The sequence below is a fragment of the Salinimicrobium soli genome, assembly GCF_048323655.1.
In the GTDB taxonomy this organism is placed as follows: Bacteria; Bacteroidota; Bacteroidia; order Flavobacteriales; family Flavobacteriaceae; genus Salinimicrobium; species Salinimicrobium soli.
Genome location: NZ_JBLUWW010000001.1, coordinates 689092 through 804434, shown reverse-complemented (window position 1 = coordinate 804434; position 115343 = coordinate 689092). Strand labels below are relative to the sequence as shown.

The following is a 115343-nucleotide window of genomic DNA, read 5'->3' as shown; positions in this document are numbered from 1 at the left end:
TGAAGATGAGACCGACGGTGGAGAGGACCTTCGAATGAAATACCGTTACCTGGACATCAGGAGAAATCCGGTAAAGAACAAACTAATCTTCCGCAGCCAGGTAGCTATGGAGGTGAGAAATTTTCTATCCAAAAAAGGCTTTATTGAAGTAGAAACACCAGTACTAATTAAATCGACTCCCGAAGGAGCCCGTGATTTTGTGGTACCAAGCCGAATGAATGAAGGACAGTTCTACGCTCTTCCGCAGTCACCACAAACTTTCAAGCAGTTGCTAATGGTTGGTGGCCTTGATAAATATTTCCAGATCGTAAAATGCTTCAGGGATGAAGATCTTCGTGCCGACAGGCAACCGGAATTCACCCAGATAGACTGTGAAATGGCCTTTGTAGAGCAGGAAGATATCCTCAACACCTTTGAAGATTTCACCAGACACCTTATTAAAGCTGTAAAAGGTGTGGATGTGACCGAATTCCCGAGAATGACCTATGCAGAAGCCATGAAGAAGTACGGGAATGACAAGCCGGACATTCGCTTCGGAATGGAATTCGGAGAACTGAATGAAGTGGCCAAAAATAAAGGTTTCAATGTCTTTGATCAACAGGAATTGATCGTTGGGATCGCCGTTCCGGGTGCTGCCAACTTTACCCGAAAAGAGATCGATAAGCTGATAGAATGGGTGAAGAGACCGCAGATTGGAGCCAACGGAATGGTTTGGGCAAAATACAATGAAGATGGTAGCATGAAATCTTCTGTAGATAAGTTCTACTCTGAAGAAGATCTTAAGATCTGGGCTGGGGAGACCGGAGCCAAACCTGGAGACCTTATCCTGGTCATGGCTGGAGACGAGCATAAAACAAGAACTCAATTGAGTGCTTTAAGGATGCATCTGGCCAACGAACTTGGTCTTAGAAAAGCTGATGAATTTGCTCCGCTTTGGGTGGTTGATTTCCCGCTCCTGGAATGGGATGAGGAAACCGGAAGGTACCACGCCATGCACCATCCATTTACTTCTCCAAAACCTGAAGACATTAAATTACTGGACACAGAACCGGGAAAAGTAAGAGCAAACGCTTACGACCTTGTACTTAATGGTAACGAGATTGGAGGAGGTTCTATCAGGATACACGATAAAGCCACCCAGGCCATGATGTTCAATCACCTTGGATTTACTCCGGAAGAGGCGAAAGCCCAGTTCGGATTCCTGATGGATGCTTTTCAATATGGAGCTCCCCCACACGGTGGGATCGCTTTTGGTTTTGACCGACTTGTCGCAATACTTGGCGGACAGGAAACCATTAGGGATTATATAGCATTCCCAAAGAACAATGCCGGCCGGGACGTTATGATAGATGCGCCTGCCAGAATTGATGAAGATCAATTAAAAGAGCTAAATTTAACCATAACGACAAAATAAAATTAAAATCCTGCTGAGGCAGGATTTTTTTATCCTTAGGATATATTGTAATGCCGGTTAAAAAAAGAAATCCGTTACTCTTAAGATTCCTCATCTGGAGAACCAAGAATATGTCTCAGCGGCAATTTGTGATGCTGTTGAGTGCACTTATTGGTTTTACTGCCGGGTTGGGAGCTGTGGTAATTAAGAACGCAACCCATTTCATTCAGCATTTGCTGGAAGGAAAATTCATTGCCAACTATCACCATGCCTTCTACTTTGCCTTTCCTATAGTGGGACTGACCTTAACGTTGCTCATTATTCGCTATGTTCTTAAGAGGCCGGTAGGTCATGGAATACCTTCCACCTTATACGCCATTTCCAAGAAAAAAGGAATTATGCGCTCCATGCAGATGTATGGATCTATCCTTACCGCCCCTATTACCGTTGGTTTTGGTGGATCTGTAGGATTGGAAGGTCCTACGGTGGCAACAGGTGCCTCTTTAGGTTCCAACATTTCCAGGTTATTCAATATGAATCAGGCAACAAGGACCTTATTAATAGGTTGTGCTGCTGCCGGTGCCATGTCCTCCATTTTCAAAGCTCCCATTGCAGCCATTGTATTTGCAATTGAGGTATTCAGTCTGGACCTAACCCTTTCATCTCTGCTGCCACTGCTGCTGGCATCGGTTTCAGCGATACTTACCTCCTACTTCTTTTTTGGATCAGATATTATTCTGCCGTTTGACCTGAAAGACAATTTTGTCATGGCCGATGTGCCTTTTTATGTGCTGCTGGGAATTATTGCCTCCCTGTGCTCCATTTATTTCACCCGCGCCTATTTCAAAATAAACGATCTCTTCAAGAAAATCGATGGGCCCTTCAAAAAACTTATCATTGGAGGAACCGCCCTTGGTCTATTGGTCTACTTTATTCCGCCACTTTACGGGGAAGGATATGATGTGATCAACAACCTGTTGCATGAAGATTATGTGCATGCCATGGGCAACACTGCTCTAAAACAATATTTTGACAACTTTTGGGTGGTTATTGCCCTGCTTGGAGGGCTTGTGGTCTTCAAGATCATTGCCACTTCCCTGACCTTTAATGCCGGCGGGGTAGGCGGAATTTTTGCTCCAGTACTTTTTATGGGCAGCACCATGGGACATACCTTTGCCCTTATCCTGAACCATCTGAATATTCTTAAAAACCCGCTCTCGGTAAGTAATTTTACCCTTGTAGGAATGGCCGGATTAATGGCGGGAGTGCTGCAGGCGCCGCTTACCGCGATCTTCCTCATCGCCGAACTCACTCACGGATACGAACTTTTTGTGCCATTGATGATCACCTCCTCCATTTCATTTATGATCACCACCCGCTTCCTGTCACATTCTGTGTACACTATGGAACTGGCGGTGCGCGGGGAACTGATAACCCATAATAAAGACCACGCAGTACTCACTTTAATGGATATCAACCAGGTGATAGAAAAAAATTTCATTCCTTTAAAAGTTGGAATGACTTTGGGAGAAATAGTTCATAAGGGGGTGGTAAAATCCTCCCGTAACATTTTTCCGGTAGTAGATGATGATAATAACTTTATGGGAATCCTTTTACTGGACGATATCCGCCCTATCATGTTCGATAAGAATATGTATGACAAGGTAAAGATCAATGAACTGATGCAGAGTGCGCCAGAGATCATTGATCGCGATAAGGATGGGGTGCGCAACATAATGAAAAAATTCCAGGACAGTGATGCCTGGAACCTGCCGGTGGTAAGCGGAAATAAATATATAGGCTTTGTTTCCAAGTCAAAGTTACTCACTGCCTATCGAAAAAAGTTAATAGAAGTAACAGTATAGATATGAACACTTTATTAAAAATTTTAGGAATTCTGATCCTTCTGGCAGTTGCTGCCGGGTTTTATTTCCGGGAGCAGAACGAGGTTATTTTAGGTGACCGAATCATTGGACTGGCCGTGCTGGCTACCTCTTTTATTCTACTTCCGCTATTCCTTTACCACCGATGGAAAGGAAAGAAATTAGAAGATTATACTCTTTCAGATAAAAACCTTAAAAAAATGAAAGACAGTCAAAAGGACTGATTTGTTGAAAAAAAATTTTTAGAAATAAATAACACTTTCATTAACAACTGTTTCAATTAATAGAGTATGTTTGTACTTTATTAATTATTATTTTTTTTACAATGGAAGGTACAGTTAAATTTTTCAATGAGTCTAAAGGTTACGGATTCATCACCAACGACGACACAGGAAGAGACATCTTCGTTCACGTTACCGGTCTTAATGGTGAAACCCTTAATGAAGGTGACAAAGTCGAATACGTTGAAGAAGAAGGAAGAAAAGGCTTAACCGCAACTCAAGTGCGTGTTATAGGATAATATAAAGTTCTTATTCGAAATTAAAAAGTCCTGCATGGTGTGCAGGACTTTTTTTATGGCCTGTTTTAAACCTGGTGTACCTCTCTGATCCCGTCAAGCATACGGGTAGTCATTTTTTGAAGATCAAATTCATGTTTCCAGCCCCAGTCTTCACGGGCGCGGGAATCATCAATACTTGACGGCCACGAATCTGCGATTGCCTGTCTGAAATCAGGGTTATAACTGATCTCAAATTCCGGAATTTCTTTTTTAATAGCTTCTGCCAGGGTATCGGGTGTAAAGTTCAGGGCAGAAAGGTTATAAGAAGAACGCACCTTTACATTTTCTGCAGGGGCTTCCATCAGGGAGATCGTTGCCCTTATCGCATCATCCATGAACATCATGGGCAGTTCGGTTTCTTTACTTAAAAAGGATGTGTATTTGCCATTTTTGAGTGCCTCGTGGTAGATCTCCACCGCGTAATCTGTAGTTCCTCCGCCCGGTAAGGTCTTATAACTGATGAGCCCCGGATAACGAATACTGCGCACATCTACTCCGAATTTTCGGTGATAATATTCACACCAGCGTTCTCCGGCCTGTTTACTGATTCCGTAGACGGTAGTCGGTTCCATGATCGTTGTTTGCGGTGTATCGTGTTTTGGTGTGGTAGGTCCAAAAACTGCGATGCTTGACGGCCAGAAGACCTTCGATATCTTTTTATCCTTTGCAAGATTCAGCACATGAAATAGGGAATTCATGTTAAGGGCCCAGCCTTTCATGGGAAATTTTTCTGCAGTAGCACTCAGCATGGCTGCCATAAGATATACCTCATCGATCTCATGGTGCATAACCAGGTCCTGGATCTGTTCAAAATTCGTAGCATCGGCGATCTCGAAGGGTCCTGAAGCCATTAATTCTTCATTCCCTTCCCTTATATCACTGGCAATAACATTGTTATTGCCCACTTTTTGCCTCAATGCCAGCGTCAGTTCTGTACCTATTTGTCCGCAAGCACCAATAATCAATATCTTTGGAGTCATGTTGGTTCTGTTTTTTGATTAAAGCAAAGATATCATATTCAGAAAAGATGGAAAATTTAAACAGGTGGCAGTTTTACTAAAATTCCTTCGGAAAAAATCCGGAAGAAAGCCCAAAAACATATCTTTGAAAAATGAAAAAAATCCTGCTTTTACTTAGTGTCCTTTTGCTGATAGGCTGTAAAAAAGAAAATGCCGATGCCGAAACTGCAGCCGAGCCGCAAGGAAACTTTTCAGATCAATTGCAGGTCACTACAAACCGCACCGTAACTCTTCTTCCCGAAGCCAAAACGGAGGTAAGCCAATGGCTGGCATACGCCACTGCCCAGGACGAGATAGGTTCTTTGCGGCAAAAAACAGGATCGGAGATCGTAGGTACTTCCAACAGCCTTATGCAGATCATGGAAAATCTAAGAACTACATTGCCCGATACTTTACAGACCCCTGCAGTCATTGCACGGGCAAACGTATTGCTCACAAAGGCCAAGGTGCTGCACCAGCTTTCAGCGAAGAAACGAAAGAACGCACAGGAGATCTTTGAAGTTGCCAATGATCTCATCGTGGAATTCGACAACTTCAAACTTCAATTGAATGAACTTTTTCTGAAAAGTCCGGGCGATTTTGAACTGGAACTGGACCAGGAGTTTGAGGAAGCCAAAGAGCAGCAAAGAAGAACAAGGGATTCCATAGCCCGGGATACCCTAAGGCAAAGGCCGTTATTTAAAAAGTCGGTTGTCCAGTAAAAATTGTTCAGTTCCCAGAATTCTAATTTTAGAAAAATCCTGATGCCGCGGATTGATGAGATAATTAAAGTCTCCGGGAACTACTGCCGAAGGCACCCTCAAAATGGCCTTTTTTGAAGTACTGGAAAAATCATCACCAAAATGCTGGGTCTGCAAGTTATAAGGAAAAGCATTCCACCGCGCCGGAAAGTCTTCTGCAGCAATCTTTTCGATCTCCAGTTCATCCGGAATTTCGATCTCCACCATCACAAAATCGGTAGGCAATGTTGCAAGACTCAGGTGCACTGCCACTTCAGCCAAAGCCAGGGCGCGGCTTTGAGCCGTATAAATGATCTCTGTTCCTTTGGAATTCCAGCGCCCGCCAACTATGGCAGCACCTTTTCCGGAGAGTGTTTCAGCGTGTTTTCTTCTGGAGAGCCGGTATACCTTCATTAAGCAAAGATTCCCTGGTCAATATGATGTAACTCCTCTACCACCAGCTCCTTGCCGTAGGAATCTTTCAGCAACTCTTTGGGTTTCAAATTTCCAAGACTAAAATTTGGGGTTTGTAACCACAAATAGAATTTTTCAGGACCAAATACAGTGTTTCCCAATGAAGTTACCTCTGCCAATTCCAATATTTTTTCAGAATGTGCGGGTTTAAAAATGTGTTCTTTGGATGCTTTGTAACGCTGCAGGGTCTTAGTGGAAATACTCAAAAATTCTGCCCACTCCTCTTCTTTAAAAGGGGTCTTTTCCTGAATAAGCCGGAAGAGCCGGTAAGGAATCCCTTTTCGAATGGAATGTACAATGAGCATGCGGTTGGACAAAAATTCACGATACGTGATCTCCCGCTCATCCAAATGCAGATTTTGATCCTGTTCCACTTTTTTGAGATAAGTGCGAACTGCTTTATCTATTTTGAGATTGGCATCCATAGCTAGACGTTTGTCTATAAATATACGACAAATGTCCAAAACCCAAAGAGCTTTTTTTCAGGAAGTAAAATCTTTTTGTTCCAGAGGCTTCAGGGCCGGACCTTCTATGACTTCCCCATTGATCTTAAACCTGCTTCCATGACAGGGACAATCCCAGGTTTTTTCGGCATTATTCCAATCTACCACACAGTACATATGAGAACAAAAGGCCGAGAGGCAGTGCACCTCCCCTTCCTCATCCCGGTAAACAGCCAATTTTTGGCCGTCATGGTCCACGACTTTTCCTTCTCCCGCGTCCACTTCTGAAAAATCATCGGCATCTGAAGTTCCAGGCAGAACTTTCAGATATTCTTTCATCACCTGAATATTCTCCTTCAGATATTCTTTGGCTGATTTAACAGGAGTAAATCTTCCGGAGTCATACGTAGAGACCCACTCGTTCTCCCTTCCATTGAGAAGGTCAGCAAAGATCATTGCAGAAAGTACTCCGTAGATCAACCCGTCAGTTGAAAAACCGGTGGCAAGATAGATCCGTTCATCCGGACTTTCGCCAATGAACGGCAAGCCGTCTGCGGGTTTGTAATGTTGGGCAGACCATTTGAAATCGACCGGACCAAGGTCAAAATATTTACGGGCACTCTGTTCGAGGTTGTCAAAAAAATGCTGATTGTCCTCTGCTTTCCCAACTTTATGATGGCCACCAACTACCACCAGGTATTGTTCTGCATCTTTGGAAAAACTGCGAAGGGAATGGTGGAATTCAGCCTCCGTATCCCAAAAGATACCTTCAGGAAACTCTCCCGATTTTAATCGCGCGGCAATCGCATATTCCCGGTAGGGGTAAATTGCCGTTTGCAGCGCGTAAATACCCTTGGGAGTATGGGTGGCTAAAATGACATTTTTGGCCCTCACCTTTCCATGCGGTGTGGAAAGAACGTGAATTTCCCCTTTTTCGATCTCGTGCACCGGGCTGTTCTCAAAAATGCGACAGTTCCTGGGGTCACAATTTGCAGCAAGTCCTTTGACAAAAGCAGCTGGATCGAACTGTGCCTGATTTTCCACTTTTAAAGCCTGGCTCACCTTAATGGGTATAGGCAGCTCATAAAGCATTTTTGCTTCGAGCCCATAATCGGCAGCGGCCCGCATTTCCTTTTCAATGGTCAGATCTTTTTCGTTCGTTTCACTAAAAAGGTACCAGGGAACTCTTTTAAATTGACAATCTATTTCATGTTTCTGCACCAGCTTTTCAACAAGATCAACAGCTGCAGTACGGGAACGGGTAACTTTCCCTGCTGTTTCCTTATCCCATTTTGACTGAATATGGTGAAGCCGCTTGTCAATCATGCTATAGAGGTTCCCGGTAGAGCCACCGGTAGTACCTCCTGCCACTTCCCCACTTTCAAGAACAGCGACCTTCTTCCCGGATCTGGATAAGAGATACGCACTGGTGATTCCGGTAATGCCGGCTCCAACAATAGCCACATCAACCTCAATTTCTTCTGTGAGATAAGGATAACCGGTTTGCGGAGAGATAGATTTCCAAAGAGAAGTAGTCATAGCTGGTAAATTTCCTTTGAAAATAAATAAAGATATTGGGACGCCTGAATACCAGATAGTTAGATTTTTGTTAATACAGTAAATACATTCTCTGGGTGTAACAAATTTGTTGTTGCTGCGTCTTAGGGTAAACGCCAATCTTATGAGATCTCCTGTTCTTGTTCTAATGTTAGTGGTTTGCTGGTTATTCTCATTTTCTGCGGAAGCACAGGAAATTAAAGCACGCGTGCTGGATGCCCAGAATAAAAAACCCATCCAGTATGCCAACGTGATCTTTGCCGAACATCGTGGGGTGGTGACCAATGAAGAAGGATTCTTCAGTTTCAATACTTCGGAAACTCCTGAAGTCATCAAGATCTCCTCTTTAGGTTACGAGGTGCTTGAGATCGACCCAAAGAGCATTACAAACGAAGTTGTCTTCCTGGTTCCTGCCAGCATTGAGCTTAAGGAAGTATTTCTTTCAGACAAAAGCCTTAGCCCGAAAGAGATCATGAAAAAAGTAAGGGAAGGGATCACCACTAATTACGATTTCAACCTCAGCAAGAAACGTATTTTCTTCCGGCAATCCGATTTCAATTACGTGCGGAAATTTGGGCTACACGTGGATGAGAGTACCATAGAAGGAATCGACCAAAACCTGATGGACCGCATTTCTTCCGAAGTGCCAAAAGTTTCCGACTCCTACAAAGAAGTGCTGGCCGACCTTTACGGCAACTACGACAGCCAGAAATTAAGGATCATTAAGGCTGCCAATCTTCATAATCCGCAAAGCACTCAAACCCTGACCGATCTTACCGACAGGTTGGAAACACTTTTTAAACAAAACCTGAAGAAGAATTCATATTTGAAGATACGTTCAGGAATTGTTGGTGTAAAAGTAGATGCGAAAGAGCTGCAGGAAGAGCTCGAAGAAAGCCGGGAAGAAAATCAGAAGAAGGAAAAGACTGCCGAAGAGATCGCAAAGGAACAAATCGAATCCCAAAAAAACCTGCAAAAACGAACCGCTCAAAAACTCAATTCTGTACTCGGTGATATGTTCTGGAAAGAGGACAATACTTTTGACCTTTTTGACAAGCTGAACCGCTACAAATACACGATGGACGGCTATGCATATATTGACAATGCCACTGTGTATGTCATAAATTTTGAACCACGCTGGCGCGGGGATTTTAAGGGAAAAGTCTATGTTAATACAGCCGACTACGGAGTGCACCGCCTGGAATTCGAGAATGTAAAACCTCTGAAGAAATTCCGTCTTTTCGGCATTAGTGCCCTGGACGACGTATATCGCGGCAGAATGATCTTTGTAAAGGACGAAAATGGAAAATACCAATTGAGTTACCTGGAGCGTGAAAAAGGGGAAAGTGTGGGTATAGACCGGCCGTTGACCATTATAGAAAAGAACAAGTATGTTCCCGGCAGAAGAAAACAGAATGAGCTGGACCTGGACATCGACCTGCGAATAAGCCAGGTGCAAAGACTACAGCTGGTGGTGTACGACAAGGAAGATCTGGAACCGGCTCAATATGAGAACCTGCAGTCTCCCGGCGATTTTATCTATGAAAAATTCAAGGTCTACAATCCTGAATTCTGGAAAGGCAACAATATAATAGAGCCGAATGCTGCCATCAAGCAGTTTACGGCGTTAGGAGCGGAATAAGATCTAAGACCTGATCATTTTTCTTTTCCGGCGTTTAAGAAGAGAAAAGAACATTGCAACCATACTTGCGGTTACAGTGTAGATCATCAGGTGGTCATCGGGCGCATCAAAGAGGAGGTAATTGCAGTAATGACCAATAAGCTCTAATTTGAACAGGGCGTGCAACAAAATTCCGCTTATGCTGAAGAAAAACAGAAGGAATGCGATGATTTTCAGAATATTCGATTTCATGACGAATAAATATATTGCAAATAATGATTGCTGCACATAAATCCGGGTGTACTTTTTTCGTTCTTTTGCTTTGGGTGAATTTCGTATCTTGGACCAAACATTCTTACCTATGAAAAACCTTCTTTTGATCTGTCTTTTAGTGGCAGGATCAATCTCTCTGGCCAATGCCCAAACTTCAGAAAAAGAAAATATCAATACCCTGCTAAACCAATGGCACAAAGCGGCAGCAGAAGCCAATTTTGATGCTTACTTCTCAAAAATGGCAGATGAGTCCATCTTTATTGGTACAGATCCTACTGAGAACTGGGATAAACAGAGCTTCATGAACTTTTCTAAACCCTATTTCGACAAAGGGAAAGCCTGGAGTTTCTCCACTCTTGAAAGGAATATCTATACGACTCCGGATTGCGATCTTGCCTGGTTCGATGAACTTCTGGACACCCAGATGGGTATCTGCCGCGGTTCGGGGGTGGTGAGCAAGGAGAATGGAAGCTGGAAAGTTAAACATTATGTGCTGTCCATTGAGATACCCAATGAAAATGTGGACGAGGTAACCCTTCTGAAAAAAGACTTTGACACAGCCCTGATCAAAAAACTGAAGTAAAACTTCATTTTTGGGACAAAATTTGTGGCAACAGTCGCGAACACAATAAAATTTCACGAATAACTTTAATCACTAATAATTTAAATTTCAAATGAAGAGAATAACCAAAGCCCTCCTTTTCTCAATGGTTGCCACTGCAATGGTAACTAGTTGTAATGACGAAAAAGAGGTAAAAGTTGAAGAAAGCAGGGGAATAAACCTTGCCAATATGGACACCACGGTCACTCCGCAGCAGGATTTCTTCCGCTACGTGAACGGTCGCTGGCTGGACACCAATGAAATTCCTGCCGACAAGACCGTGTGGGGAAGTTTCAACGAACTACGTGAAAAAACCGATGCCGATGCCCTTGCCCTTTTAGAGAAAGCGGCTACCAATGAAAAAATGGACGCCGGCAGCGACCAGGCTAAAGCCGTTTACCTGTACGAGACCATCATGGACACTGTGACAAGGAACGAACAGGGAATTGAGCCGATCAAGCCATACCTGGCCAAGATCGACGCCATTAAGAACAAGGAAGACCTTCAGAACTACCTGGAGGAAATGCAGATGTACGGCGGTGGCGGATTCTTCAGATTCGGAGTAGGTGCTGATGCTAAAAATTCAAATATGAACGCGGCTTATCTCGCACCGGGAGGATTAGGTCTTCCTGACAGAGATTACTACGTGGCCGATGACGCCGACTCTAAAGAGAAGCGTGAGAAGTACGTGGCACATATCACCAGAATGCTTCAGTACCTTGGAAATTCCGAAGAAGAAGCAGCCAGTACTGCTAAAAAGATCCTGGCCTTTGAAACAAAGATGGCACAGCCAAGACTGGATAAAGTAGAGCGCAGAGATGCCCGTAAGACCTACAATCCTATGACCGTTGCCGAACTTCAGAAGAAAGTTCCGGCTGTTAAATGGAACGAATTCTTCAGTGAGATTGGAGCCGGTAAACCAGATACTATTATTGTGAGCCAGCCAAAATATATGGAAGCCCTTCAAGGAATCCTGGCTAACCAGAACGTAGAGGACTGGAAGGCTTACTTGCGCTGGAACCTGTTCAATGACGCTGCCGGTATGCTTACTACAGATATTGAACGTGCAAACTGGGAGTTCTATGAGCAAACCCTTCGTGGGGCCAAAGAACAACTACCTCGCAACGAACGCGCGTTGGCCACTATCAATTATGCCGTTGGTGAGGCTTTAGGAAAGCTTTATGTAGAGGAGCATTTCCCTGCGGAAGCTAAACAAAAGGCTGAAGAGATGATCCAGAATGTGATCAAAGCCTACGAGAACAGAATTGACAACCTTACCTGGATGAGCGACAGCACTAAGGTGAAGGCGAAGCACAAATTGAGCACTACCGTGATCAAAGTAGGTTATCCTGATGAGTGGAAAGACTATAGCAGCCTGGAAATGAAAAAACCTGAAGATGGGGGATCTTACTTCCAGAACATGCTGAACGCGGCTAAATGGAATACAAAGGAGGATATAGCCAAACTAGGCAAGCCAGTAGATAAGAGTGAATGGTTCATGGCGCCACAGATCGTGAACGCATATTATAACCCAAGTTACAACGAGATCGTATTCCCAGCTGCCATCCTGCAGCCGCCATTTTACGATTACAAAGCCGATGCTGCTGTGAACTATGGCGGAATTGGAGCTGTGATAGGCCACGAGATCTCTCACGGATTTGATGACAGCGGTGCCCGTTTTGACGCCGATGGAAACCTGAACAACTGGTGGACCGATAAAGACCTTGAGCAGTTCGAGAACCTTGGAGGTGCTTTAGCTGATCAATACAGTGCTATTGAAGTACTTGACTCTGTTTATATCAACGGAAAATTCACTCTTGGTGAGAACATTGGTGACCTTGGTGGAGTAAATGCAGCCTACGACGGATTGCAGATCCACCTGAAAGAACATGGAAATCCTGGTGAAATAGATGGCTTTACGCCAGAACAGCGTTTCTTCCTTTCCTGGGCAACCGTTTGGAGAACCAAAATGAGAGAAGAAGCTCTTAAGAACAGGATCAAAACAGATCCGCATTCTCCCGGAATGTACCGTGCCTACGTACCACTTCAGAATATCGATGCTTTCTACGAAGCTTTCAATATTCAGCCTGGAGATCCAATGTACGTGAAACCGGAGAACCGCGTGAAGATCTGGTAAGACCTCTCAAAAATGACATTTTTAAAGCCTCTTCTTCGGAAGGGGCTTTTTTGTTTCCTGTCAATCCAAGCTATTTGTCATTCCGACGAAGGAGGAATCTCTGGTTTAAATGATTCCGGATTTAAAATTTAAAATTCTAGAGGTTTCGAAAATGTCTTTTTCAGACCTCTTTATTCTCTATTCTTTATTCTTTGCTCTCCTTTCTGAATTGTCTGTCATTCCGACGAAGGAGGAATCTCATTTACAACAATTAATCCTTGTTCAGTTTCTCCAATATTCACTAAATTAGATAAAAGCTTCTGTTTGCAGAATCTTTGATCAAACCCCATTGACCCTGATCATCTTCAGAAGAAACTTTTTGAAGATGAGAATTTTTAAATCCTACCAATAAGATTAACTGACTCTCCCCCAGGTCATTTTTTAAACAATACTTCAGTCAGCGGTCATTTTCCGAATAAGAATGATAGCCCTGCCTGAATCTGTTATTTTACCAATTGAAGTAAAAAATACATGAAGATCACTGACCAAATGAAAACTGAACTTTCCGAATGGCTGGATACCTTTTGGAAGGCTTACATGAAAGGTGATCTTGACCTTTGGTCAACTTTCATAAAAGAAGATTACTACAATATTGGGAGCACTAAAGAAGAGATCTGCCATAGCAAACATGAAATTCTGGAGTACACGCACACCATTCTTGAACAAATGTTGGGCAACACCGAATTGCGGAATCGGGAAATAGAAGTACTTCCCTATGGAGACTATGTTATGGTCAATGAATTTACAGACCTATATGTAAAAGTAGATGGAGAATGGTCGTTCTACGGACCTTTCAGAATGTCGTCTCTCCTGGAAAAAACCTCTACCGGATGGATCGCCCTGCATCAGCATGGATCCTATCCCGATATGAAAGCAGTTCAAGGCGAGGCCTTTGCTCAGGATACATTAAAAGCTGAAAATCTAAAGCTGCAACATGCAGTAGAAGAACGAACAAAGGAGCTGATCTCTAAAAATCGTGAACTGGAAATAGAAGCGGCATTGGAAAGAGTGCGGTCGCAAAGTATGGCCATGCGCCATACATCCGATCTTCAGGAGGTTGTGAATACACTTGCGCACCAGTTACTACGGATCAATATCGATATTAACGGAGGTATCTTCATTGTTGTCAATGAAAAAGTCGGCAGAGATATAGAGATCTGGGGTTGTGGTGGAGCAGCTAATTATGTGGAAAAAGCAGTTATCCCTTATCTGGACAAACCTATTTACTATCACTCGGTTAATTCCATTAAAAAAAAGGTAGATTTTCTGGTAGAGGTATATACAAGAGAGGAAAAGATCGAATTTTTCGAACATTTATTTAAGTATCCACCCTGGAAGTTCACTCCTGAAGAAAAAAAGAAACAATTGCTATCCCTTGAGGGCGGCTATACTAGATCCTGGTGTTTTTCCCCCAATACAAGCATTTTCATGATCAACAATACGGGGAGGGTCTTTTCTGAAGTAGACAATGAACTTTTAAAACGCTTCGGAAAGGTTTTCGAGCAAACCTATACCCGTTTTCTCGACCTGCAAAAAGCCGAAGAACTGGCCAGGGAGGCGATCCATCAGGCCGCACTGGATCGTGTACGTGGCGAAATTGCTTCCATGCGCAACCCCGATGATCTCAAACACATCTCACAAATCGTTTTTAGTGAACTTACCACTCTTGGGGTCCCCTTCATCCGCTGCGGAGTGTTTATTATTGATGAACCAAAAAGTAAAGCACGTCTTTATTTATCTACCCCAAATGGACAACCTTTAGGAGTTTTAAAATTGCACTATCCCTCCATAGAATTTGTTAACGAAGTGGTTACCGCGTGGAAAAAAGAAGAGTTCTACATGAAACATTGGGACCGGGATGATTTTGTGGGTTGGACAAAATTAATGATGGAAATGGGGCAAATAAGCGATGAAAAAATATACCAGGGAAATGACGAACCGCCCTCCTCCCTCGATCTCCATTTTGTTCCGTTTGAGCAGGGAATGCTGTATGTTGGGTGCCGTCAACCTTTGAACGGGCAACAGCTTGAATTGGTCCAAAATCTTGCAGATACCTTTGCCATGGCCTACGCCCGTTATGAGGATTTCAACCAGCTGGGGATAGCAAAAGAAAAACTGGAAATAGCCCTCGCCGATATCAAGGCAACACAGGAGCAAATGGTACAACAGGAAAAGCTGGCGTCTCTTGGTCAGCTTACTGCCGGCATTGCCCACGAAATTAAAAATCCGTTGAACTTTATGAATAATTTCTCCGAGATAAGTATGGAGTTGATCGCAGAAGTTAGGGAAGAACTAAAGCTGCATGCGGCACAATTAAATCCGGAGAATTCAGTTTTCGCGAACAACCAGGTCTTTAAAAATGAGGAGGAAAAGGTTTTGCAGGCGGGCAGGGCAAATGGAATTTCAAAAGTACCCGATCTGGATTATACGGTCTCAATCCTGAACGATATAGAAACCTACCTTGAAAAAATTAAGGAGCATGGGCACCGGGCCGACCGTATAGTAACGTCTATGTTACAACACTCCCGCAGTGGTAGCGGGGTACTTGAACCTACCAATCTGAATTCATTGATAAAAGAGTTTGTAAATCTGGCCTTTTTGGGAATGCAGGCCGGGAAAAATCCAATTGACTTGGATATAAACTTCCAGTTAGATGAGAACATAGGTCAGGTACCACTCATTGCCCAGGATTTTAGCCGGGTGATCCTGAATATGTGTACGAATGCCTTTGATGCAATGAGAGAAAAGGTATTGACCAGAGAAAATGAGTCGACCGCTTACAGGCCACAATTGACCATTCAAACCAATCGCCATGACGGAGAGGTAATGGTGGAATTCAAAGACAATGGCCCTGGAATTAGAGAAGCAATCAAAGAAAAGATCATGCAACCGTTCTTTACCACCAAAAAAGGCAAAGAGGGTACCGGACTTGGGTTGTACATCACCAGCGACATAATTAAAGCACATGGTGGTAAACTAAAGATAAAATCCAAAGAAGGAGTGGGAACGGCTTTTATAATTAACATTCCGGTGGGGAATTAACCGGGAAAGTACCCAAAAATCTTTTTGCACTTTTTCAGTTTCCGTGTAGGAAATTTCCACTAAATTTACAGTATCTGCATTTTTCCCTACAGCTGCAGCCATTTAATTACTGAATTATCCTGTTTTCTTTGATTCTTCTAGAAATTACTAATGATCGAAAACTACCGGCCGGATTAAAAAGTCAAAATAATCCGGATAGCAGCTTAACAGGGAACCTTCTTATTAATAGCTAATGCATACTTTCCAAGCCCCCTCGCCCTTTCAGCCAGCCGAAAATAAAAATCTCCTCCTACAAGTGAAGAAATTACTGCTCTTTCTGGGAGTAATTCTGATCTTTAGTTGCAGTAAGGATGACCCCCCGGCTGAACCTTCCGTAGAGACAATAGACGCCATTCTTTTAGAAGATGGCGGTGTACGTCTCGTGGGTAAAATAAGTAATCTCAGGGTCAATGTTAAATACGGTTTTCTCCTGTCTTACTATAGAGGCGGAATCATAAATATGGATACCGGAATTGTAAAGAAAGATGTTGGGAAAGTGGATGGTGAATATTCTTTTGAAATTAGAAATGATCTATTAGAAGGGAAAACCTATTTCTTCAGCGCGTTCTTTGAGTATGATGGAAAGATTATCATGGGTGAAGAAATGTCTTTCGTATCCAATGGCAGTGCTCCTCCTGTCATAAAGGAGATTACCCCTTCAATAGCACATGTGGGGGACACAATTACCGTAGAAGGCGAAAATTTCTCAAATGAACTTATTGTCTATTTCAATGACAGGAAAGCTAAAGTGTTGCCCGAATCAGAGAACTTATTTAAAACTATTGTTCCGTTCGATAGTTCAAGAGACGAACCATACTCTAACCTGAGCATTCACAACCCAACCGGGGAAACAACTGTTTTTGAAGGTTTTTCCATGTACACTCCGGTGATCAATTCGGTGGCGCCCTACGCTGCTCATGAAAAAGATACCATTACGATCATTGGTGATCATTTCAATTTAATAAATGAACAAAATAGATTGACCATGGAGGTCTTCGGGAATTATTACAATCTGGAAATTGTAAAAAGCTCCCGAACCGAAATCAAATTTGTGAACAATGGCTGGTTCTATGACCTGTACCCTAAAATGAAATTAAAAAGCCAGTTTCAAACCCTTGATTTTGATGATAAGTTTCAGGCCAAACTTCCAACAATTACCGATACTCCAGACTGCATATCTTATGGGAAGACTGCCACTATTTACGGTAAGGATTTCCCCAGGGTAGGAAATAATTTCAGCCAACAGTTCGAACTCAAAATTGGAGGTGTTTCTTTTTCGGCGGCCAGTATTTCCCGGGATAGTATCGTATTAAATATTCATGATGAGTTTTATCCCGATTTCACCTTAAAAGATGTGGTCATTCAGTACCTGGGAGAGACGATCACTTATGAAACGGAAATCTGCATCAATGAACCATGGTTGAAAGTAGGCTTTGACAATCCTCTGCATCCCCTTCATAAGTATCAGGATGAAACCTATGGTTTGATTTCTGATCATAATGGTTCCCTTACCGTGGGGAAATTTAATAGTGGAACTAACAAATTTGAGAGCGTGCTGAACCAGGCTTTACCACAAGCTGTTCGATACGGATTAAGGGCCTGGGATAAGGATAAAATGTACAGTTACGACATCTCTCCAAATGTCAATAAATTTTCCAGCTATAATTTTTTGAATGGGAATCTTGAGGAATTGACACCATTCCCCGGAGCCCAGCGTATAAATGGTATAATGACCCGTGTTGGAGATTATATTTACCTGGGATTGGGAAGAAATAAGGATTATGATCCATTTGATGATCTATGGAGGTACTCCATCCCTGATGACAGCTGGGAAATGATACTTACTTATCCCGGAATAAAAACCTATGAAGATGCCATAAACGACCCGCTTATTTTTGCGTTTGAGGACCGCTTGTTCTTTGAAGGAAGAAGTACGAATGAGCAATCCGGTCTTTTCTGGGAAATTGATCTAACAAGCTTTGCTTTAATACCAAGGTCCAATATACCTTATACCAATTCTAAATCCTTAAAAGGAGCAACAATGGGCTCTAAAGGATATTTCGAAAGTGGTTACCTGTTTGAGTACGACCTCAACAGTGATCAGTGGATAACACATGAGGAAATTGAAGGTACAGGTTATGTGTATGATTCCGGCGGAAGTCTGTTTACCCACAACGGAACTATTTACCGCTCTGTTAGCACAACAACACCTTACTACAATTTATTGTTTAAAATGAACATGAGCTTTTTAGATTAAGTAAAAGGCGTACTGCGGAAGAAGTAATTCTTCCCGGACAACACGGTGAACTTTGCGAAACGTTTTTTCGTCAAAAAAGAAAAGGGCAGGAAATACTCCCGCCCTTTTTTTTTACTAATCTATCAGGATGCAGATAAGCCTCAAATCATTTCCACATTTACCGTAACCGGATTGCGCAATACGTCAAGCACAGGAGAGGTCTTCTGTACATAATCACACAATTCTTTCAGCTCTTCTTTAGGAGCATCTGCCTTCACCTTATAATTGACCTGTATCCTTTGATAACCGGGCCGGGTCTTGTCAGAAATCCCTAAAAAAGCATGAAGGTCCAGGTGCCCCTCAATGTCAAAAGTGAGAGATTCCACATTGATATCCCTTGCTGCCGCATTGTAGATGAACCCTACACTTAAACAGCTGCCAAGCGCGTGAAGAAGAGCTTCCACCGCATTAGCGCCCTGATTTTCTCCTAAAAGCACAGGAGGCTCATCCCCTTCAACAACAATGGGAACATTACGGGAAGTATCTTCCTGTTTTGCCCCGTAGAAGTTCTGGAAAGTGGTGCGGCAATGTCCACCGCCTAACCACTCTGTTCTGGCTCTAAACCTGAAATCAGCCACTTCAGGATCTTTCTTAACCGCGTCTATGGTGCCAACCAGCTGGTCTACATTTACACCATTCTTTTTATGAGCTACATTTTCCATTTTGTTCAGCTTTAAATTAACTCCTTCTAAACCTCTACATCCTAAAACTGATCAGCCTTATAAAGTTAAGGCTAAATTCGTTGATTATCAGGTAGTTCTGTTTATTTTTAGGTGTGAATATTCCTTCGTTCCCGCTTCTTGGCAACCCGGATTTGACATCTCTTCACAATAATTGTAGGAATTTTCTGTTATTTCATAAGTCTGCTTCATGCGCAGGCACCCAACTAAAAACCAGATAAACATGAAACTACTCAGCAAGATCACCGTACTTTTATTGATCTCGTTAAGCCTTTCCTTTACAAATACCGATAAGAGAACAGTCATCATAGACGTGGGTCACGGCGGAAAGGATCCCGGCAATATTAGTAATGGTATTTCTGAAAAAACTGTGGTGCTGAACATTGCGCGGAAGATCAAAGCCATGAATGAAAATGAAGACCTGGAGATCATTCTCACACGGGATTCTGATGTTGGCATGACCCTCAAGGACCGAACCGACTTCATCAATAAAACCGGCGCCGACCTGATGATCTCCCTGCACCTCAACGCTCATAGCCGGGACAGCAAAAAAGGGATCGAACTCTTTACCGGCAGAAGCAGTAATATGCCTTCACAACTCGCTGCACACCTGGCGATAAAAATGAAGGAAGCCCTGGCTGCCGACTTTGAAGTTTCTGAAGTGAAGCAGGCCAATTTCAGGGTGCTTAAAGAAACCCACTGCCCTGCTATCCTTATAGAAATGGGATTTTTGAGCAATCCCGAAGACAGGGAATTTCTCACCTCAGAAGAAGGACAGGAGCAGATGGCCCGCAGCATTTATGAGCTAATACAATAGATTCCAAATTCAGAATTCAAGGGGTCTCAAAAATGCCCTTTTTGGGACCTCTTTTTATCCTCTGTCCTCTGTCCACTCAGCCTGTCATTCCGACGAAGGAGGAATCTCCAGCTTCGCAAATTCCAAATAGGAAATCAAAGTCTCCTTTCTCTGCTCTCTTTTCTTTCTTCTTTCTTTCAAAGCCACGAATGCACAAATGTCTCTTAAAAGAATAAAGAAATATTTAAGCTCCCGGCAGAAGAGCATTCAAAAATGCCCTTTTTGGAACCTCTTTTCTTGTCCACTGTCCACTGACCTCTGACCTCTGACCACTGAAACTGTCATTCCGATCCCGAGGAATCGGGAGAGGAATCTCTGCGGCAGCAAATTCCAAATCCCAAATCCCAAATTCCAAAGTCTCTTTTCTCTGCTCTCTTTTCTTTCTTCTTTCTTTCAAAGCCACAAATGCACGAATATCTCTTTAAAGGATTAAGAAATATTAAAGCTTCCAGCCAGAAGAGTATTCAAAAATGTCATTTTTGGGACCTCTTTTCTTTCCTCTGTCCACTCAGCCTGTCATTCCGACGAAGGAGGAATCTCTGCGGCAGCAAATTCCAAATTCCAAAATCCAAAGGGCCTTTTTTTTCATCTCTCTTTTAAAAAAGCCACGAATGCACGAATGTCTCTTAAAAGGATAAAGAAATATTAAAGCTTCCAGCCAGTAGAGTATTCAAAAATGCCATTTTTGGGACCTCTATTCTTATCCTCTGCCCACTGCCCACTGTCCTCGGACCACTGAACTCTCAAAAATGCCTTTTTTCGGGCTGCATGTAGGAATTTTCTTTAACTTTACTGTCCTGCCATTTCTTCCCTACACCGGCAGTTGTTTATTAGCAGGACTTTATCCTAAGTAATACAAGGTTATCTTGTTATAAAACGAGTTACCTGTCATTTTAAATAGAAATTTATGAAACCAACAAGAGTCCTAATTATTTTTATTGCAAGTGTAATTATTGGGTGTAATAATAAAGAAAAGGAGAAAGTAAAAGATTATGAGTTAATTGATGAGGATGGGATTGGTGTAGAGAAATTTGATTCAACAAATACTGACCAAAACAGATTCACTGAAAACAATTCCACTTTCAGGGAGGGAAGTATTTTCACTTATGAATTTGAGCATATTACTACAAAAAATGAAAAAATGTTTTTCGCCTGGGATGAAAGTAGCGACGACTTTAGAAAAAAATGGAAGTTTGTACCTGCAGATTCAATTGATGAAAACACCATTCTAAGGGTTGCTATATCTGTACAACAAGGTCTTGAGCCAATGATATTCAGTAATCCTGATTACAACCAAACAGTTATAAAATATCAATATGAATTAAAAGAAGGTAATGCAAGGTTCTCTTCATCTTCTGGAGTTATAGAGAATGAAAATAACATATGGATGCACCCTCCAAGAGATCAATATTTTAGAATATTAGAACTCAATCCATTTCCTTTTATTAAAGCACCATACGAAATAGGAAATGAATGGAGTTGGCAATTAAGAATTGGAGATGGATGGAGTGACAAACGATGGAAACATTGGGAAGGAAGCATAGAAAATGAGTACACTTATAAAATTACTGACAGAAAAACCCTAAAAACAAGTTTAGGAGAAATTAGTTGCTGGGTAATTGAAGGAACTGCTGTTAGCAGAATAGGAGAAACTAAATTAAAAGCGTTTTTTAATTCTAAATATGGATTTGTGCAATTAAATTATACCAATATCGATGGCAGCTCCACTAATCTGGTATTAAGTGATTATAGCGAAGTATAGAACGCCAGGTAACAACGGTTCATCGCACAATAACCGTAACCGTACTCTCTAACCAAAAATAACAACATGAAAACATTTTACTTAAAGACCGATAAATTCTGGATCTTTTCACGCCTCATTTTTACCCTCTTATTAATTATCGCCGTAATAAAGGTTTTGAATGATTCCGGTTTTGAGTCCGGAAGGATACTTGGCTTTTCAACGCTGGGGATATATATCGGTTTAATGATCTTCATCCTTATAAGGAGATTTCTTAGGAAACCGGTTCCTTCCGCAGTGAAAATTTGTACCGGTATCATAACTGTACTTATGGGATTCTTAATGAGTTATACGATTCTTATAAATACCAACATTGACTGGCTTCTAAAAACCGGATTTCACTTTGTTCCTGTTTGGGCCATTTTATTGGGTTTAAGGGATATCGTATTGTATCGAACTGATTACCATCTGCCCCGCACACAACCAATGAAATCCGAATAATATCGGGATCAAAAAATGCCTTTTTTGAAGCTTCTTGTAGGATTTTTCTTCTATATTAGGCCCCCTGTCTGCTTTCCCTACCGCAAGACTATTTTTTTTTACCAACAACAGCCCTCTTAGAGGCTCAGAAATTCTCTTTTTACCCCCCATGAATAAGCAACTGCTCTTTTTATTAATAGCAATTCTTAGCTATAATTGCTATTCCCAAATCAGCTTTGAAAAAGGCTATTTTATTGATAACGAAGGAAACAGGCACGAGGTGTTGATCAAAAATGAAGACTGGAGAAAAAATCCGGAACATTTTGATTACAAGACTTCCGAAGCAGCACCGGTACAGACAGCCGGCATAGAATCAATTGAAGAATTTGGAGTGGATAACTTCTCCAAATTCTACCGCGCGAAAGTGGAGATTGACCGTTCTTTAGACAGAATGAATAAACTCAGCACTCAAAGGCAACCTGATTTTAAGGAAGAGGTGCTTTTATTAAAGGTGCTTTTGGAAGGCAGGGCCAGCCTGTACAAGTATGAAGGAGATGGTGTTACCCGCTATTTCTACAGTAATGACAACTCTCCCATAGAGCAATTGGTCTATAAGAAATACTCGACCCCCAATATGCAGGTAGGCACCAACAACAGTTTTCGTCAACAGTTATGGAACGATCTTACCTGTCCCGAAATAACTCTCGACCGAATCGAAAAGGTGGATTATAAGGAGGGTGAGCTTGTGAAATTTTTCCGGGAATATAATGAATGCCAGGGAAGTACTATTGTTTATGAACAGGCACAAAAGAAGTTTTTATTCAACCTCAACCTGCGGCCGCGCATTAACAGCAGCTCGCTGAAGATTGAAAACTCCGCCTCCTCCAGGACCAATACCGATTTTGGGCAGGAGATCACCTTCGGTTTTGGGATCGAAGCCGAAGCCATCCTTCCGTTCCACAAGAATAAATGGAGTGTTTTTACCGAACCCACCTATCAATCATTTAACAAAACAGTAGAAAGTGAAAGAGGAAGTGTTTACGGCGGAATACTCATTTCCAAAAGCAATTACAGTTCCCTTGAGATCCCGATAGGGGTGAGACACTATTTTTTCCTGAACAAAAATTCCAAGATCTTTCTAAATGCCGCTTACATTACAGATTTCACTTTTGGTTCGACCATTGAATTTGAACGGGAAGATGGCACCGGCTTGGGAACCCTGGAGCTATCCAGCCTGAACAATTTTGCCATAGGACTGGGACATAAGTTCAAAGATAAATACAGCATGGAGCTAAGGGTTTTTACAGACCGGGATGTATTTATGAACTTCCTTACCTGGTATTCAGACTATAAATCGGTCTCTTTCATTTTGGGTTATACCCTCTTTTAACTTACTTAATTGAGATGCCTTCGGGCGCCAATGAGTCCGCCGAAACTCAGCATAGTTTTCTTAAAAATGACATTTTTGAGTATCTTGATCTCCCAACCTTAAATAACCTCTGACCTGAAAAAGATCTGCACCTGTGTAATAATTCTACTTCTTCTCACCTCCTGCGGGGAAAAGCCGGTTACACAGGAGCCTGATTACAGCAAGGTGCTGGATTCTATCCTGACCAATTACCACCGCAACCTGGACACCGGGAGAAATATGCTGGGCTCTGCCCGAAATTTCCAGTTAACCACGGACAGTCTTGTTGAAGTTATCTTCCAGGCTAATATGGAGCTGGAAAATATCAATAAAGATTCTTTAATGCTCAGTCAGGATGATTTTCTACACCAAAGATTGCACCTGCAAAGGGACCTTTGGAAGGAGATAGATGAGTCTGGCGATAACCTCTCCCGGGACTCTCAAATGTTCGCTTATGATGAACTGGGCCAGGTGAACTTTGAGAGAGCAAAAGAACTAAACGGGCTGTTACAAAGTGAACAGGTGAAAAAATAACCGAAACAGCCTGTTCGCTTAGTCATACTAAGTATGGAGTTTCAGGTTATTATTGCGAAGACATGCTAGTTCGCAACCGGGATTTGCAAAAGCTTATCGAAACCGAATTGACAAAAGGCCACTGATGTTTTAGGTAGAAACCGACTTGTGTTTTGCTTTCCAAAAATGCCTTTTTCAGCAACTAATTAATCCGAAGTCCTTCCGAAGCTGTAATTAATTAAATATCATATATTTAAAAGATCAACCAATTTTCCATGATCCCATTCTTCAGAAGGATAAGACAGGGTTTGCTGAGCAGAAATAAGTTCAGCAAATATCTTCTTTATGCTGTTGGCGAAATTATTCTTGTTGTTATAGGGATTTTGATCGCATTGCAGATCAATAACTGGAACGAAGATCGCAAGCAAGAGGAGAGATTTCGGAATGTTTTAGAACAAATTTACAATGTGGTTCATACCGATATTGCAACAATTGAAAATCAGATCCAGGGTAATCTATATCACATAGAAGTTCTTGACCTGGTGCTAAATCAACTGGATTCCATACCCGACAACGAACTACAAAATATAATAACCAGTATGGAGTTTGCGGGTGTAACTTCAACCAGGGAATCAGAGTTCTTCATTTCTCAACTTCCAATCAATTTAAAAGACCAAAGACAATTACGAATCCTGAAGCAGATAACCAATTTTTACATTGGGAATGTTTTTCGTGATCAGAACATTATGGTGAAAAGCACAAATCTAAATTCCCTATTCGACCGAAACGATTTACCAAGACCTTATCAATTTCCGGGATTCCGAGATCTCGAAGAAAGGTATTCCCAAAAAGAATTAAGTCAAATAAGAAAACTATTTAAAAGCCCTGAAGGAAAAAGTGTACTTAGAAATATCAGGAATGAGAAGAGGCGGTTTAATGTTCTGGTTCAAACATATCTGGACGACGGTAAATCAATTTTAAAAATGATCAAAAACTACATGCCCGAGGTTAGAATGTTATATGAGGATATTGGAATCTTAGGAACTGCAACTATCGCAAACTGGAATTATTCCATACCCATGACAAAAACGGGTGAGAATGACGAAATCTGGGAAATAGAATTAGAACTAACAGAAGGGGCGGTAAAATTCAGATCCAGAAATAGCTGGACTCAGAATTGGGGAGGACAAAGTTTTCCGGAAGGAAAGGCTGAATATTTCGGACCTGATATAAACGTAGAACCCGGTAACTATAAGGTGAGACTCGACCTTAATAAAGAGACCTACCAGTTTATCGAACTTGATAAATAAATTAAAATATCAGTGATAAAATTCTTTAGAAATATCCGCCGACGCCTGCTTTGGGAAGACCGGTTCATGAGATTGATTCTATTTCTTGCATTTTACAGGAAGTTTATTTTGAAAAAAAAGCCTTCAACATGAGTTGAAGGCCTGCATTGCTAAAGCTATTCCAGGTCTTAACTGGTTTTGTTCTTACCTACTTTTTGATCAACTTCAGCCCGGATCAAAGCAAATTCAATGGAATTAAATCTCTCCTCTGCAATTTCCTGATATAAGGCCATTGCCTCCTCGGTATTACCGGCCCTCTCATAAATTTTGGCTTTCCAGTATTTATCGTGAATATAATCTTCATCGGTCTGGTCAATGTGTTCCACGGCCTTTTCAATATCTCCCTTCTTATAATGAATTACGGCCAGGGCACGGTGATAAGGCTCTAACTTATCGGGGCTGTTTAAGGAGTCCACGGCTGTCTTGATGGATTCCGCTTTTTCCAGGGCGGCATCATAATCTTTTTTGGTTACCAGCACCATAGTATCCCAGTAATTCATCAGGGCATTTTGATTTGCCGTTACAGTTGGACTGTTGGCTTCACTGGCCAATTGTTTTGATATTGGTCTCAAATCATTTACGATTTTCTCCATGCGTTTAGCGTCTCCATCATGCATGGCAATATGGGCAGCCGTAAGAGAAGCCTGGAATTTGCCTATGGTCTTATTGCCTTGAGGTACATTTAAGCTATCAAGAGATCTGGTTCCCTCGTCGAGAAATGCCAGTGCTTCTTTTGATTTACCTTCGTAGACATAAGTATTAGCTTCAGCCGAAAAATTTGTCCCGAATTCACTTACTTCCCGGGCGTCCTTAAAATTTTGACGGGCTTCCTCGTAATTACCCAGAATTGAATTGGCATGTCCGGATTTTGCCAAAGCCACTTCGTCTTCAGGGTCCAGTGAGGCTGCTTTTTCATAGCTTGACAGCGCCTGGTCCAGTTGGTCCTGATCGCGGTAATAATCACCCATCAAGATATGAGAGCGCGGACTGTTAGGAGCAGTTTTCACGAGCATGTCGAAATATTTTTTGGCCTGATCCTTATCCTTTGGGGAATCAAATAAATAGGAAGCTCCCAAACTAGCCATGGCAGGAACGTATTCTGAGTTCAATTCCAAAGCCTTTTTCCAGTGTTCTCTTGCCTTTTCCTCCTGGTCATTTCCATTGTAATAAATGGCAAGATTATCCTGGGCCCGTGCAGATTTCGGATATTTCTCCACCATCTTTTTGCTGATCTGCAATTCTCTGTCGGTGTCACTTTTTAATCCGGCTTCGGTCGCATCCATCATCATGACCTCGGCATCATTGGCCTTTTCACGCATGGCCATGAACTTTTCGCGGTTTGTTGCCCAGTCTTTGGCAGAATTGGCCGCGTAAGTTCTATACATTTGAGCCGATACGAAATCGGGGTCATATTGCAATGCCTCTTCAAACTTGGCCCGAGCTTTCCTGTCACTTCCATTGTCGAAGTATTCCAGGCCTTCCTGAAAGGCTTCCAAGGCCTCTTCGGAATCAGTGTTAACGGGTAATTCATTTCCCGCATAATCTGTTTCAACTTCTGTTTCTACTTCCTTTTCAGAATCTTTACAGGCAGCAACAAAAAGCATTGCTACCATAGAAATGTAAATAGGCAATTTTTTGATATAAAACATAGTCCTAAATATTTAGTTAATACAACAGCTAAACTATCTAAGTTAATGAATTTCAGGTAATAACATATGTTTTATCGTGGTGACAGCGTAAATAAACCGCTACTTTCTGTAAGGTTTATCTTCATATTTATAAAGAAAATCCTGGACATGCCAGCTTCATCGATTTTTTCATCCGCACTTTTTGGTTATTGGTCTTAAATTTCAGCTTAGCAGAATAAAATTGATAAAATTTTTCAGGGTGGAATCTATTTTTCCTGTAGCTGAAAAAATTCTGAAACCTTAAAATAAGAGTCTCCAAATAATTAATTATCATATATTTAAAGGAATCAACCAATTTTAAATGATCCCATTCTTCAGAAGGATAAGGCAAGAATTGCTGGCGAGTAACAAGTTCAGCAAATACATTCTTTATGCTATAGGTGAGATCATCCTTGTGGTTATTGGGATCTTAATTGCTGTAAAAATTAACAATTACTATAAAAAGCAAGAAACCAATCACTATGAGCGCGAAGTGGTAACGCTGCTTTTAGAAGATTTAGCTATCGACCATTCAACCAATGTCAGTAGGGAAAAAGCCTTGACTGATGGCTTAAAAAAGGTAACCTGGATCCTTGAGTATTGTGGTGACCGGTCTGCCGATACGTTAAGAAACATCTCCAGAGATACTTTATTGGCAAACTTTTTTGGCGGATTTTCAGGGCATTCCCAATTCTTGCTAAGCCAGCAATTGCATGCTTTTAATCCCAAATCAAATGAGGTCAATCGTTCTATCACTTCATACAACATGAAGCATAAAGAGATTTTGGTAGATATTGAACAACATAACACCTATAGTCTTGGAGAATTTGCTGCCAAAACGATGCTTGATCTGAGTGAACAGGATTCTATATCTGAGGATTTTCTCCTTAAAACCTGTAGCGAGGATAATATGGTAAAATACTATTCTTTGGCAGCCTGGAAACACGCAACATTAAGAGATGTACAGGATCTATTAGTAATACAGGATACCCTGAAGGAGCAGTTAAGGGAATATCTTAAAAACCTGGAATGATCAAAATCTTTAGAAATATCCGCCGGAGCCTGCTTCGTGAAAACCGATTCACGAGATATTTAATGTACGCCACTGGCGAAATCATCCTGGTGGTGATAGGCATTCTCATTGCGCTGCAGATCAACAACTGGAATGAATTCAGGAAAGAGAGAAAAAAAGAGAAAATGTACCTCAATTCACTGAAGAGTGACCTCCGAGAATCACAGGATGAATTGAAAAGAGTAGCGGAAAAGACAGATCGCGTAATTTCTGCAAGTCTTCAGCTCCTGTCCTTTTCAACAGATACAGTTCCCATGCCGGCGCCTGCTGTATTCGATAGTCTGATAGCGACAACCTTTAGCTACACTATTGCTATGACGAATGAAGGTACGATCAATGACATTAGAGGCTCCGGGGATTTAAAAGTCATCCGTAACGATAGTCTGCGCAGAATGATCGCCTCCTGGGACGCAGGATTTAAAATGATAAGGGAAAGGGAAAATTTGCTGAAAGAAGCATTTCAAAAAAACAAAGCCAAAATGGAAGAAGAAATAGATATTGAAAAACTTTTGTCTGGTAAAACAAACGCCATTCCTGATGACCCGAAGAGGAGATTTTTTGTCACAGATGTTTCACATCGCAACCGTATTATGAACCTCATTGTTAGCTCTGATCCATTGAATGATCTTTACAGGGCAAAAATAAAAAGCCTGGATACAATGATCGCCATTACTGAAAAGGAGATGAAAGAACTTGAATGAGAAAATTTCAAAAGAGGCCAATCTTTTTAGATCTTTTCCACGAAGTCATAATTCAAATCGCGCATGAGCTTTGACGATGCGATCACTTTTCCCTTGGAAGCTTCGGAATGATCAAACTCTGGAACAGAATTTAATTCCGGAAAAACAAAACAGCCTTTTTCCTGAAAGATTCTCTACTTTTGCCTTAAGGTGGCCCTTAAATCGTAAAAAATCCATGAAAAGATCCCTTTTTTTTGTTTTTCTTTTATTTCCTCTGTTCGGAAATTCCCAATCGGGCTTCGATTCCCTAATTGAAACAAAATTCAATAATGGTCCGGCTGTAAGCGTCCTGGTCTCTAAAGATTTTAAACCTACCTACAGCATAACAAAGGGCATGGCCAACCTGGAAAATAATGTTCCGGCTCATGCGGAGAGTAAATTCAGAATAGGCTCTGTCACAAAACAATTTACCGCTGTAGCCATCCTGCAGTTAATGGAACGGGGGAAACTCCATCTCAACGACAGCATTCAAAAGTTCCTGCCCAATTTCCCGGTGAAAAAGCATACGATCACTATTGAGCACCTGCTCACCCACACATCCGGATTAAAAGAAGTCACCGAACTGGAAGTTTTCTCAACAGACCTTATGCTTAAAGGAATCGATCCTGAGTTGCTGATCAATTACTTCAAAGATTATCCCCTGGAATTTGAACCCGGCACAGAATTCCGTTATTCCAATTCAGGTTATCACCTGCTGGGGCTGATAGTGCAAAAAGTTTCGGGGATGGAATACAATAAGTACATTAAAAAGAACCTTTTTGAACCCGCAGGCATGGAGAATAGTATGGCAGGCGACAATAGAGAGCTCATATCTAACCGGGTCTCAGGATATGAGAAGGCAAATAGCAGTATTGTTAATGCCGCTTACCTTGACATGTCGATTCCTTTTTCTGCCGGGAACCTGCTGTCAACAACCTCCGATATTAACAAATGGTACAAAGCGCTTTTTCAATACCAGCTGATCCCTGAAGGCACTCTGGAAAAGGCTCTAACTCCTTATCGATTTAAGGATTCAAGTAGTAGCAAATATGGCTACGGCTGGTTCATTGATAGTCTGCAGGGAGAAAAAGTAGTGTCTCATGAAGGCGGCATCAACGGTTTCTTATCCAGTGTATGGTATAGCCCTAAGAATAAAACTCTAGCGGTTGTACTTTCAAACTGCATGTGTAATCCCACTACCAGCACGACCAAAAGATTGTTAGCCGTAGCCATTGGTAAGCCCCTCCCCCAAGTAAAGACCATGGCTCTACCTGCCCGGGCTTTGCAAAGGTTCGAGGGCAAATACGATATGGGAGGACAAACCTGGCAGTTCCTGGTCAAAGACGGGAATTTACACCTTCGCTTTGAAGGCGGGGGTGGTTATCCCGTTTCACCCACCAGCCAGAATCAATTTTATGCTGAAGAATGGGACTGTTACTTCACATTTGAAGAGCAGGCAGGGGGAATGCAACTACTACTGAAATATCCCGGAGGAGAAGCCAGCGGAAAGAGACTGGAACCTTAGTTTACCCTTAAAATTTTGAGATTTACTTTTCCTTTCTTAACCGATTAGGACAACATTTTAGTATTCCTCTAAAATGTAGATTCCTCAGCTCTGTTTATCACATCTCGCTTTTCAGGTAATTATCATATATTTAAAGGAATCAACCAGTTAAGAATGATCCCATTCTTCAGAAGGATAAGACAGGGTTTGCTGAGCAATAACAAGTTCAGCAAATATATTTTATACGCCGTAGGTGAGATCATCCTGGTGGTGATTGGGATTTTAATTGCTTTACAGATCAACAGCTGGAACCGGGAGCAGGAGAACCGCAAGCAGGAACAGCAGATCCTGTCACAGCTCTCAAAGGAATATCGCAGTAACCTGTCCCAGATTGAGGACAAGATCGAGATCAGGAATGAGGTGCTGAGTTCCTGTTTCAGTCTGCTGCAATATATAAAGGAAGACCCGGCGACAGTATCGGGGGATAGCTTAGATGCGCATCTTTTCCGGATCTCCATAAGACCTACCTTCGATCCCGAACTCAGCGTGAGTAATGAACTGATAAATTCCGGAAAACTGTATTTGCTGGAAAACCTGGACCTTCGCAACAAAGTCTCAGCCTTCTCCAGCTCACTGAGCGAACTGGAAGAAGAGGAAACCGCCATCTTTATCCTAACTGAAGAACGCCTCATCCCCTTCCTGATCGAGAATTACCAGATAGGCCGTATGATGATGGTACTGCTGGACGATGAAGAATTAAGGGCCAAACTGACCATGGGTAGCCTGACTCAGTACGAGAACATGATGACCCTGGTGCCGCAGGCCGATTTTACACCTTTATTGAAAAACCCCGATTTTCAGGATTACCTGTTGCAAATGATCAGTTATACGGCTTATACGAATGAACAATCTGAAGGGGTGAAGGAAAAGATAAAAGACATTATTGCCACTATTGAAAATGAAATAGATGACTGAAAAACATAGTTATTAAAAAAACTAATCCACTGTACAGTCATAGTCTTCAAGAAATTTTTTGAGAAGGAAAAAGAAAAACCTGAAAACTTTCCGAAATTTTGTCTTCAGCCGGGAGTTGTTCAGAAGGAGATTTCTTTGTCTCCAAGAAGCTCATTACGGTTATCCGTAAATAAGCTTACATAAAAAGATCTAAATTTACTGAGCTTGAAGTTTTCTCTTAGCCTATAAGGCAACAGTAATTAAAACCACCAAAAATGAATTTCAAATCTTTTGTTCTTTTCCTTCTACTTTTAGTTTTGGTACCCAAAATGACTGCACAAAATCGGGAAATGATCAAGAAACAGTCAGATTCCCTGATGTATTTTGATGAAAACTATCAAAGAATCTCGGCAGAAGAATTTTATAATAAAAAGATTAGCCAGGGCTGGTCATCAAGAAAAGTTGATTCTCTTAACCACCGGATTCTTCATCCCCGTTCTACTTATGGAGATATTGAGAATAAAAATTTTATAACAACTCAATTAGAACGCCTGACAGGAAAAAAGGTGGATACCACTAAAAATATAGTAGTAATTTATTATCCTGGGAAGGATGGCTGCAATTCAAGTGCAAGGGTTTCCAGAAGGGACATGAGTTATAGATATAAAAAGATGGAAAGAAAAGTGAATAAAATAGCCGAATCGAGTTTCTTTTACATCTATAATGATAAAGAAGGTCTATATGAGAAAATGGATGGTTTCAGAGAGTGGTATCAAGATCCGGACTATATTTTTCAAGAACTTTTCTTTAAACACCACTACTCCTGCTCGAGTTTCGTCCTAATTTCCAATACAGGTGAATTCATCACCACTTTTGGAGAATTTAGTCTTGACGAAATGTTAGAATCTATGAAATTCCTTGTTTCAGAAAACAATTAATTGAGTGAAAATTTACCGGTTTTAAACTTGTACGACATTATATTGGCACTTTGAACCCGTACTCCAACTCCCGCATCACTTTTGAGGCTGAAATGATCTTACCTTCGGAATTTTCTGAATGCTCAAAAAGGGGAATTTCAAGGCCCGCTTCGGAAGCTTTTTGCTGATAGTATTTCTCCCTCGGCGGATTCACAGGGTAGACGGCATTGAATACCTCTCCAAAAATGTCCTTTTCAAGTATCTTTTCAATAATACCGATGCAATCCCGTTGATGAATAAGGTTAACGGGACCCAGAGGATTGGATAAACCGCTTCTGCCGGCCAGGTATTTCACAGGATGCCTTCCCGCGCCTATGAGTCCGCCAAATCTCAGCACAGTGGTGTCAAAGATGGCATTTTTGAGCAGTATTTCTTCGGAAGCAGCCAGCTCCCTTCCGGCAGCAGAAGTAGCGTTGGGCTCTGTATCTTCAGTATAGATTGGAAAGCTTTCAGTTTCTTCATACACTGAAATAGAACTCACGAAAAGCACCTTTTTGACACCTGACTTTTCTACTTCCACAGCCAGTTTTTGAATAGCTTCTGAAAATTGCTTTTTTGGATCCTTCCGCAGCCCCGGGGGAATATCGACAACCAACACCTCTGTTCCTGAAAGAAAGTCGGCAATATTCCCAGTGATCCCTTCCGGCTCTACCTGGATCAAATAAGGTTCAATGCCTTCTGTACGCAGGTGCTCGCTCCTTTCCGCAGTAGTGGTGGAACCTTTTACCGTATAACCTTTGTTTAAAAGCTCTTTTGCAAGCGGTAAACCGAGCCAGCCGGTTCCCAGTATGGAGATTTGTTTATTGGTCAAGATCTTTTTTTTGGCTTTAGCTAAGGGCCAACGGCTAAAAGCTAACAGCTAACATTACTTAAGTACAAAAGTACGTTTTAAAACAACGGCATCATTCAGCACAAATGGCCTTGGGATCATCTCCTTATTCCTTTCCGGCACCTTTAGTTGTTCATTCTCCGGCAGGTCGTGTGCGGCTTCATAAAGGACGATCTCCGGGTGCAGCCCTTTCTCCAGACTCATTTCTAATCGCAGGGTATCGCGGTTCACTGCATAATAGGTCAATAAACGATCACTCCACCTCCTTTTGAACACATGTAGGTCACTCTCTCCCGGCTGCAGATCTGGTGCCTCCTTGCCGTTTACCTTGAAATTCCTGAAGTCAAGAGTCTTGTCTGCAAAAAGTTCAATACGATTGATATTCCTGTTAGGAGCGATCTTTACACGGTAAGTCGCTATTCCGGGATCTTCAGATGCAATTGTATCCACTGCTATATACGGTGAAGGCAACATGATCTCCGGCGCGGCTGCAGTCTTTTCGAAACCGGTGCCATACTTACTGCTGAAGCCGGCATCTGGCGCTACTACTTCCGAAGAGTCAGAAAAGAAAGGCGCCGTATACGCATCGAGTATTTTATCGTAGGTATTCCAAGTGGCCTTGCCGCTGTCCTCATCTATAAGGTATACCAGGCTATTAGGTTTTTGGCGATCTTCATTAAAATCTGCTTTGAAATGGGCGAGTACAAAAAGCACAATAAAAGTGACAAAGCTCAAAAAGCCCAACAATTGCAGCTTGCTGTAGTAAGAGAATACCGGCCACAACAACAGCCAAAGAAGCACCGTAAGGATTGCCGACACGAACAGGATCTTCAGCCCCAGGGCAACCGGGAAGCTCGCTATGAATGGAAGCAGAATAAAGATAGCCGGAAGACTCAAAAAGCTCTGGATAATAGGGCCGTATTTTGGTTGTTTCAGAAGGAAAAAGAACTGTAGTAATCCCAAATAGGCCGGAATAATAAAATAGGCGGCTCCCTTCAGATAAAAAGACACAATGACGCAAAGTAAAAGCCAGAGGAACAGCGGTGCAATATATAGATGCTGTCCGTTTTGAGGCTTCCTGAACCTGTTGTAGGTATAGAAACAAATTGCCAGCGACAGGAATATGACCGCCGCGATGTAATAGTACCCGTTATAAGTGAACCCGTGTTCCATCTCTAGGTACTGCGGATACAGGAATAGCAGCATTTTCCAGAATCCGAAGGCGAGTAGTCCGCTTAGAACGAGTGCGATCAACATGGGAACAAATCCCTTCAGCACCTTTTTAAAAGGAATATTCCGTTGAAAAGCTCCGTAGAAAAGAAGGATCACGAAGAGGATTATGGCGCCAATGAGCATCGGGAAGATCCACGAATAGGGATAATGCACCATCTTTAGGAACGGCAGATTAAAAAACACCAATTCTTCTTCCGAATTGAGACCTTCAAGAGGTGCGCTGCTAAAATAAGTGAGCAACGGCATCAAATAACTCCCCTGGTGTGCCAGGGTGTTGATGTCAAGATTTTCGGGTATGTCATTGGCAGTGTGATAATCAAAATGATCATCTATAAAAGCGAAGTTGAGGCCATTGATATTCCCCTGCTCCCGAAGCACTGTAAGGTCTGTATCGTTTGGCAACATTTTATACACGCTGTATGCAAGGGAATTTGAGACCGGATACTGCACATCTGCAGCAAAGAACTGTTCCAGCAGCGCTTTGTTCCCGCCATTGGTTTCCAGCAGCATAAAAGAATTTCCGCCGCTGCCACGGGCTTCAAAGTTTAGTGCCAGGCCTACATCCTTTGCCCATGGATGCTCTTCTACAAAAATATCGGCACCGCTGAGCCCGAGTTCTTCCCCATCGGTGAATACAATTATAATATCATTGACAGGCTCTGCGCCGGAAGCCAGGTAGGCCCTCACTCCTTCCAGGATCGTTCCCACTCCGCTGGCAGCATCGCTGGCGCCGTACGAAGAATGTACAGCACTGTCATAGTGCGTGAGCAGCAGCAGCGCTTTGCCATCACCCGAACCTTCAATGCGGGAAATGATATTCTGAGGGCGGGTAATGACTCCGCGTTTATTAAGGGAATAGGCTTCCTGGGTTTGCACAAGCAGCCCCATTTTTTCCAGTTCAGAAACGATATAATTTCGTGCTTTACTATGAGCAGAACTACCCACATAATGCGGCTCTTTTGCCAGTGCTTCCACATGCGAAAAGGCCCTGGTGGTAGAGAACCGGTCTGCCGGAATATCATCTGTTAAGTTTACATGAGGTTTCGTTCCGTAGAAGCTCCAAAAGACCGCTGCAAGCAGGATCAGGAACGAAATGAGGGACTGTATCTTTTTCGTCATATTTCAAATATATTTAAAAGAGGTTCAAATTCAGCGCCTTACCCGCACAAAATCCTAAATTATTGCCAATTATTCTCAACAAATTCGGAAAAATTAAACAAAAACCTTATTTTAAAAGCTCACAGTCAAATACTTAGGTTATGGGTATAAAAAGTTTTCAGGGAAGCCGCGCCGAGCCCGAAAAGGTAGCTGATCTTCCCATTTCAGTATCAGATTATATGTCGACAGACCTCATCACTTTCAGTAAAGAACAAACGGTTTTCGAGGTGATGGAGATCCTTATTAAACACCAGATCTCCGGTGGGTGCGTGGTAGATGATAACAACAAACTCCTGGGAGTGATCTCTGAGGGAGATTGTATGAAGCACATTTCAGACAGCCGTTACTACAATATGCCAATGGATAACTACACGGTAGAAAAACGGATGACCTGCAACGTGGAGACCATTGAATCTCATATGAACGTGCTGGACGCTGCCAAGAAATTCATTGAACATAAGTTTAGGAGATTCCCTATTGTTGATAATGGGAAACTGGTAGGACAAATAAGTCAGCGAGATGTTTTGAAAGCCGCTTTGAACCTTAAGGGTCAAAGCTGGCATATTTAGTTGCGTTTAACCAGGGCATAGAAGTCGCCATCCAGCGGCAGGTAGCCCTGATCATAAACAAAATAATAGGTATTCCCGGTTTTTGTGGTGTAAATACTGGTGAAATATTCAAAATTAAAACCTTTGGCCAGCAGCTTACTTTTGCTGGCCTTTGTTTTGTCTACCGGATTCAGTTCTTCGAGGATACGGTAATTCTTGCGCAGCAGGTTATTTACATTGCGAACCATATTTTTCCGGTCCTTGTTCAGATTGTTATTGTAAGAATTGCGGCAGTAATCGCTGCAGAACTTTTTGTCTGTTCTTCCCACGATCTTTTCCCCGCATTCCAGGCAGGCTTTTTCCATAAGCTTAAGTTAATAAAATTTCTTTCTCAAAAACCCCTTTTTCAGGACCTGCTCAATTTATCCAACTCCAGTTCCAGGTCATACTGCAGGTCTTCATGCACTTTTTCCAGGTTCTTTCTTACAAAAGCCAACTGCCGGTCGTACAAATTCTGAAGGGTTTTATTTCGGTGGATAGAAGGTTTAAAGCTGTCCATTTTCTGAAGAAAGTAAATAAGAAGCTCACTCTCGGTCTCTTTCTTGCCGGAATAACGGCTGTATTTTTTGACATTTTTGAGGATCTTGCGCATGCTCTTCTTTATGAAATAGTAGCTGTTCGTGTTGATCTCTGCAAAATCCCGGTCCACTTCAGCTTTTACACTTTCCACATACGCTTCCTCATCGGTTGCTGAAAACAGCAAATAGGTGAGCAATTCTTTATTCTCTTTTTTGAACCGCACCAGCCGCTGCAACAGCTGTATCATATCTTCTCGTTCCAGGTGCTTCAGCTCATCTTTTATCTCTTTGGCAGTGGCCGATCTCATTCTTTTTTTGTTAAGAGGTTGGTGTGAAAGTAAACTTTTATCTGCGAACCTTCTTGTTTCGCTGTTTCTAATCTTTGATCGCTATTTTGAAGAAATCTGTCACCTCCTTTTTCACCTGCTCAGGGTGCTCGTGTCCTATTTCCTCAAAAGTCTTTACCTGTGCTTTCACCCCTTCGCTGGCGTAAAATTTCCTGCTATTATTCCAGCGCAAAGGAAGCATCTCCTCTCCCAGTACAGCAGTAATGGCTTCCCGCTCTTGCGCATCATAAGCATCGTCGTATGGCAGCGCATCATTCTCATCGAGAGCTCCCATGAACAGGAATTGAGGAGTTCTTCGGAATGATACAGAATCAAAGGGTTTACCAAACAGCTGCTCAAAATCATTTGTCCCAGCAGGGAAGTTCAGCTCCACTTGTTCTTCTTCGGAAAATGGCAGCATCAAAATTCCGTTGAGACCACCGGCGGCTACTGCTTTCACTTTATCGGGATGTAGTAAACTGAACCGGTTCACAAAGGTTCCTGAGGCCGAAAATCCTGTCATCAGGATCTCCGGTGCTGTTTCTATTCCGTTTTCCTTTAGTCTTTGTTGGGCGTCTGCTACCATTTCAAGCAGCTGCAGATCTATGCGTTCCAGGTCTGTACCTCTTTGAAGCACCACATCCCGGTCAAGGCTGTGGGTATAAATGTTCCCTGTGGTTTTTGATCTGGGGAAAACCGGTACGATCAACGGATACCCCAGTTTTACTGAAACATAGTTCCCAATGTAAAAATCTTTGGAAGCAGTTCTTTCTGCCTTTTCCAGGTGTTCCTCAAAATCATCACTGGCAAATCCGGAATTATTCGGTTCTACGATCACATATTTTTGTGGAGATTCGGAAATGTTCTTCGGAATAAAGAGATAATATGGAAAATTGAAACCCGCTTCGGGGTCTTTTTCCACTAATAACAACTCTCCATTTTCCTTTTTACAGGAAGTCAGAAACAAAAACACCAGAAAAAATAGAAACGGAAGACCGGTGCCGAAATTTTCTTTTGCAGTCATGGTGTGAAACTTTGAGATCAAATTTTTGGATGACTTTTTCCGTCAACACCCGTCAAAACTGCTGTGGGAGCCATCTTCCCTGCTTCCTGTAAAAGTACAGAATTAATGGAAGATTATCTCATTAACCGTGTACAAACGTTTACAAACAGATGTAAACGAAAACAAATCAGTATCAACCGATTATCGTTTTTCTGTGGTAGTATGTTTGTCTCGTTGAAATGAACGAATGATTTTCAACTAACACTAAATTTTTAAGTCATGAATACACTAAGAAACAAAGTACAGTTGATTGGACACGTAGGAAACGCACCAGAGATCTTAACTCTTGAATCAGGAAAGAAACTCGCTAAATTTTCCATCGCCACTAATGAATCATACAAGAACGCGAAAGGAGAAAAGATCACCGATACTCAGTGGCACAACGTGATTGCCTGGGGTAAGACTGCAGAATTGATCGAAAATTATGTCCCTAAAGGCAAAGAGGTTGGTGTAGAAGGAAAACTAACCAGCCGCAGCTATGAGGACAAGGACGGAATAAAGAGATATGTAACCGAAGTTGTTTGCAATGAACTGCTATTGCTCGGGAAGTGAGCCATTATCAACAATAATTCATAAGATCATGAACACACTAAAGAACAACGTACAGCTTTGCGGAAATGTAGGTAAGGCTCCTGAGATCATCACTCTTAACACCGGTAAAAAACTGGCGAGATTTTCTCTAGCAACCCGTGAGACCTACCAGAATCATTTGGGTGAAAAAGTAACCGACACTCACTGGCATGCAGTTGTCGCCTGGGGCAAGGTGGCTGAAATGATAGAGAAACAAGTACCCAAAGGCCAGGAAATTGAAATAACCGGGAAATTGAGTAGCCGCAGCTATATGGACAAGAGTGGAATCAAAAAGTACATCACAGAGGTGGTTTGCCGGGAACTAAAGCTTCCGGAAAAACATGTCTAAAATGTCATTTTTGAATAACAAGCGCGGGATCTTCCCGCGCTTGTTGTTTTTTAAACCCCAGAAAAAATTTTACCAAATGATTCTCAGGCCCACTTACACCTAACTGATGATCAATTAATTAACAAGCATTTTTTTGTAAGAAAAAGCCTCCAAAATTCCTACAAAAGATGATTTTCTCCTATTATAATGCCCTATTTGTCGAAAATAATGCAAAAAATTATGGTGAATATTGAAAATTATAATAGTTTCAGGATGTTTTTATCCCCTATTCAGTTTTAAACCACATAAAAGCAACAGGAACAATTGATTTGATCCTGCTCAGCACTTTTTTGTTCAAATTTTAAGAGCGATCACCTCTAAAAACTGAAAACAGGACATTTTTGTCCGCTAACCAACTTAACCGCCATATTATGAAATTTTCATCCCTCAGCTTGCTTCAATTTTTGAGCTTTTCTTTAATTTTTATCACTCAATCCTCTGCACAATTCGGTTCAGAAATTGTAAATATCCCCGATCCAAATTTTGAACAGGCACTAGTTGATAAAGGCATTGATAGTGATGGAGTTGTTAATGGTACAGTCCTTAAAAGTGATGTACAAACTATTGAAATACTTGATGTAACTGCAAAGAATATTGTAAGTCTTGAAGGAATTGAGGTTTTTGAAAATCTGAAATATTTATATGCCAATAATAATCAGCTTGCATACCTTGATCTTACTCAGAATATCCTATTAGAGGAAATTCATATCAACCGCAATTCCATTTCCAACCTTATACTGGGAGATCATCCCAATCTATGGGGACTTCATGCAGGAGGGAATAGTCTTAACGCCATAGATGTTTCAAACTTGCCTAACCTTAAAATTCTGGAGCTATGGGAAAACAGCCTGCAAGAGCTCAATTTGCTATCCAATCCGGAACTGGAAGAACTCTACAGCGATCATAATCAACTAGTGAGTCTGGATGTTTCAAACAATCCAAACCTCAGAACATTATTTGTTTTAAATAATAACCTTACAAGTTTAAATATTGCCAATGGAAACAATGCCGACTTTACTCCTCCTGATTGGAATGAATACTCATTAGTGGCGAACCAAAATCCCGATCTGAAGTGTATTCAGGTGGATTCCGGAATGGTGGGAATCAACCGGCCGGATTGGGGCAAAGATGCCGGTGTGATTTATAGTATAGACTGTGCTACAAAACCGGAATATCTACTGATCCCAGATTCTAATTTTGAACAGGCACTAATCGATAACGGTATTGATAGTGATGGTATAGTTAATCAGTATATTTTAAGAAGTGACGCTGAAACCCAAACGGGTATTCTTAATATATCCAACAAGAATATCTCAGACTTAACCGGTATTGAGGCCTTTGTTAATATCACCAAATTATACTGTCAAGATAATCAGATTAATACAATTGACTTAAGCAATAATTCTGAATTAACTTTATTAGCTATATGGAATAATCAACTTAGCACATTAGATCTGTCTTCCAATTCGAAATTCAAAGACTTATACGCAGATGATAATTCTATTACCAGTATTACTTTTGCAGAACCTAATTTAGTTGAAAGAATTAACTTAAGGAATAACCCGATTTCCGAATTAGATTTCTCCTTATATTCAAATATGATTCAAGTTGATATTGCTTACAGCAATATTTCGACTGTAGATTTTACTCAGAATTTAGCACTTGAAGCGGCATATCTAAACGGACTGGGATTAGAGAGTATAGACATGTCAAAAAACCTGAATTTAGGTGCTATTAATTTGTCTGGAAATAATATCTCGGTTCTGGATTTATCAAATAATCCGGTCTTGTCTTATTTTTCTGCATCTGATTGTTCATTATTGTCCAATCTAGATTTTAGAAATGGCAATAATTCAAATGTCATCAGTTTTGTCATTAATAACACTCCTAACCTAACCTGTATCAATTCAGATCCTGAGGTTTCCCAGGCAATGATCGATTCCGGGAAATCTTTTAGTGAAGATTGTGGTGACTTTATCTACATTCCTGATCCAAATTTTGAACAGGCACTAATCGATAATGGCATTGATAGTGATGGTATTGCTAATCAATATATTTTAAAAAGTGATGCAGAAGCTGTTTCGGGTAGTTTAGATGTTTCTAACAGAGGAATTGCCGATCTCACCGGAATTGAAGCATTTCAGAATTTAAACGAACTGCAGGCCGGTAACAATAAGCTTTATAAGATTGATCTAACTAATAACCTGGAATTAGCGAAAATTTCATTGGCTTACAACAATCTTACAGAAATTGATGTGACTCAGAATACGAAATTAAAGGAATTAACTATTCAGGCCAATAATCTTACCACCATCGATGTGTCACAGAACACAGTATTAGCAGAGATCGTGGTTGGTGATAATCCAAACCTCACCCATATGAATTTCACTAACAATCCAGAGTTATTCGGAGTAGGAATTTATAACACCTCCTTGTCAAGTTTGGATTTATCTAAAAACCCAATTACCAAATTAGGTATTGCTAACAATCCTTTATTAAAGCATCTTGATCTAAGGAATGGGAACAATCAGAATATATATCTGTTCTGGGCAGACAATACCCTAGATCTTACTTGTATTAATTCCGATGCTGAAATTTCGCAAGCAATGATAGATTCCGGTAAATCCTTCAGTGAAGATTGTGGAGACTTTATCTATATCCCGGACCCTAATTTTGAACAGGCACTAATCGATAATGGCATTGATAGTGATGGTATTGCTAATCAGTTTATTTTAAAAAGTGATGCAGAAGCTGTTTCTGGCAGGTTGGAAATTTCTGGCAAAGGAATTTCAGACTTAACAGGTATTGAGGCATTTGTAAATATAACAGAATTGCAGGCTGGAGAGAATAATTTAACTAGCGTAGACATTTCTAAAAACACCGAATTGGTCAAGATTTGGTTCTACTATAATAAGCTGCAGAGTATTGACCTGTCGAGCAACCTAAAGCTTGAGCGACTATCCCTTGGAGGAAACCAACTAACATCTCTTGATGTTTCAATGTTACCTGAAGTGCATACTATACTTGCATGGAGAAATAATCTAGCCGAATTAGATATCTCAGCACTTAATAAAATAGATTACATTTCAGTACTTTCTAATCAGAATATCAAACTAATTACGAGGCCCGAAGGAGCTCCATCCCTGAGGCAACTACAATTTGTGGATGTGGGAATTACAGAATTCGATGGCTCACCCTATCCAAATCTCGAAATATTGTTCCTGGGTACCGATAACTTATCAAAAGTTAATTTGCATAACAACACCCAACTAGAGTATCTGGGAATTTCGGAAACTAGCTTGACGGCCCTTGATCTCTCAAATAATCCTATTGGGAGATTGGACCTGAGGAACAATACTCAATTACAGAATTTAGACCTTAGAAATGAGAACAATCTCAATCTAAGTTACTTTAGAGTTGAGAATACACCAGATTTAACCTGTATCAATGCCGATGCTAAAATTTCCCAGGCAATGATCGATTCCGGGAAATCTTTTAGTGAGGATTGTGGTGACTTTATCTACATTCCTGACCCAAATTTTGAACAGGCACTAATTGACCTTGGAGTTGATAGCGACGGAGTTGTGAATACTTCAATATTGAGAGAAGATGCTGAAAATATTACAAGTATTAATTTGAACTTTCCTGAACTGCCAAACGGTAATACAAATTCTTTTGCCGATGCCAGAGTAACCATTACTGAAAAAATTGCTGATCTTACAGGTATAGAGGCGTTTGTCTATCTTACTAATCTTCAGGTGGGATATGGATTATTAACTGAAGTGGATCTTTCGAATAATACTCAGCTCGAGGAATTATTCCTGAATGATAACCAGCTGAATTCCGTAGATATCTCCATGCTCCCAAACCTAAAGCGATTCGGGATCATGAGAAATAACATAACATCAGGGATTGATGTTTCCGGTAATCCCTTATTGGAGGAACTTTTTGTTCATGGGACAGGGATAAGTCAGATTGATTTATCGGTCAATACAAATCTTTGGAATCTCTTTATCCAAGATAATAGTTTAGTTCAACTGGACCTTTCCAACAACCCCATAGTCAAACTCCGGGCGAGCAATAATTCCAACCTGGCCCATTTGGATATTCGGAACGGAAATAACGCCAATGTTGATCTTTTCATAGTAGCTAACACTCCTAATCTTACCTGCATCAATGCAGATGCTTCCATATCTCAGGCAATGATCGATTCCGGAAAATCTTTTAGTATTGATTGTGGTGACTATGTTTTTATTGCTGATCCAAATTTTGAGCAGTCACTGATTGATATAGGGATAGATAATGATGAGGTTATAAATCAGTCAATTCTAAGAAGCGATGCTGAAGCAGTCCAAATTCTAAATATTACAAATCCAGCTTTTGTAACAGAAAATGAACAGAAATACGCAAATTCCGATATCACAAATGTGGAAGGAAAGATTCAGGATCTCACGGGTATTGAAGCTTTTGTAAATCTTATTTTTCTAAGGGCCTGGTCTAATGAATTGACCTCTGTTGACATTAATTCACTAACAGAACTGGAAAGGCTTGAGTTGATAAATAACCAGATATCTTCAATCGATATATCCCAAAATAAAAAGCTAAGAATCTTCTGGCTTGAAAAAAATAATCTGGATCAGGTTGATGTTACCAATAATGTTGAGCTTGAAAATATCGCGTTGGGTTATAATAATCTTTCTGAAATTGATGTGACCCAGAATCCAAAATTATGGGCTTTAACAGTGGAAGGAAACAATCTTACTACGGTTGATATTTCCCAAAATGCAGACTTGGCTCAGATCTGGGTAGCTGAAAATCCGAATCTGACACATATGGATTTTAGCAAGAATCCGAAGCTTTTTGGATTGGGAATCTACAATACTGCGATTTACAGTTTGGATCTATCTAATAACCCAATTAGCCGATTGTATTTTGGGAATAACCCTAATCTCAAGCATCTGGATCTTCGGAATGGGAATAATATAGATTTAAATGAGTTTTGGGCGGAGAATACCCCAAATCTAAACTGTATTAACACCGATGTTGACATTTCCCAGGCAATGATCAATTCCGGGAAATCTTTTAGTGTAGATTGTGGTGACTTTATCTACATTCCTGACCCTAATTTTGAACAGGCACTAATTGACCTTGGAGTTGATAGCGACGGAGTTGTGAATACTTCAATATTGAGAGAGGATGCTGAAAATATTACAAGTCTTAATTTGAACTTTCCTGAATTGCCAAACGGTAATACAAATTCTTTTGCGGATCCAAGACTAACCATTACTGAAAAAATTGCTGATCTTACAGGTATAGAGGCGTTTGTCAATCTTACTAACCTTCAGGTGGGATATGGATTATTAACTGAAGTGGATCTCTCGAATAATACCCAGCTTGAGGAATTATTCCTGAATGATAACCAGTTGAATTCGGTAGATATCTCCATGCTCCCTAACCTAAAGAGATTTGGCATAATGAGGAATAACATGACGGCAGGAATTGATGTTTCGGGTAATCCATTATTGGAAGAGCTTTTCCTACATTCTACAGGAATCAGTTCTATAGATCTTTCAGCAAATTCAAATTTATGGAATCTTAATCTTCAGGATAACCAACTTACTTCTTTAGATATTTCTTCAAATACCGCTCTCAGACGTGTAAGTGTTCAGCACAATCAACTTTCTGAATTGGATATCACTACGCTTTCGGTTATTGAAAGATTAGATGCACAGTTTAATGCAAACCTGACACTGTTAACAGGGCTGAATGGAAATCCAACACTGACATCTCTGAACCTTTCCGGAACAGGGTTAAGTAATTTTAATGGCGTAACCTATCCAAATCTTGAATGGTTGCTGTTAAACAACAATAACTTAAGTAATTTCAACGGAAATAATAATTTGAACTTACAGCACCTGTTTTTGAACAACAATTCCATTTCTAAAATCAGTTTGACCGGTAATGCACAACTGTTAGAACTGCATGTTATGAATAACGGGATGGAAGAGCTGGATCTAAGAAATGGGAATAATGTGAGTTTGGCTGTTATGAAGGCTACAGGAAATCTCCTTACCTGTATCTCGGTAGATGATCCTACAGATAACACAGTGCCTTATGGTGACTGGGATCTGGATCTGGGTGTTCAGTTAAGCCTTAACTGTAAACAGGCTGAAGAAGTCATATTGATCCCTGATTCTAATTTCGAACAGGCTCTTATAACTCAGGGTATTGACACGAATGGTCCTACAGGTAATATCCTGGTTTCTGATGCCGAGGCAATCACCGTTTTGGAGGTATCTAGTGAAAATATTATCGATGCAACCGGGATCGAAGGTTTTGTAAATCTTGAAGCCCTGGACCTTTCAGACAACCTTCTGGATGAAATCGACCTTACAGAAAACACCAGGCTCATCAGTATACAAGTATCTCAAAACAATCTTACAGGTTTAATTATTGGCAATCCCAAATCACTAATTGAGCTACATGCAGAAAGTAATGAATTAAACCAACTAAATTGGGGGGATCTGACGAACCTCGAAATCCTGGATGTTTCGGGTAACCTTTTTACCTCTATTGATCTAAAGGAGCTGAATAAACTTAAAATTGTTGATGTAAGCAGTAATGTGTTAACCAACCTGGACCTGAGAAATGGAAATAATTCCGCTATAACTTTCATGGATGCTTCCGGTAATTATCTGCAATGTATAGGAGTGGATGATGAAACAAATATTCCGGATAACTGGAAAAAGGATCCCGATGCTGAATATACCAACAGCGGTGATTGTGAAGCGCCCACCGTTGTAACCAAAGATGTTACTGTTTATCTGGACAAAGATGGCCTTGCCAGTATTTCTCCTGTGGATATTGATAATGGCTCTTTTGATAATGTAAGTCAGCAAAAGGATTTGGTCTACAATCTGGACAAATCAAACTTTGATTGTGGAGATCTTTTTGTCGAAAATGAGGTAAGCTTGAGCGTAACTGATGAATCTGGGAATACGGGTACAACAACAGCTATTGTGACTGTTATTGATGATATTCCACCATCAGCTTCCGCTTTACGAACTTACACGTTAGACCTCGCCGGAGCTGCTTCGGTAGATTTAAATCCTGCTGACATTGATGATGGTTCGAGCGATAACTGTGGCCACCTCCAATTTTCAGTCAACCAGTCGGACTTCAGCTTCCCCGGGGAGTATGAGGTCACCTTTACTGCAACAGATGGCTCAGGAAATTCCTCCAGCTCAATAACTACTGTTGAAGTGGTTGACAGTAAAACTGATCCCACGTCTTTAAAATTTAAGGGAAATCTTGTAGTCACAGTTTATCCTAATCCCTTTTCTAATTATATGAAACTTTCTTTTTCTCAGCCTGTAAACCCGAATGATGTTCAGGTATCGGTTTATCAGGGAGCAAGAGAATTCCCCCAGGTTAATTTCTCCCGGGATGAGAATGAATGGGTAAGTAATAATATTGGCGATATTCTGATATCTGAAGGTCAATATATCCTAAGTATCACCATTGGAGGCCAAACAAAAACAGCTTTCATAATAAGAAATTAAAATATTCTGGATTTAGGAGAGGTTGCTCCGGCAACCTCTTTTTTGTTTAAATATTTCTGCACCATAGAAATTGAGTCAGCCCGGGTGTGCTTATGACTTAAAACCTAAGTGTCCGGGAACTAAGGCTTCCGGAAAAACATGTCAAAAATGTCATTTTTGAATAACAAGCGCGGGAAAATCTCGCGCTTGTTGTTTTTTGAAGTGTTTCTGTAAGATGGTTCAAAATTTAGGTCTGCGCTAAATAAGTCCTTTACGCAGAAAATCAGCTATTAATTGAGACATATTCTTACAATTATATTTTTTCATAATATTTCGCTTATGAGTATTGACAGTATGCACTGAGATAAAGAAATGATCAGCTATTTCTTCAGCTCTTTTTCCTTGTGCTGTATGTTTTATAATATCTAATTCTCTTTCAGAAAGCTTATCGGTAGCTCTATTTCCTAGTTGTAGTTTTTTCTTTTTTATATCTAAATAATAGGAAGGTTTTTCTTTACAGGTAAAGGAAATTTGATAATCCTGGCTGGCTTTTAAATAGGAGATATCTGTATGAATATTTATAATTTTACTTTGATCATAATCCAGAGTGTCACCTAATATTTTGCTTTGATTCAAGATGGTTCGGTATTGTCCTTCAGAATTTTTCAAGCGGAGTACATAAGACACTTTATAACTGCTTATTTCGAACCCTTTTTTGGTATCAGAATAAAACTCGATCAATTTCTCTCTAATGGGCACATCATCAGGATGCAATATATCATCAAGTAATTCTAAGCTGAAGGTTGAAGGAGGAATGCCCAGAACATTCCTGGTACCTTCACTAACATACAACAAGTTTATATCCTTGATATCCACCAAATAAAAATAAAAAGGTCCAACAGCGAACATGGATCCCACTTGATTCATTAAATCCAAGGCAACAGAAAAAGGATCAAAATTATTAATGAGATTTTCTTTTGACCAATGATCAAGAGATGTGTTCCTAACTTCCTTCATTTTCATTTTATAAGCCCTTCACGTATACTCCTCGCAACCAACGCGGGGGTATTATTGCATCTGGTTTTTTTCAAAATATTCTTTTTATGGGTCTTTACGGTATGTGGTGAAATACTTAGGTTATCAGCTATTTCTTTATTTGAATTTCCCTTGGCCAGTTCCTGGACAATATTCATTTCTCTTGCCGTAAGGGAATGCGTTATCTTTTCGTAACAATAAGGAGGATCAGTGTTTACCAGGTAATAAGAAGGACATGTATCACTAATAAAAGAAATGGAATAATCCATTTTTATATCATAAGAAGAAAGATCCGTCTGAATACAGAAGACTTCCTGCACCTTACCATCTTGAGAGATAGTAATTGCTTTAGATTGATGTAATAAGATCTTATAAGTGCCGTCATTAGCCTTGATCTTCATTAAATAACAGACCTTATATTTTTTTATGTCTTCTGTTGGCAAGTAATTTATCAGAAAATCGAATCCGGCATTTTCAATTTTATGGTATTCTTTTAGATAATTTGGATCCAGATTCTTAAAGACAAAATCAACACTATATTCGGAAGGTTCAATCCCCAACACTTCTTTTACCTCCTCACTCACAAAAGTCACTTGTAAAGAAGAAAAATCGAACGTGAAATAGAAGTAATCACCGGGTGAAAATAGGGTGGCGATTGTATTAATAAGTGGTCCAAAAAACTTTTTATGGGGATTTGGAATTCTTACCCCATTTTTTGTATTCCAAACCGATTTCACCTTTTGGGTAGATTTTCTATCTGGTTGGTTCATGTTAGCCGATTTTTTTACCTCAATCCTGAAGGTAATTATTTTAGCTCAACAGGTTTTAAATTTTCTATTAAATTTTAGAAAAATGCCTTCGATATTGCTGTTTTGAGCACGAAAAATCGATAAAAAAATACTTAAAAAGGGGTATTGCATCGAATTCAGCAAGTCTTCTATATTTACAAATATTGTTCTATTTACTGAAGGATATAAGTCCAACATTATCGCATTTCAAAACTTATCCAAGCTTGTTATTGACTTTGAAACCGCTTGATTCAGGTTGGACGTTTATTTTATTTCCTCCTCAGTTGAAGTGAACACATTGACACGGGGTAAATAGAAGATCCCTCAATTCAATTTTACCCACTATCGATAGCACCATCCCCTCCGGTCTATTACAGTACGGGAATTTTTGCCTTGTCTAACGAATCATCAACCAATACTTTTTTATTATGAGATCTCTTAACTCCTTTCTTTTAAAATTGTTTGGCACTTTAATAATTTGCCTTCAAGGCCTTAATGCAGAAACTTATTTTAAGGACGGATCGAATTTTATAGATCCAGACTATGACTGGAAGATCGAAAAACCACAGAATGAAAGTTCTACTCTTTTCGCAGGAAAATGGATCATCGCTCCCGAACCCGGAGCCTTAAAGGTGGGACCGGAGCCGGGATCAGGTTTATGGTGGCAAGTAACGGAAGCAACTCTTTCTGAAAGAATATGCTACTTCGATGATATCTATGAGTTTGGAGAGGATGGATCTTTTAAAAATATTCTGGGGGACGAAACTATATTGGAACCCTTTCAGGGTGTTTCAGAAATACAATGTGGTGCATTAGTTGCTCCTCATGATGGCTCCTTAGATGCTTCCTATCAATACACCCCGGAGACAGGTAAATTAACCTTAATTGGGAAAGGGGCATTTCTGGGTTTGGCAAAAGTGGTAAATGGCAGTGAGTTGGAAGATCCTAATGCAGCTCCTGAAACTATTACCTACGATGTTTCCTTTTCAGAAAGCGGAAACAGAATGACCTTGATGATCGAATCAAACCAGGGAGTGTTTTGGACTTATGAATTGATCAAAGAAGCGGTATTTATTGCTGATTATAATTTCGAGCAGGCACTTATTGATCTTGGAATTGATAGTGACGGAACTTTAAACCACCGTATTCTAAGAAGCGAGGCCGTAGGGGTAACCGAATTACATATTTCAGACCCCATTAACAATCAGGGCTTGCCTAATGTCAATGAAAAAATTAAACACCTTACAGGCATTGAGGCTTTTACTTCGCTTTCAGTTTTGGATTGTAGAAAAAATCAAATTCAGGAATTGAACCTTTTCAACAATACCCAGTTGACCGAATTGCTCGGTACAGAAAACCAATTGACGGAATTGGACATTAGTAATAATCCTGTCCTTTCAGTTTTAAACATTGATAACAATCAAATACAGGAGCTGGACCTTTCCAATAATTTAGCTCTAACAATTCTGGAGTGCGGCAGGAATCAACTAACTGATTTAGACGTCAGGAATAATTTGTCACTTAGGGTTTTGGGATTTGGATTGAATAATATTTCGGAAATAAATGTCTCTAAAAATCTCGCTCTTGAACTGTTCTGGTGTAATGGAAACCCTATCACCCATTTAGATCTTGATGCCAACACAAATTTGACTATATATGGTCTCTCCGGTACACCTTTAGAATATGTTACGCTGAGGAATGGCAATAATAGGAATGTAACTTATTTCGAGGCTAATAATACACCTAAACTTAATTGTATAAGATCAGATGCTGAGATCTCAGACCGTATGAATCTACCGTATAAGACCTTCAGCGAAGATTGTTCCACTTCAATAGCAGGGAAATGGATCATCGCTCCTGAAGCAGGAGCGTTAAAGGTGGGACCGGAACCGGGATCAGGTTTATGGTGGCAGGTAACGGAAGCAACTCTTTCTGAAAGAATATGCTACTTCGATGATATCTATGAGTTTGGAGAGGATGGATCTTTTAAAAATATTCTGGGGGACGAAACCTTCCTATCCGAATTTCAGGGTGTTTCAGAATTACAATGTGGGGCATTAGTTGCTCCTCATGATGGCTCCTTAGATGCTTCCTATCAATACACACCGGAGACAGGTAAATTAACCTTAATTGGGAAAGGGGCATTCTTAGGTTTGGCAAAAGTGGTAAATGGAAGTGAGCTGGAAGATCCTAATGCAGCTCCTGAAACTATTACCTACAATGTTTCCTTTTCAGAAAATGGAAACAGAATGACCTTAGTGATCGAATCAGATCAAGGGGTATTTTGGACTTATGAATTGATCAAAGAAGCAGTATTCATTGCTGATAATAATTTCGAGCAGGCACTAATTGACCTTAATATAGATAGTGATGGAACTATAAACCATCGTATTCTGAGAAGCGATGCCGAAAGGGTATATTCTTTGGATGTTTCAAAGGCAGATAATAATTCCAGCTTACCTAATGTGAATAATAAGATACAGGATCTAACCGGAATAGAGGCTTTTACAAATCTGACCTATTTGACATGCCATTCTAACGAGATAAGCGATTTAGATGTTTCTGCCAGTACTTCTCTATGGAATCTGCATTGTCCTTTTAACCGTATAGAGAAATTAATTTTACCTGAAACAGAAACTTTAACCTGGTTGAATTTTTCAAATAATAATTTGACAGAAGTTGATATAAGCGGTATTCCAAAAGTGGTCCATTTATCTGGCTCATGGAACCAATTAACTTCAATTGACGTTAACCCCAATGTTCAATTAACTCATTTGAACCTGAATGGAAATAATCTTTCTTCAATAGATGTGACCCATAACACTCAAATGGAAGTATTGCAATTATCAGTGAATGACCTGTACACAATAGACGTGAGTAAGAACACAAACATCACTCATTTAAGTCTGGGGCAAAATCCCCTTACAAAGGTGGATGTTTCTAAATTGACCTTACTTGAAAACTTACAAACTCAATATACCCAAATAGAGGTTTTAGATTTATCTAATAATCCAATTAATAGTTTATCTACGGGTTACAATAGTAATATTAAGCACCTGGACCTGCGGAATGGGAATAATTCTCAGGTTACTTATTTTGATGTCAATAATGCACCAAACCTGACCTGCATTAACGCAGATCCTGTGATTTCCCAGGCGATGATAAATTCAGGCAAAAACTTCAGCGAAGATTGCGGGGACTTTATCCATATCCCCGACCCTAATTTCGAACAGGCACTAATTGACCTTGGTGTTGATAGCGACGGAGTAGTGAATACTTCCATATTGAGAGAAGATACTGAAAATATTACAAGTCTCAATTTAAACTTCCCTACACTGCCAGATGGTAGTACAAATTCTTTTGCTGATCCACGACTAACTATCACTGAAAAAATTGAAGACCTGACCGGTATAGAAGCTTTTGTTAGCCTTGTGACACTTCAGGTAGGATATGGTAAATTAACCGAAGTAGATCTGTCGAATAATTCGGAGCTCGAGGAATTAATCCTGAATGACAACCGGTTGAATTCTATAAATCTTTCGCAAAATCCCAATCTTTGGAATCTGTCTCTTCAGAATAATAATCTGACTTCTCTGATTCTTTCTTCAAATACTGCTTTGCGGCACCTAAGTGTCCAGTATAATCAGCTTTCTGAACTGGATATCACTCCGCTTTCGGTTATTGAGACAGTAGATGCACAATTCAATGAAAATATGACCCTGGTAACAAGGACAAATGGATATCCAACCTTAACCTCTCTAAACCTTTCAGGAACAGGATTGAATAATTTTGATGGCGCAATCTATCCCAACCTGGAAAGGCTACTTTTAAATGATAATAATTTAAATAATTTCAATGGGAATAATTATTTGAACTTACAGCAGCTTTATTTGAACAATAATGCCATTTCTAAAATCAGCTTGACCGATAATTCACAACTGGTAGAAATGCATGTTATGAATAACGGCATGGAAGAGCTGGATCTTAGAAATGGCAACAACAGCATTTTAGGAACTATGGAAGCGACCGGAAACTTACTTACCTGTATTTCTGTTGATGCGCCTGAAGATACGTCTAATCCCTACTCTCAATGGAAGATAGACCAGGGAGTAATCTTGAGTGATAACTGTAAACAAGCTGAAGAAGTCATCCTTATCCCTGATGAGAATTTTGAACGGGCATTAGGAGATATAGACTCAAATGGACTTACAGGTAATATCCTGGTTTCTGATGCTGAGGCTGTAATATCATTAAATGTCAGTAATTCTTCAATTATAGATGCTACAGGAATAGAAGGCTTTGTAAATCTTGAATCCCTTGATTTTTCAAATAACCTTCTTGATGAAATTGACCTTACAGAAAACACCAGGCTTACCAGTATTACAGTTTCACAAAACCAACTTACCGGTTTGATGATTGGCAACCCAAAATTATTGGTAGAGTTCCGTGCAGAAAGTAATGAATTAAACCAACTTAATTGGGGCGATCTGACGAACCTCGAAATCCTGGATGTTTCAGGCAATCTTTTTACCTCTATTGATCTAAAGGATCTAAATAAACTTAATAGTGTTGATGTAAGTAGTAATGAGTTAACCAACCTGGACCTGAGAAATGGAAATAATTCCGCTATAACTCTTATGGATGCTTCCGGTAATCCTAACCTGCAGTGTATAGGAGTAGATGATGAATCCAAGACATGGGGTGGCTGGGTTAAAGATCCTGAAGCCAGGTATACCAACAGCGGTGATTGTGAAGCGCCCACCGTTGTAACCAAAGATGTTACTGTTTACCTCGACAAGGATGGTTTTGCAGAGGTAACTCCGGCAGATATTGATAATGGTTCTTACGATAACCTTACTCCACTAAAAAACCTGTACTTTGAACTGGATAATCCAATTTATGACTGTGATGATCTTGGTGAAAATTTAGTTACACTTTCTGTTACGGACGAATCTGGAAATATTGGTTCTGCTCCAGCAAAAGTTACTGTGGTAGATGAGTTTTCACCATCAGCTTCTTCTGTACGAACTTACACGTTAGATCTGGTCGGAGCTGCTTCCGTAGATCTATCTCCTGCTGACATTAATGATGGTTCGAGCGATAACTGCAATAGTCTGGAATTTTCTATTGACCGATCAAGCTTTAGCTTTCCGGGAGAGTATGAGGTAACTTTTACTGCGACAGATGGCTCAGGAAATTCCTCCAGCTCAATAACTACTGTTGAAGTGATTGACAGCAATAGTAATCCAACCTCATTAAAATTCAGAGGGAACCTGGTGGTTACTGTTTATCCCAATCCCTTTTCTAATTATATGAGGCTTTCATTTTCTCAGTCTGTAAACCTAAATAATGTTCAGGTAAGGGTTTATCAGGGAGCAAGCTTAATACCAGGGGTTAATTTTTCGCGGATCGGAAATGAATTGGTAAGTTATAACATTGGAACTGTATTAAATAATACAGGTCAATATATCTTAAGCATTACGATTGAGGGCGAAACAAAAACAGCACTTATCTTAAGGAATTAAAATTTTAATTTGACCTATTAGCTATACTTCATTCCTGGAAAAGGTCTTCGCTATAAAAAAAAGATCCCGCTTCTCAGCGGGATCTTTTTTTGGCTAATTCTTCAAATCGGTCTTCTCCTTTTCAACTATAGTCGGTTTTAAAGGATTCCCGTCGGGATCTACTTCAATTATTCTGTCAAAATTTAATTCATCCAGTTCTGCCGCGATCTTGGCTTTGTCGCCAACAATGAACCAATTCACCCGTTCCGGCTTCACCACCTGTTTACTTACCTTCCTCACATCTTCTATGGAAAGATCTCTTACCATGGAGTCATATTTCTGATAGTAATCATCGGGCAGATTGTATTTGACCAGGTTTACCAGGGAATTATTTACCGAGTTATTGGTTTCCCATTGGCCCGGCAACGCCAGTACCTGATCCTTTTTAGCTTTTTCGAGTTCCTCGGTAGTCGCAGGACGGGTTGTGACATATTCTTCCAGCTCTTTCCGCAGTTCTTTTACAGATTCTGCCGATTTATCGGTTTGTACCGGGGCATAGACCAAAAATGGCCTTTCCTGCTGCGCTCCCATCACAAAGCCACCGGCACCATAGGACCAATGCTTGTCTTCCCGCAGATTCATATTGATCCTTGAAGTAAATTGCCCACCAAGGATCTTCATCATTTGTTCCACAGCCACTTCAGGATATTCCCCGTATTTTCCGGTCAGGTTTCCGGCGATAATTACCGACTGCTGAGATTCGGGTCTGTCAATGAGGAAAAGGGTATTCTGATTTTCCACTTTGGCCTTATTAAAGCTGATTTCAGGCACCTCCCCTTTTTTCCAGTCCTTCAGGGAATTTTGCAATTTTGATTTGAGTTCGTTCATGGAAATGTCACCGGTTACTACCAGCGCAGCATTGTTTGGCCGCAACCACTGTTCGTAAAACTTTTGAACATCAGCACGGGTGAGTTTCTCTACTGTGTCTTCATAACCAGAACCGGTGAAAGGGGTACTATATGGATGATCCTCCCCATATAAATATCGGTTCATTACCCGTATGGCCATTGTGATAGGTTGAGCTTTTTCCCTTTTAATATTATTAAGCTGCTCCTGTTTGAGGCGATCAAATTCTTTCTGCGGAAATGAAGGATTCTGCAATACATCAGCTAAAAGATTAAGACTTTCGTCAAGACTCGGCTTTAAGGTACTGAGACTAACCATGGAGACATCCATGTCTGAACCTGTTGAAAGATTGGCCCCCAGCAATTGTAATTTTTCATCGATCTGCAATGAATTCATATTTTTTGTGCCTTCGTCCAGCAGGTTCATAGCTAAAGCAGCCGTACCCGGCCTGGAAAGGTAATCGGTCTTGTAACCGGCATCAAAAACAAGGTCCATTTCTATTACCGGAGCTCCTTCGCGCCTTGCCAAGACAATGTCCATTCCGTTGGAAAGAGTAGCTCTTTCTATATCGGGAAATTTAGATGCTTTTGGTTGTCCCACTTCCGGTAGTTTAGAACGATCAACATTGGAAGCGACAGTCTTATAATCAGGAAAAGGATTTGCTATTAAGGTATGCCTGCCTTTGGAAAGCCATTTTTGAGCAGTCTGCTGAATATCTTGTGGAGTGGCATTTTCCACATATTTCAACACCTTCTTGTAATGTTCAGGATCATCAAAATAGGTTTCGTTCGACGCCAGGATATCTGAAACACCTCCAAAACCACCTATGCGTTCCATCCCCTTGATGAAATTGGCCATATAATCTGCTTTTACTCTTTTGAGCTCTTCGGGTCGTGGACCTTCCTTAGCCAACTTTTCTATTTCATTCAGAAGTTTCTGCTTTACTTCTTCCACGTCGCCGCCCGGTTTTACGTTCGCATAGGCCACAAACGAACTGGCAATTTCTCCAGATGCTTCAAAAGCAACTACGCTGGACGCGATCTGGTCTTCATAGACCAATTTCTTATAAAGTCGGGAATTTTTTCCGTTGCTGAGAAGGGAACCAATAAGGTCAAAATAAACATCTTCCCTGCTCCCAAATTCTGGTGTGATCCATGCGAAAAGAACCCTACTTTCGGGCACCCGGTCCTCATACACCTGGTAGGTATTGCCATTGTGTACCGGAATATTCACCTCCTGCCTTTCCACGGTTGGCCCCGAAGGGATATCTCCAAAATACTTCAGCACCTTATCATATGCCTCCTGGGGCTTAATGTCTCCTGCAATTGCGATCACCGCGTTTGCAGCACCATAGTAAGATTTGAACCACTCCTGAACATCTTCCAGGGAAGCCGCATTAAGGTCTTCCATTTCTCCTATCACTGTCCAGGAATAAGGATGCCCTTTTGGGAACATGGCCTTTGTAAGGTAATTCCATTGTTGCCCATACGGCTGATTTTCCCCCTGTCTTTTTTCATTCTGAACTACACCCCGTTGTTCATCCAGCTTTGCCTGGTCTATTGCCCCTAAAAGATGTCCCATGCGATCAGACTCCAAAAACAGCACCTGGTCCAAAGCCGCTACCGGAACATTTTGGAAATAGTTGGTGCGGTCTTCATTGGTAGTACCATTGACATCCGTACCACCTATACTTTCAATTGCCTTAAAGTAGTCGTCGTCAAAATTTTCACTTCCGTTGAACATGAGGTGTTCAAAAAGGTGTGCAAAACCGCTTTTTCCGGGTTTCTCATTTTTGGAACCTACATGGTACCAAACGTTGACTGCAACAATTGGCGCTTTGTGATCCTCATGTACGAGCAAGGTTAAACCATTTGGCAGTTCAAATCGCTCGTACTTGATGTCAATGTCATCTGCCTTGAAATTTTGTGCCTGTTGCTGCGGAAGGTAAAGGAACAGGAACAGCAGGAGAAAAAGAATTCTCTTCATAACTGAAAAAGTTTTGGTTAAAAAAGCTGGGAGGTCTCCTTAAATGTAAAAAATTTAAGAGACTGAAAATGAGGCTTTAATATAAATTTAAGAAGAAAATTCTTCGGAAGATCAGAAGAAGATCTCCTGCGCCAATCTGAAGGTATTGGCGTGGGCATCTACAATATTCCGAAGCTGCGGAGAATAGCCGCCGCCCATGCTCACCTCCACCGGAATCTTACGGTCATGACATATCTGCAAAACAAACCTGTCACGTTCTCTGCATCCTGCCTGGGTGCAGCCGAGTTTTCCCAATTTGTCGGTGGCAAGTATATCCACCCCGCTGAGGTAAAAACTGAAATCGGGTTCCTGTTCGTCCAGCAACCTTGGCAGCGTATTTTTGAGAAGGCCAAGGTAATCTTCGTCCCCGGTTCCGTTCTCCAGTTCAATATCGAGGTCAGAAAACTCTTTTTTGAAGGGATAGTTTTTCTTGCCGTGCATGGAGAACGTAAAAACTCGAGATTCTTTAGCAAAGATCTCGGCAGTTCCATTTCCCTGGTGCACATCCAGGTCCACGATAAGGATCTTTTTTGCAAGGTTCTTCCGAAGCAGGTAACTTGCAGCAATAGCCTGGTCGTTTAGGAGACAGAAGCCTTCTCCGCGATAGGAATACGCATGGTGAGTGCCACCGGCAATGTTCATCGCAATTCCGTGCTCAAGGGCAAATTCAGAAGCTTCAATAGTGCCTTGAGCAATCCTCAGCTCCCGCTCCACCAGCGCTTCTGAAAGTGGGAAACCGATCTTTCTTACGGCTTTTGGATCTAAAGTGAGGTTTTTCAGGTGTTCAAAATACTCCTTTTGATGCACGGCCAGCACATCTTCATCGCTCGCGGGTTCGGGTGCGAAAAAGTTGTTTTTGGAACAGGTGCCTTCATGAAGGAGCTGCTGTGGCAGCAGTTCGTACTTTTCCATCGGAAAACGGTGACCTTCGGGTAAAGGGTGTTTAAAGATGGGATGGTAGGCGATTTTGAGCATGTTCAAAGGTAAAGACCTCACAGGTTTTGAAAACCTGTGAGGTCTTGTAGTGTTTTTAAGAAATCACCGTCCCCTCTTTGACCCCGTCTTCATCAGGGTTGATAAAGACCAGTTTTCCTTCTTTATTCTCGGTCATTAGGATCATGCCTTCGCTTTCTACTCCACGGAGCTTTCTCGGGGCCAGGTTGACCAGCACGGTCACTTTCTTCCCAATGATATCTTCGGGTTTAAAACTCTGCGCGATCCCTGAAACTATGGTGCGTACATCAATACCGGTATCTACCTTCAACACCAGAAGTTTATTGGCTTTTGGCATTTTTTCGGCCTCTACAATAGTCCCCACCCGCAGATCCATTTTTGTAAAATCTTCAAAAGTGGCTATCTCTTTCTGAGGTTCGGCTTTTTGATTTTCTGCTTTGTTCGCTGCTTTGGTCGCTTCCAATTTATCCAGTTGTTTTTGTATCTGTTCGTCTTCTATCTTGGAGAAAAGCAATTCGGCTTTACCAATCTGATGGCCGGCCGGCAGTAATTCCTCTTTCTCAGTGATCTCCTGCCACTCATCGTGTCTGTTCTCTTCTATGGTCGCTTCGGAAGAAGCCTTTCCGTAATTGAGCATGCGCTTCAATTTTTCAGCAGTGAAAGGCAAAAATGGTTCGCTTAAAGTCGCCAACGCGGAAGCAATCTGAAGTGCCACATACATAATGGTCTTCACCCGCTCCTCATCTGTCTTGATCAGTTTCCACGGCTCCTCATCGGCCAGATATTTATTTCCGAGGCGGGCAACATTCATCAATTCTGCCTGGGCTTCCCTGAAACGGTAACGCTCAATGGAACTGGCAATGACAGCCGGATAGGCCTTCAGCTCTGCCAATACTTCTTTATCAACTTCGGAATTTTCTCCCGGAGCAGGCACGATTCCGTCGTAATATTTATTAGTGAGCACCACTACCCGATTGATAAAGTTCCCAAAAATGGCAACCAGCTCGTTGTTATTTCTCGCCTGGAAATCTTTCCAGGTAAAGTCGTTATCCTTGGTTTCGGGTGCATTGGCGGTAAGAGCGTATCTCAACACGTCCTGCTGCCCCGGAAACTCTTCCAGGTACTCATGCAACCAAACCGCCCAGTTCTTTGATGTGGAGAGCTTGTTGCCTTCCAGGTTCAAAAATTCGTTTGCCGGTACGTTTTCCGGAAGTATATAGCTTCCTTCCGCCTTCAGCATTACGGGGAAGATGATACAGTGAAATACGATATTGTCTTTCCCTATAAAATGTATGAGTTTAGTGTCTTTGTCTTTCCAGTACGGCTCCCAATCCTTGCCGGTCTTTTCTGCCCATTCTTTGGTTGAAGAAATGTAACCGATTGGGGCATCGAACCACACATAAAGTACTTTCCCATCAGCCCCTTCTACCGGCACCGGAATTCCCCAATCAAGGTCACGGGTCACAGCACGTGGACGCAGGCCGTCGTCGATCCAGGATTTCACCTGCCCGTACACGTTAGGTTTCCAGTCCTTTTTATGACCTTCCAGGATCCATTCTTTTAACCAGCCTTCGTATTGGTCGAGCGGCAGGAACCAGTGTTTGGTCTCCTTCAGAGTTGGAGTGGCACCGGTAATAGCCGATTTTGGATTCAGCAGGTCGGTGGCGTTATGGCTGGTTCCGCATTTTTCGCACTGGTCGCCATAACTTTCCTCGTAGCCACACTTAGGGCAAGTTCCTACCACAAAACGGTCTGCCAGAAACTGTCCGGCTTCAGCATCATAAAGTTGCTGTGTGGTCTCTTCGGTAAACTTTCCGGAATCGTACAATTTTTTGAAAAATTCCGAAGCCGTTTTGTGATGCACTTCCGCAGAGGTGCGTGAATAATTATTGAAAGAAATTCCGAAGTCTTCAAAAGAGGATTTAATGATCGCGTTGTATTTATCCACAATATCCTGCGGACTCACGCCCTCCTTTTTGGCCTTGATAGTGATCGGCACGCCATGTTCATCACTACCGCACACAAAAGCCACATCTTTTCCCTGCATTCTCAAAAAACGCGCGTAGATGTCTGAAGGCACGTAAACCCCCGCTAAATGCCCAATATGTATAGGGCCGTTGGTATATGGCAAAGCTGCCGTGATCGTATATCTCTTAGGTGATTCCATTAAAAATTCTGGTTCAGTTTTAAAGGCTGTAAAGTTAAGCAAGTACGAGGGATTACGCGTTAAATTCTTGCAAAAGGCCATTGGTTTGCGCCAAATGTGCCTACTTTTAAAATAAAAAGAAATGCGTAAAATCCTCTTTTTGACGCTCCTGTTAAGTATAGTTGCCTGTAAAAGCCGAAAAACAGGTGATGCTTCGGAAAAATATCAACTTGAAAACCTGGCCACAGTGATCTCTAAAGGTGACCTGCAAAAAGCCTTTCCCGATGCCCGTATAGCTGAAGGAGTAGACCTCTTTGAAGAAGGCACGGTTGAAATGGCTTACAGCGTGCTCTATCCTGAAACCAAAGATGAGCTGCTGGTATTGTGGAAAGACAAAGACCGGAAAAAGGTTTACCAGATCTACTGTGAGAACGACGGCCGCTGGACCTCAAAAGAAGGGATCAAGATTGGCAGCACTTCTTACGACGATCTTTTAGCGCTCAACAACGGCCCTATCGATGTCTACGGATTCGGTTGGGATTACAGTGGGGCCGTAGACTGGAAAGACGGAAAGTTAGCCAAATCGAACATCCGGGTATTTCTGGAGCCGGTGAATGCCCCGCCGCAGAGCTTCTACGGGGATCATATACTTGATTCCAAACTTGTGGAAGAGATTCGAAATCTTGATCTACGGGTGCGTGCGATCGTTTACCAGGGAGAATAGATGGCACAGCACAACGAACTGGGAAAAGAGGGAGAGGAACTGGCCGCAGGTTTTCTCATTAAAAAAGGTTACGAGATCGTGGCCCGGAATTTCCGCTACTTAAAAGCAGAAGTTGATATCATTGCCCGCAAGGACAACGTGCTGGCTGTGGTGGAGGTAAAGACCCGCAGCACTCCCGATTTTGGTGATCCGCAGAACTTTGTGAAACAGAAACAGATAACCTCCCTTGTTAAGGCTATTGATTTTTTTGTCAATCAACAGGCGCTGGATGTAAATGTGCGCTTTGACATTGTGGCTATCATCAGGAACAAAAAAGGCACCAGCATTGAGCATCTGGAAGATGCATTTTTGCACTTCTAAAAATAGTTCTTCTAAATCCCCTTTTTGAGAATCATTCTTCGGCCACATTGATGAGATACACCTCGTGAATATTGCTGTCCTGGTAGGTCAGGTTTTTCTTGAGATGCTCAATAATGGCTTTTTTGATCTCCTTTTCTGATAAGTTGGTATTCTTCGGAAGCACCGTCACCTCATAGCTCACTGTAGGTTCTCCATTGATTATGGTGTTGGTGAAGTTCACATCTTTCTTGATCACCTCGATAAAGTCGATCTTGTCAAGTTCGGAATCCAGTTTTTCGGTAAGCTCTGTATTCATACTTGCTTTCCGAAGAAATGGCGGCTGACTGAATTGCCAGTACATCATAGCGGCAATTGACAGGGCGACGAATGCGCTGGTGAACCAGGTCATTTTGCTGCTTCCCTGCAAAAACCGGACTCCTTTGGGAGTAACCTTTCCGTAGAAATAGAACACGAGCGTTGCAGCCAGGTGGATTCCCAACAGCTGCAGCACCACCCGAAAAACACTACTGCTTATGATCTCCCAGTCCATGAGGTAAAGTCCCGTTCCAATGAGCCCGACCGGCGGGGCAAGCGAAGCCGCAACAAGGATTCCCACTGCCGCACCCGAAACCAAACTGTCCCTTTCTGATTGTACAATGTTTATGGCGCCTGCAAAACCTGAAATAAGTGGCAGCAAAAGTGCCACTTTTGACACCTGACTAATTTCTACCATTAAGGGTGTAAGCGTCTCCAGCGGAAAGATAATGGTCATGAAAAAACTCGCGAGGATCCCGGTTCCAATCGCCAGACCATACCTGGCGAGGCTACTTTTTAGAAGAGGCATCTTCCCTGCTGAAGTTGCCAGGGCGGCATTCATGGCAGGTCCCGCAAATGGGGCCACCAGCATAGCAGCGACCAACAGAAAAACGGTGGTAGTATACAGCCCGATCCACACAATAATTCCCGCCGCAATGGAATAACCAATGAGCCCTTTGATGGAACCTACACTTTGAATGCCGCCCAGGTAGATCTCCAGCGAACTTTTAGGTTGCACATCGGCCACCTGTTCAGGAGAATCGGTTGCCGGCGGATACAAGGTGATCACCCCCCTCGGAATGAGGCTGATCTCCGGTTTTTCATATTTATCAAGGTGCTGAAGGAAGTTATTGACCTTCTGGTTGGGCAGGAAAAGCACAAAAACATCATTTTGTTCTTCAGAGAGGCAGATGGTATTCTTGCCTTTAAAATCTGCTACCAGCCCAAGAATTTCTTCTTTATTTCCTTTGGGAACTTTGATGATGAGCTGCCGCATGCCTGGTTTGGTTGGTTAGGAATTACTTGATTTCCTACAAGTTAAGCAAAGGAGAAAAAACAGCAGAAGCCGTTAAGGGTATTTTAGGGATTGATGAAAAAACAACAAGACCTCACAGTACCCATAACTATCGGGACTGTGAGGTCTCTAAAGATTTGATTTCAAAAAAACCCCAACAGATTTCGCAATCTGTCAGGGCCCAAAAAACAACACTTAATTTACCCGAACGTCTCGAAAATATTTCTCCAGAATATTCCGGACTCTCTCCAGCTCTTCCGGGGATGGCCGTTCAACTCCTTTCAGTTTATATTCCATTCCCAGCGCTTCCCATTTATGAACCCCTAATTGATGGTATGGAAGAACCTCAATGCGTTCAATCGTCTTATAGTCTTTAAAATGGTTTCCCAGTTCATGCAAATATTCCTCTTGATCACTCCATCCGGGCACCAACACATATCGCAACCACATTCGTTTTCCGGTAGATTCCCTGTGTTTAGCAACTTTTAAAGTTGAACTGTTGGATAGACCTGTAAGTTTTTTATGCCAGCCATTATTAAAGTGCTTCACATCCAGCATCAGCAAGTCGGTCTCTTCGAGAAGTTCTTTGGCAGCCTTGTCTAAAATTCTTCCGTTAGAATCAAGAACTGTATTAATGCCCTTTTCATGAAGTTTTTTGAAGAGTTGAAGAAGCGGAGTTCGTTGCAACAATGGTTCTCCTCCCGAAACCGTAACTCCACCCTTTTTCCCGAAGTAAGACTTTTGGGCCTCTGCCCGTTTCACAAGCTCTTTAACATTGTAGAAGTTACCACCATTGACATCCATCGTGTCGGGGTTAGCACAGTACAGGCAGCGGAACTGGCAGCCCTGCACAAAAATAACCATGCGTATACCCGGCCCATCATGGGTTCCAAAGGACTCTATAGAATGAACCCGAAGGTTCTCATTAGCTCCTTCATTTAGCCGACTCACATCCTGGGCACCCAAAATTCCGTTCTCGATCATTGCAATGGATTTAATAGTGAGAGCAGCCTAAGGTATAAATACCCTGGGCTGCTCTAAATTCTTCTACATATTTTCATGGAAGGTCCTGGTGATCACCTCTAGCTGATGAGCCCTAGACAACCTGGTGAAATTGACCGCATAACCCGACACTCGAATGGTAAGCTGCGGATATTTTTCAGGATGTTCATAGGCATCCATCAAAGTCTCCCGGTCAAGAACATTGACGTTAAGGTGATGTGCGTTTTTATAGAAATAACCATCTAAAAGTGTCACAAGGTTCTCCACCTGGTCTTCCCGATCGCTTCCAAGAGATTTTGGCACTACCGAAAAGGTATTGGAAATCCCGTCCATGGCATATTTATAGTTGATCTTGGCCACCGAATTCAGGGAGGCAATTGCACCGTTGGTATCACGCCCGTGCATTGGGTTTGCTCCGGGAGCAAAAGCTTCTCCTTCTTTTCTTCCGTCGGGAGTGGCACCTGTTTTCTTTCCATACATCACATTAGAGGTAATAGTGAGCAGAGAAAGAGTAGGCACGGCATCTTTATAACATCTATGGCGGGCGAGTTCTTTTGAAAAGAATTCAGTGATCTCACGGGCGATGGCGTCCACGCGATCGTCATCATTTCCAAATTTTGGATAATCCCTGTCTATTTCAAAGTCAACGGTAAGTCCCTGTTCGTTTCTGACCGGTTTTACTTTAGCATGTTTAATGGCTGCAAGGGAATCGGCAATGATAGAGATCCCGGCAGCTCCATAGGCCATATCCACACCCGGATCTGAATCTATTAAAGCCATTTGTGCCTTTTCATAGTAATAGCGGTCATGCATAAAGTGGATGATATTCATGGTCCTGGAATATACCGCGGCCACCTGTATCATGGCGAGTTTAAAGTTATCCATCACCTCGTCGTAATTGAGATAAGGTCCTTTTAGGGCATCGATCTGATCCAAAATCTTTTCCCCGGTTTTTTCTTCCCTACCTTCGTTAAGCGCCATCAATAGAGTTTTTGGAAGGTTGACGCGGGCACCGAAGAATTGGATCCTTTTCCCGATCTCCTGGTGAGAAACACAGCAAGCGATTCCGTAGTCATCTGTTCCTCTAAGTCTCCTCATCAGGTCGTCGTTTTCATACTGGATAGAAGAGGTATCAATTGACACTTTTGAACAAAATTCTTTAAAACCTTCAGGAAGGTCCTGTGACCACAATACGGTAAGGTTTGGTTCCGGAGAGGCGCCAAGGTTATATAAGGTCTGTAGGAATCTGAAGGAGGTCTTGGTAACTTTGGTTCTTCCATCCTGCAGTTGTCCGCCAATGGCTTCGGTTACCCAGGTAGGATCTCCTCCAAAGATCTCATCATATGCTCCCGGTCTCAAGTGTCTTACCATTCGAAGTTTCATTACGAACTGGTCGATCAACTCCTGAGCCTCTTCTTCGGAAATAAGACCTTCAGCAAGATCTCTTTCTATATAGATATCCAGGAAAGAAGAAACATTTCCGAGGGACATAGCAGCACCATCCTGCTCTTTTACTGCGGCAAGGTAGGCCATATACACCCATTGTACAGCTTCCTGAGCATTCTCTGCAGGACGGCACAGATCAAGTCCGTAAGACTGGCCGAGCTTTTTCATCTCCTGGAGTGCCAGGATCTGGTCTGAAATTTCCTCCCGCAGCCTGATCTTATGATCTGTCATTTCACCGGCCACGGCCACTTTATCGGCTTCTTTGGCTTCGATGAGGCGATCAATTCCGTAGAGGGCAAGGCGACGGTAATCTCCAATGATCCTTCCGCGGGCATAATTATCTGGTAGTCCCGTAAGGATTCCGTAGGAACGATAATCTCTAATCTCAGCATCATAGGCAGAAAATACGGCATTGTTATGGTCTTTGGTGTACTGAAAGATCTCAGTAACGCGGGGAGAGACCTGTAGGCCTCTTTCGGTAACCGCACCTTCTACTACGCGGTAACCTCCAAAAGGTTTCATGGCTCTTTTAAGAAGCTCATCGGTTTGCAGACCCACGATCACTTCAAGATCCTTGTTGATATAACCGGGTCCATGACTGGAAATTCCTGAGATGGTCTCTGTATCAATAGCCCTGCAGCCTCCGTTTTCCCGTTCTTCTTTCATCGCCTGCAAACAGATTTTCCATAACTTCTTTGTTCTGTTACTGGCGCCTTTCAGAAAAGAGGCATCTCCGTAATACGGAGTAATATTATTTAAAACGAAATCCCTGACATCGATTTTTTTAGCCCATGATCCTGTAGCGAACTGGAAGTTTGCCTTTTTACTGATTGTTTCCATTGATACAAATTTTGAGTTGATTTCTCCTTTTGATAGAACAAAACAACAACAGGAAGGCTGCTGAAAGCATGACAAATATCAGGTTTTATGGGCCCTGACAGGCCAAGAACTATTCAAACGTTTTAGTTGCGAAATGGAAACGTTATAGTTAATAACTTTTTTGATTTTTTTTTCGGCAGGAAGTATGAAAGAAAATTTCCTGCTGATTTTTAGAAGCTAATTTTTAAAAAGAAAGACCTCACAGTTTTTTATCCCGACAACTATCGGGACTGTGAGGTCTCTAAAATGTCATTTAAGAACTTTATAGTATCTTTCTATTCCAGCAAAGCCATATATGAAATACATCTTCTTAATCCTTTTTCTCTTTTGTTTACCAAAAGTGTTTTCCCAGGAGAACGGGCAATTGGGCATAAATGTGCTAACTGAAGAAGAATATAAGCAGATCAAGATAAATGAAGTACCCTTGGAGCAAATCTTATTTTTCAAGGGTGGACTAGCCGAAATTTCTGAATTACTTGAGATGCCCTTTAGCAAAGAAAACCCTGATCCGGAGGCTTTGAGCTATAAAAACGATGAAATGCTGCTCGTCTACGGAAACGCATTGCACGAAAGGACCTTATATTATTTAGAAATCCTTAGCAATCAAGCAGTACTTGAAATAAAAGGAAACGTGTGGAAATTGGGTGAATCAATTTCCGGGCTGGATTTTGAAGGGACCCTGAATAGTAAACCTCTAAAAAATGGCTCTTTTTGCGCTCTTTTTAAACAAGAAAAAGAATCTGCTTATATCTGCATTGAATTTGACCCTCAATCAGGGGTGATCAGGAAGATCAATTACCTGTCTCCCACCTAAAATTTTAAACTACTTAGTGAGAAAAAAATTTTTCTATTGATCGCTTTTATCCTGTACTCTATTCCTGTTCTTTCTCGGCAACAAGCTTCACCGGAAATTTGCAATTCAAGGTCCTGGACTTCTGAAGACGGTACTGAACAATTTGAAATTGATTTAACTGAAGTGGATGGCGCTATAAAAGGAACCCATTGCTCGATTGCTTATAACGGAAGGTATGTAGACTGCAGTGATGAGGAGCTTTCTATTGATTTGAGGCCGACAGGAACAAACACTTTTGAAGGAACAATCAAAAGTGGGTATAGTCTCACAACCGGAAAGATCAGGCTCACTTTTGATAAAGCGAACAACAGGCTTCATTTTGAACTTTTAGAGGAGCCATCGGGAGTTTTTTATTTCCCGAAAGATGCGGTAATGGAATAACAAAAGACCTCACAGGTTTTTGAAACCTGTGAGGTCTGTCAAAAGATCACCTCTCAAAAATGTCATTTTGAAGAAGTATTATTTTTCTTCCACCTCAACTTTCGCCTTCACATCCAGCGGCTTCAATACCTGCAAAGCGCGATCTATTGAAGTCACTTTTTCGAAGGTGAGCAGCAACCTCAGCCCGGCGCGGGTTTTCTTTTCTTTCATGGTGCAGGAATGCGGATGCGTCTGCACGTACTGCAGTACCTTTGTAAAGGCCTTGCTTTGGTAGAAACCGGAATTTTGATCGGCGATGAAATAGCCTATCAACTTGCCCTGTTTCATCACGATCTTCTCCAGCCCTATTGCCGAAGCGATCCATTTGATGCGGACGCTGTTCAGCAGATCTTCTGCAGGATCAGGCAGTTCTCCGAACCGGTCTACCAGTTCGGCTTCGAATTTCTCCAGCTCTTCTTCGTTCTTTACATTATTGAGCTGTGTGTACAGGTTCAGACGTTCAGAAATATTGTTGATGTAATCATCCGGGAACAGCAGTTCGAAGTCACTATCGATCTGGGTGTCTTTGACGTATTCTTTGTCTTCAGAAACCTGATCAGCATACAGCTCCTTGAACTCATTTTCCTTGAGCTCTTCAATGGCTTCATTCAATATTTTCTGATAGGTATCAAAACCAATTTCGTTGATGAATCCGGATTGTTCCCCTCCTAAAAGGTCTCCCGCACCGCGAATTTCAAGGTCTTTCATCGCGATATTGAAGCCGCTGCCCAGTTCGCTAAATTGTTCTAAAGCAGTGATTCGCTTGCGGGCATCATCGGTCATCGCAGAGTATGGCGGAGTGATGAAATAACAGAAAGCTTTTTTATTACTGCGTCCTACCCTTCCTCGCATCTGGTGCAGGTCTGAAAGTCCGAAGTTATTGGCATTGTTGATAAAAATAGTGTTGGCATTTGAAACGTCCAGCCCGCTTTCCACGATCGTGGTGGAAACCAGCACATCAAATTCCCCGTTCATGAACTTCAGCATCAGGTTCTCCAGCTTCTTTCCTTCCATTTGCCCGTGACCAATCCCGATCTTCGCATCTGGCACCAGTCGCTGTATCATGCCGGCGACTTCCTTAATATTTTCTACCCGGTTGTGGATAAAGAATACCTGCCCGCCTCTTTGTATCTCGTAAGAGATCGCATCGCGAATGGTTTCTTCGGAAAAACGTATCACATGAGATTCTATCGGATACCTGTTTGGCGGCGGAGTCGTGATAGTGGAAAGATCCCGTGCTGCCATCAAACTGAACTGCAGCGTACGCGGAATTGGCGTCGCGGTCAAAGTAAGGGTATCGACATTCTCCTTGATGGTCTTCAGCTTGTCTTTTACGGCCACTCCGAATTTCTGTTCCTCATCAACTATAAGCAATCCAAGGTCTTTAAATTTTACAGCTTTGTTCACCAGCTGATGGGTTCCAATGACGATATCTACTTTCCCATTTTCCAATTCCTCCAGCGTGGTTCTGCGTTCTTTAGCCGTCCTGAAACGGTTCAGGTAATCTACAGTTACAGGAAAATCTTTCAGCCGTTCTGTAAAAGTCTTGTAATGCTGAAAAGCCAGAATGGTGGTTGGCACCAGCACTGCTACCTGTTTTCCGTTGTCTACCGCTTTAAAGGCTGCTCTAATGGCAACCTCAGTCTTTCCGAAGCCAACATCCCCACAAACCAGGCGATCCATTGGGCGTTCGTTTTCCATATCGGTTTTGACATCTGCCGTGGCGCTACTTTGATCGGGAGTATCTTCGTAGATAAAAGATGCTTCCAACTCGTGTTGAAGATAGGAATCGGGACCATAAGCAAAACCTTTCTGCAGCCTGCGCTTGGCGTAAAGTTCGATCAGGTTGAAAGCAATGTGTTTCACCCTCGCCTTGGTCTTCTGCTTCAGGTTTTTCCAGGCGTTACTGCCCAGCTTGTAAATTTTGGGCGGCTTGCCGTCCTTGCCGTTATATTTCGAGATCTTGTGCAGCGAGTGAATGCTCAGGTAAAGAATGTCGCGCTCCCCATAGATGAGCTTGATCGCTTCCTGTTTTTTGCCTTCAACGTCAATTTTTTGAAGTCCGCCGAATTTCCCAATTCCGTGGTCAATATGAGTCACATAGTCGCCAACTTCGAGGCTGGTAAGCTCCTTCAGCGTGATCGCCTGTTTCTTGGCGTAGCCGTTCTTTAAGTGAAATTTGTGATAGCGTTCAAAGATCTGGTGGTCTGTATAGCACACCATTTTCGAGTTCTCATCAATAAATCCCTGGTACATGGAAAGCACCACGGTCTTGTATTTCACCTCCCGATCTACATCGTCAAAAATGTCATGGAACCGCTTGGCCTGCTGCTCGCTTACGCAGAAGATATAGTTGGCATATCCTTCTTCAGACCGCTCATGCAGGTCCTGGATCAAAAGATCAAAATGCTTATTGAACGAAGGCTGTGGCTTTGTATTGAATTCAATTGTTTGCGGCTCCTGCCCCGGCTGCAACTGGTAATGCCGGCTTGACATTTCCACTACCGAATAGTCCTGCAGCTGTTCCTTCAAAAGTGTGGAATTACAGAACAATTCTTCGGGCGTGCCGTGTTTGATATCTTCGGAAAGTTCCTTAAAAGCTTCAACAGCCTTGACAAACAACTTATCCACCTGTGCCGAAAGCAACTCCAGGTCTTTGGTGAAGACCACGGTCTTATTTGAAATATATTTCAGAAAACTCTCCCGGACTTCTTCAGTCCGCTTGTGCTCCACATTCGGAATGATCGTGATCTTTTTCACTTTGTCCACCGAAAGCTGCGTTTCCACATCAAAGGTCCTGATGCTCTCCACCTCATCTCCGAAGAACTCGATACGGTACGGCTCGTCATTACTGAAGGAAAACACATCCAGGATACCACCTCTCACCGAAAATTCTCCGGGTTCGGTCACGAAATCAACTCTTTTGAACTTGTATTCGAACATTACCTCGTTGACAAAATCAATAGAGAGTTCGTCGTTCACATGGATCTTTAAAGTGTTCTTTTCAAGCTCCTTTCTGGTGACCACCTTCTCAAAAAGGGCATCCGGATAGGTCACTATAACTGCCGGCTTCTTACGGGAGTTGATGCGGTTTAGCACCTCGGCCCTTAGCAGCACGTTGGCGTTATCGGTTTCTTCTATTTGGTAAGGCCTGCGATAACTTCCGGGGTAAAAAAGCACATTTTTATCTCCTATCAGCTGCTCCAGGTCATTGAGATAATAGGCCGCTTCTTCCTTGTCATTGAAGATCAGCAAAAAAGGCTTTTCTGAATCCTCAAAAGCATTGGCGATCACAAAAGAAAGCGCCGAGCCTACGAGGCCTTTTAAATGTACATTCTGTTGAGACTGGGCAATAGCTTTTCCCAGTTCCAGCTGTTCAGCCGACTGTGCAAAGCTTTGGGCGATAGAAGATCTACTCAAAAATTAGAATTTTGCGCAAAGATAAGAAGTTGAAAGCTATTGGCTAAGGCAGGAGTAATTAAGGGAACGTTAAATTGAGAAACAAGATCGCTGCGCTGAAAGAGCCAAGATTCATGACTCAGTTCTTCATTCACTTTTTTGCTTTAACCCGGCCCTAAAGGGAGGCAAAAAAGGAATTCTTTAAAGGTTCAAAAGATTCTACTTCTAAAGAAAATCCGATTTCCACCCTTTAGGGAGGGGAAAAGAAATCGGCTTTTCTTTTCTCAGCCACCTTTTCTTTACTTCAGCAAGATCACTTCATCTTTAGTCACCACATACACCTCATCCTCTTTTTTAGGTTCCAGAATATGTTTCCCGGTGAATTCCCCGAAAGCAGGAAGGATCATTTGACCGGGCGATTTAAAGAAACAAGGGAGTTTCAGCGTCTGCCGTGCCAGTCCGCTGATCCTGACGCCGGGATGTATATGTCCCGAAAAGTTGAAATAGCCGGATCTTTCTTCGGGATGATGGGTCAGTAAAAAATTCTGAAGTACCAACTCTTCGTAGATCCTGATCCCTAATGCTTCATATTTTAACGGTGAAATGATGTCATGATTTCCTTCCACCAGGATAACTTCCGGAGAAATATTTTGCAGCCATTCTTCAAAATATATCCATTCCTTGTTAAGTGCACTGTGAAAAAGATCTCCGAGGAACACAATTTTTTGCGGATTGAAAAAGTGGCAAACCTCATCCAGTTTTTCAAAATTCCCCAAAATTGCCTGCCGCGGCACCGCGCTGCCATACTTCCGGAAATGAGAGATTTTCCCCAAATGCACATCGCTTATGAGCAACAGGTCTTCTTCTTCCCAAAAAATTGCTCCGGTAGGATGAAGTATGAAATTTTGGCCATGTATGCTAACCGATTTTGTCATTTTCAAGGTCAAAGATTTTCCCATTGTGCCATCATTTTTTTAATGCGGTCCTCCAGTTTTTCCGAAGATAGTTTTTCCCGCATCCTGTCGGTAATGATGGGAAACGCAAAAGGAGTGGGCTTATTGCAGGCTTTCCAAACGATGGTTTGAGAGGCGATGCGTTCCATGGCTTTTCTAAGTCTCCCCTCCTCCAGCTGGTGTTCAAAGGTCTCCCGAAATGCCTGCTGAAACAAGAGGTTGTCCGGCTCGTAATCTCTAAAAACGCTGAACAACAATTGCGAGTTGGACTGCAAGTGTTTGGTTTTGATCATCTTGTTGGGAAAACCGGTAAAGACAAGTCCGGAGATGACTGCAATATCCCGGAATTTACGCCGTGCCATTTCAGTGGAGTTCAAACTTTTCTGAAGATCATCCATCAAAAATTCCGAAGTAAATAGGTCATTATCGAATACCTGTTGCATATCAATTGGCTGATCTGAAAGTAGTTCAAATCCGTAGTCATTGAAGGCCAGGGAGAAAGTGATGGGCGACAACAAGCTGATGCGGTACGCCAGCAAACTGGCCATGGCTTCATGCACAAATCGGCCTTCAAAAGGGTAAAAGATCGCATGATGTCCTTCCCTGGTCTTGAAGGTTTCAATGAGGAATTCATCTTTTCCGGGAATAATGGATTCCCGCTTTTGCCGCTCAAAAATGTGAGAAAGGGCTTTTAACTCACGTGAAATTTTAGCGTTTTTATGAGACACCTCGACTCCCTTAGGGGTGAGAGTGTCGTTCTCAACTTTGCTCGAGCTGATATTAGAAGCTACAAACATTTCTTCCCGCAGCAACTCACTCATTTGAGCAGAAAATGTCATTCTGCCCCCTGCCCAACTGGGAAAACGGGAATTCTTCTGTTTTGATCTTTTTACGATCACCTGCATATTCTTGATCTGGTAGAGTTCGAGGTTCTTACCGGCAAATGTAAATACATCGCCGGGATTAAGTTTGGAAATGAACCACTCTTCGATCGTCCCAATATAACCTCCTCCCAGGTACTTCACGGCCAGCACGGCGTCACTCACAATAGTTCCTATCTGCAGGCGGTGCCGCATGGCGATCGCCCGGTTATTGACCTTGAATTTTCCATCTTCCTCAATCTCGATCTTTTTGTATTCATCGTACGCCTGCAGTGTTTGACTCCCTCGCGTAACAAAATTGAGTATCCATTCCCACTCGTCCCGGGTGAGGCTCTGATAGCAAAAAGTGGACTTAACTTCAGGAAAGATGTCCTTCGGAAAAAATCCGTCAGAAACTGCAAGTGTCGTCAGATATTGCACCAGCACATCATAACTCTGGAGGTAAGGGATCCGGTCTTCTACCACCGTGTGCTTTACAGCTTTTTGTAAGGCTGAAGCTTCAATTAGCTCCATGGCGTGGGTAGGCAAAAAATAAATCACGCTCTCCTCTCCCGGGCGGTGCCCACTACGACCAGCACGCTGCAGAAACCGTGCAACTCCTTTTGGCCCGCCAATCTGAATGATCGTTTCTACCGGAGCAAAATCCACTCCCAAGTCAAGACTGGAAGTAGCCACCACTGCTTTGAGCTGTTCATCGCGGATCGCCTGCTCCACCCACAATCTGGTCTCTTTATTAATACTACCATGATGCATCGCCAACTCCCCGGCAAACTCCGGATACCTCTGAAGAATTCGCTGAAACCATATCTCACATTGCGAGCGGGTATTGGTAAAGATCAGCGTGGTCTTGCTTTTCCTGATGATAGGAATGATCTCATCCAGCAGGTGCAATCCCAGGTGACCCCGCCACGGAAAAGTCTCCATTTTCTCTGGAATCACTGATCGTACTTTTATCTTTTTATTCAGGTTTGCCTTTATGAGAACAGAATTCCGGAAAGCTTCAGAATCGGGTCCTAATAAAACTTCCCGGGCCTCCTGCAGGTTTCCGATAGTGGCCGAAATTCCCCAGATCTTAATCTTCGGAGTCACTGTTTTTAATCGGGAGAGAGCCAGTTCTACCTGCACGCCGCGTTTTGTCCCCAGTAATTCGTGCCATTCGTCAATGACAATAGCATTAAGATTTCTGAATGTTTTTGCATACCCCTTAGAGGAAAGCAGCAACTGCAGACTTTCAGGAGTGGTGATCAACAGGTCTGGCATCTGTTTTTTCTGAGCTGCCCTTATTTTCTGCGGAGTGTCACCTGTGCGAATTCCCACGGTCAAAGAAGAACCTATTTCCTGTGCAAAACGATTTGCCGCCTGTTCTATCTCTACTGACAAAGCCCGAAGGGGCGTGATCCAAATAGTTTTCAGTCCCTGTTTATGAGTTGTTTTAAAATCAGGGTTATTACGGATGTAATCCAGCACGATGGGAATCCAGAGTGCATAAGTCTTTCCGCTTCCGGTAGGTGCATTAAGGAGTCCATTCTTACCCTGTAAAAAGGCATCCCAGGTTTGTTTTTGAAACGGAAAGGGCTTCCAGTTTTGTGTTTCAAACCAGGTATCTGCTATTTTTAAGAGTTGTTTTTTATTCATAATTCTCACTCCTAAGGAGGGGTGTCCGAAGGACGGGGTGGTCCGTGTTACTTATAATTCACTTTGGAATTAATGCCTTCAAATCCTCCAGGGTATTCGCCTCCCCGGGTTTTTTGTCTTTACGCCATCTAAAAATTCTCGGGAAACGGGTTGCCACCCCGCTTTTATGCCTTCCGGATTCTGCAATGCCTTCAAAAGCGATCTCAAAAACTAATTCCGGTTTCACACTTCGCACCGGGCCGAAACGCTCCAGGGTGTTTTTCTTAATAAAAGCATCCACCTGCCTAAATTCGGCATCAGTGAGACCTGAATATGCTTTCGCAAAAGTGACTAATTCTTCTTTTTCCTCATCCCATAATCCAAAGGTGTAATCAGTAAACAAATTCGACCTTCTTCCGTGGCCGCGCATTGCATAGGTCAAAACGGCATCAATGGTCAATGGCTCCACTTTCCATTTCCACCAATCGCCTTTTTTACGTCCCACCAGGTAAGGCGAATCCCAGCGCTTCAGCATCAGCCCTTCACTTTTTACTTCCCTGGCCCGCTCCCTTTCAGCAGCCGCTTCTTTCCAGTCGTTAAAATCTATGGTGTGCGACAGGTGCAGCGGAAAATCCTCCTTCTCTATTTGGGAATGCAATTTTTCGAGCATCTCCCTCCTTTCAGAAAATGGTCTTTGACGGAAGTCTTCCCCTTCCCACTCCAAAATGTCATACGCCTTCAGGATCACCGGAGTCTTTTTCAAAAGAGCTTTTGATACGTTCTTTCGCCCAATTCTCGTCTGTAGATCATTGAAGGTGCCTATTTCCCCCTCCGGAAAAGGCAGAATTTCGCCATCAATCACAGTTCCGTCAGGAATCTCTTCCAAAAATGCTGAAAATTCTGGGTATTTATCGGTTACCAGTTCCTCGCCACGGCTCCAAACGAACAGCTCTCCATTCCGTACCACCACCTGCGCGCGGATACCATCCCATTTATGCTCGGCGCTCCAATGGGCAGGGTCACCCAGGTCTCCGGGCTCTCCTTCAATAGCATAAGCCAGGTAGAACGGATAAGGTTTGGAAAGAAAGTCTTCTTCATTCTCCTCTAAAATTAGCTTTTGGAATGTAATTTTCTGCGGGTCCCAACCCCCCATTAGTTTATACGCCAGCACATCTTCATCAATATCCGTAGCTTTCGAAAGGGCGCGGGTCATTAATTTCTGGCTCACCCCTATCCTGAAACTTCCGGTGATAAGCTTGGTAAATACAAACCGTTCATAGTAATTCAGGGCAAGCCAGTTTTCATGCAGATATTCCTTCTTCTCAGCTTCTGTGGCCTGCTTTAGATCGATCATTTCTTCGACGAACTGGGAAAGACTTTTTTCACTGTCCGCTTCCGAAGGAGGAATCACCAGTGCAATGGTCTCGGCAAGGTCTCCCACAATGTGGTAAGATTCTTCAAACAGCCAAAGCGGAATTTGGGCCAGTTCAGCAGCAAAGTGGCGCAATAAAGTTGTGTTCACCGGCCGCGGCGGACGGCGGTGCGACAAAATGGCGATGGCCCACACCTTGTCACGGCCGGGTGCTTTTTTGAAATATTCGGTAAGGGCAGCTACTTTCACGTTTGTCTTGTTCGTGCTGTCGAGTTCCCGTATTAATTCTGCGAATTCCTTCATTTTCCATTTTAGACCTCACAGGTTTTGAAAACCTGTGAGGTCTTATCAAAAGTTAATCTTCAGTTTCTTCTTTTTTAGCTTCCATTTCAGCCAGTTCCCCTTCGTATTGCGTCTCGGCGGTTCGGGCATCATAGCCGGTCTCATTCAAGAATCGGCAAAAGATCTCTGAATAGCCATGTGTGCAAACTACTCTCTCGCAGCCGGTAGCTTTGATCGAACTCAGCAGGCCCTGCCAGTCGCAATGATCTGAAAGTACAAAACCGCGATCTACCGCTCTTCTTCTTCTCGCTCCGCGGAAGGCCATCCAACCGCTCGCCATTCCCGTTTCATAAGGCACCATTTTTCTAATCCAGGTACTTCCATGGGCGCTTGGCGGTGCCAGTACCATTCCGCCTTTAATTTCCTCTTTTTTGACATCCCTGGTGATGCGGGTTGTTTCCGGAAAGTGAGCCAATGGCCTCAACACTTCGGTCATATTTTCAATTGCCCCATGGGTAAAGATCCTCCCTATTTCGGGGTTAAGAGCATGTAACAGCCGCTGGGCCTTACCGAGAGAATAACCGAAGAGAATAGAGGTTTTACCTTCAGACTGGTTCTGCTGCCACCAGTTATTGATGTCACTCATTACCTGCTCCTGCGGCAGCCACTTAAAAGCCGGAAGTCCGAAAGTACATTCTGTGATAAAAGCATCACATTTTACAGGCTCAAAAGGCGTTGAAATTCCGTCATCCTCCGTTTTGTAATCTCCGCTGAAGACCCACACCTCCCCTTTGTACTCGACCCGCACCTGTGAAGATCCTATGATATGTCCCGCCGGATGCAGGGAAAATTTGACATTATTGATACTGAAAGTTTCTCCATACTCATAACCCGCAACCTCAATATCTCCCAGCCGGTGTTTGATAATAGGAATATTGGTGTGATGGGTAATATATTTCTTGTTGCCCCAGCGGGAATGATCTGCATGACCATGAGTAATAATGGCCTTTTCGACAGGTTTCCAGGGATCGAGGTAGACATCTGCCTGTTCGCAGTAAATTCCTTTTTCGTTGAAGCAAAGCAGGGGCTTTTTGTTCTTTCGTACCGGCATGACCTCAAGTTAGGAATTTTCCCGAAGGGCAGCTTTGGCATTAGGAAAACATTAAAATTTGCCAATCCGGTAAACTATTACAGCGAAAAGACCTGCCGTCCTCAAAGGAGGAAATTTTTCTTCGGAAGGCTTACTTACTAAAGATTACTAAAAAGGCAGAAGGGTTAAAGGGGATTATTTATATTTGAAGAAAATACAGCATTAATATGTCATTTTCAGATCTATTTGGAACAGGAGAACACCTTAGAAACCTCGGGCATTTTGCGGCTATTGTAAATCTTGCTGCTGTTGACGGGGAAATCAACGAACACGAAGAAGCACAGTTAAAACGATTTGCAGCCAAGCTTGACATTCATGAAGATGAATACAGTAAAGTGCTAAAGAATCCTACTGCTTTTCCCATCCACCCAAACAACAGTGTGCAGGGACGGCTGGAGCGCCTTCACGACCTGTTCAAAATTATTTTTGCAGACCATATGATCGACGAAGAGGAAGAGGAACTACTAAGGAAATATGCCATCGGCCTCGGATTTTCTTCAGAAGTCTCTGAAGGAATCATCAAACGCTCCATTCAGATATTTAGTGGGCATATAAGCTTTGAAGATTATCTGTACCTGCTCAACAAAAATGAATAACTGAAAATTCTATATACTGAAAAAGGACCCTTTCGGGTCCTTTTTTATTTTATTAAGCGGTCATTTACTGTTCCCTATATTTTGCCATGAACTCTTCAGCTTTTTCAACCATTTTTTTACTTCCGCAAAAGAAAGGTACCCGCTGGTGCAGTTCTGTAGGCTCAATATCAAGTATCCTGGTGTAACCGTCGCTGGCTTTTCCACCCGCCTGTTCAGCTATAAAAGCCATGGGATTACATTCGTACAACAACCTGAGCTTTCCATTTGGCGCCTTAGAACTGGTAGGATAAAAATAAATTCCACCCTTGATCATGTTGCGGTGAAAATCAGAGACCAAAGATCCAATGTACCTTGAGGTATACGGACGGTCTTCTTTTTCTTCCTGACAATATTTGATATAGTCTTTTACTCCCTGCGGAAAATGCACATAATTACCTTCGTTTACAGAGTAAATATTTCCACTTTCGGGATATTGCATGCATGGGTGTGATAGATACCAGGACCCAAGAGCAGGGTTCAGGGTAAATCCGTTAACCCCGTGGCCGGTAGTGTAGACAAGCATGGTCGAGGTTCCATAGACCACATATCCCGCTGCTACCTGCTTATTGCCGGGCTGCAGAAAATCTTCCAGTTGTACCGGCGTTCCCACAGGAGTAACCCTGCGGTAAATTGAAAAGATCGTTCCTACCGAGACATTGACATCAATATTGGAACTTCCGTCAAGAGGATCCATAAGTACCACATATTTATTCTGGTGATCCCCGTCCTTTCCGGCAATGGTAATATAGTCATCCATTTCTTCGGAAGCGATCCCGCAAACGATCTGCCGGTTCGTGAGAGTCTGAATGAACTTCTCATTCGCATAAACATCCAGTTTTTGCTGGTCTTCCCCCTGCACATTAGTCTCCCCAACAGGTCCGGTGATATCTACCAGTCCTGCCTTGTTCACCTCGTGGTTCACCACTTTGGCAGCCAGCCTGATAGAATTTATAAGCCGGGAGAGCTCCCCCGAAGAGTATGCGAATTCTGATTGATTTTCTATTATAAACTCGCCTAAAGTTTGATTCTTTTTGATCATTTTAACCCATAAATATTGGTACCGAACAAAACTAACTGAAATAATTTTAAGCAACTATAACGTTTTCGTAAATTTTATCTTAAAATCAATTTCTATTTTTGTCGTTTAAACCACAGGTATGGGAAACATTATTAGAAGAGGGAAAAAAGAAGATATGCCGGCAGTTCTGGAACTCATTAAGGAGCTTGCGGCTTTCGAAAAGGAACCCGACGCGGTGGTAACAACGGTGGAGACTCTGGAGCAGGAAGGTTTTGGAGACAACCCTTTATTTCAGGTCTTTGTGGCTGAGGTAGACGGGAAAATTGAAGGCATGGCCCTGGTCTACTACAGGTTCTCGACCTGGAAAGGCCGCACCCTTCACCTGGAAGATCTTATTGTTCGTGAAGAAAAAAGAGGATCGGGGCTGGGAAATGCCCTGTACCGAAAAGTCATAGAGTATGCCAAAGAGCAGGGCCTGAAAAGGGTGGAATGGGTGGTTCTTGATTGGAATCAGCATGCAATTGATTTCTATGAACGCAGCGGAGCTACCGTTCTGAAGGACTGGTATACTGTACAGATGGATGAAGACGGGATCACAAAATACGTTGAGACAGAAGCATGAAAGTATATAAATTCGGGGGTGCCTCAGTAAAAGACGCAAAAGGAGTCAGGAATGTGCTAAAGGTGCTGGAAACCAACGGCCCAAAAAACAAGCTGGTCGTGATCTCTGCAATGGGAAAGACCACCAACGCTCTTGAGGAGGTGGTGAACGCTTACCTTCATGATCAAAATGTCCAGGAGGCTCTGCAACCGATCAAAGAGTACCATCATGAGATCATGCTGGAGATCTTTGAACACCGTGATGCGCCTGTCTTCCAAAAAGTAAAAGATTTCTTCGCAGACCTAGAGAATTTTCTCGCTCACAACCGTTCAGAAAATTACGATTTCGTCTATGACCAGATCGTGATCTATGGTGAATTGTTGAGCACCACCATCGTTAGTTCCTATCTTTCTGCGGAAGGGATGAAGAACACCTGGCTCGATGCCCGTAATTGTATAAAGACTGACAGCACCTACCGGGATGCACAGGTGCAGTGGAAAGAGACACAGGAACGAATTATTGAACAGGTAGATCCACAAGCACTAACCATTACACAGGGCTTTATAGGAACAGACGAAAATAATTTCTCCACCACCCTGGGAAGGGAAGGAAGTGATTACACCGCGGGGATCTTTGCCTACTGCCTCAATGCAGATGATGTCACCATCTGGAAAGATGTGCCCGGAGTGTTGAATGCCGATCCGCGGGTGTTTCGTAATCCAAGCTTACTGGAGCAGATCTCCTATGAAGAAGCCATTGAACTTGCTTTTTACGGGGCTTCAGTGATCCACCCTAAAACTTTACAACCCTTGCAACGCAAGGAAATACCACTTTATGTACGCTCCTTTATTGATCCCGTAACCCCTGGGACCGCAGTAAAAAAAGGACAACCAATCCTACCTAAAATCCCCTGTTTCATAGTTAAAAGGAACCAGGTGCTCATCTCCCTTTCATCGTTGGATTTTTCATTCATAATGGAAGAAAATATCAGCCACATCTTCAATTTATTCCATAAATTTCAAATGAAAGTCGATCTTATTCAGAATTCTGCTATAAGTTTCTCGGTTTGCGTTGACAATAAATTTAATAACTTGGAGAAGTTAATTAACCAGCTGAAGGCAACTTTCAGGGTGACTTATAATACCGGTGTGTCCTTGTATACCATTCGCCATTTCGATGATACGGCCATAACAGACCTTGAAAGAGAAAAGAAGATCTTGCTGAAGCAGACCACCAGGGAGACGGTACAGATCGTTGCCATTCCCTGATAAATGAAAACATATAACAATGGGAATTGTAAGCTCTAAAGAAGTTGCCAAGGTCATGAACCTGGATAAATTCGGATTTCTGGGAACCTCTATGGGTTGGCTGGTACTTCATACCACGAAACTTTCAGTGATCAATAAAGAATATGAAAAGAGAAAATATTTACCTGCTTCTCAATTCATTGATTCCATATTAAAAGCCTTTGAGATCAATTTTGAAATCCCCGAAGAAGACCTGAAGAGAATTCCCAAAACAGGCCCTTTCATAACTATTTCCAATCACCCGCTGGGGGGAATTGACGGAATGATCTTAATGAAACTTTTGCTGTCACAGCGGGAAGATTTTAAGGTGGTCGCAAATTTTCTGTTACAACGTATTGAGCCGTTGCAGCCGTATATTATGGCGGTAAACCCTTTCGAAGATCATAAGGAGGCACAATCCAGCATTAAGGGTATCAAAGATGCGATCCTGCACCTGAAGGAAGGAAAACCTATCGGGATATTTCCGGCGGGAGAGGTATCCACTTACCGCGAAGAAAAAATGATCGTAGACCGGCCGTGGGATCCTGCCGCCATCAAGCTGATCCAGAAGGCAAAGGTTCCGGTGATCCCTATCTATTTCCACGCTAAGAATTCGGCCTTCTTCTATAAGCTGGCTTCGCTGAGCGATATACTGAGAACGGCCAAATTACCGAGCGAGATGCTCACTCAGAAAAAAAGGAAGATCAAGGTTCGGATAGGAAATGCCATATCCGTTCAGGACATTGAGGAGATCCCGACAGTGGAAAGTCTCACTGCCTTTTTACGCCGAAAGACCTATATACTGGCGAACGCCTTCGAAAGAAAGCCATTTTTCAAAGGCATTCCTAAGAACATTAAAATTCCCAAGCCACCAAAAAAGATCGTGGAAGCCACTTGTGACAACCTGATGATCGAGGAGGTGGAAACCTGCAGGAAACTGGACAAGCGCCTGCTGGAGAGCAAGAACTACGAGGTGTTCCTGGCCAAAAAGGAGATCATTCCGAATATATTAAAGGAAATAGGTCGCTTACGGGAGATCACTTTTAGAGCTATTGGTGAAGGCACCAACATGTCTACAGATCTAGACAAATTTGACGATTACTACTACCACATGTTCCTGTGGGATAATGATGCCAACAAGATTGCCGGGGCTTACCGGATGGGAATGGGCTCCGAGATCTATGAGAAATACGGGATCAACGGTTTTTATTTGCAGGACCTGTTCAGGTTTGAGCCGGAACTGCACAAGATGATGAGCGAGTCCATCGAGATGGGCCGGGCCTTTATAATAAAAGAATACCAGCAGCGCCCCATGCCGCTGTTCCTGCTATGGAAAGGGATCGTGCATTGTACTTTGCGCTTTCCAATGCATAAGTATCTTATTGGCGGGGTGAGCATCAGCAATAAATTTTCAAACTTCTCGAAGTCGCTCATGATCGAATTTATGAGGTCTAACTACTATGACCCTTATGTGGCGCAGTACGTGCGGCCGAAAAAGGAATTCAAGGTTAAGCTGAAAGACGACGACAAGGACTTCGTCTTTGACGAGACCAAGGCCGACCTCAATAAATTTGACAAGATCATAGATGAAGTGGAGCCGGGAAGTCTGCGTTTGCCTGTACTTATCAAAAAATATATCAAGCAGAACGCGAAGGTGGTGGCTTTTAACGTAGATCCTTTGTTCAATGACGCGGTAGACGGGTTGATGTATATCAGAATTGCCGACCTTCCGGAAAGCACCGTAAAACCGGTCATGGAAGAGTTCCAGCAGGAGCTGGAGAGAAAGGTGACCGAAATGAGGAAGAACCAGGGTTCCTAAATGAAATAGAAGAATATTTAAAATGACAGGCCGGAATACTCCGGCCTGTTTTGCATCTCCCCTTCAGGAATCGTATCTTTCTGTTCCTAAAAATATACAAATGGAAAAGATTTTAATTGTAGGTGCCACCGGCAGCACCGGAATACGTATCATAGAGATCCTCAACAATTCTCAAAGTTTCGAACCTGTAGCCATGATCAGGAAAGAAGAGCAGAAGGCGATGTTTGATGACATGGAAGTGAAATGGGTGTTGGCAGACCTGGAGCAGGAAGATTTTTCCGCAGCGCTAAAAGGCATTAAAAAAGTCATTTTCGCAGCAGGTTCCGGAGGTGATACAGGACCGGAGAAAACCACTGAAGTCGATGAAAAAGGAGCTATCAAGATCATTGACGCCGCAAAAAAGGCAAAAGTGAAGAAGTTTATCATGCTGAGCTCTATGGGTGCAGATGAGCCTTCCAAAAATCCCGATCTTGAACATTATCTCAAAGCGAAGGCCGAAGCTGACAAACACCTGAGGGAAAGTGGCCTCAATTATACCATTCTGCGTCCCGGAAGACTTTCTGACGATATGGGTACCGGCAAGGTTGAACTGGCACCTAAACTCGGTAAAATGGGAGAGATACCACGGGATGACGTGGCTTTTCTTTTGATCATGTCCCTGGCTGATCCACTGGTGCAGAACATGACCTTTGAAGCCATTGAAGGGGAGGAGCCTATTAAATCGGCGATGATAGAATTGAGTAAGTCCTAGTCAAGACCGCAGCGCTGTAAACATGTAGATTTTAAAAAATTATTCGTGCATTCGTGGCACCTTAATAACCTATAAATGAAACCGACCAGGAAAGATCTCACTCCCGGCAGCCGCGTCGCTATAGTGCAGAAGCACGATCAGCGCAGCGGAAGGCTCACCGAAGGCACAGTGGCCGATATACTCACTAAATCACCTGCACATCCCCATGGAATCAAAGTGCGGCTGGAGACTGGCGAGGTTGGCCGGGTTCAAAAGATAATTGATACTCCTGCCTAAAAAATTTTCAGGAATCATTCCGAAGAATTAACAGCTGCCAATGCGTTGAGAATTCAGAATGATCAGCACCATTAGTCCGCTTATTCCGGCTATGAGGTATTCAAAAGAGACTCCGGCATCCATCAGCAGTCCCACCACCAATGGCCCCAGCGCCGTGCTGACTACCGAAAACATGGTGAACACGCTTCTTATGGCTCCCAATTTTTCGGTGCCATAGAGCTCTGCGATCAGAGAGGTCTTTACCGTACCCGAAACTCCCATGGTAATACCGGCGGTCACCAGGAAGAGCAGTGCGCCAATAATACTGTTCATGAAAGCAAAAGGCAGCAGCCCTATAGCTGCAGGAATGAGATAAAACCTGAAAAGCTTTTTTGCAGTGTACTTATCTACCCACATTCCTCCAAAAAGGGAAAACAGAAAGCGGGTCACTGCATAGACGGTGAAAAAGGTGGCATACAGATGAACCGACCATCCTTTGTTCTCCACAAAAACGTATTGATAAAAGAAAATGGCCGTGGCTGAAAAACTCCAGATGAAGCTTGTCGGCATCATAATTCCAAAGCGCCGGTCAAAAACTACTTTTTTATAATCTTTTAAAAGGGAGAATGCCGAAGGCTTTTCAGCAGTGGAGAGGCTGGCATCAAAAGTTCCCAGATCTGTGAATTTAAGGCGGAAGAGGTACAGCAGCAATACAGAACCACTAAGGATCGCCGCCACCCGCCAGTCCCACCAGGCAATTAGGAAAGAAATGATGAGTGGAAAAATAGCTTCCCCTACTGAAAATCCGAGGGAAGAAAAGCTGAGGGCTTTTCCGCGGTTGCGCCCGTATTGTTTTGACATGATGGTCATGCTAATGTGCGTCATTAGTCCCTGACCCGTAAGCCTTAGACCGGTAATGGCGAGAATTAGCCATAATACATTATTGGATAGTCCAAGAAGAATGCTCGAAAGGGCCAGACCTACTACGGTAAAAGCAGTGATCTTTTTCACCGGAATGTGATCAACGGTATGACCAACAGAAAGCATGATAAAAGATGCCGCCACGGTGCAGCCGGCGTAGATCGAACCAAAGGTCCCTTCAGAAATGGCAAAAGACCTTAAAATTTCCGGCACGTAAAGGGAGATAAGAAAGGTTTGTCCAAAGGCTGAAAGAAAGGTAAGCAACCAGCCAAAGCTCACCGTTCTGAAATTTCCTTTGATGAAATAGTAGAAGTCCTTCAAAAATGCCTTTTTTCAGTTCAAAGATGCAAATGTAAAAGGCTTTCTGCGGAAAAAAAGGATTGATACAGGAATTCTATAATTTATAAATTAGTACTCCACTTTTCAAAGAGAAATTGCTGCTCAGCCGTAGGTGTTGACACTGGAGTTAAGGTATAAGTAGCCGGGTCGTATTGGATCCCGATCTTGCTGAAATAATCCCCAATAGGAAGTTCGGTTGTGCCTTTGATATAATTCTCAATAAAATCACCAATTTCGGGATAGGTCATGGCTACGAAGATATCAAAGAACTGATCATCCTGAAACTCATTTTCGGGACCGTAACGATCTACCAGGTCCAGAATAATTTCCCTAAGGCCCGTTTCTCCATTGGAAAGTTCGAGTAACCGGATGTCCAGTAAGGCTGCTACGATCGCACCCCGGTAATAAATATTGGAATATTGTTCTCCACCTTGCGGAGTATAAGATTGAAGACTGATGTCCACCAGGCTGTAAGATTTATCAAAGTTATTCTCGTTTACATTGATATAGACCTTGAATACCTCAAGCAGATGATTTAAACTTATTGAATTGTTCCTATAGCGCATAAACCAGGCTGCCCAGTTGGTTACACCTTCATAAAGCCATAGATGACGCGACGGGGTGGGCGTGACAAAATTAAAGTCTTCAATGATCTCACTGTGGATATTAAGCGGAGTAATAATATGGAAAAACTCATGTGCTGCGGCATATTTTATCCAGGCGCTCTCTTGTGCGGCCGGGCTTTCTTCAATAACGTGAACCGAACTATAAGAGTGTTCAAGAGCTCCTAAAGTTTCTTCCCCCTCAAAATGATACAGAAAACTATAGCGATCGACAGGAAGTTCACCTAAAAAGGCTTTGGCGTCATCCATAACTTCCTCTATTTGAACCTCAATATCAGATGAAGAATTTACACCGGTTGCTGAATAGGTCCAGATATCGATATCGGTTTGATCAATGCCGATGGAAGCAAAAGTCAGGTTTCCTAATAAAAGGGGCGAATCGGCTAAATGATCATAATCTGTAGCTACGTAATAGCCATTATCATTCTTGGATAAGGCGGTACCTACAGACCAGGTCGAAGGATGATCAATAGAAACAACGTATTGTTTTTCTTTGAGCCCCGTGGGATAACCCAGAACGGCGAAGGTATTAACGAGGCTATGATCTTCTTCAATTGAGGTGCCGCCCATTCTGTAGATCATATCTGCCGGGTTTACTTCATCCCAGGTCTCACGGATCTCATATTCAATAATAGCCGTGCCGGCAGGATTTGCAAGCTGCCACTGGTTAGTGGAAAGTTTAGAAACTTCAAGCGGTTCGTAATCTTTATTGAAAGCTTTAAAGTCGCTTACATAATTTCCGAAATTTAGGAGGTCATAGGTGCCCGGAGCAGTGGCGGCAAATTGAAAAATAGCGTTCGCCTCTGTGAGCCCGTCAACAAAGACGCGGACTTTAAAACTATCACCTGAACGGTCGTTAAGGTTGATATTGTAAAATACAGCCTCCTGCAGGGAAACTGAAGCTGGTGCAGAAGGAACATCCGGTTCAACAATTGGATCGCCACCGTCATCGGTCGCGCAGGATAAGAGAGTGAATAATAAAACCAGCACGGGCAGATTAAACAGGTGAAGATTTTTCATGAAGCTGAATTTCAGGTGTTTATATTATCAATAATAGAGATTAATTTCTTAACTGCCTTACGGTTTTCCATAATTGCCCTTTCCGGAGTTCTATCATTTTACAGAAGTACCTCAATTCTTGCCATCGATTGATCGTAATGAAACCAATGACAACCTCAATTCATGAGAAAAATCAGGGATTGGAAAATGCATTTTTGATACCTTTAAACCTCTTTAAACAATTCCTGATATTGGAAGCAAAACCCAAAAGGTTTAGAGAAAACCACTCAAAAGATTCATGAAATACAACAGATATATTAAAAATTCAGTCCCGGTTTCGGAGATCGGACTTGGCGCATGGCAGTTGGGAAAGAATTCGGGATGGCAAGACCTATCGGAAAAGGAAGCTGTTGAACTGGTGGAGAAATCATTGGATTACGGCATCAATTTCTTTGATACAGCACCAAATTATGGATTTGGGACCGGCGAAGAACGATTAGGTAAGGCACTAAAGAGGGTTGACAGAAGTAAGATCGTGATCAATACAAAATTTGGACATTCTGCTTCGGGGGTTACAAATTATAATTCCGATAGCATTCGGGAATCTTTAGAGGGAAGTCTCAAAAGATTACAGGTTGATCATGTTGATTCGCTCATTATTCATAATCCTCCTTTCGAGTATCTGGATGGCAATAAAAATGACCATTACGAGATCCTGGAGCGGTTGATCGAAGAAGGTAAAATAAAAGCATACGGCGCTTCTTTAGATACTTCCGAAGAAATGAAGCTCTTAATGGATACCACCAATGCTGAAGTTATTGAAGCATTTTACAATATTCTTCATCAGGATACCTCACGGGCATTCCCTATGGCACAGGAAAAAAAGGTTGCCATAATCGCAAAGATCCCTCTCGATTCAGGTTGGTTGTCGGGAAAATATAATTCTGAAAGTACCTTTAACGACGTGAGGAGCCGTTGGTCCCGGGAAGAAATTCAAACCAGGGCTCAACTTGTAAATAAAGTCAGGGAAATTCTTGATGGGCAAGATCATCTTTCACAAAAAGCAATTTCGTTTTGCCTTGCCCATGAGGCCGTGTCTACAGTGATACCGGGAAGTGTAAATCTCGCCCAGTTAAAAGATAATGTCGAGAGCATAAACAATCCGCTGTCCAGGGAACTTGTTGAGAAATTGGAGGATTTTTACTTAAATGAAGTAAAAGATCTAAACCTTTCCTGGTAAAATTCTTCAGAAATAACTGAATGAAAACCGGAAGAATAATTAGGGAAACCACAGAAACAGAAAAAAATTTAGTTCAATGATAGATTTAAAAGGAAAAAATGCCCTGATAACAGGATCCAGCCGGGGAATAGGACAACAAATAGCAATTGGGCTTGCTCAACACGGTTGTAATATAATCCTTCACGGTAGAACCCAAAAAAGCACCGAAGAGACACTGAAAATATTAGAGGAATATGACGTTAAAAAATATCAGGTCTTTGGTGATTTAGCTGATGAAGATCAGACCACCGATCTCATAGATCAGGTCAAAGCCCTGAATATCCCGGTCGATATTTTGTACAATAATGCAGGAATTATGCGACCGTATCGTCATGATATTTGGTCTCACACTACAGAGGACTGGCTGGAAACTTACAAAGTCAATGTTGTGGCCATGTATAAACTATGCAGTGCCTTTATTCCTTCTATGATCAACAACAATTTTGGAAGAGTGGTTAATACCACCTCCCGAATAATGGATCAGCCGCAGTTAGCTCCGTATGGTGCCTCAAAATGGGCAGTAGATAAATTAACCCAGGATATTGCAGTAGCATTAAAAGATACCGCTGTTCGGATCAATTACCTGGATCCGGGATGGTTAAAGACAGATCTGGGTGGGGAAAATGCTGAAAATCCTGTGGAGGCTGTATTACCGGGAGCCTTAGCTCCTGTTTTAGTAGAGGATGATGCGCCAAATGGTCAATTTTTCTCTGCTATGGATTATAAATCCTGAAACCCATGAAAAGAAAAATCAATTGGGGAATTTTAGGATTAGGAAAAATAGCAAATAAGTTCGCTTCCGATCTGCAGCTTTCCCCAAATGCAGTCCTCTATTCAGTGGCATCCAGAAATGAGAAAAAGGCTAAAAGTTTCAGTGAGAAATATAACTCCGTTAAGTTCTATACCTCCTATGAGGAACTGGCAGATGATCCGCAAATAGATGTCATATACGTCGCTACACCACATTCTTTTCATTTCGAGCACACCATGATGTGTTTAAAAAAAGGAAAGGGCGTGCTGTGTGAGAAACCCATGGGATTAAATTTTCCGGAAGTAGAAATGATGAGCAGGGAAGCCCGGTCCAGGAATCTGTTTTTAATGGAAGGGATGTGGACACGATTTATACCGGCAACCAACAAGCTGTTAGAAATTTTAGAGAATAAAGAGATCGGTGATGTATTGTTTATGCGCGCTGATTTTGGATTTAAAGGTAATACCGATCCTGAGGGAAGACTTTACAATAAAGAACTGGGAGGCGGTTCTTTAATGGACCTGGGAATATACCCCATCTATTTAAGCATACTGGCTTTAGGGATCCCTCTTGAGATCAAGAGCACAGCCCGAATGACCACTACCGGTGTGGATGCTTACTGCTCGATGCTTTTGAATTATGAAAATGATGCAAAAGCCATTCTGGAAACGACCATAGAAGCTGACACGCCTACTGAAGCATATATTTATGGAAGTAATGGATCGTTAAAACTTCACAGAAGTTTTCATCATTCCGAAAAGATTACAGTTTCCCGGGACGGACACCAGGAAGTCTTTAACCTTGAATATAACGGAAATGGATTTATTTATGAGATAGAAGAAGTAAATGAATGCCTTAGGAATGGGAAGATCGAAAGTTCCAAATTACCCCTGAATACCAGTCACGAGATTATTAAAATAATCGACAGAATTAAAGAGGACATAGGTCTAAAGTACGAATCGAAACTACCGACTAAAAATTTGTAAAGGCCAAGTGGAGATGGAATAATAATTTCATTCTTCAGTTTCCCCGAATTTAAACTCCAAAAACAGGAGAGGATCAAAAAAGTCATTTTTGAGAGGTATTCCGCAATTTGGGTTATTCATTGTTGTACACCGTTTTAATTTAGGTATTTTATTATTTCCTGTTCAAATTCAGGGCGACTTGGTCTTAGATTAGAATTATTCAAAATTAATCCCTGAGGAGAAACGAAGATATATTTAGGCAGACCAATTAAGACCTCTTCTTTGTTATTTATTAAAATTTTTGAATAGACTAAAGAGAAGAAAGCGTCCTCTTCTCGCATGCCAAACCAATAATTCTTCCCTGTCCAGTTTTTTTCAGAGATAAAGTTTTTCCATTCATTAAAGTTCTGGTCAATTGATATAGAAATAAATTCTACATCTGAGCTTTTGTATTTTGTTGCTAACCTCTTAAACACGGGAGCTTCTTTTAAACATGGAGAACACCAGGTAGCCCAGAAATCGATTATCAAAAGCTTTCCTTCAAATGATTTGATGTCTACTGATGAACTATCACTAGTTGTGATTTTTCCATTTGGAATTGTTTTTCCAGTATTGACTAGATCTACTCTCTCAATTTTGGAAAGAGAAGAAATGTCTACTTCTTCATTGGCTTTATTTATATCAGAGTTGTTTTTACAACTGTAGCAAATGATTATTAAAAAGAAAAGGTAAATCTTCATGTGTTGGTAAAATGGTGTACAACGTCCCGAATAACGCAAGTCGCGGGATGGACAGAAAAAACTGCCCGTTAAACTCTATTTTAAAAGGTATTCAAAAATGTCATTTTTGACAGGTATTCCGCAATTTGTGTTAATCGTTGTTGAGCACAGTGTTGTCAGAGTTCATTCCATTTTTTAATTTTTTCATTTTCAAAAGTGTCACTTGTGAGGTAAATTTCCTTTTCACTATCGATAGCTATTAGCTCGCTCCCATTTATAATCCGTTTAATTAAGTGGATTACTTCTTTCAGTTCGTCCTGAATTTCATTTGCGCCGAGTTGGCTCATATGCATATGCCATACACAATCTTTATTTTGGTCAAATCCGATTGTTATTTCTTTATCTTGGGTTGAAACCCACAGAAGGACTGTTTGATGCGGACTGGGAAATTCCACTATATAAACATCATTTTCGAACCTTTCGTAGTCAGAAAAGTAGGGAAAAGAGCTAAGAAGTTCTTTTCGAGCATACATTGAATAATTTTCTTGTGTCATTAACCCAAGATTTCCGGTTTACATTGTGTACAACGTTCCGTATAAAAACAGTGCGAGCTGGCGAGCGTGATTGTCCGCAGGACAATCAGGCGTTGCAAACGAGCAGGAAGCTTCGATTCGAGACAGGTTTTAGCATTTTTTTTATACGTTGTTACCCAAAGTTTTATTTTTTAAAGCTTATCCATAATTCGATTGAGAAAAAGAAAACTATAAGTAATTCGATTAGGTGAAACAACCATTTTGTCGGGATCAGTTTTATTAAAATAAAATCTACTATCAGACCTAAAAGTCCGAGTGAAATCAGTCCGATCATTCCCACCATTCCCCAACCTTCTTCATAAGTCAGAACTTTCCAATTAAGTAATGCAAAACCTAAACAGCCAAAAATGTAAATTAGGGAGTAGACTTTTAAAATTGTCAATTTTTTCACTTGTCCGCTCACATCTGAGGTGGTTTTAAGAGTGCTCATTTTTCAAATTTTGGGTAACGTAGTAATAAAAGTACTCTAAAATAGCATTTATGACTACCTTTATTACCCAATAAAATTAACGGCTTTACAATGAAAACCCACCGCATCTTTACTACGTCCTTTGCAAGCGTCTATCCACATTACGTCAACAAGGCAGAGAAGAAAGGCCGTACAAAGGAAGAGGTGGATACTATTATTTGCTGGCTCACAGGCTATAGCCGGGAAGAACTACAGCAAAGGCTCGATCAAAAAACCAATTTCGAAGAATTTTATGGCCAGGCACCCCAGATAAATCCAAACGTTTCAAAAATTAAAGGAGTGATCTGTGGTTACAGGGTGGAAGAGATCGAGGATCCACTCATGCAAAAGATAAGATACCTGGATAAATTAATAGACGAACTGGCAAGAGGAAAGAAACTGGAGAAAATATTGAGAGAGTAACACAAGGCAAAGAGTAAAAGTTACGTTCGAAATTACCAATCTGACAAAGTCATTGAAAAAGCCGGATCTATTCCCCGGCAGCCCCAAAGTGCTCTATGATCTTTGTGGCAATCGTATCTGCGAGCTTGCGGTGAGATTCCACGGTCCAGCCTGCAACATGCGGACTCAGCAGTACGTTTTCCATCACCAGTAGCTCTTGCAGAGCTTCGGGCATTACTTCAGGTCCTGTAAAAAGGTGTTCAAAAGAGGATTTTTCATACTCCAGTACATCCAGGCCTGCTCCCAGGATCTTTTTGTTGTTCAGGGCCTCCACCAGGTCTGCCGTGACCACACTTTTTCCGCGCGCCGTATTGATGAACCAAAATGGCTTTTCAAAAGCATTGATAAATTCAGAATTTACCATCTGGTTGGTGAGCTCGGTCCAGGGAGTGTGCAGGCTTAACACATCAATTTCCTGCTGCAGTTCATGCAGAGAGACCTGCCGGGCATATTCGTCACCCACGCCATCCAGAATGTCATAACAAAGCACCTTCACATCGAATCCCCGGAGTTTTTTGGCGAACGATCGGCCCATATTTCCGTAGCCAATGATCCCCACCGTTTTCCCTTCCAGCTCCACTCCCCTGTTGGCTTCGCGGTACCAGAAACCTTCCCGCACCTGCCTGTCGGCTTTATTAAGGTTGTTGAATAGAGAAAGTAACATTCCCAGCGCATGTTCTCCCACCGCGTTGCGATTACCTTCGGGTGCAGAAAAAAGAGCAATCCCCCGCTTTTCGGCATATTCTACATCAATACTTTCGAGTCCCGCGCCTACCCGTGCAATGAATTTCAGGTTGGGAGCTGCATCCATGAATTCTTTATTGATACGGAACCTGCTTCGAATTACAATTCCATCATATAAATGTTGATTTTCAAGGATCTCCTCCCGGCTTTGATTGTAGGCTTCAATATTGTGATGGCCCGCTTCCTGAAGCCGGTGAATAAGAGTAGGATGATTACTGTCTGCGTGCAGAATGATCATGAAAAATCAGATTTTTGGATAGTCAGATTGGGTGAGGCTGTCTTTTACGTCTCCGGTATGTTTGGTGCTGAGCTTTTCGAACAGCATGATATGCACTTCCTCCCCATCTTTGGTCATGGGACAATGTTTTAATCCTTTTGGAACTATGATGATCTCTCCTTCCTTAACGGTTTCGGTGTGATCTTCAAACTGAAGGTACAGCGTTCCTTTTAATACCTGGAACAATTCATCTTCCTCATCATGCTGGTGCCATACAAACTCATCTTTGACCTTTGCCACCAATACCTGCATATCATTCACCACGCCTATTTGCCTTGGGTGCCAGTGATTGCTGAAGCGAGTTAATTTTTCTTTTGGATCAATAGCTTTCATAAAATGGCATTTTTGACACCTCTTCCTGAAGAAGATCTACTAAGGTAAAAAATTTGAGCCGGGAAAAACGAGCGACAGGTCCTAAAAACCTAAGATCATTTTGGCGATGGTAAAGTAAATAAGGATCCCGAAAATGTCATTACTGGTAGTAATGAAAGGCCCGGTTGCCATCGCAGGATCGATTCCGAATTTATCCAGAATAATAGGTACGAACGTTCCAATTAGCGAAGCGATCACGATCACCGAGATAAGCGATATTCCCACAGTCAATCCAAACAAGAAATCAAATCCCAGCAGGAAAATTCCGCCTACAATGAGTAAAAGAGCGAGGGCAGCTCCATTTAATAAACTCAGAAGTATCTCTTTAATAAGCCGGTTCAACAGGGAACCGCTTAGACTTTGGTTGGCGAGACCTTGCAATACAATAGCCGAAGATTGTACACCCACATTCCCCGCCATCGCTGCGATGAGCGGAACAAAAAAGAACAAAGCAGCATGTTCCTGCATTGCGGCATCAAAAGTCCCTAAAACAGTAACAGAGACAAAACCTCCCAGCAATGCGAGGATCAACCACGGTAATCTCGCCCGGGTAAGCCTCAGAATGGAGTCATCGGCCTCTACATCTTCAGAGATACCCGCCGCCATCTGGTAATCTTTTTCGGCCTCATCCCTGATGAAATCCACAATATCGTCAATCGTGACACGACCTACCAAGCGACCCATCTCGTCGACTACCGGGATCGCTTCAAGGTCATATTTCTGCATGATACGCGCTACCTCATCTCCTTTGGTATGCACGTTCACATAATCAACTTTAGGGATGTAGATGTCGCTGATATTTGCTTTACTCGGTGCGGTAAGCAGGTCTTTCAGAGAAAGTCTACCCTTCAGTTTCCCTTTATCGTCCACTACATAGATGGAATGAACCCGGGTTACATTCTCAGCCTGGGCGCGCATTTCAGTCATACAACCAGTCACACTCCAGTTCTCATTCACCTTAACAAGCTCCTTAGCCATTAATCCCCCGGCAGAATTCTCATCGTATCGGAGCAGTTCTACAATGTGCTCGGCATGTTCCTCATCAATGATCTCCCCAATTACCTCCTGCTTTCTTTCTTCGGAAAGTTCGGCGATAATATCGGCAGCATCATCGGTATCCATGTTCTCAAGCTCCTCGGCGATCTCTTTCGCCGAAAGATTGTCGAGAATACGCTCCCTCACGTCTTCTTCCAGCTCCATAAGAGCTTCAGAAGTCTGGGTGCTGTCCAGTAATTTTATGATGTAGGTAGCCTCGTCGAGAGTAAGTTCATCAATGATCTCGGCTATATCGGCATGGTGGACTTCCTCCAGCTGCAGTAACAGTTCATCATCTCTGTGTTCTTCAATGAGATGCTGAATGTTTTCAATGTATTCGTCATTAATCTCGAACTGCATGGGGTTCAATTATTTGGGTCAATTCAATAAACTGTGTGGTGCTTAGCTGCTCCGGCCGCTGCCCAAAGATACTATCTTCTTTAATATTTTCAGGAAGATCAAAGCTTTTAAGGCTGTTTCGAAGGGTTTTTCTGCGCTGCTGAAAAGCGGTCTTTACCACCCTGAAAAATAGTTTTTCATTACACGGCAGTGAAAAATCCTCTTTTCTGCTCAACCTCAACACTCCACTGTCCACCTTTGGCGGCGGATTGAACACTGACGGCGGCACGGTGAACAGATATTCAGCCTCATAAAAAGCCTGTACGAGTACAGACAAAATTCCGTAGGTCTTGCTGCCTTCCTTTTCACAAATTCGCTGAGCTACCTCCTTTTGAAACATCCCTGAAAATTCGGGAATATACTGCCGCAACTCCAACATCTTAAAAACGATCTGGGTAGAAATATTGTAAGGGAAATTGCCTATGATGGCGAATTGCTCCTGCCCAAAGATCTCACTGAGGTCATGCTTCAAAAAGTCCTTTTCGTGTACCTTCCCCTGCAACTGAGGATAATGCTCCTGCAGGTAAGCCACACTTTCTGTGTCAATTTCAATTACGTGGACATCTATCTCCTTCCGCAGGATATATTTAGTGAGCACTCCCATCCCCGGACCTATTTCCAACACATGTTTGTATCCGGAATAACTAAGGGTGTCGCCGATCTTTTCAGCTACATCTTCATCTTTCAGGAAGTGCTGCCCAAGATGTTTTTTTGCTCTAACCTCTCCTTCAGCTTCTTCATGACTGGGCCGCTGTCCTTTTCCAGGACTGTATTTTCGGAAGTTCTTTTTCATGTACCGGATTTTGACCTGTGGCCATTGAAATTATTACTGTTCGCTAACAACCTGAAGTTCGGTCCTGAAAGCAACAAATTTTCCTTCAAAAGGTTTTGTCTTTGCACGAAGTGTAGCGGCATCTTCGTCATAGTACCGCTGCAACATTTCCTTACTTTCGGTAGTATATTGGACCGAATAGGTGATGCCACCCATTTCTTCATTCACCATAACGCGGGTCATAAGGGCCCTGGAAAATTTTCCCGTATCAAGCATTTCCGGAATGTGTTCCTTTTTCATCCATTCCACCCATTCATCGTGAATATCTTCCTGTATATTGATCGTAACGTTGTAAATGTACATATCGTGATTTTCTAATTTTTTGGCACCCTATTCCAAAGCATCTCCCCTGAGCCTGCGGAATTTTTTCCGGGCGTCGACAAAGTAAATACTATCGGCGTAATTAAAGACTATTTTTTCATAAAAGTCCCGTGCCTTTTCGGGTTCATCCAGTTCTCTCAGGTATAATTCGGCTAACCGGAAGTGGGCATTATCAGCCAAAACACCATCATTATAATATTCTATCAACTTCAGATAGTTTGCTTCAGCTTTTTCATAAGCCCCCTGTTCCTCATACAATTTACCTTGGGCTAAAAGGGCGTCATCCTCTATCTTTTCTCCTTTATGCTGCAGCAAAACACTATCTAGTAGTTGAATTGCTTCGTCTTCTTTCTTCTGAAAAGCCAACAGTTCTGCACGTGCATATTTCTTGAGGGCTGTTTGAGTAGAATCTTCCAGGGAATTTTCGGAGATCAACAGGCTCAGTTCCATAGCATCATTCGCGATCAACTGCGAAGTAGCTGCTTTCAACACATCCAGCTGAATCACCGCCCATTTAAAATCTCCTTTGTAATAACTCGTTTTTGCCACCTTGAACCTCGCCATCTGTGCAATCACATCATTCTCTACCAGGTTTTGGACCTGGGTGAAATAGATCAAGGCTTCGTTGAACTTCTCATCCAGCACAAGTATGTCTGCAAGTGCCATTTTTACTGCCGCCTCTTCAAACTTTTTCAGCTTGTTCTTTAAATAACTTTTTAAAAGCTGCTCCCCTTCCTCCACCCGGCCATCTTTAAAAGCGAGGAAATTGGCAAAGTCAATTTGTAGGGAAAGAGTGCTGAAGCCGGTGCCGTAAGTTTCCAGAAGCTCCCGGTATGAGGTTTCTATTTCAGCATACTTCTCCTCCGGAAGAATATCCTGAAGAATATTCAGCCGCAGCTGATGTGCCTGGATCTTTATGTCTTCCTGCGGAGTTTCCTCAATAATGAAATTCAGGACCTCCAGGGCGGTTTCAGATTCTCCTTCCTCCTTTGCAAGGGTAGTAAGCTGCATTATGGAACCTAACCCCTGGTCGTTACGCCGGTAAATAGCTTTCTCCTGTAAAAAGGCTTTTTTATATTCCTTTTGTTGGACAAAGAGCCAGCTGAGCATCTGGTTAAAAAGAATGTTCTGGTCTTCCTGAAGTTTCTTCAGCAGCAGATTTTTGAAAATTACATTGGCTTCATTAGTGGGATCGTCTGTAATAAATTGTCCATAGATCCTGCTCACGCCGGGCAACAACCCGGGATTTAAAGCCAGAACATCAATATAGTTGCTGAACATCTTTTCCAGTTCTCCCTGCTCGCCATACAACCTTGCCAGCTGCACGTGGTATTCGGCATCAGGATTCATTTTCATCCCCAGCTCATAAGCCTTCACGGCCCGGTCCAGGAGACTGTATTTTTCAAAGGTGCGGGCGATGGAATAGGCGTAGTTCGGGCGGGATTCGATGGCGCGCAGTGCTTCATCATAGAACTGTGCCGCCTGCTCGTTCCTTTTCTGGAGTTCGTAATTGTGACCCAATTCTACCAGGTAATGCGGAGCATTGGCGGTATTATTTATGCGCTCCTGTAGTAATTCTTCCGCTTTTTCAAATTGTTCAAGTTGCTGGTGAGTAGCGATAAGTCCGGCAAAATGTGACGCATTCCCCGGTTCTTCCTTAAGTAACTTTTGATAGATGTTCAGAGCTTTTTCAAACTCTCCGCGGTCAAAATAATTTTTTGCCAGCTGTTCGGTTTGCGAAAAGCCGGAAAAGGGTAAGAGGAAAAATAAGAGGATGACGTAGAGGATGCGCATGCAACTATTTTTCATAAAGATAAGGATTTGCACTTTACATGTTGAAGCTGAGCTTATTATTCTGCCAAAAATGGCTGTCTAAAAAGCAAAAAGACCTCACTGCGGCGCAAGCCGGGTGAGGTCACTATCTTTAAGATTCAATTATTAATTGATCAGATCAAAGCCGGTATACGGCACCAGTACTTCCGGAACCCTGATCCCTTCCGGAGTTTGGTAGTTCTCCAGGATACCCGCTAAAACGCGAGGCAGGGCCAAAGAACTTCCGTTGAGGGTATGGGCCAATTGTTTTTTACCGTCTGCAGTTTTGTAGCGCAGCTTAAGACGGTTCGCCTGGAAGGTCTCAAAATTAGAAACTGAACTTATTTCCAGCCAGCGATCCTGTGCAGTGGAAAACACTTCAAAATCATAGGTGAGCGCCGAAGTAAAACCAAGGTCTCCGCCACAAAGTCTCAGAATGCGGTAAGGCAATTTCAACTCCCGCAGGATATTCTTGACGTGCTCTACCATAGTATCCAGTGCAGCATAGGAATCTTCCGGTTTCTCGATACGCACGATCTCTACTTTATCGAACTGGTGAAGGCGGTTAAGACCTCTTACATGTGCCCCGTAAGATCCGGCCTCTCTTCTGAAACATGGCGTATATCCTGTGCAGGCAATTGGAAGATCAGCTTCAGAGAGTAATTCATCCCGGTACATGTTGGTCACCGGTACTTCAGCAGTAGGTATCAGGTACAGGTTATCTTCGGTAACATGGTACATCTGGCCTTCTTTATCAGGCAGCTGTCCTGTTCCATACCCGGAAGCCTCATTCACCATCAGCGGCATTTGGTATTCGGTATACCCCACTTCCACGTTTCTGTCGAGGAAATAGGCGATCAGGGCGCGTTGTAAGCGGGCACCTTTGCCTTTATATACCGGAAAACCTGCTCCCGTGATCTTATTCCCGAGTTCAAAATCAATGATATCGTATTTTTTGGCAAGTTCCCAGTGAGGCAGCGCATCTTTCTCCAGTTGCGGCACCTCCCCTTCTTTATAGACCTCCTCGTTATCTTCTTCGGAAGCACCCGCAGGCACTATCTCATTCGGAATATTGGGAATATTGTACAGGTGCCTGTTCATGGCAGCCGTGGTCTCAGCCAATTTTTCAGCCAGCACTTTAGAATTCTCCTTGAGTTCTGATGTCTGTTCCTTTAAACGGTTCGCCTTTTGATGTTCACCGGTCTTGAACAACATTCCTATCTCCTTGGAAAGTTTATTTGATTCGGCCAGGGTCTCATCCAGTTCGGTTTGAGTCGCGCGCCTTGTCTCATCCAGTTCCAGCACTTCGGAAAAGATCTGAGAAGCATCAAAATTTCTCTTTTTTAAGGCCTCAATATATGCCTCTTTATTCGCCCGAATATTGGCTACCTGTAACATAAAATCCTGTTTTTTGAAGGTTTACTGAAGTGAATTTTCAGCTTAAGGCACAAAAATAACAAAAGCCCTGTACTTTATTCCATGGAAGAAGGCAAAATCCAGGGGGAATGGCTAAAATGACGCCATTTTTCAGCAGCCAGGTCAACCGAAGGGTCAATATACGGCTGATAAGGTCTCCCGTTGATGCTTACTTTGCTGTCAACATAGACCTCTATTTTTTTACCTTTTTCGGCATATTCTTTTTCCAGTCTTTGTGCGAATTGCCAGATAAGATCAGGCTTTGCAGGTAAGGAGCGTAATTGCTTGGTCGATAAGTAATCCTCAAGATTGACAAAAATGGTATCCCTGCGCTTCTCTTTGTCCACCACCTTAAATTGAATTACTCCGCCCTTAGACCTCAGCATCATACGCCAGCTCAGCCTGTGCCCTTCCTCTGTCCACAGCACATCATCCTGAAAGAACCAATGTCTTACGGGAAGTGCTATCTGTACCACAAACCAGATTCCCAAAAAGGAAATCAACAGTATCCGGTGTCGCGGAACGATAATTTCGCCTTCTGAATAATATGGCTTCTTCCACAGAAAAAGCCGGTTGATCTTTTCCGAAGGGAAAAAGAATAAAGTGAAAGCCAGCGCCAGGTAAGGAAAGATCCCAATGTGGAAAATAAAACTGTTGAACAGGTGAAAAAAGACGGCAGCCAAAAAGGCGAAAATCCGGGTGCGCTTCCAGAGCAACAACGGAATGATCAGGAGGTCAAAAAAGAATCCGAAGTAGGCAATGCTGTAGTGCACCCACTGCTGCTGTAGGAAATCACCCACCAGCCAGTAATGATGCCGCGCACGCATGAGAAGCCCCGGTAAAGTTGCATCCCACCAGTCCGGGTATAACTTGGCAATAGCCGCGTAGGTGTAAACGATCCACATTTGAAGCACAAGCAGCAGCCATACCCATTGAGGCATGTGCGTCTTCTTTATTTCAGGATTCATCCGGGCATCAACTGAGGCATATCGGTGAGCCGGCAAGAGGATCATTAAAAAGCACAACAACATCAATAAGTAGTAGTGGTTGTTGTATGAGGATTTTTGCATGAGGTAGACTGATGCCCACATCACTGTATAAACGGAGATACTGATGCGGTATTTAAAACCGATCATAACAAATACTCCCGCCAGTCCCATTACCGCGTAATACCAAAGCATCCCGTTACCGGGAAGCGGTTGCAGAAATTCGAATCCGATAAAATTAAAGGTGAAATTGGGTTCGAGAAGGACTCTTTTGATCCATCCGGAAAAAATAGCCCCAAAGGCCTCTATGGCTAAAAGGGCTCCAAAAATGATCCTGAAAACGACCAGGGCCGAATTATCAATTTGTTTAAAAAGCCATTTATTGAGCATAATTATCCCGTATATACTGCCTGCTGAAAGCTTCATCCTGTTTCATAGCGGTCTTAAGGCCTTCAATGGTCTCAAACTTCTTCTCATCCCTGATGCGGGTGAGTAGCTGAATACTGAGATACCTGCCGTAAAGATCCATTTCCAGATCAAAAAAGTGAGTTTCAATGGTCTTTTTTGTTCCGCCAACCGTTGGGTTGGTGCCAATATTCATCATTCCAAAAACAGGAATACCCTCTATCTCTGTGCGTACCACATACACACCATTCTTAGGGATAAGCTTATATTCTTCTTTTACTTCCAGATTAGCAGTAGGATAATTGAATTCCTTCCCCAGGCCTCTTCCTTCCACCACAGTTCCGGCTAAAGCGAAGGGATAACTCAAGTACCGGTTCGCTTTTTCCACCTGCCCTTCGAGCAACGCCTTCCTGATCTTGGTAGAACTCACCGCCACTTCCTCGATGTCCTGTTTGGAGATCTCTTCCACATCAAACCCGTATTCAATCCCAAATTTCCGAAGGTCGTGAATATCTGCAGTGCGATTGCGGCCAAACCTGTGATCATATCCAATAATGATCTTTTTGGCTCTCAACTTATTCACCAGGATGTCCCTTACAAATTCGCGTGCGGTTAGCCTTGAGAATTGCTGGGTAAAAGGATGAATGATAAGGTGGTCTACGCCACTTTTTTCAAGGATCTCCCTGCGTTCATCTATGGTATTAATGAGTTTAATATCGGCATCCTTCTGCAACACCATCCTTGGATGCGGAAAAAAAGTAAGTATAGCAGACTCGAGGTTGCTCATTTTGGCTGTATTTACCAGCCTTTCAATTATCTTTTGATGACCCACATGCACTCCGTCAAATGTGCCAATAGTAACAACGGTGTGATGGTCACTGTTAAAAGCGTAAGCTCCTTTGTGTTCTTTCAAGACAACTGCTTATTTTCCGTTAAAGGTATTCATTGTATTGTTAATTCCTGCAGTGCCAAAAGATTTTATAAGCTCTACAGATTTCTTCAACCGCTCGGGCAGGTTCTTTTCCTCTTCCTCATCCCACTCGCCCAGCACATAATCTACCTGCCGGCCTTTAGAGAATTCATCACTGATCCCGAAACGGAACCTGTTATAGTTGGTGGTACCCAATTGCGCCTGAATATCTTTCAGCCCGTTGTGGCCACCATCGCTTCCTTTGGTCTTTACCCTTATGGTTCCAAAAGGAAGGTTGAGATCATCAGTGATCACCAGCAGATTCTCCAGTGGCACTTTCTCTTTTTGCAGCCAGTAATTCACGGCTTTCCCACTTAAATTCATATAGGTGCTCGGCTTCAGCAAAATAAAAGTGCGGCCTTTGAATTTATATGTGGCGATATCGCCCAGTTTTTGGGTCTCAAAGCTGAGATCTTCCTGCTGCGCCAGGTAGTCCAGCACCTTGAATCCAATGTTGTGTCGGGTATGATGATATTTGGGGCCAATATTTCCAAGCCCAACGATCAGAAACTTCTTCATAGGGGGAATTTCTTCTTTTTTCTCTTTTCCAATCAGTCTTCCGAAGAAAGAAAGCATAGTTTCGTTTTGGTAAAAATAAAAAAGCATCCCGAAACCGGGATGCTTTTATGATCGAAAACTATAATTGATCTATTCGTTCTCGTTTTCTTTAACTTCAGTTGCCGGTACTTCGTCTGCAGCTGTTTCTTCTCCTTCTTCTTCCTCTTCATCAAGAGCAACAACATTACGGGAAGTTCTAACCTGACAAACCACGGTGTTATCCGGGTGCATGATCTTGTAGTTTTCACTCTGAAGAGCAGTAACATACAATTTGTTACCAATCTTAAGCGGAGTGATATCAGCCTCGATAAAATCTGGAAGATTTCCTGGAAGACCTTTAACTCTCATACGACGAAGGTTGAATCTCAATACCCCACCGTTCTTAACACCACGTGCCACACCGGTAGTGTGAACCGGAATTTCCATAGAGATCTCCTTATCTTCGAAGATCTCATAGAAATCAATGTGCAAAATTGCATCGGTTACAGGGTGGAACTGGATGTCCTGAAGAACAGCATTGTACTCTCCTCCGTCTTTCAATTTAATAACTACAGTGTGTACGTCTGGCGTATACACTAAGTTTTTAAAGGCAATCTCGTCTGCTGCAAAATGTAATGGCTGATCTCCCCCGTATAGTACGCAAGGAACCTGTCCAGCATTACGTAAGGCTTTTGTAGCTTTCTTGCCTACGCTTTCTCTTTTAGATCCGTTGATCGTAATTGATTTCATTGTAAAAAATTTTTAGGCTGCAAAAGTAATCCCTTTTTCTTAAGTATTAAAACTTACAGCCTAAATATTTCTACTGAAAATCAGACAATTCCCCTGCCGGAAAGACCGCTTCAAAAAATAAGGGCTCAAAAATGCCATTTTTGAGCCCTTATATACTTCGTACTTCGTACTTCTGAAGATCTAACTTCAGAAATTACATTATGAATTTTGAGCTGATAGACCTGTTGTTGTGCACCCGCTTCATCACATCGGCAAAAAGGTCTGAACAGGTCACTACTCTTATTTTACTGCTTTCCTCTTTCAGCGGAATAGAATCGGTCACGATCAATTCGAGCAATTTGGAATTTTCAATTCGGTCGTAAGCAGCTCCCGAAAGAACCGGGTGCGTACAAATAGCTCTAACACTAAGAGCGCCCCTTTCCATCATTACATCGGCTGCTTTGGTAAGAGTTCCCGCCGTATCTACCATATCGTCAACCAACACCACATTTTTCCCTTCCACATTACCAATGAGTTCCATATGTGAAATAACGTTGGCCTTTGCACGCTGCTTATAACAGATCACCACGTCGCTTTCCATAGTTTTTGAATAGGCATAAGCCCTTTTAGAACCTCCCATATCTGGCGAGGCAATAGTAAGATTATCAAGCTTCAGGCTTCTCAAGTAGGGAAGAAAAACGGTGGAGGCAAACAGATGATCGACCGGTTTTTCAAAGAACCCCTGGATTTGATCGGCATGAAGGTCCATGGTTATGATCCTGGTAGCTCCTGCAGTTTCCAGCATCTTAGCGATCAATTTAGCTGCGATAGGAACCCGGGGTTTATCCTTTCTGTCCTGTCTGGCCCATCCATAATAAGGGATAACCGCCGTAATGTGCCTTGCAGAAGCCCTTTTTGCTGCATCCAGCATAAGCAGTAGCTCCATCAAGTGATCTGAACCGGGATGTGTAGAACCAATAATAAAGACGCGGGATCCTCTAACAGACTCTTCAAAAGAAGGCTGGAATTCTCCGTCACTATAAGTGGAGGTAATTACATTTCCCAACTTGGTTCCGTAGGATTTAGCAATTTTTTCAGCGAGGTCCCTGCTCTGGGTACAGGAAAAAACTTTGGCTTCGGTGCTTGTCTCAGGCATTTTTGTGTTGTTTAGGTGTTTGTAGTTGCGATACAAATTTAGAAATTTAATTCGGTCTAAAAGGTTCATACTGGCTGCTTTCTGTGAAAATCCGACTTCAGGAAAAGCAGATGAAAAATCTCTGAAATAATAATTGCAAAAACGAAAAAATTCATACTTTTGCCGTCCATTGCTCGAGTGGCGGAACTGGTAGACGCGCTGGATTCAAAATCCAGTTTCTTCGGAAGTGCGGGTTCGATTCCCGCCTCGAGTACTTAAAAACCCTGTAGCAACCGCTACGGGGTTTTTCTTTTATTCAGCTTCCGAAGAAATTTATAGAAAGAAGATCCTCCTCATTGTTGAGAATTTTTCTGCACCTCCACCAAGGCCGCACAGCAGATTTTTTAGTATTTTGTGCGCTCTGGCCACAACTGCCAAAATGCGAATATTTGCCCCGGCAAAATGGATCAGGCAAAAAGGCTGCTTCAGAAAAAGCACCAGAAATACTATTTTTCAGACACCTATAAATAAAAATCTATTGATGAGAATTATTACACTTATTTTCCTAGTTTTCGGGTTACAACTGACTACCGCACAGGTACAGCAGGCTTCGGTAGAGGTGACTCCCAATCCTTTTGGAGAAGACGACACTATCACCCTTACATTTTCCGGTATCAACCTTAGCACCTGGGGGGTGAGCGACGCCTATTTGTGGGCATGGAGTTACGACAATGCCGGAAATTCACAGGATGCACCCAATAATGGAACCTGGACCAGTTCCAATGAAGCTCATAAACTTACTGAGCAGAATGGAAAGCTTACTATTACATTTAAAGTTTCTGAATTCTATAGTCGCAACGGAATCTCAAGGATCGGCTTTCTGGTAAAGGCCAAGGATGGAACAGGAGACAAAAAAACGCAGGACATGTACCTGGACGTGGGAACCTTTGAACTAACCCTCAACTCTCCCACTGCAGATTTTACACTACTGGAAAACAATGCAGCCCTTTCAATCTCTGCCAGCTCCTCTACAGATGCGCTTTTCGAATTGTACGTAAATGAAATTCTGGTCAATTCCACCACTCAATTATCCAAAAATTACTCCTTTTCTCTGGTAGTCACTGAATACAGCAAGATCGAGTTAAAGGCTATTGATGGAGATGATTCTCAGGCTGAGATCTTCTATGCAGCCCCAAAGCCGAATGTGCCACAACTGGCGCTACCTGCGGGAATGAAAGACGGGATCAATTATGATCCTGCCACTCCTGCAAAGGCGACCTTTGTTCTTTATGCACCGGGAAAGGAGGTTGTACACTGGATAGGTTCTCTAAACAACTGGGAAATTCGCGATGAATATTTAATGAATTACGATCCTCAAACAGATCGCTTCTGGATAACGTTGAACAACCTGCCAGTTAACGGTGACATTCTTTATCAATACATGGTAGAGTTTTCTATCAATATTGCCGATCCATACTCTCATCTTATTCTAGATCCATGGAATGACCAGTACATCTCTTCTGATACTTTTGGAGGCATTCCGGCGTATCCATCCGGAAAGACAGACAACGCAGTCACCTGGTTCCAGACCGACACTACTCCGTACAATTGGAGCAATACCTCTTTTGTCAAGCCGGAAAAAGAAGACCTGGTGATCTATGAACTTCTGCTTCGGGATTTTGATGAAGACCATTCTTACCAGGCATTGATTGACCGACTCGATTATCTGCAATCATTGGGGGTTAACGCAATAGAACTAATGCCGGTAAACGAATTTGATGGCAATGAGAGCTGGGGATACAACCCGTCTTTTCACATGGCCACCGACAAATATTATGGATCTCCTGACATGTTGAAGAAACTGATCGATGAAAGCCATAAAAGAGGAATAGCTGTTATTGCTGATATTGTTTTCAATCACGCTACCGGCCAAAACCCATATTTCAGGCTTTATAATGATTCTGATGGAGCAACCAGCGGAAGTCCGTCGGCGGATAGTCCATTTTTCAATCAGTCAGCAAAACACGCATATAATGTTTTCAATGACTTTAATCACCAGTCCGATGCTACTCAGGCGTACGTAAAGCGCATCGTGCAATATTGGATCGAAGAATTTAAGTTTGACGGTTTCCGCTGGGATCTTACAAAAGGATTTACCCAGAATTGCTCAGCCAGTAATGAAGGTTGTACCGGCTCCTACCAGGCAGATCGCGTCGCGGTATTAAAACAGTACGCAGATTATCAATGGGCAGTAGATGATGATTCTTATGTCATTTTTGAACACCTTGGAGGCAATACAGAAGAAACGGAATGGGCTACCTACCGTCTTGATGAAGGCAAGGGAATTATGCTGTGGAGCAACCTTACCGGACCTTACGGAGAAGCAGCCATGGGCTACAACGATGGTGGAAAATCAAATTTTGACTGGGCTTCCTATAAGAAGCGAGGCTGGGCAGAACCACGGAACGTGGTGTATATGGAAAGCCATGATGAGGAGCGATTAATGTATAAAGCCTTGCAGTATGGAAATTCTTCCGGAAGTTATTCGGTGAAGGAACTTTCTACCGCTCTAGACAGGATGAGTTTGGATGCTGCTTTCTTCTTTACCATTCCGGGGCCAAAAATGGTATGGCAGTTCGGCGAACTGGGCTACGATTATTCCATTGATTACAACGGAAGGATCGGCAATAAACCAATTCGCTGGGATTACCTGAATGACCCGGACCGAAAAGATCTTCTGGAGGCTTATTCAAAACTTATCGAATTAAAGCTTTCAGAACCCATTTTTGAGACCGATAACTTTACCATTGATGCTGATGACCAAAATGGTATCAAGACTATTCACCTAAGTTTCGCGTCAGCAAGTAACGGAGAGATCTCAGAAATGGTAGTGGTTGGAAATTTCGGTGTCACTTCAAGATCTGCGACTGTACAATTCCAGGAAACCGGGGTATGGTATGATCTTTTCGCTAACAATAAAAAGAAATATGTTACCCAACAGAATACTTCTTTGAACCTTGCACCGGGAGAGTGGCACATTTTTGCCAACGAACCTTCAGACGTTTTTCCAAATGACAATCCACCTGATGCCGATGAAGATGGGGTAGTTGACGCAAACGACCTGTGCCCGGGCACTCCTTTTGGAACCATGGTAGATGTCAACGGCTGTGAAATATTTTCTTTACCGGCAAATAACTTTAGTGTCGAGGTAGTAGGAACTTCCTGCAACGGAGAAGAAAACGGTTCAATAAATGTTGAATCCAATGATCCCTCCTATACTTATCTGGTATCCGTTGATGGAGAAAGTCCGGTAGAACTCAATAGCGGCAACAATTTCTCCTATACCTTCCAGGACCTGGCAACGGGAACCTATGATGTTTGTTTCACCGTTTCAGGAGTAGATGATTTCATTCAGTGCTATTCAGTCACGGTAACTGAACCTGGAGCCCTTTCTGCTTTCTCCAATGTAAATCAGGCTGACCGTAAAATGACGCTGGAATTAAATGGAGCACAGCGCTACTATGTTAATCTGAATGGTAGAAAAATAGTGACCGACGATAATGTGATCACCCTGGATCTTAAACCGGGTGCTAACCAGGTGGAGGTGACTACCGATCTTTTCTGCCAGGGAAGTTATTTTGAACAGATCTTCGTTAGTGAAGATGTGATCTACTACCCTAATCCTACTGAAGGCCATCTTCAGGTATTCGTTGCAGGCCAGGATAGTGAAGTTATGGTCGAGATCTTTGACAGCAATGGAAAACTAATGAACACCATTTCAAAAAGTGTTCCTTACAACCGGGTGATCGAGTTAGACGTAACCCAGAGAAGCTCAGGGATCTATATGATCCACCTGAAAGGGGCTTCTGTAGATAAAACTTTTAAAGTAATTAAAAATAAAGGATGAAAAAGTTATTGACGTTTTGTTTTATAGGATCAACGCTATTCACATCCTGTAGTAGCGATTCTGATCCCGCACCAACCGTGAACGCCCCGGCGAAGGCAGTACTTGTGGCCCCTCTTAATAATAAAGAATGTGAGCAGGGGAATATTTCCGGAAATACCGCGACAGTGGATTTTAGCTGGGAAAGTGCCACAGATGCGACCAGTTATGATCTTAAGATCACCAATCTTGATACTCAATCTGCAACAACTAAGAACAATCTTACAGGAACATCGGCAGCAGTGAGCCTTGAGCGCGGGCATCCATATTCCTGGCAGGTGACTGCTAAAAACAGCGGTTCCAAGACCACGGCTTCAGATGTTTGGAAATTCTATCTTTCCGGCGACGGCGAATCGAATTTTGCTCCATTTCCTGCAACGGCCCTGGAACCGGCTTCGGGAGCTACTGTGGCTCGCACGAACGGAAAAGTGACGCTGAGTTGGCAAACGGCTGTAGATCCAGATGGAGATGCTGTTACTTATACCCTTCTTGCAGCTGACACAGTTGAAGGACTTCAAAATCCTCCTGCAGAATGGCAGAATCTAAGCAGCACCAGCATCGAAATTGCAGTTAATGCGAATACGATATATTATTGGAAGGTAATTGCAAGTGACGGCACCAACAACTCTACCAGTACCGTCTATTCTTTTAGAACAGAATAAAAAATTTATTTCCGATTTATTGAACCAAAAGCCCGTCCTGTGACGGGCTTTTTGAGTATCGTGCAATTTTGGATAAAATCTCTTTTATAAACCCAAACGGCAAAACCACATCATAACGATTTGAGAGGCAGAAAGTTAAAGACATTGTAACGGAAGACTTAATTTTGGGAGCTCCCTAAAATTTAATTACTTTTAAATCAGCCTACTTATTTTGTCTTACTAAAGCTTTGGTATTATGAGAGGTGACACCCTGGTAAAAGTTTTACAATTTCTTTTTCTGCTGAGCAGTCTCTTACTGGTGATCTATATCGTGTTTCGAATGACAGCATGATTAAAAAAATCACCACTGCTCCTAAATTTTAAGAAAGACTACTCTGGTCGTATGAGCCTTAAAAATGATAATTACAGCAAGCTTTCAGCTAATCTTTGTCATTATTTCAATATGTTGTATTTTCGGGCCTTACCATTCCTCAAATTATGTCACAATTCTGGTTGTACTTTAAGCTCGGTCTGGAGCACGTGCTGGACTGGAATGCTTATGATCATATACTTTTCCTCGTTGTACTGGTAGCATCCTATACCTTTTTTGGATGGAAACGGGTACTATGGCTGGTTTCGATCTTTACTATTGGCCATACGGTTTCCCTGTTTTTATCGGTGTATGAGATCGTGATCGTCAGTTCCCGTTGGGTTGAATTCCTGATCCCGATCACCATTCTCATCACTGCATTGTTCAATATTTTTACAGCGAAGAAGAAGGAGAATACAAAGAACATCAGCCTGCTGTATTTTACCACTGCTTTTTTCGGAATTATCCACGGCCTGGGATTCTCCACGTATTTTAAGATGATCGCCGGGAGCACAGATAGCAAATTGTTACCGCTGTTGGAGTTCGCGCTGGGTATTGAGACTGCCCAGGTGATCGTAGTATTGGTGGTACTTATCCTTGCTTTTATATTTCAGAATGTATTACAGGTTTCCAGGCGCGATTGGATCCTGGTCCTGTCATCTATAGTGATTGGAGTGATCCTCCCAATTTTGAGAGATAATTATTTCGCTCTTTGATTAAATTTAACACCTTTAAGTTGTATTAACCTTATCCCTGCAATATTTTAGTAAAGCTCAAAGCATCAGGTCTTTAGCTTTAGATATTGCGCCTTTATTCAGCTATGCCGACAAAGAAGCAATTGAAATTCGATAAAGCCTATTTACGTATCGCACGGGAATGGAGCAAATTGTCCCATTGTAACCGTAAGCAGGTTGGCGCACTTATTGTGAAAGACAGAATGATAATTTCCGACGGATATAACGGAACTCCTACCGGTTTTGAAAATCCGTGCGAAGATGAAGAAGGTTACACCAAATGGTATGTTCTTCATGCGGAAGCCAATGCCATTTTAAAGGTAGCCGGTTCCACCCAATCCTGTGAGGGAGCCACATTGTACATCACAATGTCTCCCTGCAAGGAATGCAGCAAATTGATACACCAGGCCGGAATAAAAAGGCTGGTGTACCATATAAAATACAAAGATTGTTCAGGACTGGATTTTTTAGAAAAAGCCGGGGTTGAATTGTACCAGATCAATGAACTTGAAGATTGAAAGAAAGATCGAATAAATACCTGCCACTTTTATTAGGCTTTGCCTGTGCCCTCGGGGTCCTGCTTGGTGCTGCCCTGGATTTTTCCAACTACACCTCCTCTTCCCTGCTCAGTACCAATAAGAAAAAGGAAAAACTCGCCCGCCTCATTGACTATATTGAATATGAATATGTTGATGAAGTGGATATGGATAGTATCGTTGATGTAACGGTAAATGACATTCTCAGCGACCTCGACCCCCACTCCGTTTACATTCCACCGGCAGAATATGCTTCCCTCAGCGAAAGCATGAAAGGTGATTTTGTAGGGATTGGAGTGAGTTTCTATAACGTCAACGACACAATCGCTGTTATCCAGACCCTGGAAGGAGGTCCCAGTGAAAAGGTGGGAATACAGGGTGGAGACCGAATCTTGTATGCCAATGGGGAACCGCTGTTCAATAAGAACATCAGCAATGATTCCATTACCGAGCATTTAAAAGGAGAGGAAAATTCAAAGGTGGTTCTAAAAGTCTTCAGAAAAGGAATTCCCGAGCTGCTCGAATTTAGTGTTCGCCGCGGAAAAGTCCCTTTAAAAAGTGTAGATGCCGCATACATGCTGACTCCTACTCTTGGTTTCATCAAGATCAATCGCTTTGCGGAATCTACTTATAAAGAATTCAAAGAGAGCCTGCTGAAACTGAAAGCGGAGGGAGCAAAACAAATTGCTCTTGATCTACGTAATAATCCTGGTGGGTATCTTGCTGAAGCCACTCAGATCGTAGACGAATTCCTACCCGAAGATAAGCTCGTCCTTATTACCAAAAACAAAAAAGGAGCCGAAGAAAAAACCTATGCCACTAAAGAAGGTAATTTTGAAAAAGGTAGACTGTATGTCCTGATCAATGAGAATTCGGCCTCTGCCAGTGAGATCGTCGCAGGAGCCTTGCAGGACAATGACAAGGGATTAATTATTGGCCGCAGATCTTATGGAAAAGGTTTTGTACAACGTGAAATGGCTCTTGGAGATGGCAGCGCTGTTCGGCTTACTATTGCCCGTTATTATACCCCAACCGGTCGCTCCATTCAAAAACCCTATGATCATGGCAATAAAGAATATTTCAACGACTACCTCAATAGATATAGAAACGGCGAATTAATTAGTGCAGACAGTATTGCAGTTGCTGATTCCCTGCGTTATGTAACGCCGGGAGGAAAAGTTGTGTATGGTGGTGGCGGAATTATTCCCGATGTATTTGTGCCCAAGGACACAAATTTCGAGAAAGAAAGCCTGAATCTAATGCTGCGCAGCGGCTTCATGGACCGTTTCATCTTTGAGGTGCTTGAAAGCAACAGGGCTTATTACAATTCCCTTAGCGAAGAAGAATTCATGAAACAGGAAATGGTAGATGAAGAGATCCTTGGTAAGTTCAGAGCTTTTACGCGTAGGGAAAATTTTGAAGTAAAGGTCTCTGCCTACAAACCGGTGCTCAAGCGCTATCTCAAAGCGACCATGGCGCAGCAATTATATGGAAGTACTGCTTTTGAAAGGATCGTCAATGAAGGCGACCGGATGATCACTAAAGTGATAGAACTCTCAGAAAAGTAATTTTTCTACTCCTTCAGTTTATCATGTACTTTGGTGTGCTCTCCGGCATTCCACGCAGTAAGAATGTCTGTTGCCACGGCAGCACCACTTCCGCAGGCAATAGAGAACTGGCTGCGATGACCGGCTAAAGTACCGGCGACATATAGATCCTTTGCCACCAGGTGATCTTCATTCTTTAGCTGAATTCTGTTTTTAGAAGCTTTAGTCTTCTGATGAGGAATCACATAATTTTCGAGACCTTTAATTCTGAAGAAGTTGGTATACCCCACCGCAATTACTACGGAAGCTGCAGTATACTGATTTTTGTTGGTCACCACGAGGAATCCCTGCTCCAAAAATTTGATTTCGCTTACCTTTTCTTTTTTAAGCTGTTCTACTTCGGGATACAATTCCGAAAGTTGTTTACTTCCTGAAGCTAAGATCTCTTGTCCGGAAGTGCCGGGAGCAACGCCCAACACATTGTTGAAAAGTGCAGACTGAAGATGTGAAGCTTTTTGATGCAGAATTATCCCCACCTTTTTGCCGCTTCCGAAGGGTTTTGACAAACCAGATCCCAAAACGAGGGCGCAGGACATTCCCGCAGCACCTCCTCCTACGATAAGGGCATCAAAATCAAATTCCATTAATGTTCTGCTTTTTCAGCAATGGCGCGAGACATTAGAAGGATAACCATGAGCACCACTACAATACTCGAAGCGAGAATTCCAATAAGAGCAGTCCCGCTGTCCCCACTCATTACATCCTCAAAATTAAGGAAGGTAAAGTTATACACGATGAGGCCAACGGCTATTACAAGTAGAGAATAAATAAGCACTTTCATAAAAACAGATTCTTAATATTGGCGGCAAATAACTTGACAGCAATTGCCAGGAGGATAACGCCAAAAATTTTACGGATAACGTTGATGCCCTGCTTCCCCAGAAAATGTTCGATCTTTCCGGAGGACTTGAGGACGAGGTAGACAAAAATAATATTTATAATTATGGCGGCAATAATATTAACAGTGGCATATTCTGCCCGCAGGGAAAGGATCGAAGTCATGGTTCCTGCACCCGCAATTAGCGGAAACGCCAGCGGCACTACGGCCGCAGTTTCAGGTGCATCATCTTTATAAAGCGTAATCCCCAGGATCATTTCCAGCGCCAGGAAGAACAGGATCAAAGAACCTGCTACCGCAAAGGAGTTCACATCTATTCCAATAAGATTCAGGATCTCTTTTCCTACAAAAAGAAAGGCGATCATGAGCAAGCCTGCCACCACAGTAGCTTTTTCGCTCTGTAATACACCTGCTTTTTTTCTAAGATCGATAATAATAGGAATACTGCCGATAATATCTATAACGGCAAACAAGATCATGGTGGCCGATGCAATTTCCCTGATGTTCAGTTCCATAAAATCTCAAAATGAGGGTTGCAAAAGTACAGGGAATAATTTTAACATTTGTTGATGCCAAGAAAATTTTAACGTTAAAGTACCCGCCGATTAATTTTAGAAATGCCTTTAAAAAGTATCTTTGCGGCATGTTTCAACTTGGCAAAACCATCGTTTCTGAAGAGATCCTAAAAAAGGATTTTGTGTGCAACCTTTCGGCCTGCAAGGGCGCCTGCTGCATAGCGGGAGATGCCGGCGCACCTCTGGAGGAAAAGGAAACCCATATTCTGGAAGACAATTATTCCAAGATCAAACCTTTTCTAAGGAAAGAAGGAATTGAAGCCATTGAAGCCCAGGGCACTTCCATTATCGGAGAAGATGGCGAGTATGAAACCCCGCTAATCGACGGAGCCGACTGTGCTTATGTTACTTTTGACAAAAAAGGGACTGCTTTATGCGGAATTGAAGAGGCCTACAACCAGGGAGAGATCTCCTGGAAAAAACCCGTTTCCTGCCACCTTTATCCCGTTCGCACCCAGGATTATTCCGAATTTTCTGCCGTGAATTACCACCAGTGGTACATTTGCGATGACGCCTGTACCCTCGGAAAAGAACTGCAGGTTCCTATCTACAAGTTTGTAAAGGAAGCTCTTATCAGAAAATTTGGAGAAGACTGGTACGCCGAACTTGAAAAAGTAGCGGAGAGTCTGCAAAAATAAATTCTCATAAATTTTCGCGTTTTTGAATCCTCTGTTTCCATAACAGATTAATTTTTAATACCTTACTGTTAGGTATCCCCCCTCCTTTCCCCTTTTTTGATGCGCCTCATTTGAACCTGACTCACTGGTATGCATCTTATGGTTTCCCCCTAGAAAAAGTTTAACTAAAAATCCAGCTCATGAAAAAGTTAGCACTACTCCTGTTTTCGATGCTTCTATTATCAGCTCCTGTTGAAGCCCAGATCCTGAAAAAATTGAAAAAGAAGGTCGAACGTAAAGTTGAAGACAAAGTAAGCGATAAAGTTTCCGATAAGGTTTCTGACCAGGCAGCTACGGGCACAGAGAACATGATGGAAAATATGATGGGTAACCAGATGAATTCTGCAATGATGCCCATGGGAGGCGAGCAGGTAAGCACAGAGAACATTCCTGCCGTATATGATTTTGACTGGAGATATGACGCCACCATGCATAGCACCGAAGGAGATGTCACGATGGTGTACCGCCTAAAAAAGAATGCTCCCTATATGGGAATCGAGATGCCCCCCATGGAAAATATGTTCATGGTGATGGATACCAGGAACAGTCTGATGGCCATGTTCATGGATTCTGAAGGCAACAAAATGCTGATGGCCACCAAAATGGATGTCTCCAAGACCAATGCAGATGAAGATTTCTATAAAGATGCGGAGTTTAGGGAGATCGAAGGAAAGACTATTATTGGCTATCACTGTAATGGATACGAAGTGGAAACAGACGATCACCTAATGAAATTCTACATTACCAATGAAGCAGATGTAAGCTTTGGAAATATGTACCAGTATGAGAAAAGTAAATTACCCCCAGGCATCAAGCAAGAATGGCTAAAAGACGGTAATGGCCTGATGCTGGAAATGAATATGGTAGACAAGAAGAATTCAAAGAACAATGCCACCATGATCTGCACCAGCCTTCAAAAAGAACCTTATAGCATCAGCAAGGCAAACTATCGCAACATGTACGGGAATTGATGTCCTGAAAGAAAACAATAAGTGGTTCCAAAAATGTCATTTTTGGAACCTCAGGCTGTTGAACTCCCCTGCTCAACTGGAATATTTCTGTAAAAGCTTCATTTTATTTACCTTATGGAGGAAATGATGAACAGCAGACGCAGCTTCATAAAACGTTCCGGCCTTTTTATGGCCGCCCTCAGTCTACCCTATCCCGGACTTCTTCTCAAGAAACCAAAGAAAAAACTGGGAGTAGCATTGGTAGGCCTGGGTAGTTACAGCACCTACCAATTGGCCCCGGCTCTGCAAAAGACCCAATTTTGCGAGCTTCGCGGAATCGTGACCTGCAGCCCTGAAAAAATTCCGAAGTGGCAGAAAAAGTACGGTATTAAAGACGTCAATGTTTACAATTATGAGAACATGTCACAGATAGCCAATAACGCTGATATTGACGTGGTTTATGTAGTACTGCCCAATTCCCTTCATGCCAAATATTCCATTATAGCAGCAAACGCGGGTAAACATGTATGGTGTGAAAAACCCATGGCCATGAACACAGAAGAATGCCGGCAAATGATCAATGCCTGTAGCAGCAATAAGGTCAAAATAGCTATAGGTTACAGGCTACAGCATGAGCCTAACAACCAAAAAATGATGGAATGGGCACGCAAACAACCTTTTGGGCCGATAAAGGATCTTAAAGCCGCAGCCGGATTTTACGGAAATTCGCTTGGCTGGCGTCTCGAGAAAGAAATGGGCGGTGGAGCCATGTATGATATGGGTGTTTACCCACTAAACGCTGCGCGCTACTCGACCCAAATGGAACCTGTGGCCGTCTCGGCCACCCATGAAATAAACCGTCCACAGATGTTTGATGAAGTGGATGAGACCACTCATTTCAAACTGGAATTTAAAAATGGAATTGTCGCTGACTGCAGTACCAGCTTTGGAGAGAACATGAATTCCCTGGAAGTGAATTGCGAAAACGGATATTATTACCTAAAACCTTTTCAAACCTATTCCGGCGTAAAAGGCGAGGCCAGTAATGGAAAAGTTCTGCCTCCCTTCGGAAAAGATCAACAGGCGGTACAAATGGACGATGACGCGCTGGCCATCATCAACAATAAACCGATGATCGCTCCCGGGGAAGAAGGTTTAAAAGACATTGCAATCCTTGAAAAAATATATGAGTCGGCGGCAAAGGGTGGTAAAAGATTGTTGCTTTAGAATACTTTTTCCTGAAATTTTCAAAACCAAAAACAATTTTAGTGAAGTCTCAAAAATGTCATTTTTGAGACTTCCTTTCCGTAATGCTTCCGAAGCATGATGAGTTCTAATCTTCACAATAAAACAAGCTCCAGATAATAAAACGGTTCGTCATGAGGGGATACATCAATCACGTTAAATTCTTACAGAATCCAACGGGTTTAGCTCATATAGTTTGAGGGAAAACACCCGCTTAAAATAGCATTTTTGGGACCTTTTAGCTACCTGTTTACAACTTGACCGTACCAGAAAGGAACTGTAGTATCTTAAAATTATTAACAAGTTATAAATGTCTGTTTTACAGTTATTTATACAATGTCATTAACTTAACATCAATAACAATGCGGTCTTAGCGTGTTGAAAACTTTGTTGAAAAGCTTTCTCCTCTTATCTTCCTTTATCTGCCTGATTTTCCAATATTTGTTAAACCAACTTAACAAAATCAACCAGAAAAGAATTTAAACCATGGCTCAGTTAGAACCCATTTTACAGGAAAACAAAGATCGCTTTGTTATTTTCCC

At 42.3% G+C, this 115343-nt stretch carries 95 protein-coding genes and 1 tRNA gene (2 of these 96 only partly in view); 50 read left to right on the top strand and 46 right to left on the bottom strand.

Annotated features, from left to right (window positions below; genetic code table 11):
- The 4 genes from aspS to ACNORC_RS03650 form a co-directional block, all read left to right on the top strand.
- Positions 1-1414, top strand: the 3' portion of a protein-coding gene (aspS, locus tag ACNORC_RS03665; protein ID WP_418334235.1) for an aspartate--tRNA ligase. It extends 338 nt beyond the left edge of the window; only the last 1414 of its 1752 coding nucleotides appear in the window; its start codon lies beyond the left edge, outside the window; it ends in the stop codon at positions 1412-1414.
- Positions 1415-1464: 50 nt separating this feature from the next.
- Entirely contained in the window at positions 1465-3258 is a 1794-nt protein-coding gene (locus tag ACNORC_RS03660; protein ID WP_418334234.1) for a chloride channel protein, read from the top strand.
- 2 nt (positions 3259-3260) lie between these two features.
- On the top strand, positions 3261-3500 hold the full coding sequence (locus ACNORC_RS03655) for a hypothetical protein (RefSeq protein WP_418334233.1): 240 nt from the start codon (positions 3261-3263) through the stop codon (positions 3498-3500).
- Between the two features lie 101 nt (positions 3501-3601).
- The gene (locus ACNORC_RS03650) at positions 3602-3796 is read left to right on the top strand and encodes a cold-shock protein (RefSeq protein WP_418334232.1); all 195 of its coding nucleotides are present in this window, start codon (positions 3602-3604) and stop codon (positions 3794-3796) included.
- Between the two features lie 65 nt (positions 3797-3861).
- Here the strand turns inward: ACNORC_RS03650 and ACNORC_RS03645 are convergent, their stop codons facing one another.
- Entirely contained in the window at positions 3862-4815 is a 954-nt protein-coding gene (locus tag ACNORC_RS03645; protein ID WP_418334231.1) for an NAD-dependent epimerase/dehydratase family protein, read from the bottom strand.
- Positions 4816-4946: 131 nt separating this feature from the next.
- On the opposite strand from ACNORC_RS03645, the gene ACNORC_RS03640 reads away from it, so the two are divergent.
- Complete coding sequence (locus ACNORC_RS03640) at positions 4947-5555, top strand: hypothetical protein (RefSeq protein ID WP_418334230.1); 609 nt, start codon at positions 4947-4949, stop codon at positions 5553-5555.
- Here the strand turns inward: ACNORC_RS03640 and ACNORC_RS03635 are convergent.
- From ACNORC_RS03635 to ACNORC_RS03625, 3 genes are read right to left on the bottom strand one after another with little or no spacing between them, the layout of a single operon-like run.
- Positions 5529-5987, bottom strand: coding sequence for an RES family NAD+ phosphorylase (locus ACNORC_RS03635; protein ID WP_418334229.1), 459 nt, complete (start codon positions 5985-5987; stop codon positions 5529-5531). The two genes, ACNORC_RS03640 and ACNORC_RS03635, sit on opposite strands and share 27 nt — an antisense overlap.
- The gene (locus ACNORC_RS03630; protein WP_418334228.1) at positions 5987-6472 is read right to left on the bottom strand and encodes an Xre family toxin-antitoxin system antitoxin; all 486 of its coding nucleotides are present in this window, start codon (positions 6470-6472) and stop codon (positions 5987-5989) included. The genes ACNORC_RS03635 and ACNORC_RS03630 overlap by 1 nt, the downstream gene beginning before the upstream one ends.
- Positions 6473-6529: 57 nt before the next feature.
- Complete coding sequence (locus tag ACNORC_RS03625; RefSeq protein WP_418334227.1) at positions 6530-8029, bottom strand: FAD-dependent oxidoreductase; 1500 nt, start codon at positions 8027-8029, stop codon at positions 6530-6532.
- Between the two features lie 142 nt (positions 8030-8171).
- Between ACNORC_RS03625 and ACNORC_RS03620 the strand changes: the two genes are divergently transcribed.
- Positions 8172-9689, top strand: a complete 1518-nt coding sequence (locus tag ACNORC_RS03620; RefSeq protein ID WP_418334226.1) for a carboxypeptidase-like regulatory domain-containing protein — start codon at positions 8172-8174, stop codon at positions 9687-9689.
- A 3-nt stretch (positions 9690-9692) separates the two neighbouring features.
- Here ACNORC_RS03620 and ACNORC_RS03615 read toward each other — a convergent pair whose 3' ends face one another.
- Positions 9693-9920 carry a hypothetical protein gene (locus tag ACNORC_RS03615; RefSeq protein ID WP_418334225.1) on the bottom strand — a complete coding sequence of 76 codons (228 nt, stop codon included), beginning with the start codon at positions 9918-9920 and terminating at the stop codon, positions 9693-9695.
- 109 nt (positions 9921-10029) lie between these two features.
- Between ACNORC_RS03615 and ACNORC_RS03610 the strand changes: the two genes are divergently transcribed.
- From ACNORC_RS03610 to ACNORC_RS03595, 4 genes are all read left to right on the top strand, one after another.
- Complete coding sequence (locus ACNORC_RS03610; RefSeq protein ID WP_418334224.1) at positions 10030-10524, top strand: nuclear transport factor 2 family protein; 495 nt, start codon at positions 10030-10032, stop codon at positions 10522-10524.
- 91 nt (positions 10525-10615) lie between these two features.
- The gene (locus tag ACNORC_RS03605) at positions 10616-12679 is read left to right on the top strand and encodes a M13 family metallopeptidase (RefSeq protein ID WP_418334223.1); all 2064 of its coding nucleotides are present in this window, start codon (positions 10616-10618) and stop codon (positions 12677-12679) included.
- Positions 12680-13189: 510 nt separating this feature from the next.
- Positions 13190-15760, top strand: coding sequence for an ATP-binding protein (locus tag ACNORC_RS03600; protein WP_418334222.1), 2571 nt, complete (start codon positions 13190-13192; stop codon positions 15758-15760).
- A 295-nt stretch (positions 15761-16055) separates the two neighbouring features.
- The gene (locus tag ACNORC_RS03595; protein WP_418334221.1) at positions 16056-18056 is read left to right on the top strand and encodes an IPT/TIG domain-containing protein; all 2001 of its coding nucleotides are present in this window, start codon (positions 16056-16058) and stop codon (positions 18054-18056) included.
- A gap of 140 nt (positions 18057-18196) precedes the next feature.
- Here ACNORC_RS03595 and ACNORC_RS03590 read toward each other — a convergent pair whose 3' ends face one another.
- Positions 18197-18757 carry an OsmC family protein gene (locus ACNORC_RS03590; protein WP_418334220.1) on the bottom strand — a complete coding sequence of 187 codons (561 nt, stop codon included), beginning with the start codon at positions 18755-18757 and terminating at the stop codon, positions 18197-18199.
- A 241-nt stretch (positions 18758-18998) separates the two neighbouring features.
- Here ACNORC_RS03590 and ACNORC_RS03585 point away from each other — a divergent pair, with 241 nt between their 5' ends.
- The 6 genes from ACNORC_RS03585 (at position 18999) to ACNORC_RS03560 (ending at position 25083) form a co-directional block, all read left to right on the top strand.
- A complete protein-coding gene (locus tag ACNORC_RS03585) occupies positions 18999-19592 on the top strand; it encodes an N-acetylmuramoyl-L-alanine amidase family protein (protein WP_418334219.1) in 594 nt (197 codons plus the stop codon).
- A gap of 946 nt (positions 19593-20538) precedes the next feature.
- Positions 20539-21393, top strand: coding sequence for a hypothetical protein (locus ACNORC_RS03580; RefSeq protein WP_418334218.1), 855 nt, complete (start codon positions 20539-20541; stop codon positions 21391-21393).
- A 66-nt stretch (positions 21394-21459) separates the two neighbouring features.
- Entirely contained in the window at positions 21460-21873 is a 414-nt protein-coding gene (locus ACNORC_RS03575) for a hypothetical protein (RefSeq protein ID WP_418334217.1), read from the top strand.
- Positions 21874-22021: 148 nt separating this feature from the next.
- Positions 22022-23242, top strand: coding sequence for a porin family protein (locus ACNORC_RS03570; RefSeq protein WP_418334216.1), 1221 nt, complete (start codon positions 22022-22024; stop codon positions 23240-23242).
- Positions 23243-23446: 204 nt separating this feature from the next.
- Positions 23447-23794, top strand: coding sequence for a hypothetical protein (locus ACNORC_RS03565; protein WP_418334215.1), 348 nt, complete (start codon positions 23447-23449; stop codon positions 23792-23794).
- A gap of 254 nt (positions 23795-24048) precedes the next feature.
- Positions 24049-25083: a DUF6090 family protein gene (locus ACNORC_RS03560; RefSeq protein ID WP_418334214.1), complete on the top strand. Its 1035-nt coding sequence runs from the start codon at positions 24049-24051 to the stop codon at positions 25081-25083.
- 167 nt (positions 25084-25250) lie between these two features.
- On the opposite strand, the gene ACNORC_RS03555 is transcribed toward ACNORC_RS03560, so the two are convergent.
- Positions 25251-26771 (bottom strand): tetratricopeptide repeat protein, encoded by a 1521-nt coding sequence (locus ACNORC_RS03555; protein WP_418334213.1) that lies wholly within the window; start codon positions 26769-26771, stop codon positions 25251-25253.
- Positions 26772-27111: 340 nt separating this feature from the next.
- On the opposite strand from ACNORC_RS03555, the gene ACNORC_RS03550 reads away from it, so the two are divergent.
- The 5 genes from ACNORC_RS03550 (at position 27112) to ACNORC_RS03530 (ending at position 31976) form a co-directional block, all read left to right on the top strand.
- On the top strand, positions 27112-27822 hold the full coding sequence (locus tag ACNORC_RS03550) for a DUF6090 family protein (RefSeq protein WP_418334212.1): 711 nt from the start codon (positions 27112-27114) through the stop codon (positions 27820-27822).
- The gene (locus ACNORC_RS03545; RefSeq protein WP_418334211.1) at positions 27819-28562 is read left to right on the top strand and encodes a DUF6090 family protein; all 744 of its coding nucleotides are present in this window, start codon (positions 27819-27821) and stop codon (positions 28560-28562) included. The genes ACNORC_RS03550 and ACNORC_RS03545 overlap by 4 nt, the downstream gene beginning before the upstream one ends.
- Before the next feature lie 214 nt (positions 28563-28776).
- The gene (locus ACNORC_RS03540; RefSeq protein WP_418334210.1) at positions 28777-30105 is read left to right on the top strand and encodes a serine hydrolase domain-containing protein; all 1329 of its coding nucleotides are present in this window, start codon (positions 28777-28779) and stop codon (positions 30103-30105) included.
- A 153-nt stretch (positions 30106-30258) separates the two neighbouring features.
- The gene (locus ACNORC_RS03535) at positions 30259-31059 is read left to right on the top strand and encodes a DUF6090 family protein (RefSeq protein ID WP_418334209.1); all 801 of its coding nucleotides are present in this window, start codon (positions 30259-30261) and stop codon (positions 31057-31059) included.
- A 329-nt stretch (positions 31060-31388) separates the two neighbouring features.
- On the top strand, positions 31389-31976 hold the full coding sequence (locus ACNORC_RS03530; protein ID WP_418334208.1) for a hypothetical protein: 588 nt from the start codon (positions 31389-31391) through the stop codon (positions 31974-31976).
- Between the two features lie 37 nt (positions 31977-32013).
- Here the strand turns inward: ACNORC_RS03530 and ACNORC_RS03525 are convergent, their stop codons facing one another.
- Entirely contained in the window at positions 32014-32826 is an 813-nt protein-coding gene (locus ACNORC_RS03525) for an NAD(P)H-binding protein (protein ID WP_418334207.1), read from the bottom strand.
- A gap of 54 nt (positions 32827-32880) precedes the next feature.
- Positions 32881-35196, bottom strand: coding sequence for a M28 family peptidase (locus tag ACNORC_RS03520; RefSeq protein WP_418334206.1), 2316 nt, complete (start codon positions 35194-35196; stop codon positions 32881-32883).
- 140 nt (positions 35197-35336) lie between these two features.
- Between ACNORC_RS03520 and ACNORC_RS03515 the strand changes: the two genes are divergently transcribed.
- Positions 35337-35804: a CBS domain-containing protein gene (locus ACNORC_RS03515; protein WP_418334204.1), complete on the top strand. Its 468-nt coding sequence runs from the start codon at positions 35337-35339 to the stop codon at positions 35802-35804.
- Here the strand turns inward: ACNORC_RS03515 and ACNORC_RS03510 are convergent.
- The 3 genes from ACNORC_RS03510 to ACNORC_RS03500 form a co-directional block, all read right to left on the bottom strand.
- On the bottom strand, positions 35801-36148 hold the full coding sequence (locus ACNORC_RS03510) for a hypothetical protein (RefSeq protein WP_418334203.1): 348 nt from the start codon (positions 36146-36148) through the stop codon (positions 35801-35803). The two genes, ACNORC_RS03515 and ACNORC_RS03510, sit on opposite strands and share 4 nt — an antisense overlap.
- A gap of 41 nt (positions 36149-36189) precedes the next feature.
- A complete protein-coding gene (locus ACNORC_RS03505; RefSeq protein WP_418334202.1) occupies positions 36190-36669 on the bottom strand; it encodes a hypothetical protein in 480 nt (159 codons plus the stop codon).
- A 67-nt stretch (positions 36670-36736) separates the two neighbouring features.
- Positions 36737-37711 carry a hypothetical protein gene (locus ACNORC_RS03500; RefSeq protein ID WP_418334201.1) on the bottom strand — a complete coding sequence of 325 codons (975 nt, stop codon included), beginning with the start codon at positions 37709-37711 and terminating at the stop codon, positions 36737-36739.
- 258 nt (positions 37712-37969) lie between these two features.
- On the opposite strand from ACNORC_RS03500, the gene ACNORC_RS03495 reads away from it, so the two are divergent.
- The 3 genes from ACNORC_RS03495 to ACNORC_RS03485 all read left to right on the top strand — a co-directional run bounded on the left by ACNORC_RS03495 (position 37970) and on the right by ACNORC_RS03485 (position 46270).
- On the top strand, positions 37970-38302 hold the full coding sequence (locus tag ACNORC_RS03495) for a single-stranded DNA-binding protein (RefSeq protein ID WP_418334200.1): 333 nt from the start codon (positions 37970-37972) through the stop codon (positions 38300-38302).
- A 28-nt stretch (positions 38303-38330) separates the two neighbouring features.
- Positions 38331-38669: a single-stranded DNA-binding protein gene (locus ACNORC_RS03490; RefSeq protein ID WP_418334199.1), complete on the top strand. Its 339-nt coding sequence runs from the start codon at positions 38331-38333 to the stop codon at positions 38667-38669.
- Positions 38670-39079: 410 nt separating this feature from the next.
- Positions 39080-46270, top strand: coding sequence for a hypothetical protein (locus ACNORC_RS03485; protein WP_418334198.1), 7191 nt, complete (start codon positions 39080-39082; stop codon positions 46268-46270).
- A 237-nt stretch (positions 46271-46507) separates the two neighbouring features.
- Here the strand turns inward: ACNORC_RS03485 and ACNORC_RS03480 are convergent, their stop codons facing one another.
- On the bottom strand, positions 46508-47272 hold the full coding sequence (locus tag ACNORC_RS03480; protein ID WP_418334197.1) for a LuxR C-terminal-related transcriptional regulator: 765 nt from the start codon (positions 47270-47272) through the stop codon (positions 46508-46510).
- The gene (locus ACNORC_RS03475; protein ID WP_418334196.1) at positions 47269-48054 is read right to left on the bottom strand and encodes a helix-turn-helix transcriptional regulator; all 786 of its coding nucleotides are present in this window, start codon (positions 48052-48054) and stop codon (positions 47269-47271) included. The genes ACNORC_RS03480 and ACNORC_RS03475 overlap by 4 nt, the downstream gene beginning before the upstream one ends.
- A gap of 446 nt (positions 48055-48500) precedes the next feature.
- On the opposite strand from ACNORC_RS03475, the gene ACNORC_RS03470 reads away from it, so the two are divergent.
- The gene (locus ACNORC_RS03470; protein WP_418334195.1) at positions 48501-53597 is read left to right on the top strand and encodes a hypothetical protein; all 5097 of its coding nucleotides are present in this window, start codon (positions 48501-48503) and stop codon (positions 53595-53597) included.
- A 93-nt stretch (positions 53598-53690) separates the two neighbouring features.
- On the opposite strand, the gene ACNORC_RS03465 is transcribed toward ACNORC_RS03470, so the two are convergent.
- The 3 genes from ACNORC_RS03465 to metG all read right to left on the bottom strand — a co-directional run bounded on the left by ACNORC_RS03465 (position 53691) and on the right by metG (position 59628).
- Positions 53691-56468: a M16 family metallopeptidase gene (locus ACNORC_RS03465; RefSeq protein WP_418334194.1), complete on the bottom strand. Its 2778-nt coding sequence runs from the start codon at positions 56466-56468 to the stop codon at positions 53691-53693.
- 111 nt (positions 56469-56579) lie between these two features.
- Positions 56580-57482 (bottom strand): histone deacetylase family protein, encoded by a 903-nt coding sequence (locus ACNORC_RS03460; protein ID WP_418334193.1) that lies wholly within the window; start codon positions 57480-57482, stop codon positions 56580-56582.
- 55 nt (positions 57483-57537) lie between these two features.
- Complete coding sequence (metG, locus tag ACNORC_RS03455) at positions 57538-59628, bottom strand: methionine--tRNA ligase (RefSeq protein WP_418334192.1); 2091 nt, start codon at positions 59626-59628, stop codon at positions 57538-57540.
- Between the two features lie 121 nt (positions 59629-59749).
- Between metG and ACNORC_RS03450 the strand changes: the two genes are divergently transcribed.
- Together ACNORC_RS03450 and ACNORC_RS03445 are read left to right on the top strand one after the other, a co-directional pair.
- Positions 59750-60331, top strand: coding sequence for a hypothetical protein (locus tag ACNORC_RS03450; protein ID WP_418334191.1), 582 nt, complete (start codon positions 59750-59752; stop codon positions 60329-60331).
- Positions 60332-60691: a YraN family protein gene (locus ACNORC_RS03445; protein WP_418334190.1), complete on the top strand. Its 360-nt coding sequence runs from the start codon at positions 60332-60334 to the stop codon at positions 60689-60691.
- 31 nt (positions 60692-60722) lie between these two features.
- Here the strand turns inward: ACNORC_RS03445 and ACNORC_RS03440 are convergent, their stop codons facing one another.
- The 3 genes from ACNORC_RS03440 to pflB all read right to left on the bottom strand — a co-directional run bounded on the left by ACNORC_RS03440 (position 60723) and on the right by pflB (position 65288).
- On the bottom strand, positions 60723-61982 hold the full coding sequence (locus ACNORC_RS03440) for a DUF389 domain-containing protein (protein ID WP_418334189.1): 1260 nt from the start codon (positions 61980-61982) through the stop codon (positions 60723-60725).
- Positions 61983-62195: 213 nt separating this feature from the next.
- Positions 62196-62984: a pyruvate formate-lyase-activating protein gene (gene pflA, locus ACNORC_RS03435; RefSeq protein ID WP_418334188.1), complete on the bottom strand. Its 789-nt coding sequence runs from the start codon at positions 62982-62984 to the stop codon at positions 62196-62198.
- A 63-nt stretch (positions 62985-63047) separates the two neighbouring features.
- The gene (gene pflB, locus ACNORC_RS03430) at positions 63048-65288 is read right to left on the bottom strand and encodes a formate C-acetyltransferase (RefSeq protein WP_418334187.1); all 2241 of its coding nucleotides are present in this window, start codon (positions 65286-65288) and stop codon (positions 63048-63050) included.
- A gap of 334 nt (positions 65289-65622) precedes the next feature.
- On the opposite strand from pflB, the gene ACNORC_RS03425 reads away from it, so the two are divergent.
- On the top strand, positions 65623-66141 hold the full coding sequence (locus ACNORC_RS03425; protein ID WP_418334186.1) for a hypothetical protein: 519 nt from the start codon (positions 65623-65625) through the stop codon (positions 66139-66141).
- A 36-nt stretch (positions 66142-66177) separates the two neighbouring features.
- Positions 66178-66561 (top strand): hypothetical protein, encoded by a 384-nt coding sequence (locus ACNORC_RS03420; RefSeq protein ID WP_418334185.1) that lies wholly within the window; start codon positions 66178-66180, stop codon positions 66559-66561.
- Between the two features lie 78 nt (positions 66562-66639).
- Here the strand turns inward: ACNORC_RS03420 and mfd are convergent, their stop codons facing one another.
- The 5 genes from mfd to ACNORC_RS03395 form a co-directional block, all read right to left on the bottom strand.
- Positions 66640-70020 (bottom strand): transcription-repair coupling factor, encoded by a 3381-nt coding sequence (gene mfd, locus ACNORC_RS03415; protein ID WP_418334184.1) that lies wholly within the window; start codon positions 70018-70020, stop codon positions 66640-66642.
- A gap of 278 nt (positions 70021-70298) precedes the next feature.
- Positions 70299-70958 (bottom strand): ligase-associated DNA damage response endonuclease PdeM, encoded by a 660-nt coding sequence (gene pdeM / locus ACNORC_RS03410; RefSeq protein WP_418334183.1) that lies wholly within the window; start codon positions 70956-70958, stop codon positions 70299-70301.
- The gene (locus tag ACNORC_RS03405; RefSeq protein WP_418334182.1) at positions 70943-73468 is read right to left on the bottom strand and encodes a ligase-associated DNA damage response DEXH box helicase; all 2526 of its coding nucleotides are present in this window, start codon (positions 73466-73468) and stop codon (positions 70943-70945) included. Before ACNORC_RS03405 ends, pdeM begins: the two co-directional genes overlap by 16 nt.
- Before the next feature lie 58 nt (positions 73469-73526).
- Positions 73527-75122, bottom strand: coding sequence for an ATP-dependent DNA ligase (locus ACNORC_RS03400; protein WP_418334181.1), 1596 nt, complete (start codon positions 75120-75122; stop codon positions 73527-73529).
- 52 nt (positions 75123-75174) lie between these two features.
- The gene (locus ACNORC_RS03395) at positions 75175-76212 is read right to left on the bottom strand and encodes a ligase-associated DNA damage response exonuclease (RefSeq protein WP_418334180.1); all 1038 of its coding nucleotides are present in this window, start codon (positions 76210-76212) and stop codon (positions 75175-75177) included.
- A gap of 206 nt (positions 76213-76418) precedes the next feature.
- Here ACNORC_RS03395 and ACNORC_RS03390 point away from each other — a divergent pair, with 206 nt between their 5' ends.
- The gene (locus tag ACNORC_RS03390; RefSeq protein WP_418334179.1) at positions 76419-76847 is read left to right on the top strand and encodes a tellurite resistance TerB family protein; all 429 of its coding nucleotides are present in this window, start codon (positions 76419-76421) and stop codon (positions 76845-76847) included.
- Between the two features lie 64 nt (positions 76848-76911).
- Here the strand turns inward: ACNORC_RS03390 and fbp are convergent, their stop codons facing one another.
- Entirely contained in the window at positions 76912-77925 is a 1014-nt protein-coding gene (gene fbp / locus ACNORC_RS03385; protein ID WP_418334178.1) for a class 1 fructose-bisphosphatase, read from the bottom strand.
- Between the two features lie 118 nt (positions 77926-78043).
- On the opposite strand from fbp, the gene ACNORC_RS03380 reads away from it, so the two are divergent.
- The 5 genes from ACNORC_RS03380 to ACNORC_RS03360 all read left to right on the top strand — a co-directional run bounded on the left by ACNORC_RS03380 (position 78044) and on the right by ACNORC_RS03360 (position 82637).
- The gene (locus tag ACNORC_RS03380; protein ID WP_418334177.1) at positions 78044-78526 is read left to right on the top strand and encodes a GNAT family N-acetyltransferase; all 483 of its coding nucleotides are present in this window, start codon (positions 78044-78046) and stop codon (positions 78524-78526) included.
- Positions 78523-79773: an aspartate kinase gene (locus ACNORC_RS03375; protein ID WP_418334176.1), complete on the top strand. Its 1251-nt coding sequence runs from the start codon at positions 78523-78525 to the stop codon at positions 79771-79773. Before ACNORC_RS03380 ends, ACNORC_RS03375 begins: the two co-directional genes overlap by 4 nt.
- 19 nt (positions 79774-79792) lie before the next feature.
- Positions 79793-81610 (top strand): GNAT family N-acyltransferase, encoded by a 1818-nt coding sequence (locus ACNORC_RS03370; protein ID WP_418334175.1) that lies wholly within the window; start codon positions 79793-79795, stop codon positions 81608-81610.
- A gap of 100 nt (positions 81611-81710) precedes the next feature.
- A complete protein-coding gene (locus ACNORC_RS03365; RefSeq protein WP_418334174.1) occupies positions 81711-82361 on the top strand; it encodes an SDR family oxidoreductase in 651 nt (216 codons plus the stop codon).
- 75 nt (positions 82362-82436) lie between these two features.
- Positions 82437-82637, top strand: coding sequence for a YwbE family protein (locus ACNORC_RS03360; RefSeq protein ID WP_418334173.1), 201 nt, complete (start codon positions 82437-82439; stop codon positions 82635-82637).
- 27 nt (positions 82638-82664) lie between these two features.
- On the opposite strand, the gene ACNORC_RS03355 is transcribed toward ACNORC_RS03360, so the two are convergent.
- Positions 82665-83858 carry an MFS transporter gene (locus tag ACNORC_RS03355; RefSeq protein WP_418334172.1) on the bottom strand — a complete coding sequence of 398 codons (1194 nt, stop codon included), beginning with the start codon at positions 83856-83858 and terminating at the stop codon, positions 82665-82667.
- Positions 83859-83938: 80 nt separating this feature from the next.
- Positions 83939-85519: a M61 family metallopeptidase gene (locus tag ACNORC_RS03350; protein ID WP_418334171.1), complete on the bottom strand. Its 1581-nt coding sequence runs from the start codon at positions 85517-85519 to the stop codon at positions 83939-83941.
- A 277-nt stretch (positions 85520-85796) separates the two neighbouring features.
- Here ACNORC_RS03350 and ACNORC_RS03345 point away from each other — a divergent pair, with 277 nt between their 5' ends.
- From ACNORC_RS03345 to ACNORC_RS03335, 3 genes are all read left to right on the top strand, one after another.
- Positions 85797-86738, top strand: coding sequence for an aldo/keto reductase (locus tag ACNORC_RS03345; protein WP_418334170.1), 942 nt, complete (start codon positions 85797-85799; stop codon positions 86736-86738).
- A gap of 76 nt (positions 86739-86814) precedes the next feature.
- Positions 86815-87510 (top strand): SDR family NAD(P)-dependent oxidoreductase, encoded by a 696-nt coding sequence (locus tag ACNORC_RS03340; RefSeq protein WP_418334169.1) that lies wholly within the window; start codon positions 86815-86817, stop codon positions 87508-87510.
- 5 nt (positions 87511-87515) lie between these two features.
- Positions 87516-88514 (top strand): Gfo/Idh/MocA family protein, encoded by a 999-nt coding sequence (locus ACNORC_RS03335; RefSeq protein ID WP_418334168.1) that lies wholly within the window; start codon positions 87516-87518, stop codon positions 88512-88514.
- Between the two features lie 134 nt (positions 88515-88648).
- Here the strand turns inward: ACNORC_RS03335 and ACNORC_RS03330 are convergent, their stop codons facing one another.
- The 3 genes from ACNORC_RS03330 to ACNORC_RS03320 form a co-directional block, all read right to left on the bottom strand.
- Positions 88649-89233 (bottom strand): TlpA family protein disulfide reductase, encoded by a 585-nt coding sequence (locus ACNORC_RS03330; RefSeq protein ID WP_418334167.1) that lies wholly within the window; start codon positions 89231-89233, stop codon positions 88649-88651.
- Between the two features lie 155 nt (positions 89234-89388).
- The gene (locus ACNORC_RS03325; protein WP_418334166.1) at positions 89389-89766 is read right to left on the bottom strand and encodes a hypothetical protein; all 378 of its coding nucleotides are present in this window, start codon (positions 89764-89766) and stop codon (positions 89389-89391) included.
- Between the two features lie 163 nt (positions 89767-89929).
- A complete protein-coding gene (locus tag ACNORC_RS03320) occupies positions 89930-90235 on the bottom strand; it encodes a hypothetical protein (RefSeq protein ID WP_418334165.1) in 306 nt (101 codons plus the stop codon).
- 90 nt (positions 90236-90325) lie between these two features.
- On the opposite strand from ACNORC_RS03320, the gene ACNORC_RS03315 reads away from it, so the two are divergent.
- Entirely contained in the window at positions 90326-90676 is a 351-nt protein-coding gene (locus tag ACNORC_RS03315) for a DUF2200 domain-containing protein (protein WP_418334164.1), read from the top strand.
- Positions 90677-90743: 67 nt separating this feature from the next.
- On the opposite strand, the gene ACNORC_RS03310 is transcribed toward ACNORC_RS03315, so the two are convergent.
- The 12 genes from ACNORC_RS03310 to ACNORC_RS03255 form a co-directional block, all read right to left on the bottom strand.
- Positions 90744-91697 carry a 2-hydroxyacid dehydrogenase gene (locus tag ACNORC_RS03310; protein WP_418334163.1) on the bottom strand — a complete coding sequence of 318 codons (954 nt, stop codon included), beginning with the start codon at positions 91695-91697 and terminating at the stop codon, positions 90744-90746.
- A gap of 6 nt (positions 91698-91703) precedes the next feature.
- Positions 91704-92069, bottom strand: coding sequence for a cupin domain-containing protein (locus ACNORC_RS03305; protein ID WP_418334162.1), 366 nt, complete (start codon positions 92067-92069; stop codon positions 91704-91706).
- An 81-nt stretch (positions 92070-92150) separates the two neighbouring features.
- On the bottom strand, positions 92151-93503 hold the full coding sequence (gene mgtE / locus ACNORC_RS03300; protein ID WP_418334161.1) for a magnesium transporter: 1353 nt from the start codon (positions 93501-93503) through the stop codon (positions 92151-92153).
- The gene (gene rsmA / locus ACNORC_RS03295) at positions 93487-94335 is read right to left on the bottom strand and encodes a 16S rRNA (adenine(1518)-N(6)/adenine(1519)-N(6))-dimethyltransferase RsmA (protein ID WP_418334160.1); all 849 of its coding nucleotides are present in this window, start codon (positions 94333-94335) and stop codon (positions 93487-93489) included. The genes mgtE and rsmA overlap by 17 nt, the downstream gene beginning before the upstream one ends.
- Positions 94336-94368: 33 nt before the next feature.
- Positions 94369-94677: a DUF4286 family protein gene (locus ACNORC_RS03290; RefSeq protein ID WP_418334159.1), complete on the bottom strand. Its 309-nt coding sequence runs from the start codon at positions 94675-94677 to the stop codon at positions 94369-94371.
- Between the two features lie 27 nt (positions 94678-94704).
- The gene (locus tag ACNORC_RS03285) at positions 94705-96504 is read right to left on the bottom strand and encodes a tetratricopeptide repeat protein (protein WP_418334158.1); all 1800 of its coding nucleotides are present in this window, start codon (positions 96502-96504) and stop codon (positions 94705-94707) included.
- Positions 96505-96633: 129 nt separating this feature from the next.
- Positions 96634-97905 (bottom strand): serine--tRNA ligase, encoded by a 1272-nt coding sequence (gene serS, locus ACNORC_RS03280; RefSeq protein ID WP_418334157.1) that lies wholly within the window; start codon positions 97903-97905, stop codon positions 96634-96636.
- A 74-nt stretch (positions 97906-97979) separates the two neighbouring features.
- Positions 97980-99299 carry an HTTM domain-containing protein gene (locus tag ACNORC_RS03275; protein ID WP_418334631.1) on the bottom strand — a complete coding sequence of 440 codons (1320 nt, stop codon included), beginning with the start codon at positions 99297-99299 and terminating at the stop codon, positions 97980-97982.
- Positions 99289-100227, bottom strand: a complete 939-nt coding sequence (locus tag ACNORC_RS03270; protein ID WP_418334156.1) for a bifunctional riboflavin kinase/FAD synthetase — start codon at positions 100225-100227, stop codon at positions 99289-99291. Before ACNORC_RS03270 ends, ACNORC_RS03275 begins: the two co-directional genes overlap by 11 nt.
- A gap of 9 nt (positions 100228-100236) precedes the next feature.
- Positions 100237-100860 (bottom strand): aminoacyl-tRNA hydrolase, encoded by a 624-nt coding sequence (gene pth / locus ACNORC_RS03265; RefSeq protein ID WP_418334155.1) that lies wholly within the window; start codon positions 100858-100860, stop codon positions 100237-100239.
- A gap of 72 nt (positions 100861-100932) precedes the next feature.
- Positions 100933-101571, bottom strand: a complete 639-nt coding sequence (locus tag ACNORC_RS03260; RefSeq protein ID WP_418334154.1) for a 50S ribosomal protein L25/general stress protein Ctc — start codon at positions 101569-101571, stop codon at positions 100933-100935.
- A 193-nt stretch (positions 101572-101764) separates the two neighbouring features.
- On the bottom strand, positions 101765-102706 hold the full coding sequence (locus tag ACNORC_RS03255) for a ribose-phosphate pyrophosphokinase (protein WP_418334153.1): 942 nt from the start codon (positions 102704-102706) through the stop codon (positions 101765-101767).
- Between the two features lie 171 nt (positions 102707-102877).
- Here ACNORC_RS03255 and ACNORC_RS03250 point away from each other — a divergent pair.
- From ACNORC_RS03250 to ACNORC_RS03225, 6 genes are all read left to right on the top strand, one after another.
- Positions 102878-102959: transfer RNA gene (locus ACNORC_RS03250), tRNA-Leu, on the top strand.
- A gap of 267 nt (positions 102960-103226) precedes the next feature.
- Positions 103227-106592: an alpha-amylase family glycosyl hydrolase gene (locus ACNORC_RS03245; protein ID WP_418334152.1), complete on the top strand. Its 3366-nt coding sequence runs from the start codon at positions 103227-103229 to the stop codon at positions 106590-106592.
- Positions 106589-107290, top strand: a complete 702-nt coding sequence (locus ACNORC_RS03240) for a hypothetical protein (RefSeq protein ID WP_418334151.1) — start codon at positions 106589-106591, stop codon at positions 107288-107290. Before ACNORC_RS03245 ends, ACNORC_RS03240 begins: the two co-directional genes overlap by 4 nt.
- Before the next feature lie 477 nt (positions 107291-107767).
- The gene (locus ACNORC_RS03235; RefSeq protein WP_418334150.1) at positions 107768-108355 is read left to right on the top strand and encodes a HupE/UreJ family protein; all 588 of its coding nucleotides are present in this window, start codon (positions 107768-107770) and stop codon (positions 108353-108355) included.
- A 104-nt stretch (positions 108356-108459) separates the two neighbouring features.
- Entirely contained in the window at positions 108460-108891 is a 432-nt protein-coding gene (locus tag ACNORC_RS03230; protein WP_418334149.1) for a deoxycytidylate deaminase, read from the top strand.
- Positions 108888-110477, top strand: a complete 1590-nt coding sequence (locus tag ACNORC_RS03225; protein ID WP_418334148.1) for a S41 family peptidase — start codon at positions 108888-108890, stop codon at positions 110475-110477. Before ACNORC_RS03230 ends, ACNORC_RS03225 begins: the two co-directional genes overlap by 4 nt.
- A gap of 5 nt (positions 110478-110482) precedes the next feature.
- Here the strand turns inward: ACNORC_RS03225 and ACNORC_RS03220 are convergent, their stop codons facing one another.
- Genes ACNORC_RS03220 through ACNORC_RS03210 form a run of 3 tightly spaced genes read right to left on the bottom strand, consistent with a single transcriptional unit; the run spans position 110483 to position 111869 of the window.
- Positions 110483-111100 carry an FAD-dependent oxidoreductase gene (locus tag ACNORC_RS03220; RefSeq protein WP_418334147.1) on the bottom strand — a complete coding sequence of 206 codons (618 nt, stop codon included), beginning with the start codon at positions 111098-111100 and terminating at the stop codon, positions 110483-110485.
- Positions 111100-111297: a hypothetical protein gene (locus ACNORC_RS03215; protein WP_418334146.1), complete on the bottom strand. Its 198-nt coding sequence runs from the start codon at positions 111295-111297 to the stop codon at positions 111100-111102. Before ACNORC_RS03215 ends, ACNORC_RS03220 begins: the two co-directional genes overlap by 1 nt.
- On the bottom strand, positions 111294-111869 hold the full coding sequence (locus tag ACNORC_RS03210; protein ID WP_418334145.1) for a MarC family protein: 576 nt from the start codon (positions 111867-111869) through the stop codon (positions 111294-111296). The genes ACNORC_RS03215 and ACNORC_RS03210 overlap by 4 nt, the downstream gene beginning before the upstream one ends.
- A 128-nt stretch (positions 111870-111997) precedes the next feature.
- Between ACNORC_RS03210 and ACNORC_RS03205 the strand changes: the two genes are divergently transcribed.
- From ACNORC_RS03205 to ACNORC_RS03190, 4 genes are all read left to right on the top strand, one after another.
- Entirely contained in the window at positions 111998-112567 is a 570-nt protein-coding gene (locus ACNORC_RS03205) for a DUF3109 family protein (RefSeq protein WP_418334144.1), read from the top strand.
- Between the two features lie 179 nt (positions 112568-112746).
- On the top strand, positions 112747-113577 hold the full coding sequence (locus ACNORC_RS03200; RefSeq protein WP_418334143.1) for a DUF4412 domain-containing protein: 831 nt from the start codon (positions 112747-112749) through the stop codon (positions 113575-113577).
- 168 nt (positions 113578-113745) lie between these two features.
- On the top strand, positions 113746-114783 hold the full coding sequence (locus tag ACNORC_RS03195; protein WP_418334142.1) for a Gfo/Idh/MocA family protein: 1038 nt from the start codon (positions 113746-113748) through the stop codon (positions 114781-114783).
- A gap of 504 nt (positions 114784-115287) precedes the next feature.
- Positions 115288-115343 carry the 5' end (the start) of a ribonucleotide-diphosphate reductase subunit beta gene (locus ACNORC_RS03190; protein ID WP_418334141.1) on the top strand. Its footprint extends 922 nt past the window's final position, so the window shows 56 of its 978 coding nt (coding positions 1-56); the start codon lies at positions 115288-115290; its stop codon lies off the right edge, out of view.

Excerpts from the sequence above, each read along its gene's own strand:
- ACNORC_RS03660 (WP_418334234.1), top strand. The coding sequence starts at position 1,465 with ATGCCGGTTAAAAAAAGAAATCCGTTACTCTTAAGATTCCTCATCTGG.
- ACNORC_RS03655 (WP_418334233.1), top strand. The coding sequence starts at position 3,261 with ATGAACACTTTATTAAAAATTTTAGGAATTCTGATCCTTCTGGCAGTT.
- ACNORC_RS03650 (WP_418334232.1), top strand. The coding sequence starts at position 3,602 with ATGGAAGGTACAGTTAAATTTTTCAATGAGTCTAAAGGTTACGGATTC.
- ACNORC_RS03645 (WP_418334231.1), bottom strand. The coding sequence starts at position 4,815 with ATGACTCCAAAGATATTGATTATTGGTGCTTGCGGACAAATAGGTACA.
- ACNORC_RS03640 (WP_418334230.1), top strand. The coding sequence starts at position 4,947 with ATGAAAAAAATCCTGCTTTTACTTAGTGTCCTTTTGCTGATAGGCTGT.
- ACNORC_RS03635 (WP_418334229.1), bottom strand. The coding sequence starts at position 5,987 with ATGAAGGTATACCGGCTCTCCAGAAGAAAACACGCTGAAACACTCTCC.
- ACNORC_RS03630 (WP_418334228.1), bottom strand. The coding sequence starts at position 6,472 with ATGGATGCCAATCTCAAAATAGATAAAGCAGTTCGCACTTATCTCAAA.
- ACNORC_RS03625 (WP_418334227.1), bottom strand. The coding sequence starts at position 8,029 with ATGACTACTTCTCTTTGGAAATCTATCTCTCCGCAAACCGGTTATCCT.
- ACNORC_RS03620 (WP_418334226.1), top strand. The coding sequence starts at position 8,172 with ATGAGATCTCCTGTTCTTGTTCTAATGTTAGTGGTTTGCTGGTTATTC.
- ACNORC_RS03615 (WP_418334225.1), bottom strand. The coding sequence starts at position 9,920 with ATGAAATCGAATATTCTGAAAATCATCGCATTCCTTCTGTTTTTCTTC.
- ACNORC_RS03610 (WP_418334224.1), top strand. The coding sequence starts at position 10,030 with ATGAAAAACCTTCTTTTGATCTGTCTTTTAGTGGCAGGATCAATCTCT.
- ACNORC_RS03605 (WP_418334223.1), top strand. The coding sequence starts at position 10,616 with ATGAAGAGAATAACCAAAGCCCTCCTTTTCTCAATGGTTGCCACTGCA.
- ACNORC_RS03600 (WP_418334222.1), top strand. The coding sequence starts at position 13,190 with ATGAAGATCACTGACCAAATGAAAACTGAACTTTCCGAATGGCTGGAT.
- ACNORC_RS03590 (WP_418334220.1), bottom strand. The coding sequence starts at position 18,757 with ATGGAAAATGTAGCTCATAAAAAGAATGGTGTAAATGTAGACCAGCTG.
- ACNORC_RS03585 (WP_418334219.1), top strand. The coding sequence starts at position 18,999 with ATGAAACTACTCAGCAAGATCACCGTACTTTTATTGATCTCGTTAAGC.
- ACNORC_RS03580 (WP_418334218.1), top strand. The coding sequence starts at position 20,539 with ATGAAACCAACAAGAGTCCTAATTATTTTTATTGCAAGTGTAATTATT.
- ACNORC_RS03575 (WP_418334217.1), top strand. The coding sequence starts at position 21,460 with ATGAAAACATTTTACTTAAAGACCGATAAATTCTGGATCTTTTCACGC.
- ACNORC_RS03570 (WP_418334216.1), top strand. The coding sequence starts at position 22,022 with ATGAATAAGCAACTGCTCTTTTTATTAATAGCAATTCTTAGCTATAAT.
- ACNORC_RS03560 (WP_418334214.1), top strand. The coding sequence starts at position 24,049 with ATGATCCCATTCTTCAGAAGGATAAGACAGGGTTTGCTGAGCAGAAAT.
- ACNORC_RS03555 (WP_418334213.1), bottom strand. The coding sequence starts at position 26,771 with ATGTTTTATATCAAAAAATTGCCTATTTACATTTCTATGGTAGCAATG.
- ACNORC_RS03550 (WP_418334212.1), top strand. The coding sequence starts at position 27,112 with ATGATCCCATTCTTCAGAAGGATAAGGCAAGAATTGCTGGCGAGTAAC.
- ACNORC_RS03545 (WP_418334211.1), top strand. The coding sequence starts at position 27,819 with ATGATCAAAATCTTTAGAAATATCCGCCGGAGCCTGCTTCGTGAAAAC.
- ACNORC_RS03540 (WP_418334210.1), top strand. The coding sequence starts at position 28,777 with ATGAAAAGATCCCTTTTTTTTGTTTTTCTTTTATTTCCTCTGTTCGGA.
- ACNORC_RS03535 (WP_418334209.1), top strand. The coding sequence starts at position 30,259 with ATGATCCCATTCTTCAGAAGGATAAGACAGGGTTTGCTGAGCAATAAC.
- ACNORC_RS03530 (WP_418334208.1), top strand. The coding sequence starts at position 31,389 with ATGATCAAGAAACAGTCAGATTCCCTGATGTATTTTGATGAAAACTAT.
- ACNORC_RS03520 (WP_418334206.1), bottom strand. The coding sequence starts at position 35,196 with ATGACGAAAAAGATACAGTCCCTCATTTCGTTCCTGATCCTGCTTGCA.
- ACNORC_RS03515 (WP_418334204.1), top strand. The coding sequence starts at position 35,337 with ATGGGTATAAAAAGTTTTCAGGGAAGCCGCGCCGAGCCCGAAAAGGTA.
- ACNORC_RS03510 (WP_418334203.1), bottom strand. The coding sequence starts at position 36,148 with ATGGAAAAAGCCTGCCTGGAATGCGGGGAAAAGATCGTGGGAAGAACA.
- ACNORC_RS03505 (WP_418334202.1), bottom strand. The coding sequence starts at position 36,669 with ATGAGATCGGCCACTGCCAAAGAGATAAAAGATGAGCTGAAGCACCTG.
- ACNORC_RS03500 (WP_418334201.1), bottom strand. The coding sequence starts at position 37,711 with ATGACTGCAAAAGAAAATTTCGGCACCGGTCTTCCGTTTCTATTTTTT.
- ACNORC_RS03495 (WP_418334200.1), top strand. The coding sequence starts at position 37,970 with ATGAATACACTAAGAAACAAAGTACAGTTGATTGGACACGTAGGAAAC.
- ACNORC_RS03490 (WP_418334199.1), top strand. The coding sequence starts at position 38,331 with ATGAACACACTAAAGAACAACGTACAGCTTTGCGGAAATGTAGGTAAG.
- ACNORC_RS03485 (WP_418334198.1), top strand. The coding sequence starts at position 39,080 with ATGAAATTTTCATCCCTCAGCTTGCTTCAATTTTTGAGCTTTTCTTTA.
- ACNORC_RS03480 (WP_418334197.1), bottom strand. The coding sequence starts at position 47,272 with ATGAAAATGAAGGAAGTTAGGAACACATCTCTTGATCATTGGTCAAAA.
- ACNORC_RS03475 (WP_418334196.1), bottom strand. The coding sequence starts at position 48,054 with ATGAACCAACCAGATAGAAAATCTACCCAAAAGGTGAAATCGGTTTGG.
- ACNORC_RS03470 (WP_418334195.1), top strand. The coding sequence starts at position 48,501 with ATGAGATCTCTTAACTCCTTTCTTTTAAAATTGTTTGGCACTTTAATA.
- ACNORC_RS03465 (WP_418334194.1), bottom strand. The coding sequence starts at position 56,468 with ATGAAGAGAATTCTTTTTCTCCTGCTGTTCCTGTTCCTTTACCTTCCG.
- ACNORC_RS03460 (WP_418334193.1), bottom strand. The coding sequence starts at position 57,482 with ATGCTCAAAATCGCCTACCATCCCATCTTTAAACACCCTTTACCCGAA.
- metG (WP_418334192.1), bottom strand. The coding sequence starts at position 59,628 with ATGGAATCACCTAAGAGATATACGATCACGGCAGCTTTGCCATATACC.
- ACNORC_RS03450 (WP_418334191.1), top strand. The coding sequence starts at position 59,750 with ATGCGTAAAATCCTCTTTTTGACGCTCCTGTTAAGTATAGTTGCCTGT.
- ACNORC_RS03445 (WP_418334190.1), top strand. The coding sequence starts at position 60,332 with ATGGCACAGCACAACGAACTGGGAAAAGAGGGAGAGGAACTGGCCGCA.
- ACNORC_RS03440 (WP_418334189.1), bottom strand. The coding sequence starts at position 61,982 with ATGCGGCAGCTCATCATCAAAGTTCCCAAAGGAAATAAAGAAGAAATT.
- pflA (WP_418334188.1), bottom strand. The coding sequence starts at position 62,984 with ATGATCGAGAACGGAATTTTGGGTGCCCAGGATGTGAGTCGGCTAAAT.
- pflB (WP_418334187.1), bottom strand. The coding sequence starts at position 65,288 with ATGGAAACAATCAGTAAAAAGGCAAACTTCCAGTTCGCTACAGGATCA.
- ACNORC_RS03425 (WP_418334186.1), top strand. The coding sequence starts at position 65,623 with ATGAAATACATCTTCTTAATCCTTTTTCTCTTTTGTTTACCAAAAGTG.
- pdeM (WP_418334183.1), bottom strand. The coding sequence starts at position 70,958 with ATGGGAAAATCTTTGACCTTGAAAATGACAAAATCGGTTAGCATACAT.
- ACNORC_RS03405 (WP_418334182.1), bottom strand. The coding sequence starts at position 73,468 with ATGAATAAAAAACAACTCTTAAAAATAGCAGATACCTGGTTTGAAACA.
- ACNORC_RS03400 (WP_418334181.1), bottom strand. The coding sequence starts at position 75,122 with ATGAAGGAATTCGCAGAATTAATACGGGAACTCGACAGCACGAACAAG.
- ACNORC_RS03395 (WP_418334180.1), bottom strand. The coding sequence starts at position 76,212 with ATGCCGGTACGAAAGAACAAAAAGCCCCTGCTTTGCTTCAACGAAAAA.
- ACNORC_RS03390 (WP_418334179.1), top strand. The coding sequence starts at position 76,419 with ATGTCATTTTCAGATCTATTTGGAACAGGAGAACACCTTAGAAACCTC.
- fbp (WP_418334178.1), bottom strand. The coding sequence starts at position 77,925 with ATGATCAAAAAGAATCAAACTTTAGGCGAGTTTATAATAGAAAATCAA.
- ACNORC_RS03380 (WP_418334177.1), top strand. The coding sequence starts at position 78,044 with ATGGGAAACATTATTAGAAGAGGGAAAAAAGAAGATATGCCGGCAGTT.
- ACNORC_RS03375 (WP_418334176.1), top strand. The coding sequence starts at position 78,523 with ATGAAAGTATATAAATTCGGGGGTGCCTCAGTAAAAGACGCAAAAGGA.
- ACNORC_RS03370 (WP_418334175.1), top strand. The coding sequence starts at position 79,793 with ATGGGAATTGTAAGCTCTAAAGAAGTTGCCAAGGTCATGAACCTGGAT.
- ACNORC_RS03365 (WP_418334174.1), top strand. The coding sequence starts at position 81,711 with ATGGAAAAGATTTTAATTGTAGGTGCCACCGGCAGCACCGGAATACGT.
- ACNORC_RS03360 (WP_418334173.1), top strand. The coding sequence starts at position 82,437 with ATGAAACCGACCAGGAAAGATCTCACTCCCGGCAGCCGCGTCGCTATA.
- ACNORC_RS03350 (WP_418334171.1), bottom strand. The coding sequence starts at position 85,519 with ATGAAAAATCTTCACCTGTTTAATCTGCCCGTGCTGGTTTTATTATTC.
- ACNORC_RS03345 (WP_418334170.1), top strand. The coding sequence starts at position 85,797 with ATGAAATACAACAGATATATTAAAAATTCAGTCCCGGTTTCGGAGATC.
- ACNORC_RS03340 (WP_418334169.1), top strand. The coding sequence starts at position 86,815 with ATGATAGATTTAAAAGGAAAAAATGCCCTGATAACAGGATCCAGCCGG.
- ACNORC_RS03335 (WP_418334168.1), top strand. The coding sequence starts at position 87,516 with ATGAAAAGAAAAATCAATTGGGGAATTTTAGGATTAGGAAAAATAGCA.
- ACNORC_RS03330 (WP_418334167.1), bottom strand. The coding sequence starts at position 89,233 with ATGAAGATTTACCTTTTCTTTTTAATAATCATTTGCTACAGTTGTAAA.
- ACNORC_RS03325 (WP_418334166.1), bottom strand. The coding sequence starts at position 89,766 with ATGACACAAGAAAATTATTCAATGTATGCTCGAAAAGAACTTCTTAGC.
- ACNORC_RS03320 (WP_418334165.1), bottom strand. The coding sequence starts at position 90,235 with ATGAGCACTCTTAAAACCACCTCAGATGTGAGCGGACAAGTGAAAAAA.
- ACNORC_RS03315 (WP_418334164.1), top strand. The coding sequence starts at position 90,326 with ATGAAAACCCACCGCATCTTTACTACGTCCTTTGCAAGCGTCTATCCA.
- ACNORC_RS03310 (WP_418334163.1), bottom strand. The coding sequence starts at position 91,697 with ATGATCATTCTGCACGCAGACAGTAATCATCCTACTCTTATTCACCGG.
- ACNORC_RS03305 (WP_418334162.1), bottom strand. The coding sequence starts at position 92,069 with ATGAAAGCTATTGATCCAAAAGAAAAATTAACTCGCTTCAGCAATCAC.
- mgtE (WP_418334161.1), bottom strand. The coding sequence starts at position 93,503 with ATGCAGTTCGAGATTAATGACGAATACATTGAAAACATTCAGCATCTC.
- rsmA (WP_418334160.1), bottom strand. The coding sequence starts at position 94,335 with ATGAAAAAGAACTTCCGAAAATACAGTCCTGGAAAAGGACAGCGGCCC.
- ACNORC_RS03290 (WP_418334159.1), bottom strand. The coding sequence starts at position 94,677 with ATGTACATTTACAACGTTACGATCAATATACAGGAAGATATTCACGAT.
- ACNORC_RS03285 (WP_418334158.1), bottom strand. The coding sequence starts at position 96,504 with ATGAAAAATAGTTGCATGCGCATCCTCTACGTCATCCTCTTATTTTTC.
- serS (WP_418334157.1), bottom strand. The coding sequence starts at position 97,905 with ATGTTACAGGTAGCCAATATTCGGGCGAATAAAGAGGCATATATTGAG.
- ACNORC_RS03275 (WP_418334631.1), bottom strand. The coding sequence starts at position 99,299 with ATGCTCAATAAATGGCTTTTTAAACAAATTGATAATTCGGCCCTGGTC.
- pth (WP_418334155.1), bottom strand. The coding sequence starts at position 100,860 with ATGCTTTCTTTCTTCGGAAGACTGATTGGAAAAGAGAAAAAAGAAGAA.
- ACNORC_RS03260 (WP_418334154.1), bottom strand. The coding sequence starts at position 101,571 with ATGAAATCAATTACGATCAACGGATCTAAAAGAGAAAGCGTAGGCAAG.
- ACNORC_RS03255 (WP_418334153.1), bottom strand. The coding sequence starts at position 102,706 with ATGCCTGAGACAAGCACCGAAGCCAAAGTTTTTTCCTGTACCCAGAGC.
- ACNORC_RS03245 (WP_418334152.1), top strand. The coding sequence starts at position 103,227 with ATGAGAATTATTACACTTATTTTCCTAGTTTTCGGGTTACAACTGACT.
- ACNORC_RS03240 (WP_418334151.1), top strand. The coding sequence starts at position 106,589 with ATGAAAAAGTTATTGACGTTTTGTTTTATAGGATCAACGCTATTCACA.
- ACNORC_RS03235 (WP_418334150.1), top strand. The coding sequence starts at position 107,768 with ATGTCACAATTCTGGTTGTACTTTAAGCTCGGTCTGGAGCACGTGCTG.
- ACNORC_RS03230 (WP_418334149.1), top strand. The coding sequence starts at position 108,460 with ATGCCGACAAAGAAGCAATTGAAATTCGATAAAGCCTATTTACGTATC.
- ACNORC_RS03220 (WP_418334147.1), bottom strand. The coding sequence starts at position 111,100 with ATGGAATTTGATTTTGATGCCCTTATCGTAGGAGGAGGTGCTGCGGGA.
- ACNORC_RS03215 (WP_418334146.1), bottom strand. The coding sequence starts at position 111,297 with ATGAAAGTGCTTATTTATTCTCTACTTGTAATAGCCGTTGGCCTCATC.
- ACNORC_RS03210 (WP_418334145.1), bottom strand. The coding sequence starts at position 111,869 with ATGGAACTGAACATCAGGGAAATTGCATCGGCCACCATGATCTTGTTT.
- ACNORC_RS03205 (WP_418334144.1), top strand. The coding sequence starts at position 111,998 with ATGTTTCAACTTGGCAAAACCATCGTTTCTGAAGAGATCCTAAAAAAG.
- ACNORC_RS03200 (WP_418334143.1), top strand. The coding sequence starts at position 112,747 with ATGAAAAAGTTAGCACTACTCCTGTTTTCGATGCTTCTATTATCAGCT.
- ACNORC_RS03195 (WP_418334142.1), top strand. The coding sequence starts at position 113,746 with ATGGCCGCCCTCAGTCTACCCTATCCCGGACTTCTTCTCAAGAAACCA.